Origin of the sequence: Reichenbachiella carrageenanivorans (genome assembly GCF_025639805.1) — a bacterium.
Classification (GTDB): Bacteria; Bacteroidota; Bacteroidia; order Cytophagales; family Cyclobacteriaceae; genus Reichenbachiella; species Reichenbachiella carrageenanivorans.
The window spans coordinates 4,230,660-4,346,002 of record NZ_CP106735.1; the positions used below are offsets into that span (position 1 = coordinate 4,230,660).

88 protein-coding genes and 1 tRNA gene (1 of these 89 only partly in view) are annotated in these 115,343 nt (G+C 42.8%); 43 read left to right on the top strand and 46 right to left on the bottom strand.

Annotated features, from left to right (window positions below; genetic code table 11):
• The 12 genes from N7E81_RS17085 to N7E81_RS17140 all read right to left on the bottom strand — a co-directional run.
• Nucleotides 1-366, bottom strand: the start of a protein-coding gene (locus N7E81_RS17085) for a sulfatase family protein (RefSeq protein WP_263050814.1). It extends 1,176 nt beyond the left edge of the window; only the first 366 of its 1,542 coding nucleotides appear in the window; its start codon is at nucleotides 364-366; its stop codon lies off the left edge, out of view.
• Nucleotides 367-409: 43 nt separating this feature from the next.
• Nucleotides 410-3,730 carry a VCBS repeat-containing protein gene (locus tag N7E81_RS17090; RefSeq protein WP_263050815.1) on the bottom strand — a complete coding sequence of 1,107 codons (3,321 nt, stop codon included), beginning with the start codon at nucleotides 3,728-3,730 and terminating at the stop codon, nucleotides 410-412.
• A 92-nt stretch (nucleotides 3,731-3,822) separates the two neighbouring features.
• A complete protein-coding gene (locus N7E81_RS17095; RefSeq protein ID WP_263050816.1) occupies nucleotides 3,823-5,352 on the bottom strand; it encodes a RagB/SusD family nutrient uptake outer membrane protein in 1,530 nt (509 codons plus the stop codon).
• A gap of 13 nt (nucleotides 5,353-5,365) precedes the next feature.
• Complete coding sequence (locus N7E81_RS17100; RefSeq protein ID WP_263050817.1) at nucleotides 5,366-8,641, bottom strand: SusC/RagA family TonB-linked outer membrane protein; 3,276 nt, start codon at nucleotides 8,639-8,641, stop codon at nucleotides 5,366-5,368.
• A gap of 157 nt (nucleotides 8,642-8,798) precedes the next feature.
• Entirely contained in the window at nucleotides 8,799-9,821 is a 1,023-nt protein-coding gene (locus N7E81_RS17105; protein WP_263050818.1) for a FecR family protein, read from the bottom strand.
• 111 nt (nucleotides 9,822-9,932) lie between these two features.
• The gene (locus tag N7E81_RS17110) at nucleotides 9,933-10,538 is read right to left on the bottom strand and encodes a sigma-70 family RNA polymerase sigma factor (RefSeq protein WP_263050819.1); all 606 of its coding nucleotides are present in this window, start codon (nucleotides 10,536-10,538) and stop codon (nucleotides 9,933-9,935) included.
• A 75-nt stretch (nucleotides 10,539-10,613) separates the two neighbouring features.
• The gene (locus N7E81_RS17115) at nucleotides 10,614-11,255 is read right to left on the bottom strand and encodes a hypothetical protein (protein ID WP_263050820.1); all 642 of its coding nucleotides are present in this window, start codon (nucleotides 11,253-11,255) and stop codon (nucleotides 10,614-10,616) included.
• Nucleotides 11,252-12,328 carry a Gfo/Idh/MocA family protein gene (locus tag N7E81_RS17120; protein ID WP_263050821.1) on the bottom strand — a complete coding sequence of 359 codons (1,077 nt, stop codon included), beginning with the start codon at nucleotides 12,326-12,328 and terminating at the stop codon, nucleotides 11,252-11,254. Before N7E81_RS17120 ends, N7E81_RS17115 begins: the two co-directional genes overlap by 4 nt.
• Complete coding sequence (locus tag N7E81_RS17125) at nucleotides 12,315-13,577, bottom strand: MFS transporter (protein ID WP_263050822.1); 1,263 nt, start codon at nucleotides 13,575-13,577, stop codon at nucleotides 12,315-12,317. Before N7E81_RS17125 ends, N7E81_RS17120 begins: the two co-directional genes overlap by 14 nt.
• Nucleotides 13,574-14,956: a four-carbon acid sugar kinase family protein gene (locus tag N7E81_RS17130; protein ID WP_263050823.1), complete on the bottom strand. Its 1,383-nt coding sequence runs from the start codon at nucleotides 14,954-14,956 to the stop codon at nucleotides 13,574-13,576. The genes N7E81_RS17125 and N7E81_RS17130 overlap by 4 nt, the downstream gene beginning before the upstream one ends.
• 319 nt (nucleotides 14,957-15,275) lie before the next feature.
• Nucleotides 15,276-16,322, bottom strand: coding sequence for a tartrate dehydrogenase (locus N7E81_RS17135; protein ID WP_263050824.1), 1,047 nt, complete (start codon nucleotides 16,320-16,322; stop codon nucleotides 15,276-15,278).
• The gene (locus N7E81_RS17140) at nucleotides 16,309-16,965 is read right to left on the bottom strand and encodes a GntR family transcriptional regulator (RefSeq protein ID WP_263050825.1); all 657 of its coding nucleotides are present in this window, start codon (nucleotides 16,963-16,965) and stop codon (nucleotides 16,309-16,311) included. The genes N7E81_RS17135 and N7E81_RS17140 overlap by 14 nt, the downstream gene beginning before the upstream one ends.
• Nucleotides 16,966-17,145: 180 nt before the next feature.
• Between N7E81_RS17140 and N7E81_RS17145 the strand changes: the two genes are divergently transcribed.
• Nucleotides 17,146-17,643, top strand: coding sequence for a hypothetical protein (locus N7E81_RS17145; protein WP_263050826.1), 498 nt, complete (start codon nucleotides 17,146-17,148; stop codon nucleotides 17,641-17,643).
• Nucleotides 17,644-17,729: 86 nt separating this feature from the next.
• Here N7E81_RS17145 and N7E81_RS17150 read toward each other — a convergent pair whose 3' ends face one another.
• Together N7E81_RS17150 and N7E81_RS17155 are read right to left on the bottom strand one after the other, a co-directional pair.
• A complete protein-coding gene (locus tag N7E81_RS17150; RefSeq protein WP_263050827.1) occupies nucleotides 17,730-18,575 on the bottom strand; it encodes a class II fructose-bisphosphate aldolase in 846 nt (281 codons plus the stop codon).
• 42 nt (nucleotides 18,576-18,617) lie between these two features.
• Nucleotides 18,618-19,271, bottom strand: a complete 654-nt coding sequence (locus N7E81_RS17155; RefSeq protein ID WP_263050828.1) for a cyclase family protein — start codon at nucleotides 19,269-19,271, stop codon at nucleotides 18,618-18,620.
• Between the two features lie 168 nt (nucleotides 19,272-19,439).
• Between N7E81_RS17155 and N7E81_RS17160 the strand changes: the two genes are divergently transcribed.
• The 8 genes from N7E81_RS17160 to N7E81_RS17195 all read left to right on the top strand — a co-directional run bounded on the left by N7E81_RS17160 (nucleotide 19,440) and on the right by N7E81_RS17195 (nucleotide 27,551).
• A complete protein-coding gene (locus tag N7E81_RS17160) occupies nucleotides 19,440-20,069 on the top strand; it encodes a GntR family transcriptional regulator (protein ID WP_263050829.1) in 630 nt (209 codons plus the stop codon).
• A gap of 183 nt (nucleotides 20,070-20,252) precedes the next feature.
• Nucleotides 20,253-21,089 carry an SDR family oxidoreductase gene (locus tag N7E81_RS17165; RefSeq protein WP_263050830.1) on the top strand — a complete coding sequence of 279 codons (837 nt, stop codon included), beginning with the start codon at nucleotides 20,253-20,255 and terminating at the stop codon, nucleotides 21,087-21,089.
• A 19-nt stretch (nucleotides 21,090-21,108) separates the two neighbouring features.
• Nucleotides 21,109-22,296: a mannonate dehydratase gene (uxuA, locus tag N7E81_RS17170; protein ID WP_263050831.1), complete on the top strand. Its 1,188-nt coding sequence runs from the start codon at nucleotides 21,109-21,111 to the stop codon at nucleotides 22,294-22,296.
• Nucleotides 22,293-23,702, top strand: coding sequence for a glucuronate isomerase (gene uxaC / locus N7E81_RS17175; protein ID WP_263050832.1), 1,410 nt, complete (start codon nucleotides 22,293-22,295; stop codon nucleotides 23,700-23,702). Before uxuA ends, uxaC begins: the two co-directional genes overlap by 4 nt.
• A gap of 6 nt (nucleotides 23,703-23,708) precedes the next feature.
• Nucleotides 23,709-24,704 carry a TRAP transporter substrate-binding protein gene (locus N7E81_RS17180; protein WP_263050833.1) on the top strand — a complete coding sequence of 332 codons (996 nt, stop codon included), beginning with the start codon at nucleotides 23,709-23,711 and terminating at the stop codon, nucleotides 24,702-24,704.
• Nucleotides 24,704-25,180 carry a TRAP transporter small permease gene (locus tag N7E81_RS17185; RefSeq protein WP_263050834.1) on the top strand — a complete coding sequence of 159 codons (477 nt, stop codon included), beginning with the start codon at nucleotides 24,704-24,706 and terminating at the stop codon, nucleotides 25,178-25,180. The genes N7E81_RS17180 and N7E81_RS17185 overlap by 1 nt, the downstream gene beginning before the upstream one ends.
• Nucleotides 25,173-26,465, top strand: coding sequence for a TRAP transporter large permease (locus tag N7E81_RS17190; RefSeq protein ID WP_263050835.1), 1,293 nt, complete (start codon nucleotides 25,173-25,175; stop codon nucleotides 26,463-26,465). The genes N7E81_RS17185 and N7E81_RS17190 overlap by 8 nt, the downstream gene beginning before the upstream one ends.
• A gap of 123 nt (nucleotides 26,466-26,588) precedes the next feature.
• Nucleotides 26,589-27,551 carry a substrate-binding domain-containing protein gene (locus tag N7E81_RS17195; protein ID WP_263050836.1) on the top strand — a complete coding sequence of 321 codons (963 nt, stop codon included), beginning with the start codon at nucleotides 26,589-26,591 and terminating at the stop codon, nucleotides 27,549-27,551.
• 226 nt (nucleotides 27,552-27,777) lie between these two features.
• Here N7E81_RS17195 and N7E81_RS17200 read toward each other — a convergent pair.
• Nucleotides 27,778-27,852 (bottom strand) — tRNA-Arg (locus tag N7E81_RS17200).
• 103 nt (nucleotides 27,853-27,955) lie between these two features.
• On the opposite strand from N7E81_RS17200, the gene N7E81_RS17205 reads away from it, so the two are divergent.
• Entirely contained in the window at nucleotides 27,956-29,236 is a 1,281-nt protein-coding gene (locus N7E81_RS17205) for a hypothetical protein (RefSeq protein ID WP_263050837.1), read from the top strand.
• A 110-nt stretch (nucleotides 29,237-29,346) separates the two neighbouring features.
• Here the strand turns inward: N7E81_RS17205 and N7E81_RS17210 are convergent, their stop codons facing one another.
• From N7E81_RS17210 to N7E81_RS17220, 3 genes are read right to left on the bottom strand one after another with little or no spacing between them, the layout of a single operon-like run.
• Nucleotides 29,347-29,847, bottom strand: coding sequence for a rhodanese-like domain-containing protein (locus N7E81_RS17210; RefSeq protein WP_263050838.1), 501 nt, complete (start codon nucleotides 29,845-29,847; stop codon nucleotides 29,347-29,349).
• Nucleotides 29,844-30,176 carry a thioredoxin gene (trxA, locus tag N7E81_RS17215; protein ID WP_317624053.1) on the bottom strand — a complete coding sequence of 111 codons (333 nt, stop codon included), beginning with the start codon at nucleotides 30,174-30,176 and terminating at the stop codon, nucleotides 29,844-29,846. Before trxA ends, N7E81_RS17210 begins: the two co-directional genes overlap by 4 nt.
• A 34-nt stretch (nucleotides 30,177-30,210) precedes the next feature.
• The gene (locus N7E81_RS17220; RefSeq protein ID WP_263050839.1) at nucleotides 30,211-30,804 is read right to left on the bottom strand and encodes a LemA family protein; all 594 of its coding nucleotides are present in this window, start codon (nucleotides 30,802-30,804) and stop codon (nucleotides 30,211-30,213) included.
• A 41-nt stretch (nucleotides 30,805-30,845) separates the two neighbouring features.
• Between N7E81_RS17220 and N7E81_RS17225 the strand changes: the two genes are divergently transcribed.
• Complete coding sequence (locus N7E81_RS17225) at nucleotides 30,846-31,709, top strand: TPM domain-containing protein (protein ID WP_263050840.1); 864 nt, start codon at nucleotides 30,846-30,848, stop codon at nucleotides 31,707-31,709.
• Between the two features lie 92 nt (nucleotides 31,710-31,801).
• Nucleotides 31,802-32,455 carry a TPM domain-containing protein gene (locus N7E81_RS17230; protein ID WP_263050841.1) on the top strand — a complete coding sequence of 218 codons (654 nt, stop codon included), beginning with the start codon at nucleotides 31,802-31,804 and terminating at the stop codon, nucleotides 32,453-32,455.
• 39 nt (nucleotides 32,456-32,494) lie between these two features.
• Here the strand turns inward: N7E81_RS17230 and mgrA are convergent, their stop codons facing one another.
• The 3 genes from mgrA to N7E81_RS17245 all read right to left on the bottom strand — a co-directional run bounded on the left by mgrA (nucleotide 32,495) and on the right by N7E81_RS17245 (nucleotide 35,849).
• On the bottom strand, nucleotides 32,495-33,487 hold the full coding sequence (mgrA, locus tag N7E81_RS17235; RefSeq protein ID WP_263050842.1) for an L-glyceraldehyde 3-phosphate reductase: 993 nt from the start codon (nucleotides 33,485-33,487) through the stop codon (nucleotides 32,495-32,497).
• 103 nt (nucleotides 33,488-33,590) lie between these two features.
• Nucleotides 33,591-34,094: a SixA phosphatase family protein gene (locus tag N7E81_RS17240; protein WP_263050843.1), complete on the bottom strand. Its 504-nt coding sequence runs from the start codon at nucleotides 34,092-34,094 to the stop codon at nucleotides 33,591-33,593.
• A 60-nt stretch (nucleotides 34,095-34,154) separates the two neighbouring features.
• Nucleotides 34,155-35,849, bottom strand: coding sequence for a PHP domain-containing protein (locus tag N7E81_RS17245; protein WP_263050844.1), 1,695 nt, complete (start codon nucleotides 35,847-35,849; stop codon nucleotides 34,155-34,157).
• 38 nt (nucleotides 35,850-35,887) lie between these two features.
• Here N7E81_RS17245 and N7E81_RS17250 point away from each other — a divergent pair, with 38 nt between their 5' ends.
• Nucleotides 35,888-37,444: an oligosaccharide flippase family protein gene (locus tag N7E81_RS17250; RefSeq protein ID WP_263050845.1), complete on the top strand. Its 1,557-nt coding sequence runs from the start codon at nucleotides 35,888-35,890 to the stop codon at nucleotides 37,442-37,444.
• On the opposite strand, the gene N7E81_RS17255 is transcribed toward N7E81_RS17250, so the two are convergent.
• Entirely contained in the window at nucleotides 37,441-38,316 is an 876-nt protein-coding gene (locus N7E81_RS17255; protein ID WP_263050846.1) for a DMT family transporter, read from the bottom strand. The two genes, N7E81_RS17250 and N7E81_RS17255, sit on opposite strands and share 4 nt — an antisense overlap.
• 172 nt (nucleotides 38,317-38,488) lie before the next feature.
• Between N7E81_RS17255 and N7E81_RS17260 the strand changes: the two genes are divergently transcribed.
• Both N7E81_RS17260 and N7E81_RS17265 read left to right on the top strand, forming a co-directional pair.
• Nucleotides 38,489-40,468, top strand: coding sequence for an ATP-binding protein (locus N7E81_RS17260; protein WP_263050847.1), 1,980 nt, complete (start codon nucleotides 38,489-38,491; stop codon nucleotides 40,466-40,468).
• Nucleotides 40,469-40,471: 3 nt separating this feature from the next.
• Nucleotides 40,472-40,831 carry a DUF1801 domain-containing protein gene (locus N7E81_RS17265; protein WP_263050848.1) on the top strand — a complete coding sequence of 120 codons (360 nt, stop codon included), beginning with the start codon at nucleotides 40,472-40,474 and terminating at the stop codon, nucleotides 40,829-40,831.
• Nucleotides 40,832-40,884: 53 nt separating this feature from the next.
• On the opposite strand, the gene N7E81_RS17270 is transcribed toward N7E81_RS17265, so the two are convergent.
• Both N7E81_RS17270 and N7E81_RS17275 read right to left on the bottom strand, forming a co-directional pair.
• On the bottom strand, nucleotides 40,885-41,607 hold the full coding sequence (locus N7E81_RS17270; RefSeq protein ID WP_263050849.1) for a porin family protein: 723 nt from the start codon (nucleotides 41,605-41,607) through the stop codon (nucleotides 40,885-40,887).
• A gap of 68 nt (nucleotides 41,608-41,675) precedes the next feature.
• Nucleotides 41,676-42,143 (bottom strand): hypothetical protein, encoded by a 468-nt coding sequence (locus N7E81_RS17275; RefSeq protein WP_263050850.1) that lies wholly within the window; start codon nucleotides 42,141-42,143, stop codon nucleotides 41,676-41,678.
• A gap of 389 nt (nucleotides 42,144-42,532) precedes the next feature.
• On the opposite strand from N7E81_RS17275, the gene queD reads away from it, so the two are divergent.
• From queD to N7E81_RS17330, 11 genes are all read left to right on the top strand, one after another.
• Nucleotides 42,533-42,889: a 6-carboxytetrahydropterin synthase QueD gene (queD, locus tag N7E81_RS17280; protein ID WP_263050851.1), complete on the top strand. Its 357-nt coding sequence runs from the start codon at nucleotides 42,533-42,535 to the stop codon at nucleotides 42,887-42,889.
• Nucleotides 42,890-42,899: 10 nt separating this feature from the next.
• Nucleotides 42,900-44,141, top strand: a complete 1,242-nt coding sequence (locus tag N7E81_RS17285; protein ID WP_263050852.1) for a peptidase U32 family protein — start codon at nucleotides 42,900-42,902, stop codon at nucleotides 44,139-44,141.
• Nucleotides 44,142-44,369 (top strand): ferredoxin, encoded by a 228-nt coding sequence (locus N7E81_RS17290; RefSeq protein WP_263050853.1) that lies wholly within the window; start codon nucleotides 44,142-44,144, stop codon nucleotides 44,367-44,369.
• 196 nt (nucleotides 44,370-44,565) lie between these two features.
• The gene (locus tag N7E81_RS17295) at nucleotides 44,566-45,273 is read left to right on the top strand and encodes a Crp/Fnr family transcriptional regulator (RefSeq protein ID WP_263050854.1); all 708 of its coding nucleotides are present in this window, start codon (nucleotides 44,566-44,568) and stop codon (nucleotides 45,271-45,273) included.
• 100 nt (nucleotides 45,274-45,373) lie between these two features.
• Nucleotides 45,374-46,867 carry an MFS transporter gene (locus N7E81_RS17300; RefSeq protein ID WP_263050855.1) on the top strand — a complete coding sequence of 498 codons (1,494 nt, stop codon included), beginning with the start codon at nucleotides 45,374-45,376 and terminating at the stop codon, nucleotides 46,865-46,867.
• A 606-nt stretch (nucleotides 46,868-47,473) separates the two neighbouring features.
• A complete protein-coding gene (locus N7E81_RS17305) occupies nucleotides 47,474-48,757 on the top strand; it encodes an alginate export family protein (protein ID WP_263050856.1) in 1,284 nt (427 codons plus the stop codon).
• A 35-nt stretch (nucleotides 48,758-48,792) separates the two neighbouring features.
• The gene (locus N7E81_RS17310; RefSeq protein ID WP_263050857.1) at nucleotides 48,793-50,199 is read left to right on the top strand and encodes a CmpA/NrtA family ABC transporter substrate-binding protein; all 1,407 of its coding nucleotides are present in this window, start codon (nucleotides 48,793-48,795) and stop codon (nucleotides 50,197-50,199) included.
• Nucleotides 50,200-50,257: 58 nt separating this feature from the next.
• Nucleotides 50,258-51,358, top strand: coding sequence for an ABC transporter permease (locus N7E81_RS17315; RefSeq protein WP_263050858.1), 1,101 nt, complete (start codon nucleotides 50,258-50,260; stop codon nucleotides 51,356-51,358).
• Nucleotides 51,359-51,388: 30 nt separating this feature from the next.
• On the top strand, nucleotides 51,389-52,273 hold the full coding sequence (locus N7E81_RS17320) for an ABC transporter ATP-binding protein (RefSeq protein WP_263050859.1): 885 nt from the start codon (nucleotides 51,389-51,391) through the stop codon (nucleotides 52,271-52,273).
• A gap of 11 nt (nucleotides 52,274-52,284) precedes the next feature.
• Nucleotides 52,285-53,112, top strand: coding sequence for an ABC transporter ATP-binding protein (locus tag N7E81_RS17325; RefSeq protein WP_263050860.1), 828 nt, complete (start codon nucleotides 52,285-52,287; stop codon nucleotides 53,110-53,112).
• A gap of 134 nt (nucleotides 53,113-53,246) precedes the next feature.
• Nucleotides 53,247-54,191: a type IV pili methyl-accepting chemotaxis transducer N-terminal domain-containing protein gene (locus N7E81_RS17330; RefSeq protein ID WP_263050861.1), complete on the top strand. Its 945-nt coding sequence runs from the start codon at nucleotides 53,247-53,249 to the stop codon at nucleotides 54,189-54,191.
• Nucleotides 54,192-54,274: 83 nt separating this feature from the next.
• Here the strand turns inward: N7E81_RS17330 and N7E81_RS17335 are convergent, their stop codons facing one another.
• Nucleotides 54,275-55,543 carry a chloride channel protein gene (locus N7E81_RS17335; protein ID WP_263050862.1) on the bottom strand — a complete coding sequence of 423 codons (1,269 nt, stop codon included), beginning with the start codon at nucleotides 55,541-55,543 and terminating at the stop codon, nucleotides 54,275-54,277.
• 253 nt (nucleotides 55,544-55,796) lie between these two features.
• Here N7E81_RS17335 and N7E81_RS17340 point away from each other — a divergent pair, with 253 nt between their 5' ends.
• On the top strand, nucleotides 55,797-57,263 hold the full coding sequence (locus N7E81_RS17340) for a catalase (protein ID WP_263050863.1): 1,467 nt from the start codon (nucleotides 55,797-55,799) through the stop codon (nucleotides 57,261-57,263).
• A 95-nt stretch (nucleotides 57,264-57,358) separates the two neighbouring features.
• On the opposite strand, the gene N7E81_RS17345 is transcribed toward N7E81_RS17340, so the two are convergent.
• Nucleotides 57,359-58,459 carry a DegT/DnrJ/EryC1/StrS family aminotransferase gene (locus tag N7E81_RS17345; protein ID WP_263050864.1) on the bottom strand — a complete coding sequence of 367 codons (1,101 nt, stop codon included), beginning with the start codon at nucleotides 58,457-58,459 and terminating at the stop codon, nucleotides 57,359-57,361.
• Between the two features lie 221 nt (nucleotides 58,460-58,680).
• Between N7E81_RS17345 and N7E81_RS17350 the strand changes: the two genes are divergently transcribed.
• Nucleotides 58,681-61,038, top strand: coding sequence for a family 20 glycosylhydrolase (locus N7E81_RS17350; RefSeq protein WP_263050865.1), 2,358 nt, complete (start codon nucleotides 58,681-58,683; stop codon nucleotides 61,036-61,038).
• A gap of 16 nt (nucleotides 61,039-61,054) precedes the next feature.
• Here N7E81_RS17350 and N7E81_RS17355 read toward each other — a convergent pair whose 3' ends face one another.
• Together N7E81_RS17355 and N7E81_RS17360 are read right to left on the bottom strand one after the other, a co-directional pair.
• Entirely contained in the window at nucleotides 61,055-61,606 is a 552-nt protein-coding gene (locus tag N7E81_RS17355) for a mitochondrial ATPase complex subunit ATP10 (protein WP_263050866.1), read from the bottom strand.
• A 6-nt stretch (nucleotides 61,607-61,612) separates the two neighbouring features.
• On the bottom strand, nucleotides 61,613-62,164 hold the full coding sequence (locus tag N7E81_RS17360; RefSeq protein ID WP_263050867.1) for a hypothetical protein: 552 nt from the start codon (nucleotides 62,162-62,164) through the stop codon (nucleotides 61,613-61,615).
• Between the two features lie 217 nt (nucleotides 62,165-62,381).
• On the opposite strand from N7E81_RS17360, the gene N7E81_RS17365 reads away from it, so the two are divergent.
• Genes N7E81_RS17365 through N7E81_RS17375 form a run of 3 tightly spaced genes read left to right on the top strand, consistent with a single transcriptional unit; the run spans nucleotide 62,382 to nucleotide 67,285 of the window.
• Nucleotides 62,382-64,739: a TonB-dependent receptor gene (locus N7E81_RS17365; RefSeq protein ID WP_263050868.1), complete on the top strand. Its 2,358-nt coding sequence runs from the start codon at nucleotides 62,382-62,384 to the stop codon at nucleotides 64,737-64,739.
• Between the two features lie 20 nt (nucleotides 64,740-64,759).
• Entirely contained in the window at nucleotides 64,760-66,049 is a 1,290-nt protein-coding gene (locus N7E81_RS17370) for a hypothetical protein (protein ID WP_263050869.1), read from the top strand.
• 24 nt (nucleotides 66,050-66,073) lie between these two features.
• Nucleotides 66,074-67,285: a PepSY-associated TM helix domain-containing protein gene (locus N7E81_RS17375; RefSeq protein ID WP_263050870.1), complete on the top strand. Its 1,212-nt coding sequence runs from the start codon at nucleotides 66,074-66,076 to the stop codon at nucleotides 67,283-67,285.
• A 235-nt stretch (nucleotides 67,286-67,520) separates the two neighbouring features.
• On the opposite strand, the gene N7E81_RS17380 is transcribed toward N7E81_RS17375, so the two are convergent.
• Complete coding sequence (locus N7E81_RS17380; RefSeq protein WP_263050871.1) at nucleotides 67,521-69,023, bottom strand: M28 family metallopeptidase; 1,503 nt, start codon at nucleotides 69,021-69,023, stop codon at nucleotides 67,521-67,523.
• 75 nt (nucleotides 69,024-69,098) lie between these two features.
• Nucleotides 69,099-69,851: a sulfite exporter TauE/SafE family protein gene (locus N7E81_RS17385; RefSeq protein WP_263050872.1), complete on the bottom strand. Its 753-nt coding sequence runs from the start codon at nucleotides 69,849-69,851 to the stop codon at nucleotides 69,099-69,101.
• A gap of 368 nt (nucleotides 69,852-70,219) precedes the next feature.
• On the opposite strand from N7E81_RS17385, the gene N7E81_RS17390 reads away from it, so the two are divergent.
• The 3 genes from N7E81_RS17390 to N7E81_RS17400 all read left to right on the top strand — a co-directional run bounded on the left by N7E81_RS17390 (nucleotide 70,220) and on the right by N7E81_RS17400 (nucleotide 73,741).
• The gene (locus N7E81_RS17390; protein ID WP_263050873.1) at nucleotides 70,220-70,693 is read left to right on the top strand and encodes a hypothetical protein; all 474 of its coding nucleotides are present in this window, start codon (nucleotides 70,220-70,222) and stop codon (nucleotides 70,691-70,693) included.
• A gap of 69 nt (nucleotides 70,694-70,762) precedes the next feature.
• A complete protein-coding gene (locus N7E81_RS17395) occupies nucleotides 70,763-73,117 on the top strand; it encodes an ABC transporter permease (protein WP_263050874.1) in 2,355 nt (784 codons plus the stop codon).
• A gap of 132 nt (nucleotides 73,118-73,249) precedes the next feature.
• Nucleotides 73,250-73,741, top strand: a complete 492-nt coding sequence (locus N7E81_RS17400; protein WP_263050875.1) for an MOSC domain-containing protein — start codon at nucleotides 73,250-73,252, stop codon at nucleotides 73,739-73,741.
• A gap of 431 nt (nucleotides 73,742-74,172) precedes the next feature.
• Here N7E81_RS17400 and N7E81_RS17405 read toward each other — a convergent pair whose 3' ends face one another.
• The 5 genes from N7E81_RS17405 to N7E81_RS17425 form a co-directional block, all read right to left on the bottom strand.
• Nucleotides 74,173-76,524 carry an arylsulfatase gene (locus tag N7E81_RS17405; protein ID WP_263050876.1) on the bottom strand — a complete coding sequence of 784 codons (2,352 nt, stop codon included), beginning with the start codon at nucleotides 76,522-76,524 and terminating at the stop codon, nucleotides 74,173-74,175.
• A 395-nt stretch (nucleotides 76,525-76,919) separates the two neighbouring features.
• Nucleotides 76,920-77,720 (bottom strand): DUF6503 family protein, encoded by an 801-nt coding sequence (locus tag N7E81_RS17410; protein WP_263050877.1) that lies wholly within the window; start codon nucleotides 77,718-77,720, stop codon nucleotides 76,920-76,922.
• 147 nt (nucleotides 77,721-77,867) lie between these two features.
• Nucleotides 77,868-78,500, bottom strand: a complete 633-nt coding sequence (locus N7E81_RS17415; protein WP_263050878.1) for a DUF502 domain-containing protein — start codon at nucleotides 78,498-78,500, stop codon at nucleotides 77,868-77,870.
• 134 nt (nucleotides 78,501-78,634) lie between these two features.
• A complete protein-coding gene (locus tag N7E81_RS17420; protein ID WP_263050879.1) occupies nucleotides 78,635-79,018 on the bottom strand; it encodes a DUF2306 domain-containing protein in 384 nt (127 codons plus the stop codon).
• The gene (locus N7E81_RS17425) at nucleotides 79,015-79,620 is read right to left on the bottom strand and encodes a class I SAM-dependent methyltransferase (protein WP_263050880.1); all 606 of its coding nucleotides are present in this window, start codon (nucleotides 79,618-79,620) and stop codon (nucleotides 79,015-79,017) included. Before N7E81_RS17425 ends, N7E81_RS17420 begins: the two co-directional genes overlap by 4 nt.
• A 285-nt stretch (nucleotides 79,621-79,905) precedes the next feature.
• Here N7E81_RS17425 and N7E81_RS17430 point away from each other — a divergent pair, with 285 nt between their 5' ends.
• Nucleotides 79,906-82,155 carry a hypothetical protein gene (locus tag N7E81_RS17430; protein ID WP_263050881.1) on the top strand — a complete coding sequence of 750 codons (2,250 nt, stop codon included), beginning with the start codon at nucleotides 79,906-79,908 and terminating at the stop codon, nucleotides 82,153-82,155.
• A 249-nt stretch (nucleotides 82,156-82,404) separates the two neighbouring features.
• On the opposite strand, the gene N7E81_RS17435 is transcribed toward N7E81_RS17430, so the two are convergent.
• Nucleotides 82,405-83,673 carry an outer membrane protein assembly factor gene (locus N7E81_RS17435; protein WP_263050882.1) on the bottom strand — a complete coding sequence of 423 codons (1,269 nt, stop codon included), beginning with the start codon at nucleotides 83,671-83,673 and terminating at the stop codon, nucleotides 82,405-82,407.
• Between the two features lie 304 nt (nucleotides 83,674-83,977).
• Between N7E81_RS17435 and N7E81_RS17440 the strand changes: the two genes are divergently transcribed.
• On the top strand, nucleotides 83,978-85,342 hold the full coding sequence (locus tag N7E81_RS17440; RefSeq protein ID WP_263050883.1) for an MFS transporter: 1,365 nt from the start codon (nucleotides 83,978-83,980) through the stop codon (nucleotides 85,340-85,342).
• 211 nt (nucleotides 85,343-85,553) lie between these two features.
• On the opposite strand, the gene N7E81_RS17445 is transcribed toward N7E81_RS17440, so the two are convergent.
• From N7E81_RS17445 to N7E81_RS17460, 4 genes are all read right to left on the bottom strand, one after another.
• Entirely contained in the window at nucleotides 85,554-88,853 is a 3,300-nt protein-coding gene (locus tag N7E81_RS17445; RefSeq protein ID WP_263050884.1) for an Ig-like domain-containing protein, read from the bottom strand.
• Between the two features lie 80 nt (nucleotides 88,854-88,933).
• Complete coding sequence (locus tag N7E81_RS17450; protein WP_263050885.1) at nucleotides 88,934-94,471, bottom strand: Ig-like domain-containing protein; 5,538 nt, start codon at nucleotides 94,469-94,471, stop codon at nucleotides 88,934-88,936.
• A gap of 461 nt (nucleotides 94,472-94,932) precedes the next feature.
• Nucleotides 94,933-99,087, bottom strand: a complete 4,155-nt coding sequence (locus N7E81_RS17455; RefSeq protein ID WP_263050886.1) for a hybrid sensor histidine kinase/response regulator transcription factor — start codon at nucleotides 99,085-99,087, stop codon at nucleotides 94,933-94,935.
• 149 nt (nucleotides 99,088-99,236) lie between these two features.
• Nucleotides 99,237-100,232 carry a family 16 glycosylhydrolase gene (locus tag N7E81_RS17460; RefSeq protein WP_263050887.1) on the bottom strand — a complete coding sequence of 332 codons (996 nt, stop codon included), beginning with the start codon at nucleotides 100,230-100,232 and terminating at the stop codon, nucleotides 99,237-99,239.
• A gap of 405 nt (nucleotides 100,233-100,637) precedes the next feature.
• Between N7E81_RS17460 and N7E81_RS17465 the strand changes: the two genes are divergently transcribed.
• Complete coding sequence (locus N7E81_RS17465) at nucleotides 100,638-102,257, top strand: DUF6377 domain-containing protein (RefSeq protein WP_263050888.1); 1,620 nt, start codon at nucleotides 100,638-100,640, stop codon at nucleotides 102,255-102,257.
• A 320-nt stretch (nucleotides 102,258-102,577) separates the two neighbouring features.
• On the opposite strand, the gene N7E81_RS17470 is transcribed toward N7E81_RS17465, so the two are convergent.
• The 6 genes from N7E81_RS17470 to N7E81_RS17495 all read right to left on the bottom strand — a co-directional run bounded on the left by N7E81_RS17470 (nucleotide 102,578) and on the right by N7E81_RS17495 (nucleotide 109,026).
• A complete protein-coding gene (locus N7E81_RS17470) occupies nucleotides 102,578-105,244 on the bottom strand; it encodes a restriction endonuclease (RefSeq protein ID WP_317624054.1) in 2,667 nt (888 codons plus the stop codon).
• Between the two features lie 11 nt (nucleotides 105,245-105,255).
• Entirely contained in the window at nucleotides 105,256-105,543 is a 288-nt protein-coding gene (locus N7E81_RS19420; protein ID WP_263050889.1) for a four helix bundle protein, read from the bottom strand.
• Between the two features lie 34 nt (nucleotides 105,544-105,577).
• Entirely contained in the window at nucleotides 105,578-106,438 is an 861-nt protein-coding gene (locus N7E81_RS17480; RefSeq protein ID WP_263050890.1) for a KilA-N domain-containing protein, read from the bottom strand.
• Between the two features lie 52 nt (nucleotides 106,439-106,490).
• Complete coding sequence (locus N7E81_RS17485; RefSeq protein WP_263050891.1) at nucleotides 106,491-108,449, bottom strand: site-specific DNA-methyltransferase; 1,959 nt, start codon at nucleotides 108,447-108,449, stop codon at nucleotides 106,491-106,493.
• Nucleotides 108,450-108,521: 72 nt separating this feature from the next.
• The gene (locus N7E81_RS17490; RefSeq protein WP_263050892.1) at nucleotides 108,522-108,737 is read right to left on the bottom strand and encodes a helix-turn-helix domain-containing protein; all 216 of its coding nucleotides are present in this window, start codon (nucleotides 108,735-108,737) and stop codon (nucleotides 108,522-108,524) included.
• 118 nt (nucleotides 108,738-108,855) lie between these two features.
• On the bottom strand, nucleotides 108,856-109,026 hold the full coding sequence (locus tag N7E81_RS17495; RefSeq protein WP_263050893.1) for a hypothetical protein: 171 nt from the start codon (nucleotides 109,024-109,026) through the stop codon (nucleotides 108,856-108,858).
• 272 nt (nucleotides 109,027-109,298) lie between these two features.
• Between N7E81_RS17495 and N7E81_RS17500 the strand changes: the two genes are divergently transcribed.
• The 6 genes from N7E81_RS17500 (at nucleotide 109,299) to msrA (ending at nucleotide 115,173) form a co-directional block, all read left to right on the top strand.
• On the top strand, nucleotides 109,299-111,449 hold the full coding sequence (locus N7E81_RS17500; RefSeq protein ID WP_263050894.1) for a TonB-dependent receptor: 2,151 nt from the start codon (nucleotides 109,299-109,301) through the stop codon (nucleotides 111,447-111,449).
• 28 nt (nucleotides 111,450-111,477) lie between these two features.
• On the top strand, nucleotides 111,478-111,900 hold the full coding sequence (locus N7E81_RS17505; RefSeq protein WP_263050895.1) for a DUF2141 domain-containing protein: 423 nt from the start codon (nucleotides 111,478-111,480) through the stop codon (nucleotides 111,898-111,900).
• A 29-nt stretch (nucleotides 111,901-111,929) separates the two neighbouring features.
• The gene (locus N7E81_RS17510; protein WP_263050896.1) at nucleotides 111,930-112,598 is read left to right on the top strand and encodes a tetratricopeptide repeat protein; all 669 of its coding nucleotides are present in this window, start codon (nucleotides 111,930-111,932) and stop codon (nucleotides 112,596-112,598) included.
• Between the two features lie 4 nt (nucleotides 112,599-112,602).
• Nucleotides 112,603-113,736 (top strand): sensor histidine kinase, encoded by a 1,134-nt coding sequence (locus N7E81_RS17515; RefSeq protein ID WP_263050897.1) that lies wholly within the window; start codon nucleotides 112,603-112,605, stop codon nucleotides 113,734-113,736.
• Nucleotides 113,733-114,488, top strand: a complete 756-nt coding sequence (locus tag N7E81_RS17520; protein ID WP_263050898.1) for a LytR/AlgR family response regulator transcription factor — start codon at nucleotides 113,733-113,735, stop codon at nucleotides 114,486-114,488. Before N7E81_RS17515 ends, N7E81_RS17520 begins: the two co-directional genes overlap by 4 nt.
• Before the next feature lie 154 nt (nucleotides 114,489-114,642).
• The gene (gene msrA / locus N7E81_RS17525; RefSeq protein ID WP_263050899.1) at nucleotides 114,643-115,173 is read left to right on the top strand and encodes a peptide-methionine (S)-S-oxide reductase MsrA; all 531 of its coding nucleotides are present in this window, start codon (nucleotides 114,643-114,645) and stop codon (nucleotides 115,171-115,173) included.
• Nucleotides 115,174-115,343: the final 170 nt, after the last annotated feature.

The window sequence follows — 115,343 nt, forward strand, 5'->3', positions numbered from 1 at the left end:
TCTCAAGGAAGACTCCCTGTCCATCCGACAATTGTTGGTCGCCCCATTGGTATCTGGATACATGCCTGAAAGCATCATGGCACGATATGGACTACAAAGCGGAAAATTGCTTACTGCCTGACTAAATACGACCCCTTCTGCGGCCATTTTATCCAATGCAGGTGTGTTTACTGGGTCTGGATTGCCTTGCAAGTGCTGGTCATAGCCAGGCTGTGACCAGATGCCAAGACTGGAGTTTCTAAACTGGTCTGGAAATATAAAAATCACATTTGGCTGCTGCTCTTCTACAGCTGATTTTTGAGACCCACAACCCGACAGGGCGACTATCAGCACATAGGCTATAGTCAACAAATTAGCTTTCTTCATAACTGATTGATCTATCTTTTTTTATTTTTTTCAAGACTCATTTCTATAATATTCGATGTAGTTGGTACGAACTATTGTTATTGGCCGTGAGTACCGATCGTCCACCATCTGCAGTACGAATCAAATGCAAGCTTCTCACATCTTGATCTAGCTTCCACCCGGTCTGGCTATAAGGTAAACGCTGCAATCTACCATTGGGGCTACCCATCAGTACTTCTCCATTACCAGCATCCATTCGGGTAGTTTCTATTTCCATCATGTAATTATTGCCAGCGAGTATCAGATCCTTGTGCCCATCCTCATTGAGATCTGCGACCAGAATGCTGTTGATAGGGAAAGCCTGACAGTGATTGGTAAACGGCTCAAAATCAAACCCATTCCCTTGATTTCTAAATATCCCAGATCTAAATTCTACTGCTTGATAATGAATGGCTGTTTGGATACCTGCCCCCACGATTTCGTCGAAATCTCTATGGGCAAAATCACTATAAGAAGTGATAGATCTTGCCAGCTGCGGTAGTTGCTGTGTAGAGCAATTCTTGCCCCGAACGGGGACTTGCCTGTCTTTGTAGTATTTTACTAAAAACACATCTTCTGTACCACTTTGATCAAAATCATTAGCATACACATGGTAGGGTTTGTCTATAGCGGCGTGATGCTTGCTGTTGAGTCCCAGGTTGCCTGTCACTATATCCAGATCTCCATCTTGATCTATGTCGTCTACGACCAGTTGATTCCACCAGCCTACTTGCTGTGCTAAATTTTCATACGATGTACTCCTTCTCAATTTCCCTTGGGTATTAACCAAGACTTCGATGCCCATCCACTCCCCTGCTAAAATCAGATCATCGGTTCCATTTTGATCAATGTCTGCCCATTGAGCACTTGTGACCATACCTAGGTATGCTAGCTCTGGTGCCAGCTCTACAGTTTTGTCTTTGAACGTTCCTTTTTCATTGATTAGCAAAAAGCTACGTGGGGCATGTGGGTATTTGCTAGGGATCAGTCTCCCTCCTACAAACAAATCAATATCCCCATCTTGATCGTAATCTGCTGGCACCACTACACTACCCGACTCCACCATAGCAGGCAGTGCCTCTTGCTGACGTAGAAAATTGCCATTTCCGTCGTTTGCATACAGCCTATCCTGCAACGCGGGATGACCGATAGGATATTCGTAACTCCCACTGACGACATACAAATCCTGATCCCCATCCTGATCTGCATCAAAAAATACCGCCGCTACGTCTTCGTGTCGCTGGTCGGATTCAAAATCAGGTGTGACTATCGGGTGAAACCCATCTTCTGTGCCCATTAATATTTTTCCTGAAAAGGAACGAGATCCTCCCAAATACAGGTCTTCTATCCCATCGCCATTGATATCTGAAGTAGCCACAGCAGGTCCCATTTGTGACAATTTGTAGGGCAGCAATACCTGATCGACATAATCGTCGTACAGTATTTCGTCATGTGTTTCTCCTAATGTTTGCTTGGCAAATAAAGGCTTGGTAGCTGTCTCTGATTTAGGTTCGTTGATGGCAACGGTATAATCTACCGTCAAAAGTTGATTAGGGACTACTGATCTAATCGTCTGTGTCTTGCCATCAGGCCAAGTGATTTCGACCTGATGAATCTGATTTGATTTGGAAAACCCAAAATGGAGTGTATTGGATACTGAAGATAAAAAACCTCTGCTATTGATCAATTGCCGAACTTGACTGGTCTGATTTTCGAAGGTTACTTTGGCACGCACTCCTATGCCATTGCGGTTGTGAGCAGGACCTTTGAACTGCAACTTCAAATATTGTCCTAAGCCTAGCTCTATGGCTTCATTTTTTAGAATGGTGGCTTTGTCGTTGATATTGTTGACCACGATTTCCAGATCACCGTCATTGTCTAGGTCGGCGTAGATGGCGCCATTGGAAAACGTGCTCAAGGTATCCGCCCAAGTCTGTGTCATGTTTTCAAAGGTCAGGTCTCCCCTGTTTCTAAACAGGTAGTTGTTCATCTTCTGCTGGGGTAACATCTGGGTATATTCCAAAAATTCTGCGTCGGATGGTTTGCGCCCTCTTTTGCGTGCAGTCATCCCTATTTGAATATTGGCATCCTGATCTATGACATCACGAAACACGCCATTGGTCACATAGATATCATTGAATCCATCGAGATCAAAATCTGCTAATAATGTTGCCCAGCTCCAATCGGTATTGGCCATACCTGCTAGCTGCGCTATTTCACTAAAAGTGCCATCTCCATTGTTTCGCTGGAGCATATTGTGCATGTATTGATAATGATATCCTTGATCCACCATCTGGTGAAACTTGGCTGGTGAGGTCATCGACATCGTGGTCTTGGCTCTGATATAATCCTCTGGGTTCATATCCAAAACCATCAGATCCATCTGAGTATCATTATCCAGGTCAGCCATGTCGCTACCCATGCTATAATATGACATATGTTTCACTACTTTTTCTGCTGCTTCGCTAAAAGTGCCGTCTTGATTGTTGAGAAAAACGAAATCAGGATATTCCAGATCATTGCTCACATATATATCCAACCATCCGTCTTGGTTCAAATCACCTACTTGCGCATGGAGGCCAAATCCTCGATCTGGCAGGATACCCGAACTGGCGGACACATCGACATATTGATGGTTTCCTTCATTGCGATAGAGTTTGTCGCTCCCTTTTAGCGCAATGGTGGCTTGGTCTGTTTTTAGGTCTTCTATGGGGTAGATATTTCTATAATCGGAGGTGACCTCAGGTGAGTTAACAAGATACATATCTAAGTCTCCGTCCTTGTCATAGTCGAAAAAAGTAGCCATCACGGATCGATTAGCATCGTCTAGGCCATATTCATTCGCTCGTTCGGAAAAGGTCAAATCGCCATTGTTGATATAAAGCAAATTGGTATACAGGTCTTCGTCTGGCAGCCAACCAGCTCTGCAGATATAGATATCCAAAAATCCATCTTGATTGACATCTACGATTGTGACTCCTGCATCAAATCCATCGGCATGCGTTATGCCTGTGGTCTGACTGATATTTTTAAATTTTAAATTTCCTTGGTTTAGGTATAGTTGATCGGCTTGAGTGTTGGACACGAAGAAAAGATCCTCTAGTCCGTCGTTGTTGAAATCGGCACTGGCTACGCCTCCACCCATGTAGGCATAGATGTATTGATAATAGTGATAGTCTTCAGATTCAATGATGGGGTTTACAAAATTCACTGAAGTGCTACTGGAAGGTAAATAGGTAAAAAGCTGTGGTTTAGACTCCTTATGAGTTGTAGGGTCGCAGCTCATCAGCACGCTCATATACCATAAGGCCATAAGTAGATTAAATACGTTTTTCTTTCCCGTCATTTACTTTCCGCTTCTGTTCTTTATTCTTAGATTGATAAGACACCCCGTCTAAGCCTGAGGCCTAGCCGGGGTGTACATTTTTATACTAATGACTATTTTGAATCTGCCAAATGAGGAGCTTTATCTATTTCTTCTTGTGGTATAGGAGCGAAATAGTTGTCTAAGCCTAGGCTTCCTACGATAGCGTTCGATTCGAGCGGCGACCTGTCTGACAATGCCGTCTGAACTTGCTCCATTCTCACTAGATCGTACCATCTTTCGAACTCTCCTGCTAATTCCCATTTACGCTCAGTAAATGCCAAATCAGCTAAGTTTCCATCCGCAGCAGTCAGATCATCTGGGTATGTAGACGTATATGGCAGGTGGCCTAGCGCACGTCTTCTTACCTGATTGAGGGCGTCCCAAGCAGCGGCATCATTAGCACCTGCTCTCCCTGTAGCTTCAGCATAAATCAATAGCACTTCAGCATATCTCATAAAGTAGCGATTTACATTGGTGGTTGTATTTCTACTCCATGCAGGTATTTCAGACTCCAGTCCTGTCACCTTTACGATCATCGGTTGTTGTAATTCTTGGAAAGAAGTATAGTGCAAAGAAGAGCCATCCTTCAATGTAAGAGATTCTTTGAAAGTAGCGTCTTTGCGAGGACCTGCAGGCATATCATTCATAAACTTGATTTCTGCGAATGTTTCGTTCCACCCTTGTGCATTTATAGGGTATCCTACTCTTCCTACTGCTCTATTGCTAAACTGATCATCGCAAGGCTGACAGAATACCAGTGTAAAAACGCCTTCTGTATTGAATCTATTTGCATCCTCCTGTGACCAGAGAGAAAGCATATCATCTACCATCATAAAGTCATGTGCACTCGCATTGTCAATCACAGACTTAGCCGTACTAGCCGCTAAGGCATATTTCGAATTGTCCTTTAAGGGATAACCACCCCAGTACAGATACAACCTAGACAAAAATGCATTTGCTGTGCCTTTGTTTGCTCTGGCTCCTACTCCTACAGATTCGGGATGCAAGTCTGGTAATAAAGCAGCTGCTTGTTTGAAGTCAGATTCAATATGCATATAAACATCTTCAATTTCTGACAATCCTAAATTCAAGTCAGGAAGTGCACTTAAGCTCAGAGGTACCTTGCCAAAGGTTCTAGTCAAGAACATATAAAGCATCCCACGCATAAAATACGCTTCTCCTATTCGGACATTAATCTCATCTAGATCTCCCCCTACGATGGCATCTTTTTGTTCGATGATATTGTTTAGTGCCCTGATAGGCTCATAATATCCATTCCAACTATCATTTAATCGTTCGGTAGTAGGAATTACGTTTCGCTGATCAAAAGCTCTGAACCCAGCTTTATTTCTACCGGGGTGAGTAGTGATGTCATCACCTCCATACCCTGCAATGTAAAAAGTACTTGCATTAGCATAATTCTGAATAGATCTATATACCCCTACAATGGCTGCATCTAGTGCCTCTGGTGAGGTCATTACCTCTGGCGACAATAATGCTTCTGTTGGGTCTTCATCTAGGTCTACACAACCATACGATACAGCCAACAATGCGACTAATGCCAAATATTTTACTCCTATTTTTTTATATATACTTATCATGATGATTCTTTTTTTAAAGGCCAATGTTGATTCCTAAAGTATAAACACGAGGGTTTGGTATGGCTCCAGCATCCAAGCCAGTTACCGTATCTCGACCATCGGCGATGGCTTCTGGATCGTAGCCAGAGTAATTGCTAAATGTAAAAGCATTTCTAACACTCGCATATACTCTCAAAGAAGTCAACCAATCCATTTTAGGAAGGTTATAACCTAGGGTGATGTTACTCACTTTTACAAAATCCCCTTTTTCTACAAATCTTGTAGACTGGATCAAATCTCCTGAAGCAGGAACATTGGTGGGATTCGCTTCTGTCCATTGGTTGATAAAGTCTTTTCCTGTAGGGTTGTTGATACCACCAGTGGTGAAACTCGTATAGGCTCTTGTTACATTCAGGATATCATATCCATGAGCTCCCGTGACTAAAACATTCAAATCAAATCCTTTAAAAGTCACTGTACTGTTGAAGCCCCAGTTGAACTTTGGGGTACCATATCCAATGATTCCTAACTCTGGTACTCCTGCAGTATCCAGTTTATACTTAGCAGTTCCTGGCTGGATATTATCAGCCAAATTGTCTAGTGAATCTTGAACAGAGTACACACCTAAATAGGTCTGCCCATAGATAGCACCTAAAGGCTCTCCTACTTTGTAGATATGTGTACCTAGACCATTGCCTGCCAATGTATTTGGCCCTGCGACTTGCTGCTCTAGTCCTCCAAGGCTAATTACCTCATTGTGGTTGAGTGCTCCTGTCAAAGTAGCATCCCAGCTTAATCCATTCGTATCTATGATGGTAGATGATAATGCCATTTCAAAACCAGAGTTTTGTACCTCTCCTAGATTCACTTCAAGTTTGGCAGCAGTGTTGGCGCCGACAGCATACCCAGGCAATGGCCTACTTAAGAACAGGTTGTCTGTGTTTTTCTTATAATAATCTAGAGACAGTGTTAATCTTCCTTTGACCAATCTAAAATCCAAACCTGCGTTCAGCTGTTTGGTAGTTTCCCAAACTAAGTCTGGGTTTCCAATACGCCCAGGAGCCAATCCTATTGATATGTCAGTACCATTAACAGGGTAGTTCACATTGTCTGGGTCATCGTCTAACCTAGAATAGGTCACATAGTTGGCTACATTTTGGTTACCCGTGACGCCATAGCCTACTCTTACTTTGATGTCTTCAAGAAAACCTGTATTCTGAATAAATCCTAAATCTCCCATGTTGTAAGCCACAGCCAAAGATGGAAACACATCTGCCCGTTGGTCTTGTCTAAATCTTGATGATTCGTCTCTTCTCAAAGTAGCGGTGACAAGCAATGCGCTATTGAAGGTGTACTCTAGTCTTCCTAGCAAGGACCTCACAGCACTTCTACCATACGAACCTTCTACTGTTCTATTTTGAGCCAACTGAGCTTGTACAAATCCTGCAGGGAAAAGATAGTTCTCTGCTAAAAAATTGGCTCCTCTTGTCTCATTTTCCGTGATTTCGTAGATTCCCATCATTTTAATGTTGTGATCTCCGAATGATTTCTGGTAGGTCAGAATGTTACTACTTTGGAAATTTGTTCTCTGATTGCCACTATATCCTGCACGTGCTTGCTGACTACCACTCGATTGGTAAATACCCAATTCGCTATAGCTTTCGCTGTGAAGGTTTAATGTAGATAATCCCAAAATTGTGCTCACTGTTAATCCATCTATAATTTCATAAGACAAATTCAAATTGGCATTGAACCGATCTTGCCAACGGTAATTGTTTCTGAAGTTTTGATCATGCACAGGATTGGTTCTTTGGGTACCATAATCTGATTCTACATAGGGAATCCCATTTTCATCAAAAAGTGGTTTAGTGGGATCATATGTCACAGCGGAAAGTACTCCTGACCGTACATCACCACTGGCTCTATAGCCATTTCCATTAGAGTTAGTCACCAGGTTTTTGGTCGTCTCACGACTAGCAAAGAGGTTTAATCCTACTTTCAATTTATCAGTGACATCTACATCGATATTGCTACGAAGGCTTTTTCTATTGTAGTCTGTATTGATAATCATTCCTGTCTGATTCACTAGGTTGGCAGAAATAAAATAGCCCACTCTACCTTCTTTGCCTGCTACAGAAGCTTGCATGTTATCTGTAATTGCAGCTTGAAAATACTCCTGATTATAGTCTACAGGATTGGTGGTAGACAAAACAGTATCTGGAATAGAATGAGCAAACTGATCTACAGACATGAGGTAATCCAATTTTTGTGGTCTTTCTGAGACACTGTGGAAGTACTCAATATTAACCTTAGGAGCTCCTGTACCCTTTCTTGTAGTGACCAAGATCACACCATTGGCTCCACGAGCACCATAGATAGCACTTGCCGAAGCATCCTTTAGCACATCGATAGATTGAATATCGCTGGTGTTCAAAGAGCTCAGACTTCCACCAATGACACCGTCTATTACGATCAGAGGATCATTGTTTCCTGTGATTGAATTTGCACCACGAATTCTAATTTTGATGTCTCCTCCAGGAGTACCAGCTGGATTAGTAATCGCTACACCAGCTGCACGCCCCTTCATGGCATCTTCTACTCTAAATACTGGCTGCTCTCTAAAGTCTTCGGCTGTGATTTGTGAAATGGCTCCAGTAAGATCACTCTTTTTCTGAGTACCATATCCTACTACAACTACTTCTTCCAATTGCTCTGCATCTGGGTCTAGTTGCACATCGATCGTACTACGACCTGATACAGGCACCTCTTTGGACAAATAACCGATATATGAAATTGCTAAAGTGGCTCCCTCTGATACGGATATTTTATAATCTCCATTAAAATCAGTAACTGAACCATTACTAGTCCCTTTTTCGATAATAGTAGCCCCAGGCAAACCTGTTCCCGTCTCATCAGTCACTCTTCCTGAAATCTCAATTTGCTCCAAAGCTACAGTGAGACGTTCCGTATGTTTACTTTTTCGAGGACTGATATTGATATTGTTGTTTACTTGTTTGAACTGTAAATCTGCCTCCTTAGACACTTTAAGTAAAACGTCTCCTACCGAAGCGTTTTTAGTATTCACATTCAATTTGGTTTTATTAGCAGTCATCTCTTGGCTGCTGTAAGTAAACTGATAATCAGTCTGGGATTCGAGTGCTTGGATCAGTTCTAACACACTCGCATTTTGGAGTTCTAGGTCTACCGACACCTCCTTTACACTAACGGCCTTTTGAGCCTCTAACTCGCCTGCCAGGAGCAAATTCATGCACAGACATTGAGTGATTACACCAACTAGTGATACTCTCATGGCAAATGTTTTTAGTCTTTGTAATTTGTTTATCATACTTTTGTTAAGATTAATTAAACGTTAATTAAGTGCATTGTCTGGCCGAGAAAGCGATTGACAATGCGTGAATTGGAACCGATAATTTGGCGATTATCGGTTTTTTTTATGTGGTCATGTTTCAATTCTCATAAGCATCAAATTTTAGTTGTACATTTTTACCTTCTATTTCAAACTGGAATCCATTGACATACCCCATACTAGTCAGTACACTGTGTAGAGACTGTCGTTCAAAAGACCCTGTATAAGTCAATACACTACTTGGGTTATTTTCGAGCTGGATAGACACACCATACCACCTCGATAGTTTCTGTATGATCTCTTTTAACGCCGCCTGATTAAAGCTCAAAACACCGTCTTTCCAGCCATTAGCCATCACAGGATCAAAGGCCTCTACGGCAGATAAGGCTTTCTTTTCTTTATCATAAGTCACTTGCTGACCTGGGTCTAAAAATACCTTCTGGGTAGCAGGCGACTCCATATTGGTCACAGAGACCTTGCCTGTAGATAGGCTCACGATCGTCTGATCCCCTACAGTATGGCCATATACATTGAATGACGTACCGAGAGCTCTCACTTTTATATTGTCGCATATCACATAAAATGGCTTCTGACTTTTCGCTACATTGAAAAAAGCCTCGCCTTCTAGCCATATGGTTCGGGCAGTGTCCGAAAACTCTCGTGCATAGGCTATTTGACTATCCGAATTGAGCTGAACCACAGTACCATCTTTTAGATGAATTTTAGTTTTCACCCCGTCGATATTGCTCTTTGTCACCATGACGGGAGATGCGATGCGGTCAGGCTGGTCTAGATATTGAATGCTCATGATGGCAAGCCCTGCAATTAATATCAGTGAGGCAGCAATTTTCATCACCAGTGCATACTGCTTGGTTTCTTTTGGTTTTTGAAAACTGGCATTCTTGCCTATGGTCTCTTCCCATAGGCTGTTTTTCAATTCATTGGTTTTGTACCGTGCCACTTTCATTTGGGTAGGTGCTTGCCAATGGTTCTTTATTCCTTCATATATTTCCCTATTCTTCTCACTTGAGTTCACCCATTCCTGTAGGATCTGCTCATCTTCTTTATCTTGGCTATTGGCTAAATGCCTAGATATAATCACATATATGTTGTCTCTTTTCATTAGACTATTCAAAAAAATTATACTATAAAGACCCAAGTAAACCTTCAACACGTAATGCTTCCGAAAAAAAGTTTCATTTTTTCGGAAGCATTAGGCGAGTGCATAACGGCGTTAAAAAAATTGGGCCAGACCACGAGGAAACATCTTACGGATTTTGGGATGATGTCTTTGATTTTGCAAAAAATCTTTGAGTGCAAGGCAAAGATCTTTGGTAGCGAGCTCTAAGTGTTTTTCAACGGTTCGGTGGGATATCCCTAAGAGCTCAGACACCTCATCTATATAAAAACCATCTTCACGCAGGAGTCTGTAGACCATCTGACGCTGAGCAGGCAGTTCTTTTACTTTTTCTTCCAACACGTCAAAGACCTGCCTGTCTTTGACGTGTTGGAAGGGGGTATGGTCATACAGCCTGTATTCAGTCGTTTCATCTAGTGCGATTGTTAAGTTTCTCTTACGATCCCTCAGCCAGTTTAGGCTCTTGTTTTTGACACTAATGTATAGATAGGCACTGACCCTTTTTATTTCCTGTTGCTTTTTTGTGTCGCTCAATAGGCTATAAAAGACATCCGAAACCACTTCCTCGGCTCCAAGTGAACACTTGACATAGCTCAAGCTAAAATTGAAAAGTTTCGGATAAAAATGGTCGAAAAACAAGTCATAAGACTTTTTGTCTTTCTTCACGCAAATCAATTTCCAAGTTTCGTCTATGTCGATCATTGCCTTTAGGTTTATTGTGGCCTCATTTTCTTCTATTTATCTCGTATGCTGGCCCATGCAGTATCATAGGTTGATTCAATCTCTCGGCTGTTCATATTTAGCATTCAAAGCGAACTTATCGAATGCAAACCCATCCTCTCGCATGGAAAACTGAATCGTATGCATGCCAGGCTTATCTATATTCAGATAGATCAACCCTTCTTCTCCACAATGGGCTTCTTTGGTTCTTTGCTTGCTCGCCCATGTCCACTGGTTCTTGCCTGCGCACCATTGCATTCTCTGGCCTGATTCAGGCCATTCTCCATTTATTCCCACATGTATTCCATTGTCTTCTTTGCCCGTAGAAAAGGCCCTGCCCCACACATAATATTTCCCTGGGTTAGTGAATTTAACTTTGTATTTCAAAATCGAAATACCTGGTTCATTGCTGAAATTGACTCCTGCAATGAGTGGATCATCGTGTGTGACACGCGTATCGGGAAGTAGCTCTACAAAAGCCCCTCTGCTCGCCGAAAGATACTCCAGAGAATCTCCATCCAGATCATGTCGAACAGCGGTTTTGGACATCACATGCCACGTTCGGTCGCTACTATTCGTCTGCTCGAAAAAGCGTTCAGCTTCTACCTCCACATAGCCATTTTTCTCTTTGCTCACCTGAGCATGCAGAGATGAAAGGCAAAACAATATTCCACAAACTAATAGACATGTTCTTTTCATGAGATAGATTTCAAAGGATTCGACAGGTGTTTTTTTAGTGTGTCATGATGGCTCACTTCTATTGGCATATTAGCCTCCGCTGATTGATAAATCATTTCTTGCACCGTCAATGATTTCAGGTAATCATCTCCATTGGTTTCGAATTCGGAAGCCGTAATCAGACCATCTATAAAATGACGCTGGGTGTGGTAGACACAATCTCCCGAAAAGTTGGTGTTTTCATGTACATAGTCATGTTGTTCTTCGGGTTTGCCCAATTTCTGTATGGTCAATCGCCCATCAGGATAAAGCCGAAGTGTACCTTGCATCCCTTCAAGTAGCATTTCACCAAAAGTATATCTACTATCTGGGTAGTTAGGTTCGTTGTATCGGCTAGCGTCCCATGTCGCAAAAAGTCCATTATCGAACTCAAATTGCACATTAGCCCAATCTTCACCAGCTATCACAGGGTTCAGTTTTCTTACCCGAGCGTTTACCCGACACACCTCTCCAAACAAATACCTAAAAGTGTCGATAAAATGAATGCCATTTTCATAAATCAGCAATCGAGGATAATTTCTAAAATAGGGTTGTCTTGGGATGTAGGCATTTTCGCCCCAGCCATCTCCCATTCTACTTCTAAAATAAACGGTATGGACTTGACCTAAAATGTCGGCATCCAAAAGACGTTTCATCTCTCTATACCAAGGTTGAAAACGCCAATTTTCGTGCACCATAAATCGCACACCAGTAGCCTTGACCAGCTGTACCAGTGCAATAGCTTCTGCAAGATTCGGTGCTAGTGGTTTCTGACAAATGATGTGAATACCTCTGGTGGCGGCATATTCACAAATTTCTAAATGAGACTCAGGAGGCGTAATGATATCTATAAAATCAGGACGCTCTGCGTCTATCATTTCTTTGTAATCTGTATAATGCTTAGGTATGTTGTATTTCTGCTGAATCGCTTGTCCACTCTCTAGGCTACGATTACAAATAGCTACGATGGCTACCTCTGGGATTCGATCCCAAGCTTCATATTGAAAATGGCTGAAATACCCAGCCCCAACAGCTACCCCTTTATATTTTTTCATTCAATATAGATTTTGAAGGATTCATCAGTAGCCAAGCCAATATGGCAATCGCTACAAACACACCTGAAATGATAAAGAACGTGTCCGCAGTACCCGTCCACTTGATTAGATATGGAAATAGTATGGCCGTGACAAATGAGCCTACATTTCCGGCCATATTCATAGCCCCAGAGACTGCTCCTGCATTGGCCTTGCCTACATCCATACAAAAGGACCAAGAGGGACTCAAAGTCATATCTGCCCCAAATACAGCAACCGACAGTCCGGCTACGGCGATTACAATAGAAGACGACGACAATATGACCAATACGCCAATGCCCACTAAAACAAACCCAATAATGGCTGGAATAGAACGGGACCTCCGCCAGTGCCCACTTTTGTATATTCTATCTACCAACCAGCCAGAAAACCAGTTGCCGAATGCCCCACAGATCAGGGGAAACATCGAATACACACTGGCCTCCAAGGCTGTCACCTGAAAACGCTCTGCCAGGTAAGGCAACATCCACGTAAGGCAAAAGAAGAAAATGAAATTGCTACTGAAATATTGTGCCATGGCCAACCAAAGATTCGTAGACTTGAGCAAGGTGCTGATGGGCAGTGACTTGACCTGTATCTGATCTATTGCTTGCCTTTGCTCCACAATCATTTTTTTTTCAGCCTCACTCACTCCTGCATGCTCCTCTGGCATGTCGCGAAACCACTCATACCAAAAGTACGCCCAAACCAAGCCTATCCCCCCCATCAAATAGAAACTCCACCGCCAACCAAAACTAGCAATCACCCAAGTGATCAGCGGAAAGGCAAAAGCCGCTCCCAATCTTGAGCCCGAAAAATTGATGCCTGTGACTACCCCTCGCTCCCGAAGAGGTATCCAAGTCAGGTTGGCTCTAGAGATCCCTGGAAATGCACCCGCTTCGCCTGCTCCAAAAAGAAAACGAACGATAAGCATGGTAACAAAATTCCAAGCCAGTCCCGTAGCCAAAGTAAAAAATGACCATACCGAGACAATCCACGCAATTACTCGTCGAGGCCCATACTTGTCGGACATCAATCCCGCAGGCACTTGAAACAACGCATAGCCCAATGCAAAAGCTGACATGACCCAGCCCAATTGAGGGTCAGACAAACCCAAATCTTTACCTATAAAACCTTTAGCCGCAGATATACCTACTCGGTCTATATACAGTAATAAAGTGAGTGAAAAAGTGGATATGACTAGCTTATATCTAACCGGAAAATAGCTCATGCGTTTGTAGGTTTTAATTTTTTATACGCTTCTCCTAGCGATTCTTCTTCACCGACATTGCCAGGAAATACTATAAATGGGATTTGAGGAAACTTGGTCTCTGATCCTAATTCCCACACGGGAATACCAGGCAATATCTGTCCGAGTACTTTGGCTCGTTTTATACCCAATACCTTAGTAGCTACCTCGCTCGACGTGATACCTCCCTTGGCAATCACAAAAGCGGGTGTCTCCTCTAGGCTATTGAGTATAGAGATGACACCATTAGACACTTGGTTTACAATAGATAGGCTTGCATCTCCATCCTCTCCCGATACTAGTGCTCTACTGGTATACATCACACAATCTCTACCTTCAGACACCGCTTTGTTTAGCTTTACTGCAGCCTGGGCGACTATTTCTGATTCATTTATCAAAAGTTGATTTACATCAATTTCAATTTGTTCTAATGGGTGATTTTGTGTCAAAAAATTCAACTGTGCAGTTGTTTTAGGAACATAGGAACCTACCACGATCACTCCCCCTACCTGCCCTACACTAAAATCCTGCTCTCCGAGAAGAGCCTTTGGCCTGATACCAGCCAATGTAGACACCATACTGGCGCCAGACCTAATCATCAATTGTACCCCTTTCTGCTGTGCTCGCAAAATCCCTGCGACTGCCTTGCTAAGGTCTGCAAGTACTAAAGCATTGATGATGAGTACTTTTTTCGACTTATAATCAAATATCTTTTGAGCTAGTTCTTCTATGGTCTGCTGCCTAATCTCTGAAATACTGAGATCAAAAATTTCTTCTGGAGCATAGAGACTCTTTTCCTCCACATATTCATAAAGATTGCTCGATGCATAGCCAAAAGTCATATCCTGAGCAAATGGTGTTTCGGATACAGGAATCAGCTGCTGCCCCTCTCTGATATAGTGTCCATTATTCACCGTCACTCTATGCCCTTCGAAAAAGACAGGCGCAAAAACCGTAAGGGCATCTGGCTGCCCAACGGCTTGTTTCACAGCCGAAGTCTCAGCTTGAAAATGCCCTCGGAGCGTACTGTCTCCTCTAGTGACTACGAGAAATGACTTACCTAGCTCATGAGCAACGCTTTTTACGTTTTCACAAATTTGAGAAACTAAAGCAAAGGCATGAGCAGCATCCAAACTCCGAGAATTGGTGAGTATATAAAAAACCTCATGTGAAAAAGCCCATCTTAGGTCTTCTTTAGACCATTCGGTCAATATAAAAACATCGTGTACAGACTGTGTGCCTGTAGGGTCGTCGTCCAGCACCACCACTACCTGATCGCCTCTCAATGCGTCGATCTGTTCACCAGTTACTGTGCAGTCTTCGGGAGGAAAATCTATGATATGATCCAGTATTTGACCCATGTTTATTTTAGTTATTCTTATTTAATCGCAGGGCGATAGCCCATTGGGTTTACTTCCCCGACCCTCGGCCCGAAGTAATTAACCGATTAGAAAGTTAACACCTCGTGGGCTAGCCCCGAGAACCATTTATGATATAGCTGATATGAGTAGATTCTTTCTTATATAAAGAAATGAATGGCAATTTTCCAATGTAACAACCTAAATATACTTCACTAAATCAAATCGTATCTAATCGTTTATTCATTCAGAAAACCAAAAGATATTGGTATCATGCCATTCAAAACCTATTACTTACTAAGTACTCAATCTGTCTTTTATCTCAAAGGTTAGCAATCACCGCTTGAGCTATCTCATCTGTCTTGGCTGTGCCACCCAGATCCGCAGACAACACACCCCCTGTAGTGGTGCGATCCACTGCTGCCATGATTCCGGCAGCGGCCTCGTGCTCACCCAGATGCTCCAACATCAAAACTCCCGACCAAATCTGCCCTAATGGATTGGCTATATTTTGACCTGCTATATCTGGTGCTGATCCATGTATCGGCTCAAACATAGAGGGGAAGTCTTTTTCTGGGTTGATATTGCCAGCGCCACCAAGACCCAAGCTCCCCATAATAGCTCCACCCAAATCACTCAGAATATCTCCAAATAAATTGGTAGTAAGTACCACATCAAACACCTCTGGCTTGAGTACAAATGAAGCACTCGCATTGTCTATGTACATTTGATCATGTGCCACATCAGGGTACTGAGCTGCTACTTCTTTGATTACTCTATCCCAATAAGACAAGCTATTGATCAAAGTATTTGATTTGGTCACGTGGGTTACTTTCTTTCTTCTCTTTCTTGCTAATTGAAAAGCATAATGTGCGATTCTTTCGATTCCCTTTCTAGTAAAAATACTAGTATCTACACCCATGCCATTTTCTTCGTCTGGCAGGTATTGGTTCCCAATTTGCACAAACTCACCTTCGGTATTTTCTCTTACCACCACAAAGTCAAAAGGTGTGGTGGATCTGAGTGGGCTTGTCACGCCAGGATAGACTCTTACCGGACGGTAGTTCACATATTGCTGAAAAGAAGTCCTCACCTTGAAAGTATAATCTTTGGCAGGCAAAGTATCGTCTACACCAGGCAAACCTACTGAACCAAAAAAAACTGCATCAAATGCCTTGAGCTTCTCCAGCCCATCTTCAGGCATAAACTTGCCATGCTTTAAATAATAACCAGCACCATAGCTGAAATTTTCTGTATCAAGCGAATACCCATATTTTTTGCCTGCGGCCAACAATACCTCAAGCCCAGCAGGAACGATTTCATGCCCAATTCCATCTCCTGGTATCACGGCGATTTTATAATTTGTCATTTTTACTTTTTTGTTTTTCCAATAAAATATTCTTTGATAATGCTATATGATTACGAATCTCATGAACCGCCCTTGCTACATCCCGACTTGAGATCGCAGCCAATATTTTCATATGCTCCGCAAGCGTGTCCTTCGGCTCTCTTATCAATCCAAACTGATAGACTCGCTTATGTACATCACCTACGCCAGACATTCTTTTTAAAACTGGGTTTTTTGATAATTCTATTATCAAGTCATGAAACCTCTCATCAGCCTTGCGGTACTTATCTGCATCAATATGAGCTATGCCTTCGAAGGGGGCAAATACCTGTAATAGCTCCGCCAACTCCTCATCACTAGATCGCTCAATGATCAGCTTCACGGCCAAGCATTCTACTGCTTCTCTACAGTCATATACATCAATCATTTCTTTGACAGAAATCTCTCGCACATACATCCCTCTACGCGGAATACTCTCGACCAGCATTTCATGCTCCAAGTGCTGCAATGCCTTGAGTAGAGGCGTCCTACTCACCCCTAGCTGCACAGCCAATTGCTCTTGAATAAGCTTCTGACCAGGGAGCAACCTCCCTTCCTGTATCATCGACTTGAGCTCTTGATAAACTGGCTTGCTCAGATCACTATGTTGAATGATTTTTTGCATATTGTATTTTGTATTCAAAAATAAACATTTTAATTAGATTTACAATAGCACTGAAAATAATGTCAGGATTTGCTAATACAAATCACATATAAAAGATTGATTATCAGTGAAATGCACAATATTCACTAACAAATGAAAACTATCTATCATCAATTGAATTTTCACCACTACAAACAAATCATGAAAAAAAACATACTACTTATCTTTCTGTTCATTTATCAAATCTCATTTTCCCAGCAGTTGCCTCCGCTAGTTTTATCAGCCTTGGAGGACTTCAGTCCATCTACTGACAGGGGGTATATACCTTATTACAAGGATGTCAAAAGAAATGCACTCGCGATTAATGCGGCAACGTACAAAAATCAATTTTCACTGGCTGAATATACCTATGAAGGGACTGCTGATGTATATCTCGCCTCTATCCAGACGATAGCCGAAGACGATGGTGAATCAACTTACAAGTTGTATAAAAATGGGAAACTCCTAGCCACTGTACAAAACCCAACGACTGATAAAAAGTTTGAAACTAAGGAATTGGTCTATGGAAAAATAAAATTGAAACCAGGTGACAACATTTCCATCGCGTTCGATTCACATACCAATGGTAAAATACCAGAAGGGGATATCACAGCTTATTCCAGAGGAAGATGGGTCGCTTTGATTTTAAGTTATAAATAAAACATTGCTCACAACGGTTTGTTGATATAATCACAATATGAAAAGTCTAGTGCCTTGGAGACAATACGCTAGGCACTAGACTTTTTTTATGCTTTGCCATCTGACTGAAATAAAACAATCTTTTGCTTAATCACTTCAGTCATTCTCTCTACCACAAGCTGGATGATAGGCATCACATCGGGCTTCATGCTATTGGTTATGACTTCGCGTACGGCATCCATATAGGCCGTCCGAATTTCTGTATTCACATTAAATTTACAAACGCCCAAGGCAATAGATTCTCGTACCATATCGGCAGGCACTCCAGAAGCTCCGTGCAAAACCAAAGGCACGTCTACATTTTTTCTAATCGCTTTTAGTCTTTCAAAATCCAAATTGGGCTCATTGGCATATTTGCCATGCACATTGCCAATACATACAGCCAAACTACTTACACCCGTTTTAAGCACATATTCTGCAGCCAAATCAGGATTAGTCATTTTAGCTTCATAAACTTCTACAGACAAGCCATCTTCCTCCCCTGCTAATTTTCCAAACTCTCCTTCTACGATCGCTCCAAACTGTCGAGCTTTATCTACTATCGATTTAGTAAACTTTAAATTGTCTTCGAATGACAAATCCGAACCATCAGCCATGATCGAATTCATCCCTTTTTGTAATGCCACATCTATAGCGGCTACACTCTGGCTATGATCTAAATGTATAGAAACAGGCACCTCAGCTGCTTTGGCTGCCTCGATACAGGCTGGGACAATTCGCCCCTGGTTCCACTCAATAGTGATCGGATGCAACTGAACCATCACAGGACTATTAAGTACTTCGGCTGCTTGAATGACTGCTGTCAGTCCCTCCATATTATAAATATTAAAAGCACCCAAGGCATATCCTCCGTTTTGAGCCGATTTCAGTAATTCTAATGTATTAGCTAACATGTCTTATTTATGAAAATTTCTAACTTTTAATTAAACACCCGCTTATGCTTTTTCTTCCAAGGCAATCACTCTAGCAGGGGCACCATCTCCATGGCCTATTTTAAGAGGCAATGCGATCAGATAGACTACTGGGGCTATGATTTTGTCCAAACCAGCGACTCCTTCAATGATCGTAATACCACCACCTAACAATAGCTGATGGATTTCCGTTACCTCTGCAAGGTTACCCACATCTGCCACAGACAACGGCTCTACTCCTATCATTTTGATTTGCTTCTCCACACACCACTCCGACAGTTCTTTACTCAGCCTTGGTAGCTCTGTTTTATAATTGGCTTGTTCATAATTACTAGACCAATTCGTCCGAAAAAGTAAACTATCCCCAATTTCAACACTGACCACCTGTTTCTCCACATCTTCCAGATGAATCAATTGGCTAGGCTTCGTAACTGGCACATCTAGTACCCACGCTCTACCCATCAGCTGATCTGGTCTTATTTGATCAATCGTGATCTCATTCACCTCAAAATGAAATGGAGCATCCATGTGTGTACCTGCATGCGAGTAGATGGTCAATGTTTTGGCGTTCCATCCTTCTACCGACATGGTACAAGCTGATTTCTCTGAGAAACCAGCAATTTTATCACTCAGTGTATGCGTGAGATCATGTACGATATATTTTGAAAGATCCAACATTTAATTACTCACTCTTTTTAGATTCGACACTTGATTTGATGAAAACTCATTGATGACTATGATAGAGACTTGAGCAAATCTATATTTTTGTTTTTTGAATTCAAAATTCAATTTTAGAAATTGAATTTTTCATATCTTGCACAAAATATTATTTAGCCTATCAAACTGGTGGAACATTTAGAATTAGTAGATCGAGTATATACTGCAGTCAAACAAATGATATTTGACCAAGAACTTCAACAAGGTCAGAAAATCATTCAAGAAAAATTAGCTGCAGAATTGGGCGTGAGTAGAAGCCCATTGCTCAAAGCCCTACAACGCCTAGAGTCTGAAATGCTTGTAGAGAGTATTCCACGACGAGGTATGTATGTAAAATCTGTAGACCTAGACGAAGTCAAAGATGTGTTTGAATGCAGAGCTGTACTCGAAGGGCTTTCGGCCAGACTCACCGCTCGCCACATTACCGACGATCAGATTCAAATACTGAAAGCATGCTTTTCCAATTTCGTAGGCAAAAAAAACATAAACATTGAAGCATACGCCTCAGCTGATCGCGAGTTTCATGCCTATATTCTTGAATGGAGTGGAAATAAAGCAATAGCACATTTAGAAATGTTGAGTAACATTCATCTGAAAGCATTTCAGGCTGGATTACTTAGGCAGCCTGAGGAGACATTACCCGAGCACTTGAGCATCATAGCAGCTCTGGAGAGTAAAGATGAAGTAAAAGCAGAGCTTCAAATGCGCCAACACATCGAACAATCCTTATTAGCATTTAATGCAAAAGCAGACAACTAATGCTCAACATTTGAATATTCCATTCAAATTAACAAATTGAAAAAATAAGACCATCCTCGACTATATCTGAATTCATTATGCTACATTTGCCACAGATGCGGTAACGAACACGCATCAACATCCTTCTTCCATAAAGGATTTTTTTAGAAAGAATTGCGTTAACGTACACACAAACTAACACTCATGAAGAAATTGGAAAACAAAGTTGCTGTAATTACTGGAGGCGGAGGAGTGCTCTGCAGCACTATGGCCGAACACCTAGCCACCCTTGGATGCCAAGTAGCCATCTTGGATTTGAACAAATCAAATGCTCAAAAAGTAGCTGACGTCATCACTGAAAAGGGAGGGAAAGCCATTGGTGTAGAAGCCAACGTACTCAACAAAGAAAGCTTGGTCAAAGCCAAAGAAGAAATCAATCAAAAGCTAGGCAGCTGCGATATCTTAGTAAACGGTGCAGGCGGAAACCACCCCAAAGGCACCACGAGCAAAACGCACTTCGAACTTGCCGACCTAGAAAGCAACGAGGAAATGACTACCTTCTTCGACCTCGACCCAGAAGGCATCAAGTTTGTTTTCGAACTCAACTTTATAGGCACGCTCCTGCCCTGTCAGATTTTTGCACAGGACATGCTCAACAAAACTGGCTGTACCATCATCAACATCTCGTCGATGAATGCCTTCACGCCACTCACCAAAATACCAGCCTACAGTGGCGCCAAAGCAGCCATATCCAACTTTACGCAATGGTTAGCTGTCCATTTCTCGAAGGTAGGTATCAGAGTAAATGCGCTTGCTCCTGGTTTTTTCTTAACTGAACAAAACAGAAGACTATTGACCGAAGAAGACGGCAGCCTCACTCCTCGTGGCAACACGATCATCGAACACACCCCCATGGGAAAATTCGGAGAGCCTGAGGATCTAACAGGCACACTCGAATGGCTCTGCGGCAGTGGATCGTCATTTGTGACGGGAGTTACTATTCCTATAGATGGAGGATTTAGCGCATTTAGCGGAGTTTAATTTAAACCTGAAATTAGAGATGAAATTAGAACAAACATGGAGATGGTATGGCCCTAATGACGGAGTAAGCCTCTCAGACATCAGACAAGCCGGCGCTACAGGTATCGTAACCGCCCTACATCACATACCCAATGGTGAAATATGGACGGTTGAAGAAATTCAGAAAAGAAAAACTGAAATAGAAGCCGCAGGACTCACTTGGAGCGTAGTAGAAAGTGTACCCGTACACGAGGATATTAAAAAGCGAAGCGGTCAGTTCCAGACTTACATTGACAATTACAAAACAACACTGGCCAACCTCGGAACCTGCGGAATCGACACGGTATGTTACAACTTTATGCCCGTATTGGACTGGACTAGAACAGACCTAGATTATGCTGTACCCGATGGATCTACGGCACTTCGGTTTGACATCACGGCCTTTGCTACCTTTGAGATACATATTTTGAAACGTCCTGGCGCCAAAGACAGCTACAGTGCGGAGCAACAAAGTGCTGCAAAAAAATACCATGAATCTATGTCTGATGATGATATTGAAAAACTCGTCAGAAACATTATCGCAGGGCTACCTGGCGCTGAGGAAGGATACACCCTTACTCAGTTTCAAGAAGTACTAAATTCCTACGACAAAGTAGATGCCTCACAACTCAAGGCCAATCTGTTTTCGTTTTTGAGCGAAATCGTACCTATAGCCGAACAGGCGGGTGTGTTATTGTGCATCCATCCGGATGATCCCCCATTCCCTATTCTGGGACTGCCTCGCGTAGTGAGTACAGAGCAGGACATATTGGATCTATATGCGGCAGTAGACAGCCCAAACAACGGCCTCACCTATTGCACAGGATCTTTCGGCGTGCGAGCAGACAATGATCTCGTAGGCATGGTAAAACGCCTTGGACATCGCATTCATTTCATTCACCTGAGAGCCACCAAAAGGGATGCTTTGGGTAATTTTCACGAAGCAGATCACCTCGATGGCGACGTAGATATGTTTGGTGTGATGAAAGCACTGATAGCAGAGCAAGACAAACGCATAGCGACAGGACGCAAAGACCTACGTATGCCATTCAGGCCAGATCATGGGCACAAAATGCTAGATGATCTCACTAAAAAAACCAACCCTGGATACTCCGCCATTGGGAGACTGAGAGGATTGGCAGAACTGAGGGGATTAGAACTGGGAATCAAAAAATCTAAAGAAGCATGAAGTCATTTCTAGGAGACAATTTTCTACTATCCAATGAGATAGCCGAAGCACTCTATCATGATTTTGCTAAGGATCAGCCCATCATAGACTATCACAATCACTTGAGTCCTGAGCTGATCGCTAAAGATCATCAATTTGAAAACATCAGCGAAGCTTGGCTGCATGGCGATCATTATAAATGGCGCGCCATGCGTGCCAATGGCATCGACGAAAAATACATTACTGGATCCGCATCTGATGCGGATAAATTCGAGCAATGGGCCAAGACTGTACCCTATACGCTACGCAATCCGCTCTACCACTGGACGCACCTCGAACTTCAGCGGTACTTTGGTGTTTCCACCTTGCTTTCGCCTGATACTTCAAAGGAAATTTATCAAGAGGTCAACCGTCAGCTCCAGCAAAAATCACACAGCTGTGAAGGATTGCTGAAAAGCAGAAAGGTGGAGCTACTATGTACCACAGACGACCCGACAGACGATCTTTCGTATCATCAGCAAATCCAACAGCAATCGATGGCCGTGAAGGTATATCCTACCTTCCGACCCGACAAAGCCTTAGGCTTGGGTGATCCAAAGTCGTATTTGTCGTATCTTGAAAAACTAGGAAGTGCAGCAGGTATTACTATCCAAAACTTAGACACTTTGCTGGAGGCATTGCAGCAGCGCGTCGATCACTTTCACCACATAGGCGGAAGGATCTCTGATCTGGGCTTCAACCAATTGCCCTATTTGAACCCTAAAGAAAAAAACAGAGACGCAAACTTCAAATCTATCCTAGAGGGGAAAAATCTGAATATAGCAGAGGTAGAAGATCTGCAAGCTTATATACTCACCGAGCTGTGCAAAATGTACCACACCAAAGGCTGGGCACAGCAGTTTCATCTCGGCGCCCTGCGCAACAACAACGAAAGGGCCTTGCGTGAACTGGGGCCAGACACGGGCTACGACTCTATGGGTGATTTCGATCAAGCAGATAGAATCTCTCGTTTTTTAAACAACCTAGACAACACCGATCAACTCGCCAAAACGATCCTCTACAATCTCAATTCGAGAGACAACGACCTACTGGCTACCATGGCGGGCAATTTCAACGATGGCAAAACTGTTGGCAAAATCCAATTTGGTAGTGGCTGGTGGTTTTTGGATCAAAAAACAGGCATGGAAAATCAGATGAATTCGCTTTCTAATATGGGTTTATTGAGTAGGTTTATAGGCATGCTTACAGATTCCAGAAGCTTCTTGTCTTTTCCTAGACACGAATATTTCAGACGGATCTTGTGCAACCTCATAGGCACTGATGTGGTCAACGGCGAATTGCCCAACGACATCCAGTGGCTAGGCAGCATGGTCAACGACATCTGTTACCACAATGCCAAAAACTACTTTGAATTCGAACAAGACTAATTTATAATGACGGTCAGAAGCTACTTTTTATTCTTCATCCTCACGCTCTGCTTGGGGATGACACAATGCCGACAAGCCAAAAAAGAGCGCGTGCTCAAACTGGCTCATGGGCTCAACGAATCGCACCCCGTGCACTTGGGCATCCTTGAAATGGCTCGGCTACTACACGAAATCTCAGATGGCCAGATGTCTATGGACGTCTACGCCAACGGCCAGCTCGGCCAAGAGCGCGACTTGATGGAACTGCTACAAATCGGCAGTCTCGACATGACCAAAGTCTCTGCCGGAGCAATTGAGAATTTCGTACCCGAATTCAAAGTACTCACCCTGCCCTACCTTTTCACAGATTCCACACATACGTGGAATGTCCTGCAAGGCCCCATTGGCAAGAGCCTATTGGCTAAAGGTGAAAAATACTGGCTCAGAGGGCTTTGTTTTTATGATGCAGGTAGCCGGAGTTTTTACTCCAAAGAGGCTCCCATAGAAACACCCGATGATCTGGCCGGACTCAAAGTCAGAGTAATGAACAGTCAATCTGCCTTCAATATGGTACGGGCTTTAGGAGGTTCTCCTACTCCTGTATCGTTCGGCGAACTATACACTGCCCTGCAACAAGGCGTAGTAGATGCAGCAGAAAACAACCCCCCCAGCTTTTATACTTCTAGACATTACGAAATTTGCAAACACTATGCGATAGATGAGCACACCACACTTCCTGATGTATTGATCGCGAGCACATACCTATGGAGTAGCCTCAATGAGCAGCAAAGAAGTTGGCTACAGGAAGCCGCAGATCGCTCCGTAGATTTTCAAAAACAAGCCTGGGCGGCCTCCGTCAAGGAAAGCCTTTTTGAGGTACAAAAAGCGGGTGTAAAAGTATACTACCCAAGCAAAGCCCCTTTTCAGGAGAAAGTAAAAGGACTTTATGATGAATTCAAAGACGATCCTGTACTCTACGAATTGATTGAAAAAATACAACAAGCAGCAAACACTCCGAAATAATGGACTTTAGACAAACCTTAGACAAAACTCTGGAAACCGTACTCAGCGCACTGCTCGGGCTCATGGTTCTCAATGTCCTCTGGCAAGTAGGCTCCAGATACTTGCTCAATGATCCAAGTGCATTTACCGACGAATTGTCTCGCTATCTGCTCATCTGGGTTGGACTTTTGGGTGCCGCCTATGCTTCGGGCAAAGGCATGCATGTATCTATCGAACTACTCGAACGAAAACTAGACGACCGTAAAAAGCATTGGCAACAGGTGTTTATACAAATCATGGTCTTGGTATTTGCCCTTGCAGTACTGATCATTGGAGGCATACGTCTAGTCTACATCTCTTTTGAACTGGGACAGACTTCCTCTGCCATGCAACTATCACTAGGCTATGTCTATCTGGCTTTGCCCCTTAGCGGAATACTTATCTCTTATTATTCCTTATCTGATTTGTTCAATCTATTAAAACCAAAAAATGGATAATCTAGAAGTATACGCCCTCGTCATTAGTTTTTTGCTTCTGCTCATCGCAGGAGTACCAGTAGCCTATAGTGTAGGATTGGCCTCTTTGGTGACCATTTTGGTCAATATCGACGCCATGCCGGCATTCACCACCATCGCTCAGCGCATGGCTACTGGATTGGATAGTTTTTCTTTGCTGGCCATTCCGTTTTTCATCCTAGCGGGGCAGATTATGAATCAGGGCGGTATCGCTCATCGGCTCATCGCTTTTGCCAAAGCACTGGTAGGCTCATTCCCTGGCGGATTGGCCTATGTCAACATCATTGGTGCCATGCTTTTTGGTGCTATTTCAGGCTCTGCCATGGCGGCAGTATCCGCTATTGGTGGCACATTGGGGCCAAGAATGGAGAAAGAAGGCTATGAGAAATCGTATAGCGCGGCGGTAAACATCGTGTCGTCTACCACGGGTCTTGTGATCCCCCCTTCCAATATCCTGATCGTATATTCGCTGGCAAGCGGTGGCGTATCTATCGCCGCTTTGTTTTTGGCGGGTTATATACCTGGACTGCTTATGGGACTCGCTCTTATGATCGTAGCTGCGGTGTATGCAAAAGTAAAAGGGTACCCTCGTGGGGAAAAATCCACACTTGGTCATATTTTCAACACATTCATTCATGCTTTACCTAGTTTGATGATGCTCGTCGTAGTTATTGGAGGCATCGTCATTGGCATATTTACCGCCACAGAGGCCTCTGGCATAGCCGTACTTTACACCTTCATTTTGTCGATGATATACAAAGAGCTCACGCTAGAAAAAATAAGACAAATTGCCATTGGGTCTGTAGGCACCACTGCCGTAGTCGCTTTGCTTATTGCTTGCTCTATGAGCATGTCTTGGGTCATGGCCTATGCAGACATCCCACAGGCTGTGACAGCCGGATTGCTCAGTGTATCTGACAACCCTATTGTGATTCTATTGCTTATCAATCTTCTACTTCTCGCTGTAGGGATATTTATGGACATGACTCCAGCTGTACTAATTTTCACACCCATATTTCTTCCTGTAGTTACTGCTATTGGTATTGACCCTGTTCATTTTGGGATTATCATGGTCATGAATTTATGTATTGGACTCTGTACCCCACCTGTAGGCTCAGTATTGTTTGTAGGTATAGGTGTCGCTGGCGTCTCACTTGAAAAAGTAATCAAGCCACTCATTCCTCTCTTTATCGCTATGGTGATCGTATTACTATTGGTGACTTACATTCCTGAATTAAGTTTGTTTTTACCTAGGTGGCTTGAATAAATCTACCGCAAACTCTATTACACTTTACAATAAATTACTTAGATTTAAGAATCCTACTTCCCATCTTACTTGTATATTTCCCATTAAATAGCATGAATACAAATCAGCATAAATACATACAGCATGAGAAAGACAGGAATACTTTACTTAATTCTATTATTCACAACCCAACTAGCCACTGGGCAAGACCTTAAAGTCGGTTTATTATTCGATCAGTTCGCAAGTGTAAGGTGGGAAGTGGATGCTAGTCAGCTCACCTCTGAATTCAAAAAGAATGGAATAGAAGTCATCGTGAAAGTGGCTCACTCCAGCTTAGAAAAGCAAGTCAGCCAGGCACAAGAGCTAGCAGATGAAGGAGTCAAAGTTTTTGTGGTTATTGCCGTAGACGGACGTAAGTCCTCCGCCATCTTAGACATTGCCAAATCCAATGACATCCTAGTAGTCGCCTATGACCGCCTGATACTCGATCCTCGTGTAGACTTATATGTCTCGTACAACAATCTTGAAGTAGGGCGAATGCAAGCGCAAGCCATGATTGACAATGTGAAGAAAGGAAATATTCTGATGATGAATGGCCCTGTAGCAGACAATAATGCTGTGCAATTCAGAAAAGGACACTTGGAGGTGCTAGATCCCTTGGTCAAATCAGGACAGATCACGATTGTAGATGATTTAGTCTTAGACACGTGGTCGGATGTAAGCGCCCTTATGAAGCTCTATGAAGTCGGCCCAGATTTTAGCAAAATCGACGGTATGCTTTCTGCCATCGATTGGTTCAACGACGCCGCTATGGAGTACACTGGCGACTCGGCTATGTTTACCAAAATTTATATGACGGGTCAAGACCCATCTACTGCCACAGCCATCAAACTGAAAAAAGACATTCAAAATATGACCGTGTGTAAGCCCATTGCACCGCTTGCGATTAAGACGGTGGAATTGACAATGGCCAAGCTCAATAATCAAAAAACCAAAGGCCTCCAGAAAACCTCAGTAGGAAGCGACTCTATCGATAGCTATTTGCTCACACCCATCTATGTAGACAAAAACAATGTGGATGAGTACCAAGATGAGTTTCTCAAATAGGCACACTACTGTATTAAATACCTGATACACAGAGGAGAAGTACTAGCTGGTACTTCTCTTTTTTTTTGAATAAACCTATATCCGTGGACATTTCGCTCATTCGGATTGCAGCAGATCGTTTGTTGATTTCTATAATTACCGTATCTGCCTTTGACAAGCAGCAGATTGCACCCTTATCCAAACATAAGACAAGTGATCAGAATACATGACCTTTGACAGGTATACTTGGTGGCCTTGCTAGGAATCGAACCTAGATCTAAAGTTTAGGAAACTTCTATTCTATCCATTGAACTACAAGGCCATTTGCACATGAGCTGTGGCAAATCTATAGAAATTCATCTATTTTAGATAAACAAGTGATTTTTTGATTTTCCTCCAAAAGAAGTAGCTTAGATTAAAAACCAATGAAGTACCTCCTGCCTATCTTGTTCTTGGCTTCCTTCTGTAGCACCTACGCTCAATCTACTTCAGGTAAAACATACGATACACAAGTCGTCGAATTTGCCAAACTACCCGTACTCAGCTGGAAATCTACTAACCAAGTAGACGACAAGCCTGCATGGGAAGGATTTTTATTGGTAAAAGCCAAACTCAACGGCATCTATGACCTCTCCGGTGGTCTACAAAACCAAGAGACCTTCAACGTAGGACAAATCGACGTATGGGGCCATGACAACCGCAATCGATTCGGAATGGACATGTATCAAACACAGCTGCGAATATGGAGCAAACGAAAAACTGCCACGAGTGATTTTGTAGGCTATCTGGAAGGCGACTTCTGGGGAGGAGATGGTAGATTCAGATTGCGGAATGTTTGGCTAGATTATAAATTTCTACACATTGGACAGGACTGGAGTTTCTTTGGAGACAAAGACATCTGGCCCAATGTCCTCGACTGGGACGGCCCTCCTTCGGGCGTTTGGCGAAGATCGACACAGATCAAATTTTATTTCAAAAATCCAAATCATTGGTTGTTTGAGATAGGCATAGAAAACCCAGGAGCTGAGTTTACCTTCAACGAAGAAATAGAACCTGACATATCTGCCTCCTACCCTGTGATGCCCGATTTTGTAGGTGCGGCAAAAAAAGAAATGACCTTTGGCTACCTCAGACTCGCCGCGATCTATCGCAACCTCACCTACGACTACTCGGGTACCAATATTTCCAAATCTGGCTATGGAGCTGCGTTATCTGGCTATATCCATACGCATGCCGATCGTAAAAATCCATTGCAGTTTCAGATAGTCGGAGGCCGTGGCATCGCCAGTTACTTGGCCTCATTTGGAGGGCGCAACTACGATGGCGTACCTACTGGAACGGGTAGCATATCCACCGCCCCTGTGCTAGGAGGCTGGGTCAGCTATGAGCATTTCTTTGATTCGCGTTGGCATGCCAATTTCGTGGTAGGCATCTCAAATTTCCTCACTCCAGAAATCACACAATTGGAAATCGGGCCAAACGACTATCCCGCCACCAACACCAAAATAGAGCTCGATCATCGCTATATAGTCGTCAACCTCATGTACGACCCTACCCCTGGTCTGACCTTAGGTATAGAATACAATTTGGGCAATAGATCCCTGATCTACACGGGCAGCATAGATATCGATGGCTACATGACCAGTGAAATCACGCAAGGCCGCTCTGCTCAGCGCATCAGCTTTGGTGCATTCTTTGATTTTTAATTTTGTCTGAATCTAGTAGCTAATGGAGGCTTGCAGAAGCTAAAGTGAAAGGCACTAAAGCGCATCATACAGGTTCAACTCCCTTTTGTGACCTATGAAGGGGTGCTCATCTAATAGACCACTTCCCCTTTCGTGACCCACCTACCCCATAGGAGGTTATATCCGTGTACTTGCTGCGTAGGATGTCCGAGACTGTCCACGACTGGCAGACCATGATTCACCCAATCGAATAGGCCTCCGTAGAGATTTTTGGCATTAGTATATCCTGCCGATTTTAGTTGCTCCGCTACTTTCTCGCTGCGGTATCCTACCGAGCAGTACACCAATATCTCGGCATTCTTGTCTACGTCCAATATGGTACGCACATCAAAATCATCATACCCGACCCATCGCGCATGCGCCAAGTGACTGACCTTATACTCCTCCTCAGATCTGGCATCGAGCAATACAGCATTTTCGGGAATACCATCCTGCACCTTTACCTCCTCCACAGCATGATCCAGCAAGCCGTCTACCATTCGATAAAACTTCGCTTCTTGCTTGTCCGATTTGTCGTCTTGTGCCTGCAGGGTAAATGGGACTAGGCAGAATATCGTAAGCCAATACCTCATTGATGAGCCGCTATCACGGATTTCAGTTGTGCTTTGGTGGCTGTACCTGAGTGCCGCCACAGGATTTTCCCTTTCTTAAAAAGGATCATGGTGGGTATGGTACGGATTTGATAGACTTGAGACACTTTTTGATTTTTGTCTACATCTACTTTGATGACTTGTGCCTGCCCATTGAGCTCGCCTTTGAGTTCGGACAGTACGGGTGCCATCTGCTGGCAAGGCCCACACCAGTCGGCATAAAAATCGACCAATACGGGTTGGTCTCCATGGATGATATCTGAAAAAGTAGCCATAAAAGCTGAAACGACTAAAATAGAAAAGGAGTTCAATTGAACTCCTTTTCATATAAAAAAATATCTTGTATTAAAACTCTACAGTCGGTGCATTTTCGCTACCCGCTTGGGCGGCAAATGGGGTTCTCTTTTCGAAGCCAAACATGCCTGCAAAAATCGTATTAGGAAATCTTCGAATGAGTGTATTATAGCTCTGTACGATTTCATTGAACCTTCTACGCTCTACCGCAATTCTGTTTTCTGTACCTTCTAGTTGTGCCTGTAGCTCCAAAAAGTTTTGGTTGGCTTTCAAATCAGGGTACTTCTCTACCGTCACCAATAGTCTAGATAGTGCCGAAGACAAGCCGCTCTGTGCCTCTTGAAACTGCTGCATAGACTGCGCATTCAAGTTGCTAGGGTCTATCGTGGTGCTGGTTGCTTTAGCTCTTGCAGCAATCACGCCCTCTAGAGTCTCCTTTTCGTGAGCAGCATAGCCTTTCACGGTATTCACCAAATTAGGAATCAAATCTGCACGTCTTTGGTACTGCGTCTCTACGTTGGCCCACTGCGCAGTCACGCCTTCGTCCATGCTCACCATGGCGTTGTATTTTCCGGTCACGGAGCTGTACATCCATATCACGACCAATGCGAGTACTCCGAGTATTATTAAAGTCTTTTTGTTCATAATTGTCAAGGTTAAAATTCAAATTTACTACTTTAGCTGGAATGAAAATCAAGAATATAAAAACTCTTTTCGTAGCTATTAGTTTCATTTTCCTCAGCAATCTTACAATTGCCCAAGACTATGTGCCCGTACCTGAACTCAAGCAGCGAGTAACCGATCTCACACAAACAATCTCATCCAATAATCTTGAATATCTGGAAGATAAAATCGCCAGATTCGAGCAGGAAAAAGGCAGCCAAATAGCCATACTGATCTTGCCCACTACCGCCCCGGAAGAAATCGAACAATACAGCATTCGTGTAGCCGAAAAGTGGAAAATCGGCCGTGGAGGCGTAGACGATGGCGTCTTGATGATCATCGCCAAAGACGACCGAAAACTCAGAATAGACGTAGGCTACGGCCTCGAAGGAGCCATTCCCGACATCTATGCCAAGCGCATCATTGAAAACATCATCACACCAGAATTTAGACACGGGCAATTTGCCGTTGGTATCAATGGTGGCCTAGATGCTATTATCAATCTGATCAATGGCGAGGACTTGCCTGCCGTGACCCAAGCCAACCACAAACCCCAAGGCTCTGGCAAGCGGATGTCGATTTGGCTCATGGTCTTTGGAGTCATCGCGCTCAGTGTGATCAAGTCGATGATTAAAAAATCATCTATAAAATATGCAATTGCGATCGCGATTGCCATTCTACTCGGTTTCCTTTTCGCCGATATCTTGATGGGCATCATCTCGCTCGTCGTTTCTCTGGTGATGCTGTTTGGCAACTCTAGTGGAAGAGGCGGTGGAGGTTACTACGGGGGCTCTGGCGGAGGATTCTCCTCAGGCCGTGGTGGATTTGGAGGCTTCTCTGGTGGAGGCGGCGGATTCGGCGGAGGCGGTGCTTCTGGAGGCTGGTAGTGGAGATACGCCATGCGCAGCTCCTAATGCCTCCATACCGACATCAGATCAAAAAAAATAGAAAATATTGGCTATAGCCAAAACCAACAGATATGAGAAAGAAATTCGAATTTTCGGAAGCAGATAAAAAACAAGTAAAAGAGGCCATACAAGCGCTAGAGCAAAAAACAGCTGGCGAAATGGTGGTGTATTTTGCGAGAGAAAGCGACAGCTATTTGATGGCTTGTTGGAAACTATCCAGCATTTTCGGGGCGATCTTCCTGACACTGATCGCTACCCTCTCGTATCTATGGCTCTTGCCTGCCTCGGTGAGCGTCATGACCATTTGCCTGACAGCTATAGGCACTACTGCCATAGGCTTTGCGATCCCCTATTTTATACACACGCTGCGGGTGTCATTCACTCCAGATGAGATCGTGTCGCATCGCGTACTCACCAAGGCTCGGGACATATTCTTGCAAGAAGAAATATTCAACACCACTGACCGAATTGGCATCTTGATCTACATCAGCGAGCTCGAACACCAAGTACAAGTACTGGGCGACTCGGGTATCAATGCCAAAATAGAGCAAGAAGACTGGAACGAAGTGCTCGGCCTCGTGATCCAAGGCATCAAAGCCAACAAACCCGCTCAAGGCATCGCCAGCGCCATAGGCAAATGCGAAGATCTGCTCCTCGCCAATGACTTTGTGAACGTAGTGAAACCCGACAATGAGCTGTCGGATGATATGAGGATAGAGGAGTAACAAAAATGGCCTTGAGTTTCCTCAAGGCCATTTTTAATTTCACCCTTTCAAAATCTTTTCTATCTCATCAAGCTCTTGCTGACTAAACGCAATATTGTCGATACTAGCCAAGTTCTGCTTCAACTGTTCGACGCTACTGGCTCCGATCAGTACGGAAGTCACTACGTCATTTCTCAGTAGCCAAGCAATAGCCAACTGCGAAATGGTTTGCCCTCTCGATTCTGCAACTTCCTGCAAGGCCAACACCTTGTTGATTTTCTCCTCGGTGATATGATCAGACTTCAAAAAGCCCCAGTCTTTGGCCGCTCTCGAATCTTTAGGAATACCTTTCAAATACTTGTCGGTCAATAGCCCTTGTGCCAACGGCGAAAAGACAATACTGCCTACGCCATGCGACGCCAGCGTATCTAGCAACCCATCTTCTACCCAACGATCAAACATCGAATATCGGGGCTGATGAATCACAAAAGGCGTTTTCAATTCCTTGAAAATCTTAGCAATTTCGGCCGTTTGCTCAGGCTTGTAGTTGGACACACCCACATACAAGGCCTTGCCTTGCTTCACGGCATGATCCAACGCCAAAGCAGATTCTTCTATCGGCGTATTTGGATCTGGCCTGTGGTGGTAAAAAATATCCACATACTCCAACCCCATTCTTTTCAAGGACTGATCCAGACTCGACAGGATGTATTTTCGGCTGCCCCAGTCTCCATATGGCCCTTCCCACATGTGATAGCCAGCCTTAGTCGAAATGATCATCTCATCCCGATAGGACATCAGGTCTTCTTTGAGCATCTTCCCAAAGTTCTCCTCTGCCGACCCCGGAGGCGGGCCGTAGTTGTTGGCTAAATCGAAATGGGTAATCCCTTGGTCGAAGGCATACTGCATCATTTTCTTACCGTTTTCATATTCATCTACATGTCCGAAGTTGTGCCAGAGCCCTAGCGAGATAGCCGGCAACAACAACCCTGATTTGCCGCAGCGTCGGTATTTCATGGTTTTGTATCTGTCTTCTGATGGTTTGTAAGCCATAGTTTTTTTTTGGTTTTTGAAATTTAAAACAAGTCTTTATTGACCAGATGTCATTGTATGACACCGGCAGTCTTAGTTTTGGGGATGGGTAGTGCCCTAAGGCTCAGAATTGTAAATCTAATCCTTTCGGATAATAATAAAAAAGCATCTCGGCAGGGCACTTGCCTACTTCCGACCAGCAGTCTGTATCGAGGCTTATGGCCGCCACTCCACAAGTGGGGATGTTAAAAATACTGACTTTCGCCAATTCGTTGGCATAGTCGGTAATGCCCGGATTGTGAACGAATAGCATCGCCGATTGATGCCCATTGTCCAAGCGGCCTATCACTGATGCCATGTCACCCTCATCGCCATGAAATAGGGCTTCCTCCAACTCCAAATCAGCTATCAACTTGCCATATACATGCAAAAAACTAACAGCAGTGTCTTGTGTCCTGCGAGACGGACTGCTCACAAATACATCTGGACAATTCACTTTTTCTTTGAGCACATCGGCCATTCGGGGAGCGTCCCGCTTTCCTCGTTTGTTGAGCGGGCGGTCTCTATCGCGCAAGCTGGCATCTTTCCAGCTGGACTTGGCATGCCGAACGAGGTAGAGGGTCTTCATGGGTTTAATTTCATCATCATAACAGATCAGAGTTTAAGCGCTCTTGTGGTAATATAAAAATCATTTCTTCTTCCCTTCAAAATAGCTCGAAATCTCCTTTAGACTCATCGCATTGAGGCAATGAGCTTTAGTCAGCCCCCCTTTGCGAGCAGCCAGCAGACCATAATACATATCCTTGTAGCCCTCCATCTTATGTGCGTCAGGGTTGATGCTTAGGGTTACGCCTTTTTCCAAGGCATACTGAATCCACCTCCAATCGATATCTAGCCGATACGGGCTGGCGTTGATCTCGATCACTACGCCCCGTTCCGCGCAAGCGTCGATCACGGCCTTGTGATCTACAGGATATCCTTCACGTTCTAAAATCAACCGGCCAGTCATATGTCCCAGAATCGTAGTGTGTGGATTGTGAATGGCGGCGAGTAGACGATTGGTGGCTTTGGTCTGATCCATGGTGAGCCCAGAGTGTACGGAGGCCACGATAAAGTCGAAACTAGCCAGAATCTCTTCTGGATAATCGAGCGATCCATCCGCCAAAATATCCGATTCTATACCTGAAAAAACCTTGAACGGAGCTAATTCTTCATTCAGTTTTTTGATTTCTTCTTGCTGTGCTTTCACCTCAAAATCCTTCAAACCACTGGCATACACAGCCGTCTGACTGTGATCGGTAATACCCAAATATTCATACCCTAGGTCTCTGCAATGCTCCGCCATCTGCCGCAAGGTGTGTTTGCCATCACTATAAGTGGAATGATTGTGCAGAATACCTTTCAGGTCTTTCATTTCTATTAGTTCGGGCAGTTTGTTTTGCTTAGCTAGGTCAATTTCGAAACTCCCCTCTCTAAGCTCTGGCACCATCAGCGCCAAACCTGCCGCCTTGTATATAGTCGCTTCGGATTCGAATGTCTTTTCGTCTACCACGGCTTGCAGGGTCTTGCCCCCATCAAGCGGCGCATGGAGATGCTTTGGATTGGCCGTGGTTTCCACCAATGTATTGTAAAACCGATCCGTAGCACAAAAGCGAATTTTGACAGGAATGTCACACTTACCATAAATGCCGTACCAACTAAACGGCCCAGAAAGCTTTTCATTTTCCATAAAATCAGGAAGGAGATTGATCACCTGCCGAGTCGCTTCAAAATCATCAGAAGCGATCAAAAAATCCAAACGGCTAATAGTCTCCATTCTACGGCGCAATTCGGCCGTTTCAGAAAACAAGGTAATTGTCGGTTGGTTTTCGAAAGCTGCTAAAATGTGGATCATAAAAGGCTCCACATTAGCATAGCGCTCAAAGCCCCGGCAGCTAAGTGCAAACTGTATGGCATGCTTCAATGACTCCTGTGTCTTTTCAGCAAACCCTTTGAGTTTGGCTACTCGGCCTTGCGCACAGAGATCGAGCAAATCTTCGAGCGTTTCTGCTCCACCTTCTTTCCAAAGTACTGCGATTTTCTTTGGGCCAAACCCTGATATTTTAAACATCTCAATGACACCTTCTGGCGTATCTGCCTTCAGCTGATCCATACTTTCGAACGAACCTCTTTCCAACAGCTGTACGATGTTGGCTGCCATGCCTTTGCCAATGCCTTCTATTTGGGGGATGTCGTCCGTAGCCAATGTACTCAGCTCCACATCCAATCCGCTGATGGTATCTGCGGCAGTCTGATAACTCCGGGTTTTGAATGGATTCTCTCCATGAAGTTCCATGAGTTTGGCGGCAAGTTTGAGTTTGTTTTTTATTTCGGCGTTCGTCACAGTGATTGTATTTTAGAATTGAGATATAAACTTACAAATTGCATAAGAATATAAATACCAAATTACGGTTTATAAGTTATCATTGCGGCGAATCAAAGCTCAAAAACCGGTTGGGAGTAGTCATCAAACAAAGTAGTATTTCTGCCTTTTTCACCTATTTAGGTGCAGGTATCGGCTTTGTCAATACCATCGTACTGTTTCCTCTGTTTTTATCTACTGAGCAGATCGGTTTGCTCCGCGTTATTCCATCAACGGCTTTTTTGATTACATCTTTTGCGCAATTAGGCATTGGCCAGGCATTGCTAAAATTTGCCCCAGAGCTTAAGAAGAAACCCGAAGGGTTGGCGCAGCTCATTACATTTTGCGTAATCATTGTCTTGCTAGGATTTCTTATTGCCAGTGGCCTACTCTATGTATTTGAGACGCCTATCAAAGCCTATTTCAGCACAAACTCAGAGCTGCTTTCAGACTATTTTTTGGTGGTAACTGTCCTGATATTGATCCTTTCGCTCCACAACTTATTTGAGACATACGGCCGCCTATTTTTAAAGACCATCGCCCAAAATATCATCAAAGAAATCGTACTTCGCCTGATGCTCTCCATCAGCGTGGCACTATACTACTTGCAGTTGATCACCTTTCACCAGCTCGTCTATAGTCTAATTCTGATGTATGGGCTGATGCTCCTGATGCTGATCGGTTACATTTTTGGAATGGGAGAACTCAAGTTTAGCACCAAATTGGATCTGATAAACAAGCCCCTACTCAAACGAATCGGCATGTATTCGATGTTTGTGATGATCGGTACTGGCAGCACCAATATTGTACTCAATATCGATCAGGTGATGATCTCATCTGCCTTGGGGCTGAGTGCCAATGGCATCTACTCTACCGTATTTTATTTTGCCGTGATGATCGAACTCTCTCGACGTGTCATTGCACAAATCACCACACCTCTGGTCTCCGATTCGCTAGAAAACGAAGACTGGCCAGCTATCGAAAAAATCTACAAGCAAACTTCCATCAACCAGATGGTCGTTGGAGGATTGTTCTTTATCGGACTGATCTGCAATCTGGACAATATTTTTGCACTCATGGCCAATGGTGACGAGTTTCGAGCAGGTCGCTATGTGGTCTATTTCATTGGTTTATCCAAAGTCATGGAAATGGCTTTTGCCAATAGTAGTGCCATCATATCCATGTCCAGTTACTACAAGTTCAACGTGATCACTATAGCCATTCTAGCCATTTTGATGATTGGTCTTAATCTGATACTAATACCTGCATATGGGATCTCAGGTGCTGCTTTTGCCTCCTTTGCTGCCCTATTTATTTTCTCTTTAATGAAAATGATTTTCATTAAAATAAAATTCGGTTTTTCCCCATTTACATGGAAAAACGGTTCGCTTCTTTTGATCGGATGTGTCGTTTTGATCTTGGGATTGAACGTACCTACCTTAGACAATTCTCTGCTAGATTTGATTATTCGCTCCTCTGCTATAGGCTTGGTTTATTGTACAGCCATATATCTATTTAAAATTTCGGCAGAAATAAATGGTGGCTTACAGCACCTTCTGAAAAAACGAAAAGGCTAGTGCTTCTTTCTGATTGCCAAGACATTACCTATCAGAATCATACCAACACCCAAACCAGCATACCAAGTCATCTGATAATTCTCGAAAACCGATGAGATGCCAATGGCTATCACCGGGATAATCACCAATGCATAAGCCGCCTTGTCTGCTCCTACTTTGCTTATGAGTGTGAGGTACGTACCAAAAGCTATAATAGAACCAAAAACAGTAAGGTAGAGCAATGAAAAAATATAGGTAACTGACGGGTCAAAAGAAAATGGTCTCCCTAATATCAAGGCTAATATTCCCATCCAGATACCTCCATAGAGCATCCCAAAAGCATTGGCTTGTATGACAGGGATCTGATTCGCTGAGTTTCTTGCCGAAGTGATATTGCCCAACGAGGCGACCACCACAGACAGAAGCGTAACGCCAGTTCCTACCCATGTCTCACGCGTAAAACTGAGACCCAAAAATTCGTTGCTAAAAATAAGCACGGTACCTGTAAGGCCAAATAGCGCCGCTAGCAATATACTTTTATTGATCGGTCGTCTGAGAAAAATAGCACCAAAACCCGAATTGAAAAACACCATGGTAGAATAAGCTACAGCAATAAGACCACTGGCCAGATAGACTTCCGCCTCATAGACCATCCAATAGTTGACACCAAAAAGCAGCAATCCTTGTAACGCCATAAACGCATGATCTTTCAACGAAAAACGCATGTTTTTCTTAGCTACTACACAAAAAAACAGCATCAGTATACCTGCCAACCAATACCGGTAAACTACCGAAATCAACGGATCCACGATACCCAATTGGAATTTTATGGTAAACCAAGTAGACCCCCAGATGAGGGCAGGAATGATAAATAGCCAAAGATTCTTATTCATGGTCAATGTTCTATAATTAGCGCAAGCTAAACAATAACCCTAGATGAATAATGCTAATCTGCACCATGAGAAAATATGATACATCGACTAATATCCATCTGACTTGTGGCTATGTGTACAATCACTTATATTTATTTGTTTATCACTTTATCATTCATACCAGCTTTAGCGAATGAATCTTCATGAACAAATATTAGATAGTTATGACTCATTGGTAGTCTTTTCCTTTGACAAGGAATATCGAATTCGTTCGTTAAACAAAAGTGGCGCTCGCCTGCTACATCAGATGTATGGCAGACATGCCAAAATAGGCGATTGTATTTTGGAGTATTTCAGATCTGGATACAATATTTCTTTGGCTCAAAAGCATTTTGACATGGCATTGAAAGGCAAAAGCTTCACTGTGACAAGGCCTTTTGATTCAGGTGATTCGATTCGTTATTTAAATCTCATGTATGCCCCTCTCAAAGAAAAAGGTCAAATCTCTGGGTTTTCGGCTATGGTAGTAGATGTGACCGAAAAAATGAAACACGACGAGGAGCGTATTCATGTCAACGAACTGTACAAAAGTCTGTTCATGACATCTACTGATGCCATCATGACACTAGAGCCACCTAGTTGGAATTTCACCACTGGCAACACGACCATATTACACATGTTTAAGGTGAAAAATCTAGAAGAATGGACCGCAATTGGTCCATGGCAAGTATCTCCTAAGCATCAGCCTGACGGGGAAGCTTCTGGTCAAAAAGCCAAGCGCATGATCGAAATAGCCATGCAAAATGGTTCTCATTTTTTTGAATGGATTCATCAGCGAATGGACGGCACTTGCTTTCCTGCAACTGTACTACTGACTAGAGTAGACTATAGCAAAAGACATTTTTTGCAAGCGACTATTCGAGATATTACAAAAGAAAAACAGGCCGAGAAAGAACTAAAAACACAAACCGAATTGCAGAGTATTTTGATGAAAATATCATCCAAATACATCAACACACCATTAGAAACGGTACATCAAGTCATTCATGATTCGCTACGAGAAATAGGTAAGTTTGTGAAAGCAGACCGGTCCTATTTGTTTGAATTTGACGCCATCAACAAAACCATATCTAATACTTACGAATGGTGTGCCCAAGACATTACGTCTGTAATTGCCGAGTCTCAACAATTACCCATGAATGAAATTAAAGAGTTGGTAGACCCTCTTTTCAACGGAGATTATATCTATATCGCCGATACTGCTCGTATGATAGACAGCAACTCGAAGAATATTTTGATTACTCAAGAAGTCAAAAGCTTACTCACAGTACCCTTGATGCATGGTCCAAATTGCATTGGATTTGTAGGATTCGACTCGGTAGTCAATCATCAAACCTATACAAGTAAAGAAATAGCCATCTTGAAGTTATATTCGGATATGCTGGTGAATATTCAAATGCGAACAGAGAAACAGATGGAACTAGAACAGCTCCTGTATACCACCAAAGACCAAAACAAGCGACTCAAGGAATTTTCCTACATCACTTCACACAACTTGAGAGCTTCTGTAGCCAATTTGATTGGTCTTTCTGACATGATAGAGGTAATACCCGAAAGCAGAGAATACCTAAGCATGCTAAAGATTACCACCCAAAAGCTAGACAAATCACTTACCAACATCAATGATTTGATCAATTTTGAAAATGAAAATGACCTACTCGAAAAAGTAGACTGTAGCCTGTCAGAAGCCGTACAGCGAGTATTGAAACTGACCAACCAGATCATGAAACATAAAGAAGTAGAACTCACAGTCGACATCGAAGAATCACACACAATTAAAGCCTTCCCTGCCTATTTGGACAGTATTTTTCACAACCTGATTACCAATGCCTTGAAATATGGCATCACTGATACAGCTAAAAAACTATCTATTCGTGCAAATAAAGAAACCTCTGGCACTTCTATTTTCATTCAAGATGAAGGATTGGGCATAGACCTGACCAAATACCGAAACAAAATGTTTCAAATAGGCACACGACTGCATGACATATCAGATGGGCAAGGGTTAGGACTATTTATGACCAAACGTCAACTAGAGGCCATGGGTGGCCATATTGAGGTAGACAGTCAGACTAATCTCGGTACTACTTTTAAACTTCATTTCCAGAATTGACCCATGCACCCTTCCTTATCTTCTTTTTTCCTTGACGGAAATGAACCTATAAAAAGTTGCTTACTGGCACTAAGAGAAATACTCCTACAGTTTGACTCTAAAATCAGTGAAACAAAAAAATATGGCATGCCCTGCTACCAATACCAAGGCAAAGCATTTTGCTATCTATGGACAGACAAAAAATCCGGGCATCCTTATATACTAGTAGTAGAAGGCCGCCAAATAGACCATCCAGCCCTCGAACAAGGCACTCGTGCAAGAATGAAAATACTTCCCATCGACCCACAGGCAGATATTCCTATCCATACCATACAAGAAGTACTATCCCTCTCCAAAGCACTTTATGATCGTTCTATCAAATAGTCAATACTGTATGATTCAATTCTGCTTTCGATTCGAATCATAGAAAACTGGCGTTAATTAGGCGCACCTACATCAGCTGCCTTTGCCTTGCCCACAGGGATCGTGAGGTAAAAATAGAGATCTCTATTGTGCTGCCTGTCGCCAGGATTATCCTTTAGTACATCTACCACACCATAGTAATATCGCACGCCGAGATTCATTCCATCTTTGGGCTTTAGTTTGAAACCAAAACCAGCCGTAAAACCTGCATCCAGTCTTTTATAATCATTTTGAATATTTTCTTCGAATAGCAAATCACCTCCTGCCACACCTTCAGTATACTCATTTATTGCTTTTGTCCGAATACCCACTTGTGGTCCTAGCATCGCGTGAAATTGCGGTGTAATATTATATTTCATCAACAAAGGCACTTGAAAATAGCCGATCCTACGTTTCACATCTGCTCCTACCAACACAGAGTCCAGATCATCTATTCCTGATACATTTGAAATGGAGTTGGTGTATCTTACTCCAGTAGTAGATTTTACCAACACAGCGGGGTTGAATGACCAACGGTCATTCATAATAAAATCAAAATAAAAACCGATATGCAGTGTATGACTCAATTTACCGTTCTCCTCGCCAGACAGGTTGGACGACTGCAGTCCGCCGATTAGTCCAAATTCCAACTTATCAGAATTAAGTTTATCCCCCAGCAACAACGAGATCAGTACTTGGGCATGTGTAGAAAAGGAAAAACAAAACAGACAAGCGGCTAAAGCAACTACTTTTTTCATCTTAGTTAGATTTAATTCACTTTTAAAATTAGAATAAAATCAACTAAACGACCCTGTTTCCCACAGAATTAAAGTACAAACTTTACATGTGGAATCATAGCTCTCTTCAGCATCAATCGATAGGATTTATCCGTTACTTCAATCCAGTTGACTGTGGCGGCTAGCAGCAACTCCCCTCCCATTTTGTAACCTTCAAAACCAAAGTGTTGAGCTACTTTTCCCAATGCCATTTTATCTTTCATTCGTATGGCTCTAGCCAATGACTGGATGTCTCTCAGAACGGTCTTCGATGCACCCAAAATCAGCGGCTTCCCCGTAGCCGAAGAGACTACATATAAACCTGACAGATCCGTCATACGGCCTATCCTATCCTGGATCGTTCGAATACCGTTTCCTTTTTTCTGAAAAATACTTACGTCATATCCTGTTTTGATCTTACGCCTAAACAGTCTGACTTTAGCACCTAGTTTAGAGGAATAATTAGCATATTTTATGGGTACAGGCTGACTCTGTATATGTGTGGGTATTGTGTTCATCTGCTTCATGGTTTACTTATTTGCTTTATTAGATAACCAATATCATTCCCAAAAAGCGTACAATCTCAAATGCGCTTTAGACACACATATACATCCCACAACCCAGGGCTATTGTAGAGTATTTTTCCCAAAAAGGGAAAATATAGTCACTATTGACCCTATTGAACTTCTAGCAATACTTGCTCTAAAATTAGGCCGTGTTCCGCTCAATCTAACCACTTTTAACTGGTGTTTGAGACTGCCTCCCTGTTTCGGCACCCTTTTATGATCCATAAACCCTACTATGCGAAGCCCCTTTTCAGACTTGGAGTCAAAGTCAGGATTTTAACCCTCTAATTTCAGCTTTGAATAGAAAATCGTCTAACTTCGCGGATTAAACAGTCGTTCACATGGTTATTTACAAAAAGTTCGCATTCGATTCCGCACATTTTTTACCCAATGTACCCGAAGGGCATAAGTGTAAAAACATGCATGGGCATACTTACAATCTGACCGTCTATCTCGAAGGAGATTTAGACACAGAGTTGCAATGGGTCATGGACTTCAAAGAACTAAAGGACGTAGTAAAACCCGTTATTGAACGAATCGACCACCAACTACTCAATGACATCGCTGGTCTTGAAAACCCAACCGCAGAAAGAATTGTGGTATGGATCTGGGAACAAATACAACCCAAACTGCCACTTTTGAGTAAATTAGAACTGAACGAAACGCCCACCTCAGGAGCGATCTACGAAGGAAAATAAAAAGAGAGAAATGGAAGCAATTAAACACGATATCGAAATCATGGCACCAGCAGGCTCATACGAAAGCTTGCAAGCAGCCATCAAAGGAGGAGCCAATTCCATTTACTTTGGTGTAGAGCAGCTCAACATGCGCGCCCGATCTTCCAACAACTTTACGCTCGAAGACCTTAGGAAAATCGCAGAAATCTGTAAGGAAAACAACATGAAGTCCTATATCACGCTCAACACCGTGATGTATGATCATGATATGAACCTGATGCGGGACATCGTGGACGCAGCCAAAGAAAGTGGCATATCTGCCATTATTGCTGCAGATCACTCCGTGATGAACTACGCAAAAAAAATAGGATTTCCTGTTCACATCTCTACACAGGCCAATATCAGCAACATCGAAACAGTAGAATTTTATGCCATGTATGCCGACGTAATGGTTATGGCTCGTGAACTCAGCTTGATGCAAGTTGGAGATATCACAAGAGAGATTAAAAAAAGAAACATCACAGGCCCAGCAGGCGAACTCGTAAGAATTGAAGTATTTGCTCACGGGGCACTTTGCATGGCCGTGTCTGGCAAATGCTACCTCAGCTTACATTCAGATATGGCTTCCGCCAACAGAGGAGCTTGCGTTCAAAACTGCCGTAGAGAATACACCGTAAAAGATGACCGTGGCAACGAACTCAAGATAGACAACGAATACATCATGAGTGCTGCCGATCTCTGCACAATCGACTTCATGGACAAAGTGGTAGAAGCAGGTGTGTCAGTCTTTAAAATTGAAGGTCGTGGACGTGCTGCCGACTATGTCTACACCACCACCAAGTGCTACAGAGACGCTGGTGATGCCATCAACGAAGGCACATATACCCCTGAAAAATTTGCTGCATGGAAAACAGATTTAGAACGCGTATACAACAGAGGATTCTGGGACGGCTACTATCTAGGCAGAAAAATGGGAGAATGGAGTGAGGTTCACGGCTCTAAAGCTACGACCAAAAAAATCTTACTTGGTAAGGGCATCAAATACTTTAGCAAACTGGGCGTAGGCGAATTTCTAATGGAAACACATGCATTAGAAAAAGGTGACGAGATTATGATCACAGGACCCACTACTGGCATTGTGAAAGCAACCATCAGCGAGATGCGTGTAGACAATCAAATGGTAGACAAAGTCAAGAAAGGTGATAATTTTTCTATCAAAATAGATGAAATGATCCGTCCATCAGACAAACTATACAAAGTAGTGCCTGCCTAAATGCACAAAATCACTCAATACCGTGACCGCTGCATTGGGTGTAACGCCTGTGTGGAAATAGCCCCTGACCGCTGGCGCATATCCAAAAAAGATGGAAAATGCACCCTCGTTGGAGGCAAGCCTGTCAAAGGCATCTATCATGTAGACATACACGAGCATGAGCTAGAAGACAACAAAAGAGCTGCTATAAGCTGCCCTGTCAACATCATCAAAATTGACGGGAGGTAGTCTATTGTAGCTCTGACTACCATTCTCTACACCATAAGACACACATTAAACACCTAAATTTTTAGCACATTCCAGAGATATAGCCTGTAGTTAGCTATCTTTAATACGAAGCGTTTTCTCAGCTTTGAGAATAAGCCCCTTACATATTACGTAGTTTGTTGTATATTTGTACGTAGTTTTACGTATTTAAAGAATTATGGAAAGAGCCGTTTGCATTACCTGTCAAAATCTAGATTGTATCATCAAGAAGAACAGTCGAGACCAAGAAGTAGAAAAATACCTGAGTAAAAAACACACAATTCAGTGCAAAAAAGGACAACAATTCATCTTAGAAGGTGCACCTGTACATGGGCTTTATTTCGTCAATAAAGGCAAGGTAAAAGTAGCCAAAACAGGCTTTCAAGGCAGAGAGCAAATTGTGAGATTTGCCAAAGACGGAGAGATTATTGGCCACCGGGGATTTGGTGTAGGCGAATCCTACCAAATCAATGCTGTAGCCATAGAAGACTCCATTTTATGCAACTTTCCCAACGAACTCATGAAGGAAATGCTACATCATGCCCCCAATCTGACTTATGATTTTATGATGTTTTATGCCGATGAGCTCAATAGAAGTGAAACTAAAGTGAAAAAGTTTGCACAAATGACTGTGCGAGAAAAAGTAATTGATGCCCTCTTGTATATTAATCGAAAATTTGGGCAGTCCAATGAGTACCTAAACATTCAACTCTCTAGGAAAGAAATTGCCGACTTTGCTGGCACTACGGACGAGCAAGTCATTAGAGTAATCTCAGCTTTGAAAAAAGAAAAAATTCTTCGCGCTTCTGGAAAGAAAATTGGAATCATCGACATTGAAAAATTAAAGAAAGAGATTTCAGAGCACAATTTCTTCTTAGACAGCTGAACTTAACCTGCATTTTCGCAGGTTTTGAATTGTTTTATACCATATGAGTTGAGGTTTTATCGCATTTATTTTGTACGTATTACTACGTATTTAATAAATAATGAAAATTCAATCAGATCAAGCTAATAAAATACTTTTTTTCAATACCCTAGCTTTTACCTTCTGCTTTGCAGCTTGGATGCTCAACGGCATACTCGTTACCTTTTTGGTAGACAATCAGCTTTTTGACTGGAGTGCAATACAGGTAGGATGGCTAATTGGCATACCTGTTTTGACAGGAGCTATATTGAGATTGCCTGCAGGAATTCTCACAGATCGCTACGGAGGCAAACCTGTATTTACGGGCTTATTACTCCTATGTGCCTTCCCCTTATTTTTACTCTCTTACGCCAACGACTTCTGGTCTTATGCCCTATGCAGTTTAGGCTTTGGTCTAGCAGGTACTAGTTTTGCAATAGGCATCGCTTTCAGTTCGGTGTGGTTTCCTAAAGAAAAACAAGGCACTGCCTTGGGCATATTTGGTGCTGGCAATGCTGGCGCAGCCATTACCACTCTAGTTGGCCCATCTATACTCGACTACCTAACAGATGACAAAACAAACCTAGAAGGGTGGAGACTTATGCCTCAGATCTATGCTGCTTTTTTAGTCATTATGGCTTTGATTTTTCTAGTCTCTACTACAAATAAAAAACCAGTAGGCGGCTCTAAAAACCTTACCACACTACTTCTCCCACTCAAAAGTATTCGAGTTTGGAGATTCGGACTCTATTACTTCCTCGTGTTTGGTTGCTTCGTATCATTCGCTGGATGGCTCGTTCCTTATTACACCAATGTATATGGGTTTGATCTAGCAACTGCAGGATTTCTAGCTTCGTGTTTTAGTTTACCCTCTGGGATTGTAAGGGCATTTGGCGGATGGCTTTCAGATAAATTTGGCGCTAGAGCCATTATGTATCGTGTCCTCCTCGGTACTATGTTTCTATCATTGGCTTTGCTTCTTCCCAAAATGGACATCTACTCTACAGGCAAAGGCGTAATGGCCAAGCGCAATGGTAAAATCACTGCTGTCACCCCTACCTACGTAGAACTAAACGGTGAGCGTTATGAGCTGATCCAGCAAACTAACCAGCTGGATAATTCAGAAAATGAGTTTCACTTCTGGCCAGTCAAAGAAATGTGGCAAGAACCCATTGTAAAAGTAGGCGACGATGTAGGCAAGAAAGAACTCTTAGCTGAAGGCAAAACACACATCTATTTTCAAGCCAATGTCTGGGTATTTGCCAGCTTGGCAATCCTACTTGGCTCTATCTGGGGCATAGGCAAAGCAGCTGTATATAAGCATATCCCTGACTACTTCCCCAACGAAGTGGGTGTAGTCGGTGGCATGGTGGGTGTACTCGGCGGACTAGGTGGTTTTGTCTGCCCTATCGTATTTGGCTACCTTCTCGAAGGCACAGGACTATGGTCTAGCTGCTGGCTACTTATGCTCTTACTATCTATCGTTTGCCTAGCATGGATGCATAGTGTAATTCAAAAAATGAACGACAATGCCTCACCTACACTAAAGAAAAGCTTTGAAATTGCAAAAAACTAAGTAGTCTATAGTCTCAAGTAAGTAAATGAAAAACATTGAAATCCCCTTACTTGAGACTAGTACTGACACCCAAGAAAACGCACGGCCAAGCTCATCAATTACTCGCTAGTCCCCTGACATATACTCATACATCAGTCTGTTTTCTCATCCCCAACATATACTTCCTCCAGGAAATCTCCTCTCATATACGTCTTGCGACACACACAATCAGAAGAGGCATAGCCCACGTATTTCACCCAGAACTACGTAATTCATTTTAGCAAACCTCCTCCCTACTCCTCTCCATTTTTCAGTATTTATTTTTCCGTCTTATTTTTTTCATCAAACCAAAAACTAACACTCGACAGGTTTACACAACAAGTTGTAATTACTGAATTAATGGCTTTAAGCTACTTATTTATCACATCGTCACTACGTAGTTTTGATTTTCACACCCCTAAACAGCTGCGTTTTCGCATAAATAAAAGCCGAATAAAAGATATTACAACCCTGTCAATTACCATTTCATGCTTTCACGACCTCTAGTAGGTTTGCCGTGCAATTACGTAGTACGCAAACATTGTTAACCCAACCAAAACAATAATTTAAGTACTAAACTAAGAAGACATGAAAAGACTAATACCGGCGATTTCTGCCATCCTGCTATTAACCCTTGCTACTGCACAAGCACAATTCTCTTTATCAGGTGAAGTGAATGCCAGATCAGAATTTAGAAACGGATTCAAAAAACCAATAAGCGAAAACCTAGACCCTGCCTTTTTTACCGAACAAAGAACCAGACTATATGCCAACTATAAAACAGACGAATATGAAGTAAACATAGCCCTACAAGACATTCGTATGTGGGGAGCTGACGGTATCGTAGACAAAACCTACGGTGGATCATTTGGAATATCCGAAGCATGGGCTAGATATTATATGTCACAAAAACTATCATTTAAGTTTGGGCGTCAGATGATCTCCTACGACAATCAACGGATGTTTGGCGGACTGGAGTGGGCCATGCAAGGCCTAAGGCATGATGCAGCCTTGCTAATGTATGAAGATACACTCGGCCTCAAAATCCACGCAGGTGTAGCCTACAACCAAAATCCAGCCACTGGTAGTGAGCCCGTACGGCTCACAGGCACCTATTATCCTCCTTTCACAGGAAACGGTGCCTATCACGCCACAGGCAACTATAAACACATGGAGTTTGCCTATTTAAACAAAGAGTTTGATGCTGGTAGCCTGTCTGTCTATTTGATCAACGACGCCAGACAATATGGACTAGAAGACTCCGTAGCCAACAGACAGACTTACGGCCTGATGGGAATGAAAAAACTAGGTAGCGTAAGCCTGAATGGAGAGTTTTTCTACCAAGGTGGAAAATTTGCCTTGAGTGATTTAAGTGCCTATATGTTCTCTGTATCTGCCACAATGAAAACCAGCGCCACGCCGCTGACACTCGGATATGATCACTTGTCGGGTCAAGACCCCAACAGCAGCAAAAACACCACTTTCGCTCCACTATTTGGTACTAACCACGCACTATACGGATTTATGGACTACTTCTATGTAGGTAATGGCAACAGCAACGCTGGCCTCCAAGACCTTTACCTCAAGACCAAATTCAAACTAGGGAAAGGTGCCTTGCTCGGACATGTACACTATTTTATGACAGCAAGCACGGTATACGAAACAGATGGAGTAACAGAAGCTAGTGCCTCTCTCGGCACAGAGCTAGACCTAGTCTACGTAAGACCGTTGGGCAAAGTAGGTACGTTCAAACTAGGCTATTCTCAAATGTTTGCCAACGACACCATGGATCTGATCAAAGGCACTCCTGGTTCTAAGTCACTCAACAACTGGGCTTGGGCACAATTGGTCATCAAACCTAAATTTCTCTAAACCAAAATCCATCAACCAGAAAAAATTTAAAACAAATGAATAAGCTAACAAACATCATCACTAAAACGCTTGCATTTTCCTGCCTATTGGCTGGAATGGCAGCCTGCAACAGTAGCTCTTCCAAGTCAAACGAAGCCACTACCCCAGAAGCCGCTCCTAGCCAAACCATCACCCTAGAAGTGGAAAAGCCTCAGCTCACCTTCGGATTTATCAAGCTCACCGACATGGCTCCATTAGCTATAGCCAAAGAATTAGGCTTTTTTGAGGACGAAGGACTTTATGTAACCATAGAAGCCCAATCGAATTGGAAAAATGTGCTCGATCGAGTAATCGACGGACAGCTCGACGGTTCGCATATGCTAGCAGGCCAACCCATCGCCGCAGGTGCTGGGTTTGGTAGACAAGCCAAACTCGTCACACCCTTTTCTATGGATCTCAATGGCAACGGCATCACCGTATCCAACGAGGTATGGAGTAAGATGAAACCTAACGTTCCTGCAGACGAATCTGGCAAGCCTATTCACCCCATCAAAGCAGATGCCCTAAAACCAGTCATCTCTGAATACCGAAACAATGGAAAAGCTTTCAAGATGGGCATGGTATTTCCCGTATCTACACACAACTATGAAATCAGATATTGGCTAGCCGCTGCGGGCATCAACCCTGGTTTTTATACCGCAGACAACATACAAGGACAGGTAGATGCAGAGGTACTACTCTCAGTAACGCCTCCACCACAAATGCCTGCTACACTAGAAGCAGGCACTATCTATGGCTACTGTGTGGGTGAACCGTGGAACCAGCAGGCAGTATTCAAAGGTATAGGCGTACCCGTAACAACCAACGCTGACATATGGAAAAACAACCCCGAGAAGGTATTTGTCATGACGCAAGAGTTTGTAGACAAGTATCCTAATACTGCCATCGCAGTTACCAAAGCACTCATCAGAGCAGGCAAGTGGCTAGACACACCAGGCAACAGACCCAAGGCGGTAGGCATCCTATCGATGCCAGAATATGTAGGTGCAGATTCAGTAGTGATAGCCAACTCAATGACGGGTACTTTCGAATTTGAAAAAGGCGATAAAAGATCGATGCCCGATTTCAATGTATTCTTTAGATACCATGCGACCTATCCCTTCTACTCTGATGGCATCTGGTTTTTGACTCAAATGAGAAGATGGGGACAAATACCAGCAGAAAAACCAGCAGAATGGTATGAATCTACTATCAAAAACATCTACCGCCCAGATATCTGGACCAAAGCAGCCAAACTACTCGAAGACGAAGGCTATTTATCGGCAAGCGAGATTCCTGATACGGATGGCTACAAGCCAGCTACTTCAGCATTCATAGATGGACTCTCTTATGATGGAAAAGACCCGATCGGCTACATCAATAGCTTCAATATAGGCAACAAAGACGAAATCGTAAATCCATAATCTGAGCTTGGAGGGGGGCTGTTGCTCTCCTCCTATTTCACACTTACCAAATCATATCATGAAAGATAAAATCATTAAGACCGTTCGATTTTGTGGGCTTGGTTTTTTAGAACCATTGATCAGGCTTTGCTATGGAGAAGAAACTAGAAAAAACTCCATTGCCTTCGTCAAACAAGCCCTATTCCCCATATTCTCTATCCTACTTTTTCTTGCTATTTGGCACGCTGGCGCCACACGTTTGTACGACAAAGAGGCCAATAGAAAAATAGAAAAAGCACTAACCGACCAAGGAGAAACCGCTGCTGCGGAAATGAAAACCTGCATTGAAGAAGGGCGAGTAAGCTGCCAGCCCAACACCCTACCTTCGCCAGCACAAGTATGGCAAGCCTACCTTTCACTCCTAGCAGATCATAGGATCATCGCTACCAAGAAGAAAGACTTCGCTGAAAAAACTGCCAAAACAAATGCTACACGTGCAGAAAAAGGTCTCAACGAAATCACCTACACTGGACGACCGTCTTTTGTGGATCAGATTATCACCAGCTTAAAAACCGTATTTGCAGGGTTCTTATTAGCAGCTTTGATTGCCATTCCGCTAGGAATCATTATTGGCTTGAGTCAAACGCTCCGAACGTCGTTCAACTGGCTGATACAGATTTTTAAGCCTGTATCACCTGTCGTGTGGCTCCTTTTGGTCTTTATGATCATCAAAACGCTAGTCACCGACCCTGATCTCGACAAATCATTTATGATTTCGTTTATCAGCGTAGGGCTATGTGCCATGTGGGCGACTTTGGTCAACACCAGCATGGGCGTATCTAGTGTCGACAAGGACTTTATCAACGTATCGAAAGTGCTACGGCTCTCCGTAGGGAAAAACATTTTCAAGGTAATATTACCCGCTTCATTCCCTCTTATTTTCACTGGATTGAGAATCACCCTTTCAGTGGCTTGGATGGTATTGATTGCCATCGAATTGCTGGCACAAAGCCCTGGATTAGGCTCCTTCGTATGGGAGGAATTTCAAAACGGAGCTAACGATTCCAATGCCAAAATCATCGTGGCCATGTTTGTAATAGGCATCATCGGATTTGCATTAGATCGCATCATGCTCACCATTCAGAAGTTCATGTCATTCAACAAAGCCGAACTGGCCTAAATCTAACTTTCATTCAAATCGACTAACAAAATGGCATTTTTAGAACTGAACCATGTATCCAAATCCTACGGCACTGGCAAGGATAGAGTGAATGTATTGGAAGACATCAACCTGCACATAGAAGAAGGCGAATTTGTGGCCATCGTGGGGTTTACGGGTAGCGGTAAGACAACCTTGATCAACCTCATCAATGGGCTGCATTTTCCAGACGCAGGCGAAGTCTTGCTGAATGGCAAGCAGATCACAGGTCCTGGTCCAGACCGTGGAGTAGTCTTTCAAAACTACTCCCTGCTACCATGGCTAAGCGTAAGAAACAACATTAGGCTGGCAATTGACCAAGCCTATCCTGCCGCTTCTGCCAATGACAAAAACAGCAAAGTAGAAGCGTATGTAGAAATGGTAAACCTGAGCCATGCCATAGATAAAAAGCCCGCTGAGCTCTCGGGCGGAATGCGCCAGCGGGTCTCTGTGGCTCGTGCACTGGCCATGAATCCAGAGATGCTACTAATGGACGAACCGCTCTCTGCACTCGATGCCTTGACCCGTGGCAACCTACAGGAAGAAATTGTAAACATCTGGAGCAAAGACAAAAAAACATGTCTATTGATCACCAACGATGTAGACGAAGGCATAGTGATGGCAGATCGGATCATTCCTCTCAAGCCAGGCCCCAAAGCCACTCTCGGGCCAGAGTTTAAGGTAGGGTTTGAGCGACCTCGCGTCATCACTGCCATCAACAAAGACCCTGCTTATAAGAAACTACGAAACGAAGTGATCGAATACCTAATAGCTGTAGGGGCTTCGCGTCAATCTACGACTGACGAAACCTATACGCTCCCCGACTTGCAACCCGTGATACCTGGGCGCATCCAATGGAGAAAGAAACAAGAAAACGAAAAAACTAAATTCTTTTAATCCCTATTCTTATGGATATTATAGAAAAAGAAAATATTAAATTGAAGCCAAAGAATGGCATCTCAGACACCAGACCAGATCGACTGGTCTGCCAAGATCTCACTAAAATCTATCCTACACCCAATGGTGACTATACTGTACTGGCAGACCTCGAACTCCGAGTAAAACAAGGAGAGTTTATCTCTATCATCGGACACTCTGGCTGTGGCAAATCCACCCTACTATCTATGATTGCTGGTCTAAACGACATCAGTGCAGGGAAGATACTTGTGGATGACGAAGTGATCCGAGGTGCAGGACCAGATCGAGCAGTCGTTTTTCAGTCTCCCAGCTTATTTCCATGGCTCACTGCCTTGCAAAACGTCCTCATTGGCGTAAAGCAAGTATTTCCACATGCCACCAAAAGCCAAAAACAAGACATCTGTAAATACTACCTGAGCAAAGTAGGACTGGGCAACGACATGCACAAACGTGCCAGCGAACTTAGCCAGGGTATGCAACAGCGCGTAGGCATCGCTCGTGCTTTTGCACTCAAACCTAAAGTATTGCTGCTCGATGAGCCGTTTGGCATGCTAGACTCTCTCACCCGAGGCGAACTGCAAGATGTCCTACTAGAGGTATGGCAAAAAGAAAAAATAACAGCGCTCATGGTAACTCATGACGTGGACGAATCCATCTTTTTGGCCGACCGCGTCATCATGATGACGAGTGGGCCATTTGCCAGTATTGGCGACGAACTCGCCATCCCTTTTGAACGCCCCAGAGATCGTGTACATGTACTGGAACATCCTGATTATTACGAATACAGAAGCTATCTAATGAACTTTCTGAACCACTAAACTAGCAGACGGTAAAGAAACACTTCCTAAATACTTATCTTGCTTATTTTCTTCGGAATAATCATTTCAAGACTAAAATCGTTTCATCTAACTGCCTACACGTTCTACAATATCCAATTTTAAATTATTTCAAAATGAAAAAACTAACGATTCAATACCTACTGTTTCTGGGTGTACTTACCTTGGCCATCGTATCCAGTCAGATTCTGATTCAGCGTACCATCTCCGACAGCAAAACAGATTCACGCATCATCAACGTATCGGGGCGACAGCGGATGCTCAGCCAGAAAATCACTAAAGCAGCCCTAAAACTCCCCTTAAGCAAATCCAATGAGGAGTTTAACCGTACAAAGAACGAACTCAAAGATGCCGCTAGGCTATGGACAGATTCTCATCAGGCCTTACAGTATGGCAATGCAGAACTAGACGTAAGTGAGATGAATGAGTCGGTGTTTTTGCAGCGATTATTCATTCAAATAAAGCCCTATTTTGTTTCTATCAATGAAGCAGCAGATGAGTTGGACAAAATAAGTTTCAATCAACTGGCAGATCCTGTATTTCATGCGGCAATGAGCGCGTCGATTCAGTCAATCACAGACCATGAAAAAGACTTCCTCAAACTCATGAATGACATCGTGTTTGAATACGACCGCATAGCTTCAGAAAAAGTAGAGAAGCTCTCTGCATCTGAGTACTATCTACTGGCTGGTACTATATTATTGATTTTGCTCGAAGCATTTTTCATCTTCAGACCTATGGTCAAAACATCGAAGCGCAAAGACTCTGTAATCTCAGAATTCAACGACTATGTTCAGCAATCCATTTCAGCATTGGGGCAAACCCACCAAGAAAAGGAAGTGGCAGAAGGCGTGATTGCTCAAGCCCATGAAAAAATAGAAGCCCTCACTACAGTGAACAACAACCTTCGCAAGCGACTAAAACAGAGCAAAACAGAATACGAGAAGAAACTCAGCGAGGAAATCGTGAACTACACTGAAATCAGCGAGCTCAACAACACCTATGAAAACAGAATTAAAAACCTAGAACGAGAACTGAAACGGATCAACAAATCGGTATAGCCTAACGACAATTGGTAAGTGTAGAACAGCAGTCGTTTCTTGGATGGAAGCGACTGCATTTTCTTATATCTACACAGTCCTTTTTACTTTTTTTCCATTTGAGAGCTAATGAAAGGAACTTTAGGAGCTAAAAAATAGCCTGTAAGACTGGCGAACAAAATAGGTATGAAATAAGAAAAGCCCGTCAGTGTAGCCAGCAAAATGGTGGTACTCATCGGCGTACGAGTCACACAAGCATTGATCCCTGCCATACAACTAATAATGGTGAGTGTAAGTGGTGTTTCGGGAAAGTAGTAATGAATAATCAACCCCAGCGTAGCACCCACAAAAAACAACGGAATGATAAAGCCACCACGCCACCCTGAGGTCACGGTGATCGCAATAGCCAGAATCTTGAACACGAGTATTGCCAACAACAACTTGACTGGCAGCTCCTCTACCAACAAGGCATTGATTTGATGATGACCAAAGTACCGTGTAAGTGGAAAATAATAGGCAATCGCCCCTAGAAGCAAGCCTCCCACGAGTGTCTTCACATAAATAGGCATAGGTCGATATTCAAACAGCCGTTTAAAAAACTTGGTGCAGTATATAAAACCCCAACCTACTACAGTAGCTGTAATAGCAAATAGTACGGCATAGCCAAAATCAAACACCCCCGAGTACTCATAAGTAGACAAATCCCAAACAGCTCCTAATCCTAAATGGATAATAATCGCAAAAATGACATAGCTAAAACTACTGGCCACCAATGCTGGAATAATGGCTTTGTAGTACTCCACCGCATGTTTATGATGTAGGATTTCTAGCGCAAACAAACTCCCACCTAAAGGTGCGCCAAACAATGCCGTAAACCCAGAAGCCATGCCCGCTATACTCAACGAGCGCAATTCTTCGCCTTTCAATCTAAACATTTTGCCAAGCCAAGTACCAGTAGATCCTGTCACCTGCACCAATGGAGCCTCTGGCCCCAAACTACCACCAGAAGCCACGCATAGCAACGACGACAGAATCATAGAAGGGTTGTTTTTAGGATCTAACTTGCCTTTATTGAACCTGATATTATTAACAATCAAATGGATTTCACCTGGATCTCCAATGAAATGAATAATCAAGCCTGCCAACAGTCCACAAATAGCCATCACAGGGATGACATGCCATCCATCGAATACGGCAATCTTATGCATCAAGGCCTCCAGCACGATCCAATACACACCAGCAATCACACCTCCTAGCAAGCCCAACACAGCCCATAAAATAAAATTACGGCTAAATACAAATGGATTGTACCTGACAGGTTGGTCAAGGGTATCCAGATAGGCAACTAGTTTTCTTTTTTGTTTGATTTTCACTGCGTTATTTTTTTCTGGCCGATTAAATAATAAGGCCGTACGGCTACAGGCTACTTTGCTTATTATTCAATAAAACAAAACTACAACAATACGTAAAACACAACCTTCAACTGAGGCACTTCTCTTCTCCAATCGATTATAAAATTTACAAATTTCACCCATCGGGCTACTCATTTACCTGAATGTATTGTAAATTAATAGTCCAACTAAACGCTAACAATCGCTGCCCTAGCAGCTGCAAAACATCAAAAACATGTCAGACGAAAAGAAAAAACTCACCTCGGTCTCTGGACGACCCATTGCAGAAAACCAAAATGTTCAAACCGCGGGCAAAAGAGGCCCCATGATGTTAGAGGATTATTGGTTTTTAGAAAAACTAGCACACTTCGATAGAGAAGTGATTCCCGAACGAAGGATGCACGCCAAAGGCTCTGGCGCCTTCGGTACCTTTACCGTTACTCACGATATCTCTGCCTATACCAAAGCCAAAATATTTTCTGAAGTAGGCAAAAAGACCGACGTTTTTGTACGATTCTCTACTGTAGCAGGTGAAAGAGGCGCCGCCGATGCTGAGCGAGACATTAGAGGATTTGCCATGAAGTTCTACACAGAAGAAGGCAACTGGGACTTGGCAGGAAACAATACGCCAGTTTTCTTTCTGAGAGACCCATACAAATTCCCAGATCTAAACAAGGCCGTAAAACGAGACCCCAAAACGAATCTAAGAAGCGCCAATCACAACTGGGACTTTTGGACGCTTCTACCCGAGGCGCTGCACCAAATCACCATCACCATGAGCGAAAGGGGCATCCCTAAGTCTTACCGACATATGAACGGGTACGGCAGCCATACCTTTAGTTTTATCAATGCTGCCAATGAAAGATACTGGGTCAAATTTCACTTCAAAACAGACCAAGGCATCGCCAATCTTTCTGATGAAGAAGCAGAAAAAATAATAGGCAAAGACAGAGAGAGTCATCAGCGAGATTTGTTTGATTCCATTGAAAATGGGGACTTCCCAAAATGGCACCTAAAAGTACAAATCATGCCTGAAGCTGATGCGAAGACCTATCGCTTCCACCCTTTTGATTTAACGAAAGTATGGCCACACGAAGACTACCCACTCATCGACGTGGGAGTGATGGAGCTCAATAGAAACCCTGAGAATTATTTTGCAGACGTAGAGCAGGCCGCCTTCAACCCAGCCAACGTGGTACCAGGCATTGGTTTCTCGCCAGACCGAATGCTACAAGGTCGCTTATTTTCTTATGGAGACGCACAGCGTTATCGCCTAGGAGTCAACCATTATCAAATCCCTGTAAACAAGCCGAAGTGTCCTTTTCACAACCCACACAGAGATGGAGCCATGCGAGTAGATGGCAACGAAGGAGATACTTTGCACTACGAGCCCAATAGCTATGGCCAATGGGCAGAGAGCAAGGAACACGCCGAGCCCAAACTCGATTTGGATGGAGCCACACAGCATTACGACTACAGAGAAGATGACAGCGACTATTATACACAGCCAGGCAATTTGTTCAACATCATGACCCCCGAACAGCAACAAGTACTGTTTGACAACACTGCCCGCCAGATCGGTGGTGCTGAGCAAATGATCCAAGAAAGGCACATCAAAAATTGCTACAAAGCAGACCCGAAATATGGAGAGGGTGTAGCCAAAGCCTTAGGGATCGACATCAGTAAAATAGATGTCTCTTAATTGATTAACAAATCCCTCACAAGCGAGGCTGTTTCAACAGTCAACAAAACCATCATGCTATGTGCTTTTGATACAGTCTCGTTTTAATGTATAAATTATCCTTTCAATACTTCTCTCAGCATAGCTATCACGTAATCTTGTTGTACTCGAGTAAGCTCAGGATACATTGGTAATGATAGCCCCCTAACACCCAGTTTTTGCGCCACGGGATAGTCCGAAGGCTGATGATGCACTTGATAAGGAATAAGCGCAGGCAAGGATGCTGGATAGTGAACTTGAGTTGCCACTCCTCTATCGGCCAGTTGCCTACCAACCCAATCTCTATCGGCCACTTGTATCACATACAAATGAAATACCTGTCGATGCTCTTCCTCTATAAGTGGGGTTTCTATAGGCAAGTCAGCTAGTTGTTCATTGTAATATCTGGCAATAGAAATGCGTGAATCAGTCCACGGCTCTAGGTATTTGAGTTTCACACTGAGAATAGCTGCCTGCAGCGTATCCATCCTACTATTTCGTCCTTCTCTTAGGTGACGGTTCTTCATATCCTGGCCGTGGTTGGCAATGACCCTACAAGCTTGCGCCAATGCAGCGCTTCGTGTCACCACACCTCCTGCATCGCCCAAGGCTCCCAAATTCTTGCTCGGATAAAAACTAAACGCCGCCATATCACCAAACGATCCCACTCGCTGCCCGTTATGCTCCGCTCCATGAGCTTGGGCACAATCTTCGATCACTTTGAGATTGTATTTTTTGGCAATAGCCAAAATTTGATCCATTTCAGCAGCCCTTCCATAAAAATGAACTGGTATAATCGCTTTGGTATGCGTGGTGATTTTTTCTTCAATTGCCGCAGGATCGATAGTAAACTTATCGGGCAGTACGTCTGCAAACACTGGCTTAGCACCTACCGTAGACACCACCTCTGCTGTAGAAATCCAGGTCATGGCAGGCACGACTACCTCATCACCAGCACCTATATTCAAGGCTTGTAGTGCTAGCTCAAGTGCATCTGTGCCATTGCCACAGCTCACACTATGCTCCACCCCTATGTACTGAGCGAAAGCGGACTCAAAATCCTGCACCCAATGTCCCCCTACAAAAACGGAATGCATCAATACCTCGGCAATGGCCGCATCCAACTCAGGCTTAATGGACTCATGTTGCACTTTCAAATCTACAAAGGGCACTTGCATGCGAGAAGTATTTATTTGGTGACAAAACACAAGATTATTGATTTAATCCTAAAGGATTTACGTATCAGTATACTTTTCTTACGCCTACATTTCTTGATTCATTCACCAGCACTTCTCACTTCTTAGCTCCAATCAGTCCCCATTCAGCTAATTAAATTCCGCAAAACTTCATTTGTCTGTAGTCTTATCGAAAGAATTATAATACGCGAAGTGACAAAAGTATGAAGACCGGAACCCTTTTAACCATTGCCCTTGTAGTTGCCCTATCAGTTGGCTGCCAGCAAAAATATACGCCTGCCTCTTACAACAAAGGGATCAACATCACCCCAAAACCCTTAGAATTAACAATTGGCAATGGGACTTTTTCATTAAACAACCAAACGACACTAGTCGTAGACAGCACCTCCCAACTCCAACAAATAGCCCGATTTTTTGCTCTTAAGTTGCAAAAGTCTACTGGCTACAACCTGAGCATACAAGCATCTGCAACAAAAGCCAATTTCATCCAATGGTCCATAGATCCCAGCCTGACTGTGAATGATGAAGGCTACACACTCGATGCCACTCCTCAAAGCATATCAATCAAAGCCAAAACGGCACAGGGAGCCTACTATGGCATGCTCACTCTACTACAACTATTACCCGCTGAAGTGGAATCTAGCACACTAGTGAGTAATATAGAATGGTCTCTCCCAGCAGTAAGCATCATAGACGAACCACGATTTTCGTGGCGCGGATACCATTTAGATGTTTGTCGCCATTTCATTTCGCTCGACGAGGTCAAAAAGCATTTGGATATGCTGTCGATATTCAAAATCAATAAATTTCACTGGCACCTCACCGATGATCAGGGCTGGAGAATAGAAATAAAAAAACATCCCAAGCTGATCTCGGCAGGTGCTACCCGAACGGAAGCTGATGGCTCTACCCACTCAGGATACTATACCCAAGAAGAGATCAAAGAAGTAGTAGCCTACGCCGCCGAAAGATACATTGATGTAATCCCTGAAATAGAAATGCCCGGACATGCACTCGCGGCACTCTCCGCTTACCCAGAGCTCTCGTGCACTGGTGGCCCTTTTACTCCTAGAATTATTTGGGGGGTGGAAACGGACGTGTTCTGCGCAGGGAAAGATGAAGTGTTCACCTTTCTAGAAGAAGTGCTCGAAGAAATTATTCCTCTATTCCCCTATGACTATGTGCACATGGGCGGAGACGAATCACCCAAAGACAGATGGAAAGCCTGCCCACACTGTCAGGCCAGAATCAAATCAGAAAACCTACACGATGAGCACGAACTACAAAGTTACTTCATGACCAGAATGGAAAACGTGCTAAAAATACAGGGCAAGCAAATGATCGGTTGGGACGAAATACTCGAAGGAGGCATCTCAGATTCTGCCAATATCATGTCTTGGCGTGGCGAAGAAGGCGGCATAGCTGCAGCCAATGCCGAAAACGACGTAGTGATGGCGCCAGGTGCTTGGATGTATCTCGACAAGTATGAGGGTGATTACAAAATAGATCCGGTGTCTATTGGAGGCCACTTACCGCTATCCAAAATATATGGCTATGAGCCTATTCCCGCTGGCATAGACTCCTCCAAAGCGCATCATATACTCGGCGCGCAAACCACCATGTGGGGCGAATACATTTATGATGAAACATTGACGGAATACCGCATGTACCCAAGAGCCATAGCGCTTGCTGAACTGACCTGGACAGCCAAAGCCAACAAAGACTATGCAGATTTCGAACGTCGAATCAACAACCAAATGGTAAGAATGGATGGGCATGATATCGAATACTATATCCCATTGCCAGAAGGCCCTACCAAGCAAATCGCCTTTTTGGATAGCGCTGTTTTGACTTTCACCACGCCACGGCCTGTGGACAGGATGGTATATACTCTCGATGGCTCTGAGCCCACATTAAAATCCAAAAGTTATGATACTCCACTCGTATTAGACACAGACGGTATTGTGAAAATCGCCTCGGTATTGGCACAAGGCAAAATGAGCCGTGTACGCACCATCCAAGTAGAGAAACAAACACTTGCTCCTGCAGTAGCTGCCGATCAGGTAAAATCGGGGCTAGTTACCAAAACTGCCCACGGTAAATTTCTGAATACCGAAAGCCTAAATACCGCTAGTGAATGGAGTGAAAACACCATCGACTCACTAAGTCAGGCCAACAAAACTTTGTATTGGGGGTTTGTGATTGATGAAAATAGATTCCGAGCCGAAATTATAGAAGGATATATCGACATTCCCGAAGATGGCGTATACTTCTTCTCTAGCAATCAGGATCAGGTATGGATAGACGACGCACTGGTGGTAGACAACGACGGCTATGTGAAACGCTTCTCGCAAAACGATGGCTCCAAAGCTCTAGCCAAAGGCCTGCACAAACTGAAGGTGATCTACCTCAACAATGTATATCGTGGATGGGCATCGGACTGGAATGTGGTAGAAGTGAAAATCAGAAACGCCAAACAAGAAGAGTTTCGCTCAGTCACTGCAGAGATGCTCTACAGGACAGAAACTAAAACGGACAAACTACTGACAAGTAAGCAATAGTTTGTCCGAGATTTTTTTAGTCCTTTGCTGCTGGTTCTAATATATCTACAATTTCTTGCATCTTGGTTCGGCTGTATTTTCCAGAAGTAGTATAGATGATCTTGCCTTCTGGGTCTAATACATAAAAATACGGTAAATCTTTACCATCAAAATTCAAGGCTTCTTTGTAATCCTTCAATGTACCCTTGTAAAACAACACATAAGGTTGAAGCTCTGGCGCTACAGTCTCTTGCACTTTGCGCATGGTACTTTTATAAGCGGCGCGTTTGGCTCCTGTAAACATGGGTATGATGTAAAGATTAAGGTCATACTCAAAGCTAAAAAATGCATTGGGGTCTGGCTCCACAAGAAACTGATTGTACATAGGGTTGAACCAAGACCCGAGATCTTCTTCTGATTTCTTAGAAAAAGCTAAAGCAATCAAACTGTACTTACCATTCAGGTCGGCTGGTATATTGACCGTGTCGTATCTCAAACTCTCTCCTTCCATCAAAGGAAAAACATCTCCTACTTGGGCGGATGCCCAGGTAAAACTCATGGCTAATAGGGTACTTAGGATATATTTCATATTGGTTTATTTAATAGCTGGTTCTACAGCATTGATTATTTTCTGAAAAACTTCTGAGTTGTATTTGCCTCTAGTGGCATATACAATATTGCCCTCAGGATTGATGACATAGAAATAAGGGACGTCTTCTCCTTTGTAATAAAGCGGTTGACGATAATGCTTGGATTTGCCTTCATAAAAAAGCACATGCTGATGTAGTAGAGAATCCACCGTCGTTTGCATTTCATTCATTACAGATTTATAGCCCAACTTTTTGGCTCCTGTGATCAAAGGCAAGAAGTAAACATCTAGCTCATACTCAAAGGCAAACAACTGCCCTTCATCTGGCTTTCGAATAAAATGATTGTAGATAGGGTCCGACCAAGCCATTAAATCCTGCTCCGAAACTCTGGAGAAAGCAACCGCTACCAAGGTATATTTACCCTCTGTATCTTCAGGAAGATTCACTTCCGTATAGTTTAGGTTCTCCCCCTCCACCAATGGAAATGCTTTCCCTACCTGGGCATGAGTAGATAAGACAACAAACAACAGCGCCAAACTAACCATCAATACTTTCATACCTGTATATATATTTTTGAAACCACTAAGTTATAGACAAAATCTAAATCTCAAACGCCTAAAGCTTATGAGCTAAAAAGTGCAAAACCACTACAACTAGTGATTGACTTCTGTACTTGAGATACTTATGTTTGCGCTCGTTATTTTTAACTAGTCTAAATAAGCGTTGAAGAATACAACTCTATCCCTCTTTATTGGCCTTTTGATATTTGCCCATGTGGCAAAATCGCAAAATAGCAGTGTGCGAGGGGTCGTGCTCGATAGCAACAATGAACCCGTGCCTGGTATCAGTATCCGACTAAACGACACAGGCATAGGTGCTGCAACAAACGTCAATGGCATTTTTTCAATCAAGGAATTAAAAGCGGGTACGCATACCTTCCACATCAGTGGTATTGGTTATCAAAAACAAAGCAAATCGCATACGCTACGCGCAGGACAAGAGCTGGAGGTAACTATACAGCTACAAGAAGACACCAAGGAGATGGACGAAGTATTTGTCTATGGCAAATCTGAAAGTACACTACTCAAGCAAAAAGGCTTTGCTGTAAATGCCATCGAAGCAAAAGATCTGGAGCTCCAATCCATACAAGTCAACGATGTGCTAGACCAAACTGCTGGTGTGCGTATCAGACAAGCAGGCGGATTAGGTTCTCGGGTACGCTACAACATCAATGGATTGTCTGGTAGCTCCATCAAAATTTTCATCGATGGCATCCCAATAGACAACTATGGCTCATCTTATTCACTCAACAGCATTCCCACATCTGCCATCAAACGAATAGAGGTGTATAAAGGCGTAGTGCCTGCCGAATTTGGCGGAGATGCTATGGGTGGAGCCATCAATGTGGTCACCAAACAAAGCTCAAAAAACACACTCAATGTCTCCTACTCTTACGGATCATTCAACACACATCAGGCCAGTATAAACGGCGCATTTAGAACTGAAAATTCAGGGCTAACAAGTAAAGTATCTACCTTCTACAACTACTCAGACAATAGCTACAAAGTCTGGGGAGATAATGTATATGTAGTAGACGACCGAGGCAAGGATCAACACGTGACCACCAAAAGATTTCACGACAGTTATGAATCCAAAGGGATAAAATTCGATCTCGGTTTTACTGATGTAAAGTGGGCTGATCAGGCTTTTATTGGTGTGCTAGTCTCTGATATGCGCAAAGACATCCAACATGCCACTACGATGGAAATCGTATATGGCAATCGATGGGTAGGCCAAAGTACAAACATGATCCAAGCCACGTATATAAAGAAAGATCTGCTCACCTCAGGGCTAGATGTAAACTTCTTTGCTTCATATTCTAAACTCCATCGAAACCTTGTGGACACAGTAGACTACATGTACAACTGGCTAGGAGAAAGAACTGTCAACCCCAATACTGGTGACTATTACCGCTGGCTAGGAGGTGGAGAAGGCGGCGACTCTACCCTAAACAAAGACAATGAAGAAAAATATACAGCTCGTCTCAATGTAGCGTATCAATTGGGCAAAAAGAGCCGCTTGTCTGCCAATATACTCTCTACCCATTTCACTCGAAGATCGCATGATGCACTCGATCCTCAACTACTACAAGACCTAACGGACAGCCGTATGCTTTGGAAAAATCTCCTAGGGGTCTCGTGGGATTATCAGGCCTTTGGTGAACGACTCAAGTCCTCCCTCTTTTACAAGTTTTATGCACAGGATGTAGAGATGAACGAGCCCACCCAAGACAACAGCAATAACATAGTCATCAACTCATACGATGCTCAGTCCAACAATTCTGGCTATGGCTTAGCTCTTTCTTATGAACTATGGCCCAACACCATCCTACTCGCATCTGGAGAAAACACCCTGAGAATGCCCAACAGCAGAGAACTATTCGGAGATGTATCTGACAACGTAGAATCAGCCTCTTCTGCCCTCAAACCAGAACGCAGCGTCAATTTCAATCTCGGTTTCAACTTAGGGCCTTATCGTTTCAGCGGCCACGCGGTATCTCTCAACTCCAATGTTTTCTATAGAAGAATTCAGGATCGAATCATGCCAGGTGTACCAGATCAACAAGACGAAACCTTTACTTATGTAAACGTAAGCTCGGTACTGAGCTCTGGCATCGACATAGAATTAGGCTATAGCTACACAGACACCTGGACATGGAAAACTGGGTTTTCTTTGGCCAACCCCAGATTCAACACAGAATTTGACGCCAATGGCTCCCCCTATCTCTACTACAAGGATCGTTTAAGAAATGAACCTTACCTCACTGCCAATTCAAATTTGCGCTACTCTAAAAAAGACCTCATTCAACAAAATGCACATTTTTCAGCCTATTACAACGTAGGGTATGTGCATGAATTTTATAAAAACTGGCCTGGTATAGGAGGTGCTGGCAAAGACATTATTCCTAGCCAAACAGTACATGATCTAGGCGTATCCTACACCTTCCCTAGCAAAAAAATCACCCTAAGTTGTGATGCCAAAAACATCTTCAACGAACAGGTGTTTGACAACTGGGCTTTACAAAAACCCGGAAGAGCATTTTACGGAAAGTTCACTTACAATATTTTTTAAAATCAATAATAACAAATACAATGTTTGAATCAACAAGAAACATATTTAGCAAAGCACTAGTCGCTGGTGTATTGCTTGCCTCTTTTAGCTGTGACGACGAATCAGGCAATGACCCTGAAGTAGACAGCAACGAAAGGCTATATACCATTGGCTTTGCAGATGGATCAGGAAACCCTTCGGCTACTTACGTACAAAGCCACACCGATCTATCGAGCGATGTAGATGTTACTTTCAAGGACTTTGGTTTTGAAGTGCCCTCTACTCGTACGGCAAGACTTTTTACTTCGTCTGACGGAGCTACTATGTACAGCTTAGACTATGGTGGGGGCAGTATTTATAAATTTGAAAACAATGGTGGCCAAGACTATAAAGAAGTAGACAAAACCAACATTGAATTTGCCATGGGTACTGCTTATCCAAGATGGACAAGATTGAACGATGAGCATGCGATGTTGCACTCTATTGCTACAGAGCAAGTATTCGATGAAACGAGTGGCGATTACTCATACACCAAGGCCACTGCTCGCCTGCTATTGGTAGACCTAGAAGATTTGGGGATGAGTACCAATGTGGAATTTGAAATCCCAAGATCCACAGCTGACGAAGCAACTGGAGACTATGTATTCAGAATCGATGCTCCTGTAGTATCTGGCGACAAAATCTACTACGGCATGGGCAAAAGAGGAGTTGACCCTTCTAACCCAGACGAAAATGCTGATGCAGCTTACAATACCGTAGAAACACTCGTATTGGATTTTCCTAGCTTAGAAAACCCTACAATCCTTTCTACAAACATCGCTGGTGGAGCAACTAACGGATACCGTACCACGGTAGCTTATACAGACGAGCAAGATGATGTTTATCAAATCATCACCGTACCAAATAACACAAAGGATACTTACATTCTCAAAATCACAGCTGGTAAGTATGATGAGACTTTTAAATTTAACCTATCAGACAAACTAGGTGTAAATACAATCTCTAATGGCTGGTTCTATGTAGGCAATGGTATCGGATACGTGCCTTATGCCAACTCTGACCAAGGAGGAACTGGAGACGCTGTATGGTCTGTAGCTAGAGTGGATCTCTACAAAGAGACAGCACTCAAACTCAACACACCAGACAACCTATGGCTACAGCAATACCAAAACAGTGTAGCTGTAGATGGGAAATTCTACATGGCACTAGCTCCACTAGGCGAAAAAGGATACATCTACGAATTTGACATCAACTCAGAGTCTGCAGATGCCATCACAGCAGCAGCATCTATCGAATCTGCGGCTGACTCTTACTACATCGGTATTTACTAAAAAACTAGAAGCGAACAAGATCAGATGACTAAAAGTAAAAAGAAAACCCCTTGGCAAAAAACCAGAAAACTGTTCAACGACATTCATTTGTGGTTGGGCATTGGGGCAGGGCTGATCCTGTTCGTGGTATGTCTTACAGGCACGATATACACTTTTCGCAGTGAGATAGAAGAGATTGTTGATGCCAGTATATTAAAAGTAGATGTCCCAGAAGGGGCATCTACTTTGCCTTTAGAAACACTCGTAGCAAAAGTCGAAGAAAAAGCTGGAGCAGGCAAAGCCTCCTCGATCACCATACCCGCCGATCCAGAAAAAGCCTATGCCGTATCTATCCGCAAAGAAGGCGAACGCAGAGGAACTAACTACATGATCGACCCCTATACTGCAGAATTCAAAGGTAGTAGCCAGACTGCCACCAGCGACTTTTTCATGATAGTCTTTCGGCTACACAGATGGCTCATGCTCGACATAGAAATAGGACGACCTATTGTAGGATGGGCTACAGTTATCTTTTTGTTTTTAACTATTACAGGATTGGTGATTTGGATTCCTCAAAAAGTAAAATCTTGGAGACAAGGCTTGAAAATAAAATGGACAGCCAATTGGAAACGGATCAATCATGACTTGCACAATGCCCTCGGGTTCTACTCTGCCATTATTCTCTTGATCATGTCGATCACTGGGCTCTACTGGTCATTCGATTGGTACCGAAGTGGGTTGTACGATGTACTAGGAGTAGAACAGCCCACACGTGGACCTAGAGGCAACAACGAGAAAAAGAAAGACGCTGAACCACCTAAAGCTAGCACACTATCACTAGCAGATTATTTGAAAGTGGCTGCATCAGAGTTAGACTATACCGGAGACTACCGAATAGACCTACCAGCTCCAAACAAAAAAACCGTATCCATATCCAAAACCAAAGTAGGTTTTTTTGCGATGGCAGGTAGAGACAAAGTAGAATTAGACAAGTACACTGCAGCCGTTGCCAAAAAAGAACTCTTCTCCGACGAGCCTATCAACCATCAGATTATGCATTCGATTCGATCGATTCATACAGGAGAAATATTCAGCACTTTCACTAAGATCATTTATTTCATTTCTTGTCTGATAGCGACTTCCCTACCCATCACAGGCACGATCATTTGGATCAATAAGCTCAAGAAAAAAGCCAAACGCAAGCAGAAAATAGTGATTACAAAGAAAGAAAAAACACCTGAATTGGCGAGTGTTTAATCTGCTTTATACGATAGGATTCGTTATGAGGACTTAAATCGTAATAAATCAGGAAGTTAGGTTTCGAAAGCATAGCAAAGCGACTGACTTTAAACAAGTTAAGTCTGGAATAGAAGTTTTATTGCATAAGGCACGTTTAAGCTTCACACCGTAAAGCTAGTCTAGCCTACAAAACAGAAAGCCCACCAAGATCAATTCTTTGGTGGGCTTTCTGTTTTAGAAAATTTTGATGATTCTACTTTACAGTGAGTGCAGGACGTTTATCTCTGTTTACCAATTCCCAGGCTGTGTAGAAAACCAATTTGGTTCGCTGTAAGTACACATCTTTTTCTATCTTTTCTATGGTATCTGTTTCCTTGTGATAGTCATCATGAGAACCAGTGGTATAAAAAATAACTGGAATACCATTTTTTGCAAAATTCCAGTGATCTGATCGATAGTAAATTTGCTCTGGATGATTCTCATCATTATACACATAGTTCAAATCCAGATTGGTATACGTAGCGTTGACCTGCTCACTTATATCATGCAGCTCTTGCGAAAGTTTATCTGATCCTACAAGGCACACATAGTCTTTGTCTTTGTAATTGTCTTCGTCATTTCTACCAATCATGTCCATATTGAGATTCGTGATGGTATTGGCCAATGGAAACACTGGATGATCCGCATAATACTCTGAACCTAACAAACCTTTCTCTTCTCCAGTAAACGCCAAAAACAAGAGGCTTCTACGTGGCCCATTTCCTTCTGCTTTTGCCATGGCAAAAGCCTGTGCCAATTCCATGACTCCGGCCGTACCCGATCCATCGTCGTCAGCACCGTTAAAAATCTTGTCTCCTCTTCTTCCTAAGTGATCATAATGCGAGGTGATCACTACCAGTTCATCTTTGAGATCAGTACCTTCTAGGTAGCCCATCACATTTTCTGATTTGATTTTTTTAACTTCCTTTTCGATTCCAAAAGCGAATTTTCCTTGTTTCACTTTTTGAATTTCACTGACAGATCCATTGTCCGTGAGCTCTTTTAGCTTTTCATAGTTTTTACCCACCAAATCTTTCATCAAACTAGGTGCAGTATAAAACATCCCCAAATATTCGTCGGCTTCTATTCCTGTATCTACGCTCATTCTTCCTGCTTCCAGATAGCCTCTGTATGAAGTGATCAACTCTTCCAGCATTTCGTCGGTAGATGTACGCACTACCAATACCAGCTTGGCACCTTTTTCTGCTGCTACTTTAGAGGCACTTACCGTTTTTCTATAATTGTTTTCGGTAAACAAAAGGACTGCTTTGCCAGCTACGTCGATACCTTCGTAGTTAGCGGCATCACCATTGCCTACAAATACTATCTGAGTATCCATTTCTCCGTTGGTTACACCAGTACCTACAAATACTGTTTTGTTGAAGTTATCATATTGTTTTTTACCTATTTTCAAATAGGCCTTTGTAATCTTAGAAGACACCAATGGCACATTTTGATAATAGCTCATTTGGTCTCCGTTTTTCACAGGAGCAACAAGCCCCTCACTTTGAAAATGATGACTGATCAGTGCAGCAGCCATACGCTGACCACGTTCGCCAGTCTCTCGACCTTCGAGTGCATCTGAGGCCAAAATACCTAAGTAATCAAACAAATCATCGGTAGTGATGGTGTTGGCATATTTCATTGCAAGTTCAGATTGCTGTGCCTGCACGTTCAATGCCGCTAGGGTGAGTAAACTCAAAAATATCTTTTTCATAAATGGGACTATATGTTATTATATAGGCGAAGATAAAAAAGACAACTTGAGCACCATTTATTTTTATACCAGTGGTCAAAACACCATGAATACGGCAGCTACAGCCGTCATAATCATGATAAACCAACGAAACCCCTGATCAGACATTTTCTTAATCATTTTTACACCAAGGTAAGCACCCAGTCCAATCATAGGAAGCGCAGTAAGGTCGAGCAAGAAAGAATGAAGCGAAATGGTCTCCCAACTCCAGATATGAAAAGGAACTTTAAACCAATTGATAGCCATAAAAAACCAAGCGGCCGTTCCAATAAATTCGTTTTTTGGCAAACGCATAGAAAGCAGGTAGAGTGCCATGGCACTGCCTGCCAGATTGCCCACCATGGTAGTGAACCCTGCAGCTATACCCAGCAGCATAGCAAACCACCAATAGTCAGGAATCTTGTCCTTGCTGACTTTTTCTAGCCAAATCATGATAGCCAAACTCGCGAAAATAATGACGCCCATAATGGTACGAAAAAGCTGATCGTCGATATAGTTGCCGGTCCAAGTGCCCAGCAGTACACCCACTATGGCCCATGGAAACAGCTTAACCAGGTACTTCCATTCGGCATGCCGATGGTAATAGGCTACCCCAAAAACATCCGCCATGATAAGCATGGGCAACATGAGTCCACTAGACTCCTTGCCGCCAAAAGTAGCCGCCAGCAAGGGCACTGCAATCATATTCATACCATGCACTCCTGTTTTGGACATTCCGATAAGCAAACCCGTAAGTAAAAAAGCAGCAAAAGACAGATAAGTGAGCTCGTATGAGAAAAGTGTAATCACAGTTTTTTTGAGCGAAGATAATGAGCCTTAAGGGCTATGCCACTTCCTGAGTTAAAGTTTTACCCCTCATTTCTCATAATAGATCAAGCCTCAATTCAGCATAAAAACAGATTAATATCGGCTACTTAATATAATTATTTCAAGATGAAGTTTTAAGTATAATTGAACTTTCGTTGAAAAAACAAGCTTCTATCCAATCATTATCAAATATTACTAATTTTACTACACAAGGCTTTTTATAATAAAACCAATAGCAAACCTAACCTAACGGGTCTAGTGAATGCTCGATTGTTTCACCAAAATAAATCGATATCAAATTGCACTTTTTTATCATTATTGAATTAGCCATTTAAAAAAACAAAAAAGATATGACCAGCGTATTTAGAACCCTTAGAGATGATGAAATTGAAATCGTACTAAACGCCCCAGCGATGGTGGCAATGCTAATTGCGGGTGCAGACGACGATGTAGACAAGGATGAAATAGCTGAAGCCATACACTATGCCACCACGGCAAAGCATCGATACGACAAGCTAGGAGAGTATTTTCAAGACGTAGCCGACAAGTTTGAAGATATTTTTAAGAATTACATAGAAGACTTGCCTGATCACTTGGACACCAGGCAGCATGCCATTACTTCTTATTTGCGTCAGCTCAATGGCATCTTGCCCAAAGTGCAACCCGAAGTAGCTTCTCAATTGCACCAGTTTTTGCTAGACATAGCCAAAGTGGTAGCAGAGGCATCTGGTGGTATATTCGGCGTAAAGAAAATAAGCAAAGCCGAAGCCAAGTACTTGCCACTCGACATGATAGAAAAGCCTGCCGATTACGAAATGAGATAATTTCTTGGGGTGATTGCAACTATTTGAGTGGACGGATTATCTATAAGTCAGATAATCAAAAACTCAATCATGCTCAGACACCATCTCCTTCTAACCATTAGGAACTTCAAACGATTCAAAAGTTCCTTCTTCATCAATCTTTTTGGACTATCTACAGGGCTAGCCTGTACCATGCTCATATACCTATGGGTGATGGACGAAAGGAGTATGGATGATTTTCACTCCAAGGATACCCGACTTTTTCAAGTGATGGAGCATCAGCAATACGCTGATCATATCATGACTACCAACTCCACCCCTGGCATACTCGCTGAGGCCCTCAAAGAAGAAATCCCAGAAATCCAATATGCCGCCACTACCACGTGGATCAACAGATTCACACTTTCTAATCACGACAAGAACCTAAAAGCCGATGGCTACTATGTAGGCGAAGATTTCTTTAGCTTATTTTCATACGAGCTCATCGACGGCCAACCCGAAGAGGTTCTCAAAAACAAAATGGATCTGGTGATCTCTGACGAACTAGCGTTGAAAATATTTGGCACTACGGCCAATGTGGTAGGACAATCAATCAAACTCAACCACAACGAAACCCACCTGATTACAGGTATTTTCAAAAAACCGCCCCCCAATTCAAGCTACATTTTTGACTTTGTTTTGAATTTCGAAAGATTTAAAGATGACAACGAGTGGGTCACACACTGGGGCAATAACGGTCCCAAAACCTATATCACACTACAAGAAAATATCGATGTCTCTCATGTAGAAGAAAAAATTGCAGACTTTGTGAAAATCAAAAATGAAGACTCTAACGTAACATTATTTCTCAAAAAATACTCGGAAAATTATCTCTACGGCAGATACGAAAATGGTGTACTCGCTGGTGGACGTATCGAATACGTTCGGTTGTTTTCGATCATTGCCATTTTCATTCTACTGATCGCCTGTATCAATTTTATGAACCTCTCTACTGCCAGAGCCTCCCGTAGAGCCAAAGAGGTAGGTATCAAAAAAGCTATCGGTGCACCCAAATCGTCAATTATCACACAATACCTCACCGAATCCTTGCTGCTCTCGCTGGCGTCCTTTCTAGTCTCCATGCTAGTGGTTTACTTCTTTCTACCTCAATTCAACGAAATCACCGACAAGGAAATACCCCGTGATTTTGACCTCTACACAATCTCTTCTTTCCTTTCGCTCACACTGCTCGCAGGACTTATTTCAGGGAGCTACCCTGCCATCTATCTTTCGGGATTCACTATAGTGAAAGTTCTCAAAGGCGAAATCAAAAGCTCTTGGGCAGAACTTTGGGCAAGAAAAGGGCTCGTCGTCTTTCAGTTTACCCTATCTATCATTCTGATCGTATCGGTAGTAGTGATCTACAAACAGATCGACTTTGTACAATCCAAAAGCCTAGGATACAACAAAGACAACATGATCTATTTTGTACAAGAAGGAAAAGTCGAAAAAAATGTAGACGTATTTCTAGAGCAACTTCAAGCCATCCCTGGTATCGTATCGGCTACCAGTACTGGCCACACCCTACTCCACCGCAACAACAGCACCTCTGGACTAGAATGGACAGGCAAAGACCCAAAGGCCAATATCCTTTTTGAAAATGTGCGTACCAACTATGGTTTATTCGAAACACTAGATATCGAGTTCAAAGCAGGCAGACCGTTTTCTCGTGATTTTAGTACAGACACATCAAAAATCATCTTCAACGAGGCTGCTATCAAAGTCATGAACCTCGAAGATCCGATCGGTAAAACCATTACCCTATGGGAAGAAAACAAAATGGAAATCATAGGTGTGGTAAAAGACTTTCATTTTCAGTCGCTACACAGCGAAGTAAAGCCACTCTTTTTTATGCTTGCACCAGAAGATACCTGGTTTATTATGGCCAGAATTCAGGCAGGTGCCGAAAAACAAACTTTCTCAGATCTAGAGTCTTTTTACATGGATTTCAACCCTGGATTTACTCTAGACTATGAATTTATGGACAAAGAATATGCCTCCATGTATGCCGCAGAAGAAAGGGTCTCCATGCTCTCTCGCTATTTTGCTGGCATGGCCATTGCGATCTCATGTCTGGGGCTATTTGGGCTAGCCAGCTTCACAGCCGAAAGACGCCAGAAAGAAATAGGCATTCGTAAAGTATTAGGTTCCAGCGCACTTAGCATCATCTACCTACTCTCTTCTGATTTCACCAAACTGGTAGGAGTATCCATACTACTGGCCTTACCCATCAGCTATTTCCTTGTCAGCGAATGGCTAGATCAATTTGCCTTTCGTATCAGTCTGGAGGCGTGGTTTTTCATTGGAGCGGGATGCCTCTCGCTACTGATCGCTTGGCTCACTGTGGGTGCTCAGGCCCTACGCGCCGCTCAGATCAACCCTATCGACTGCCTCAGAGACGAATAAGATTTTTTTGATTGATGGTTGATTATTGATGATGGCTGCTTCGAAAGTAAACTTTTGAGGCAGTCTCATTTTTTCAATAGACCGATATCTATATTACATCAAGTATTTTATTTTTGTTTGTAAAAAAATCTGATGTCGTACGAAGAACCTGTAATGAAGCAATTGCTGCGATCTATCCCACAAGTGGGCAAGGTCGAATGGATCGGTATTCGCCAAGAACGAAAAGCCCTACCTACCCCTGTAGATCAGGTCATCGTAAAAGAGAAAACAGGACTCGAAGGCGATCATTTTTCGGGTAGTCTATCAGGCAAACGACAAGTAACATTGATCCAAAAAGAACACTTGGACGCTGTGGCTTCGATGCTAGGCAAAGACCACATCAACCCCCAACTTACCAGACGTAATATAGTAGTATCTGGCATCAATCTGCTTGCGCTCAAGTCACAACAATTCAAAATCGGGAATGTAATACTAGAAACTTCTGGTATCTGTGCACCATGCAACAGAATGGAAGAAAATCTAGGCGCAGGCGGCTATAGCGCCATGCGTGGACACGGGGGAATTACGGCCAGAGTCGTCTCGAGTGGTGAGGTCAGACTGGGAGATCCCGTATCTCTGATCTAGTGTATACCGTACACCTTCTGCACGATATCGAACAAATCAGCAAAACCCAATTACACACAACTCATTGATATACTATTAGTTACAACGATCGGCACACATTTTGACATAAGCCCAGACATTGAAGTAAGTTTTTATTTCAGGTTTAGTTTTTCTCATAGCCAGTTTAGTTGTGATACTGCCAACTTCGCAAAAGAAGTTTCAGGGTGATCAACGCCGCCAGGCTTTTACCCTGTAGAGATTGCTGATCGACAGGTAGTTGGTTCTCAGTCGCAGTACAAAATCCTATAGGTCATTTACTCAAAATGATAAACCATCGCTCTCAGCCACTGCTAATGGCTACGAGTGATGGTTTTTTATTCTAACACGGAATAACAGTTATTTGAAACAAAATGCCTCAGAAGTAAATCTATTTCAATCTGTTTCTTACGTGCTTATTTCACTTCTAAAAGCACTTTATGAATTTTACCAGTAAATTTCGTTTCAACAGGCCCATATCCTATGTTTTCCGTCACGGCTACAGGTGTTTGATTATCAAGCCCTACATCCGCTGTTTCGTCTGCAGAAAAGATATAAGGCTGTGTTTTTTCAACCCTACCATTAGCAACTGACTTCCCATCTACAAGCACAGTTACTTCACCGCCTTTACCAAGGCCTCCTCCATCATACACAAAATCGAATGTAACCGTTGTTTTACCTTCGGTAAGTTTTGACTCACTTGCGACCACGAAACTTTCAAGCCCAAGAAAATTATATATAAAAGATGGTCTTCCTTCGTTCAGATAAACAGACCAGCCACCAAATCTACCACCTTGTGTCAGGATCACGCCTTTTGCACCACCCTCAGGCACTTCTATATCGGCTGTCACTGTAAATGATTTGTTCTTTATATTCATGAAAGTATTTTCCATCATGCCTTCCATCCCTTCATAAAGCAATAAACTTTTGCGACCTCCTAGCAAATCGGGCCTTCCTGCCAATTCAGCGTTTGTTCTCTCCAGTGTTCGGTCATCGATCGGAAGCACATGATATTTTTCAGCTTCAGCCATAAAAAGACTTTTCATTTTTTCTAATTTTTCGGGATATTTTGAAGCCAAGTTTTTCGTCAAACTAAAATCTTCATCTACATGATAGAGATCCCACACATCAGCGGTCAATGGAGGCAAATTGGTCGTTTGCCATGCCGCACGATGGATGGTTCTAGCAAACCACCCATTATTGTAAATTGCGCGATTCCCAAACATCTCAAAATACTGAATAGTGTGCCTTTCCGCTGCTGCTGCATCATTAAAAGTATACAATAAACTGGTGCCAGCCATTGGTATTTGTGGCACTCCATCTACTACTTTAGGCTCAGGTAGCCCTGCGGCTTCTAGTATAGTTGGTGCGATGTCTGTGACATGAGTGAATTGTGTTCTGATCCCACTCTTTTCTTTAATGCCCTGAGGATAATGTACAATCATTCCATTGCGTGTACCACCAAAATCTGATGCTACCTGCTTGGTCCAAGTAAAAGGGGCATCAAAAGCCACTGCCCATCCCGCTGCCATATGTGGAAAAGTATTTTCTAACCCCCAATCATCGATCAAAGGAAGTAAGTCTTGCACTTTTTCTTCTACTCCATTGAAATAAGTCATTTCATTAAACATACCGACCATTCCGCCTTCTGCACTGGTTCCATTGTCTCCCGCAATAAATAGCACCAAGGTGTTATCCATCTCTCCAATCTCTTCAATGGCTTCGACCAATCTACCCACTTCAAAATCGGTCATCTCCATAAACCCAGCAAACACTTCGGCTTGACGAGCAAAAAGTTTTCGTTCACTATCTGTTAATTTACTCCAGTCTTTGATGTCTTTTGGCTTAGGAGCCAGGTTGGTGTTTTTAGGAATGACACCTATCTCCTTCATTCGTTTCACGGTAGCTTCTCTTATCTCATCCCACCCTTTGTCAAATTTTCCTTTGTACTTATCTGACCATTCCTTAGATACGTGATGGGGAGCATGCACAGCTCCTGTAGAGAAGTAAACAAAAAATGGCTTGTCAGGTGTCATTGATTGCTGAGCTTTCACCCAGTTGATCGCTTGGTTAGTCATGTCCGTAGTGAAATGGTAATTCTCCATGACTGGAGGGTTCACCTTTTTCACCCCATCATAAATAAGCGGCGCCCACTGATCTGTCTCACCTCCAATAAATCCATAAAATTTATCAAAACCCTGATGCGTTGGCCATCTATCGAATGGGCCAGACACACTGGTTTCCCAAGCGGCTGTTTCGTGCCATTTGCCAAAAGCAGCAGTACTATACCCATTTAACCTCAGCATTTCTGCTAGCGGTGCTACACTCTTAGGAAGCGCACCTGTATTCCCTGGATAAGCAGTGGCTGTCTCCATAATCGAACCCGTATTACATGTATGATGATTTCGCCCCGTTTTAAGAGCCATTCGAGTGGGTGAACAAAGTGCAGTGGTATGAAAATTATTATATTTCAGTCCATTTCCTGCTAATTTATCCATCGTAGGCGTTTTTATTGGCCCACCAAAGGTATTGGTCGCACCAATACCCAAATCATCGATCAAAACAATTACCACATTGGGAGCTCCTTCTGGAGGAGTAACTTGAAATCGTTTGGGAGGTTTGGTATTTCGTACATCCAGTGCTTTGTAGGTTTTAGGCTCTGTCCTAGTAATTGGAAGAATTTCTCTGTTTAGGTTTTCTTGTGCTTTCAATTGACTAACACTCAAAAGGCATAACCCAAGAAATAAGGTTTTGTTTTTTAGTTTCATTTTTATAAATATTAATGGCTATTAATTTTAATAATCAGAGTAGTTTGAGCATCATGTTTTCATGAAAAACACTATTTCATACTGAATATCAGAAAGATAGCGAAATCCTTCCACTCTTCAATAAATAAACATGTATGCATCAGACACAAAACCTCCGTGATCTGTAAATAGTCGGCCAAGTACACGGAAAAGGTTGCAGAAAAGCCATTATATTATATGAAGAGGGGGTAGCTGTATTGCACAAAAGTGCTACGCCATAGTTGTTGGTCACAGGAAAGTACCGACGAAAAGAGAGAACGACCCAGCCCATATGTACACCGTTAGCGAATGAGCCAAATCCAATTCGATTTAGCCCTCACTACTAACGGGATAGTGAGAGCTAAAACAATAATGATTTATTCAAACAACTGTTTGGGTAGGTTGTTGTTGAACTTGATACCCGTCCACTGTACCTGTGTCCAGTTGTCGGTCAGATTCTCCCCGTCCCAGTTGGCTTTGGTATATTTTCTTTTGGATGGAATCAGTATGTTGTCCACTTTCTCATATTCCACTTTCATGATTAGCGGGTCGGTCACATTAAAATCCACAACAGTAAACAAAAACTGATCTACTAGCTGGGTCTCTTTGTTGATATACAATCGGTAAAGATCAGAAGGCTGGTCTGTGTCGAAGGAAACCTCTACCAAATCATACACTTGCCCATTTACTGTAGCTTCATCCATATAAGTATAAATCAGCCCTGGGTCTAGCAGCTTTTGAAACATAGCAAACCAATAAAAATTGGTCTTTCTATTGAAAGTCACTCGTTTTATAGCGGCTTCATCTTCTACCCGTTCGCCATTATGTTTGAGCCAAAAAGACTGACCATTGTAGCCCTGTTCTATTGTACCTTCCATATCAGGCAGCGTTCTTTCGTGCTTCTCATAGCTGCCATAAGACCATTCTCCATCGAATATATACTTCTCTGTAGAGATGTCCTCTTTTTGATCTGCCGTCTGGTAAGTATAGGTATAGACCACATCTTTCAAATCCAGTAAGTCTTGATAACTGCCTACTTTTTGGGTCATCTGATAGACGAGCTCATGTCCTTTGTTTTGAAATTCTAAAGTGGATTTGGTTTGGTTTTCGTTGGCTACTTTGCCTTGGCAAGACCACAAAAAGAAAGCACTGGCAAGCAATAGTTGAATACGGTTCATAAAGTTCTTGATATTATTATGGTTTTTATTTTTTGATATACCCCTTAGCTCACGATTCCTTTGCGTTTAGGTTGCCTTACGGGGTTATATTATTAAACTGATCTTTTCTTGAAGGAATAAAAAAGTCTTCTATCAAGAAAGTCAAGCCTATTTTTCTTTCTTATCAAACATACCAGCATGTACTTTTCCTTTCAAGTACTTCTCTGCCCCTTGTCCGAGTTTTTTATGGATGGATATGGCGTTCACTTCACTGATATTTAGTTTTCGTATCCGTTCATTTTTGACGAATACCACATCGCCCGATAGTGGACTGGGTGCCCCAGGCAAAAAGACCGTACTGAGGTCATCATCTATCTTCCCCATCAAAAAACCAATCTGCCATACTTCCTCTATATCTACCATCACTACGTCATTCATGTTGTTGGATTCTAAACCAGCAATGGTTTCGGTCATTCCTTTGATAAGGGAATAGCCTGGTATGACGGATTGAAGTTTTTGTTCCAACCACTCTCTTTTTTCGGCCGCCACACGAGTTTTAGCCAATAGCCCAGCGATGAAGCACAAAAACAGCAATACAAAAAAAGCCAAAATACGGTTTAGTGTAATTCCTCCAATATGTTCGATGGGGATAAGGCCCGCAATAGGTGCTACGATAGTACGAAAAAGATTTAAGGCTTTATCAAAAAGCACAAACAAAATCCCAAAGGGTACGATGAGGAGAAAGCCCCCAACCAAAGTGGTTTTTGCAAATACCCAAATGTCATCCAGTACACTTTTCATCTTCTCAAATTTAACCTATCGTCTACCAACAAAGATACTTTCTATTTGCAAAAGACCCTGAAAGAAAAATGATAACTCTAACTGAGAACAGCACAGGGAAAGGAAAAGCAACAACCTTATAGAACTGCAAGCATTTAAAAAAACAACTCGTGTAAGTACCTACCAGGAGTAAACGTAAACACCCCTGCAATCAGAATCGCACCAAAATAAAGCAGGATCATTTTTCTTTTGTGAGACTTTACATTCCCTTTTTTGATTGCAAAATAGGCCGTGGGCACAGTATACAAAGTGAGAAAGCTCAGGCTATGAATCCAGCCAAAATGGTTGAAAATTCTTGTCCCCACCTGCGCAGGCATAAAGAGCGTAATCAAGGCCGTCACCATCATGAAAAACATGTAAACTCTTCCCATATTTCGGTGGGTATCAGTCCCCTTTTTGATCAGTAGCAAAACAGTACCGATCACAAAACACGGCACCACTGTGATTAAGTGGAAGTACATCAGGTCTAAATAGCTCATCCGCTTTTTTTACACTTAATTAAATAAAAAGGTTGATTTTCCTCAATCTCTACAATCTCAAATAAACCTACATTTTCAAAAGCTGCCTGCACAGACGCCTTGTCATAAAAATACATCTGTACCCCTTTATGTATTTCATAGCGATCTTTGCCTACTTGCTTGCCCTTGCCATAAGTAGGAGCACCTTTGGTGATTGCCGTAAAAACCATGTAGCCCTGGGTCGACAGCTGGTGATAGCAGCCTCTGATTAGCTTTTCGCGCTCGCTTTGATCCAACAGATGAATTAAAGCATAGCAAAATATGCCGTCATACTTGATGGAATCAAAAGGCATATCGGACACCGAACCATGATAGATAGTCATCTGCTCACCGTAGTGTTTCCTAGCCATTTCGATAGCTGTTTTGGATATTTCTATCCCAGTGACTGTCATGCCACTGTCACAAAATACTTGAGCATTCCGTCCATACCCAACCCCTGGTATTAAGATGTTTTTGAGTCCTTTTTCTACAAATAAGTCTTTGGTGAGCACCGCAGAATAAGCAGGTTCCAAACCCCACATTTCTTGCTTCTCTACAAAATTTTCTTCCCAAAATTCCGTCATAGTGTGTGGTAATTATTTAACGTCAATGAATGAGTTCATGCACTTTGGTGAAGGTAATAAAATAGTCAAATCTGCAAACGTGGTCTATTACTATTTTTTGATTCTCAATCCTCAATATGTTTTTGAGCCCTTTTTCTAACATATACATATTTGAGACTACACAACACGAGAAGGTTACAATACTCCAAATTTTCACTTCCTTACAAGTTTTCTTCTCAGGAATCACCATCTTGTAAAGGTTTTGCAGCCTTGCCCTCAACTATATTCTAACTCTTTGACGATCATATGAAACGAACATTTTCTAATCTTAAAATAATTATTGCTGTAGTAGTTTTCAGCCTTACCATTTCACTACAAAATAGTATAGCTGGAAACATTATTGACACTACAGATTACTCATACTGGCGAAAATTAGCCCTTACTTCAGAAATGTATGAAGCTATGAAAACCAGCGCCATTACTATAGCAAACCAGGGTGATGGAGAGACCAGAGACGTGATGGGAGCAAATGCACTAGCCTATATTCTCGACCCTTCGAATAAGAATAAATATATAAATGCTATTAAAAATAAATTCGAGAGCAGAATCCGAACCATGAAAATTGGTACAGGAGCAGCTACCTCTTCCGTACCATCTCATGAGCTTTTGCATGCACTTTTAGCACTGGACGTAATTCGCTACGAGCTTGATGAAGCAGACCTATCTAGCTATGAACACGATATAAAGGATAAAATTTTTCAGTTAGTCACTCATCGATGGAAACCTCATGGTATAGCCATGAGGATGATGTGGTACAAATATGCAAATGATACAGCAAACTTTGCCGCAGCAAAAAAACAATACGATATAGATTTAGCGATACATTTTTTTCCCGATGGTTATTCTCCTTCTGGAAATGGGTATGTAATAGGACGGTTTAACCACATCGGGCGCGGAGCAAAAAATTCAGTTTTTGACCTTATGGAATATATGGGCTATAACGAATATTTTAGTAATCTAGGATTCCGTAATATGCATGAGTTTATGTATGGTTATGCGGCGGCTCCATTTGGAGCGAATATGTTTTATGGTGATACTAGAGGTGGCGGAATAGACTGGACTATAAATGGTACGCAAATATCTACTCCAACAATAGCAAGAGCCGCTCGTTTTTCTGACAATGCTTATAAATGGGCCATGTGGAGACTAAAGGAACAAGCGGGGCTTTCACAAGAAACAGCAACACTACAAGGTTATTTGTTGTCCTATGTTATGATGGCAGGTTCTGCTGCAAACAACCATCCTATTGAAATTGATTTAGATGATGCCGAATTGGCTCCCAGTAGAATTTTCGACAATTACGCTGCATTAATTGGAAATAATCAATCAAAGGACGCTTTGTATTTAAGTGTTCTATCTATGACTGAAAAAGTGGATTGGCATGCTCAGTATGAAGCCAATTCTATTGGGTTGTCAGGATATGGAGAAAGAATTTTAAGAAATTCAGGTTATGATGGCCCCAATAACGACGTGTCAGCAGAAGGACTCACAAGTTCGTGGGATTTCATTAAGTACAACTCTGAATCTGGGAATGTATTAATGATAGACGGAGAAAAACACACCAGTAAATTTGGGCAAGGAATTGAAGAAGGAATAACTGATACCAATATTGAATATTTCAGGGCTTCTAGCCAAACGGCAATAAAAGGAGAGCATTTCCGAGATGTAATGTTTGTTCAGGCTGCAAATGGAGCAAATGGATATTATATTGTTATGGATCATGTAAAGACCGATGTTTCTGGAGCAACGGTTAATATCGTTTGGCACCCCAATACCGCAATCATAGAAACGGTTGAGGATCAAAAACACTATCATTCAGCACTCAAAGTAAAAGAAGGCGCGCTAGGTCCAGTGCTGTATAGCAACAACACCGTAGAGTTAGCCACTTTCCTTGGAACACCACCAATTTCTGTTGAAAAGAAAGAAATGGTAAATCAGAGAAGACAACACCACTACCGAGCAGGGTACCTGTATAATAACTATTCTACAAGCAATAATAAAGCGGATATACTAACAGTACTTTTCCCAGGTGATCAGAACCACAAGATTGGTAGTATGGCTAGAATTACAACTGAAGTATATACTGGTGGTAAAATCACTCAAGGGAATGTTGTAGATATTGCACTTACTTCTGATAGTTCTGTCTCGGGGACAAATGAAACGGAATCTTTTCAGGCTGCGAATATCGTATACCGAAAACTTGCAGGAAAGCTGGTTACTTATTTTGTAAAGGGTACATCATTTAAATCAGGACAGGACATTCCAATAGGTTTTAGCTCCGAGACACCGATTACCATTTATATGAATGGAAAAAGCGAGGAGAAAAAAATTGTTGGTAAAATTATTTCTTCTGGAGCTAAAGTCACTTTTTACGACTCTGACATCTCAGCCGTTAAGATAGACGACAAAAAAATTCCAGTAGATATTTCTGAGCCGAACAGTGTAAGTGTTACCATTCCCATAGGGACGTACAAAATTGAACTCGAGAAACGATAGCATAGCATAAAGAAAAGTGTAAAGAGTCTCGGGAATTTGATCTTTACATTAAAGGATTTATTTCGATTTCGTAGCGCATCATGATTTCTATCTCTCATATTTTCCATAAAAAGCGCTATGCATGAGGGGAGAACGAAAAACAGTGCAGAAATCACAAAAAAGACAGCCAACCACTAATAATAGTAATTGGCTGTCTTTTTATAGTGCTGAAGGATATCGGTCAGAAGGCTGACTTCTATAGCAGATTTATTAGAAAGTCTCGTTTAGCCGAATATAAACACCTTGTGTACCATAGTCTCCCCAGCCGTAGTCTACGCCCAGGTTGGTTCTTGCTTTTTTACTGATGTTTATTCTCACTCCGAGGCCATAGCCTTTATTGATCTCACCGAATAGTTTGATGTCGTTGTCTGATGCACTAGCCGTGGTGATATTGAAATAAGCGATCATGCCGATCAAGTCAGGATTTTTGTCTGTGCCCCAGACATGCCTTCTAAACTCCGTTTCGGCATATACCATATTTTGTCCTCTAAATCTTCCCTGTGCATATGGACGACCTGATTTGGCAAACTGATCATACCCGATCGCTGGCAAGAGCAAATAAGGCAGATCTCCTGAGGTACTAAAATTGCCCCAAGTCCAAAAGGCCAATATGTTTTTGTGATTGTCTGGCGTCAGGCTAAAATAGTCTCTATACTCCAACCACAGCGTAGTAGAGGATTTTTCACTTCCTATAAACGCTGGATTCATCTTGAAGGAAGCGTAAGCATATCTACCTTTATATGGATTGTTTTGGTTGTCACGAGTATCATAAATCCCATTGAGCGAAAGCCCGACCAAGGTGGTAGACTCATTGTCAAAACCATAGGCTTCGTTGTACGCATAGTAGCTAGTAATGTCTCCATTGGCCACATCTAGGAGCTGGTCGTTTACATCATAGAATCTGTCGAAGTGGATTCCGATACCAGCATAAAAACCTTCATTCACTTTTTTAAGAGCCGTTTGGTAAAACCTGATAAACTTATACTCCATCATTTGGGCACCGTCAATGCCCTCGGATATCCCATCGTTAAACTCAAAGCCATTGCTCACGAGCTTGGCCGACTGAGGCCCCGTACCTAGTCCCCAAGTAGGCTGCGAGGAGTTGAGAAACCTCCAATCTCCCATCAGGATAATGTTGTTGTTTTCGGTATAGGCCGTGCTCTTGATGGTAAACACCGTCTGGTTGAGTGTGGTAAATGCTAACCCGGCAAGTGCTGATGAGATCTTGGTGGTCTTGGGATCTCCCATGTACCAGCTGGCTGCCAGGCCTGCACCGTAGATAAACCCAAGTGCGGGATTGGCACCGATCACTGGCAATGGAGACAAATAGATATCGCCTTTCTCTGGTACTTTGTTCTTTTTTGCCGCTTTGGCCTCCTTTTTCGCCTGTTTCTTGTCTACGGCATCTTGCCCCTGTACCTGCCCTGCTACTAAAAAAAGCAAACAAAGCGCAATCATTTGATATTGGATATTCTTCATGAGTGGGGACTTAGTATGTATGAGTTAAGATTTAGCCAAAAAGACGCATATTCTCCGAGATCACCAATATTCAAGGAATCAATTTTCTTTATATATCCATTCTTCTTTTAGTACCCTCCTCTTACTAGCCTCAGAGATCCTCATAAATAAATTACTGCGTTTTAGCATCTTTTCTATTGCTTAAAGAATGTTTACTGTATGGCTTCTACCATTTTTATGCGCATAACCACTACTTAGTTTTGCATAAACAATTACGTAATTAACAAAAACACACTACGTAATTCGAAAACTAACTGATAACAATATGTACACGAATTCTTCCTTAGAAAAAGCCACAAAGATCAACCTATTCGACTTCCGATCGGTACAAATGCGAACTTTTCACCTCAGCTGGGTTGCTTTCTTCCTTTGCTTCTTTGGTTGGTTTGCACATGCGCCCCTGATGAACTCCACCATTGGCCCAGACATGGATCTAAGCAAAGCACAAAAGATCACCGCCTTTATCGCCTCAGTAGGAGTCACCATTTTTGCTCGACTCATTATAGGTAATCTTTGCGACAAAATAGGCCCTAGAAAAAGCTACACCTATCTCTTGGTATTCGGTGCCATCGTCGTGGCTGGATCTTCATTCGCTTACAACTGGGAGACTTACCTTATTTCCAGAATGGCGATCGGCGTAATCGGTGCCTCATTCGTGATCACACAGTACCACACCACCAAAATGTTTGCCCCCAATGTAGTAGGAATCGCCAATGCCACCACTGCTGGCTGGGGTAACCTGGGCGGTGGAGTCACACAGGCCATGATGCCACTCATCGCTTCGGGTATGCTTGCGCTTGGTTTTGCAGAATCAGAATTATCTAAATGGAGACCAGCCATGTTTGTGCCTGCCCTCATCATGTTGGCCGTAGCCTATCTCTATTGGAAATACACACAAGACACGCCCAAGGGCAATTTCGAAGATGTACCAGAAGAAAAACCCCAAGTAGAAAAAGGTGAATCTGGCCTGTTTATGTCTGCCGTCCTAGACCGAAGAGTCTGGATCTTGTTTGCCATCTATGGTGCTTGTTTTGGACTAGAACTATTTGTCAACGGCCGTGCAGCCACTTACTACCAGACCAAGTTTGAACTAAACGAAACCACCGCAGGACTGATCGCGGCCTTGTTTGGTTTGATGAACCTATTTGCCCGCTCTATGGGTGGATGGCTAGGAGATCGCTTCTCCAAAACTGGTGGACTCAGCGGAAGAGTAAAATGGCTTGTCATGGTATTGTTCGTAGAAGGACTTGCTTTGATCCTCTTTTCAAGAATGGATCTACTCGGCCCAGCCATCATGACCATGATCATCTTTTCACTTTTCGTGCAAATGGCCGAAGGAGCTACTTTCTCTGTCGTACCATTCATCAATAAAAAATCGCTGGGTGCCGTAGCTGGTATCGTAGGCGCTGGTGGCAATGTGGGTGCTGTGATGTACGCCCAGTTCTTACTCAGAAGTGGCTCTACCTTAGAAAACAGTTTTATGTACTTCGGTGTAGCTGTAGTCGCTATCAGTCTCTTAGGATTGGGTATCAAATTCTCTAAAGCAGATGAGGAAGCTGCTGTAGCCGAACAAAAGAAATTAGAAGCGATGGAGCTAGCACTGAAAACAGAAGCAAAAATAGCGGCATAACTAATTGGTTTAATTCTTTTTAAGAGAGCCAGCACTTGTGTTGGCTCTCTTTGTTTTGGTCTTCACCCCTAGATGCCACGCTATAAAACATAAAAAGCACCGACTTTCATCGGTGCCTTTAGCTGTTGCGTGAGTTAAGAAAAATAAGTCCTATACAATACTTGACTTATATATTTTAACCTGCTTTATGCAGTTTTAATATTCCTGATGCTTAGTGACTGACAACGATCCTTGCAGACTCAGTGCCTTTTTCACTAGTGAATTTCAAGAGGTAGACGCCGTTATCAAACGACGAGACATCTATACTCTCAGAAGTAGTCAGTGACTTGCGAAGCACTTCTACTCCTATTAGATTAATAATCGAAACCGTATGATATCCAATAGGATTATCTATTTTCAGAATAGAAGAAACCGGGTTAGGATATACACTCATCAGATTGACTTCGCCTACAATAGCCGTTACTTTGTGTACAGTCACCGTAAAATCAGCAGTGAAATTACCGTCCTCACTTGTCGCAGTAATCGTGGCTACCCCTTCGCCTATGGCAGTCAATACGCCATCTACGACAGTCGCTATAGAGGCATCGCTCGTACTCCAAGTCACCTTTTTATTGGATGCATTAGCTGGCAATACAGTAGCTACCAACGCATGGGTCTTCCCTACTTCTATAGATGCTGCGTCGTCATCAAGGCTTATGCCTGTGACATTGACCAGAGGAGCCTCCGTCACGGTGACTACCCAATCTTGTATTGCGCCACTTGCGGCCGTTACGGTGTAGGTGACAGCACTTGTAAAATCCTGTGCTGTTCCAGAGTTTGGCGACACAGTAGCTCCTTGAGATAGCGTAATCGTAGGTGTGAGTGCCGTCACATCCGTACCATGTAGCACGGCGATAGACACGGTATGATTGTCCGTATCGATGGTGGCCGCTTCGTCTTGCGCTGCAAGTGCAAATGCAGTAATGTCTGTTTCTTCACTTGCTCCTTGGCTTACTATTTTTATATTGGCTGCACTCACTTCGAGTGTGCCATCTGTAGTGAAGACCTGTACCCAAAGCCACCAAAAATCACCTGTAGGCAATTCAGAAGTCAACGTAGCATCTGTCAGGTTTAAAGTCACAGTAGAAGTACCCGAAGATGTACCTACCACTGACTCATCTATTATTTCAAAGTCTTCTCCTGTAACTGCCCAAGAGCCATCTAGGTGACGAAGCATGTACTTGATGCCTTCTGCCGCTATGGTCTGTCCTTCTCCTGCGTTATAGTCTACGACTACTTCCATTGTTCCTCCACTTTGGAAAGTCCCTTGCGTGTATTTGCTCAGATCATCAAAGACCGCTTTGGGGGCAGCTGTTACCGTCACTGTACTCGTTCCTTTCAAGGTATTGTCTTCATCCGATGTGGCTGTGATGGTGACCTCCCCACTGGATACTCCAGTCACTAGACCAGTCTGATCTACTGTAGCGATGTCATCATCGCTAGAAGTCCAAGTCACTGCTTTGTTGGTCGCATTAGAAGGAGACACAACTGCTGTAAGCTGCACTGTAGCGTCTGTTTTGACAGATGCGGGTGCGGGAGTCACTGCTACACCAGTCACATCTACTTCACTAGTCGCTGCTGTGATCGTAGCCATCCATACTTGCGTACTCATGTCTTGGGCTGTAACGGTATAACTTACTGGATTGGTAAAATCTACAGGTGTTCCTGATTCAGGTGATATAGTTGCATAATCTGACACGGTAATGACAGGCGAAAGGGCTGTATTGTCTGTGCCAAAGGTCGTTTCTGCCGTAATGGTGAAATTGGTCTTGTCTATCACAACCTCTCCACTCTGAACCAAGCCTAGAGAAAAACCTAAGATTTCCTTTTCTGAGCTATCAAATTCAGGAACGATCACCGGGCCATTATTTTGAAAAGTAGAAACCTCTTTCAAACCGCCTGTACTGTGTACGCGTACCCACAGCCAATAAAAATCTCCACTTGGTAGTTCGTTTGACAGCACTACATCTGTCAGGTCGATAGAAACCGTAGAAGAACCCGTAGAAGTACCTATGCCAGTCTGATCTAGTGGTGCTGCATAGTCTGTGACTAATCCCCAAGCAGAAGTTAAATGTCGGAGTACTACTTGTACGCCATTACCATTCATGGTCTCCCCTCCTAGGTTGTAGTTTACCGTCACGGCCATTGTACCGTTCGTTCTGAATGAAGCACCTGCATAGTTAGTTATATTATCAAAAGTCACACCTACTGCTGGAGCCGCACCTACAGTGATGGTACTCGTCCCTGTAAAACTGCCATCTACCGAAGTAGCGGTAACAATAGCTGTACCTTCTGCTACACCCGTGACTAACCCTGAGGCGCTCACCGTAGCAATATCTGTATCATCTGAACTCCAAGTAACAGACTTATTTGTTGCATTGGCTGGCGCTACCGTCGCTGTTAGTTGTGTAGTAGTTCCTACAAATGCATTTCCAGTGCTTGGAGTTACTGTGAGTCCAGTAACTGCTGCTGACTCTACAGTCACGTCGAAGGTAGCCTCAAAATCACCATCCTCAGTTGTCACTGTAATGGTAGTGCTACCTACGGCCTCACCCGTGACGACGCCATCTACTACAGTCGCAATCGCTTCATCTCCCGAAGCCCAAGTCACTGCTTTATTAGCCGCATCTACAGGTTGGACTGACGCTGTCAACGTATAGTCATCTCCAATAATGATCGTCTCTGCGTCATCATCCAAAGTCACGCCAGTCACGGCCTTTGGAGCTTCGATAGTAGCTACGAAGGTATCGGTAAAACTGCCATCTGTAGTAGTGACCGTAATGGTGGCAGTACCTATTGCAACTGCCGTAACTACACCGTCTACTACGGTAGCTATCCCTTCATCACTTGTAGACCAAGTCACTTCTTTATTGGAAGCATCTTCTGGAGATACAGTAGCTGTCAACGTATGTGAAGCCCCAACTCCCAAAGTTCCAGCATCACTATCAAGCTCAACACCAGTAACCAGTACAGTGGCAGCTGCCTTAGTCACACTCCATTCCTTCACAAATAGTTGAGAGCCATGATTTCCTCTTAGAATTCCAAAAATGTAATCTCCATCACTTGCTACAGACACCGTTTTACTGAATGCAACAAATGTACTATTGGTGCCCTCATCCTGAATAGCAGCTGTAGGAGCATCATCGCCTACTGCCCACACACCATAATGAAAAGGAAGAACAGTTTTGTTTTGAACCATGAAAGTACCCTCAATCAGATAATTCCCTGCTGCTAGATCAGTGGCCGTATAAGTTAAACTACTGACACCACTCAGTTTTGCTCCCCATGTACCTCCCCATGAAGCTGCTTCCATTGTACCCGAACTAGCAAAGTTTGTTGGCAAACTGGAAACAAAACTTTCAACCTCTGATTGGTTGGCTAAAGACACTTCAAATAGGGTTTGTGCGTAGACACTGGTCATCGAAAACCCCATGATAAGGATTAATAAAATTCTAGTAAACTTTCTCATCATTCAAATCGTTTTGTTTTATTCATAATTTTAAAACCCATGACAGGTAAAAGAGGGGCACTCATCCCCTCTTGCAGTATTAGTTAGTGTTGCACCATGATTTTCATGATCGCAGTGCCGTTTTCTCCATAAAAATTCATCAGGTACACCCCATTCTCTATTTGAGAAATATCTATCGACATCCCTTCTTTTGTGATGGGCTGTACGAGCACTGTAGTACCCAATAAACTGACTATAGAAACTTGGCTGTAGCCCAATACATTTCTTATAAAGATTTTGGAAGACCCTGGATTAGGATATACTTTCACTTGATGCGCTTCTTGTCCAATAGCAGTCACCGTACCAGATTCACTTGCTACGGTGATCTCAAAAGAGGCGGACTTGCTACCATCTGCCGTGGTGACTGTGATGATGGTGGTACCTGCTGCTATACCAGTGACCTTACCTTCCACCACAGTGGCGATTGAAGGATCATCAGAACTCCAGCTTATGCTTTTATTTGTGGCGTTTGCAGGTAGCACTGTGGCTATCAAGGAATGTACCTCCCCGACTTTGATCGTTTCTGCGGTCGCATTTAGCGAAACACTAGTCACCGAAGTGACAGCCTGCTGTACAGTAACCTCTATAGTATCCGTAAAGCCTCCATCCGCTGTAGTCACCGTGATGGTGGTAGTGCCCACTCCAGTAGCCGTGACCACTCCATCCACTACCGTAGCAATGGCTTCATCCTGAGTACTCCAACTCACGTTTTTATTGGTCGCATGGGCAGGTGCAAACGTAGCGGTCAGCGAATAAGTACTACCCAGCTGGATCGTCTGTGCTGCGTCTACTATAGCAATGCCGGTCACATCTACATCGGAAGCCGCTATGATATTGATCGGCGATGCTCCTGAAAACTTGTTGTACATCTGTCCGCCAGAAGGAGTAAATGTGATCCATAGAAAATAGAAATCTGTGCCTATTTCATTTGTGGGCAATAGATCTGCCAGTGAGATAGAGGCTGTAGCCGTGCCGTTTTGCAGACCTGCTACAGAGACATCATTGACCTTTATGTCTTTGGTAATACCTGCCCAACCTGCAGTGACTTGTCTCAACCAGAACGTGACTCCATTGGCGTCGAGCACACCACCAGCACCTACTTGGAAGGTACAGCTCACGTCCAAGGTACTTCCTACTTCATAGGTCGTGTTCACATATTTAGCAGCGTCATCAAAGGCAATCGACGAGAGTATTTCATTGACTATCGATACGGTACTCGTACCTAATATGCCCGTGCCATCATGAGCCGTAGCGGTGATCGTCACTTCGCCCAAAGCCACGCCTGTGACCAACCCACTTGCAGATACTGTAGCCAGTCCGCTATTGCTCGAAGACCAAGTAACGGTTTTGTCATCCGCATCTATTGGTAAAAGAGCAGCTGTCAGTTGTTTGGTGAGGCCTATGGCCAAAGTCACTTCGCTTGGCGTTACCGAAATGCTTTCTACCTCGATAGCGACGATTTCTGACTGCACGGTGACTGTACAAAAATCGGTGAAGCTCCCCTCTTCTGTGGTAGCCGTAACGACCGCCTCGCCAACGGCGACGCCGGTCACTTCACCAGTCACAGGGTCTACAGTGGCAATAGATGTATTGTTCGAACTCCAACTTAGGTTCTTATTGATCGCTCTGACTGGCGAAACCTCGGCTGTCAGTGATCGGGTCTGAGTAACACCTACCAGTAAGGTTTCTGGTGTTACCGTTACGCCTTCTACGCTCGTAGATCCTAGGTTAGTCAATTCGAACTTGTCCATATTCCACTGCCAGTTTGAAGACCCGACAGACTCCACTCGTATGTTGGCCGCTCCCTTTGATAGTTGAATATTTTCAGTCGCATCAATAGCCACGTAGTTTTCCCAGCCAGTACCTGCGGGCACTACGGTATGCTGCTGCAAAACTCCATTCACATAGATATTGACCCCTGCATCTGTACTGGTCGCTGGCGCACCTATGTAATATTTGATGCTGTATTCTCCACTTACTGGGATGTCAACATCGTATTCGCCCCAGTCTCCTGTTTGATTGTTGTTGATCTCAACGGCATTGGCACTCCAGCCGTCGTATGGCCCACCAGTTCTGCCTAGCTCTTCTGCCTCAATGATTAGGGTTTTGGATACACGGACAACCGCTTCCGCGAAAATAGTCTCATCGGCTACAGCAGTTGCCTTAATGACAGTTGTTCCTTCGGTCGCACTGGCTGTGACATGCCCCAGTTGATCCACTGTAGCAATGGACGCATCGCTTGAAGACCAAACAACCTCCGTCTGCGTGGTCCATGCTGGTAATAGGTCATAAGCTATGTCGGCTTCAAACCCTAAGTACAAATTCAAATGATCAGTAGCTAATTCAATAGATTCGATAGGCACTACTACTTCTCCTGCTTGTACTGTGATGGTCACCTCATCGGACAAGCTCGGATTATCATCGCTAGTAGCGGTGATTGTCACTTCGCCCGTAACCACACCTGTTACTTCTCCTGTAACCGCATCAACAGTGGCTTTAGTTTCGTCAGATGTGCTCCAAACGACGGCCTTATTGAAAGTATTTTCAGGTAGAATATTGGCTTCCAGCTGAATACTTTCACCTACTTGCACCGCACTGACTCCTTCGGCAATTGAAATCGATTCTGCTCGGAAGTGATCGACCATTTCCACCTCTTGGCTACAAACATCCAATGTTGTGCTGCCATCCATCAATTTGGCGGTGAGGGTATATCCTGTACCCAAAGCAGGCACGCTGGCCAATTGATACTCCACACTAGTGGAAACGTCTCCAAAATCATCTACTGACGTAGTACCTGAGCCCAATAGTCCTGCATCTTTGGTCAATTCTACGACCACCTCTCTGGCACCAGTGACTCGTACGGGGACATTGACAGAGAAGGATTCGAATGGCTGTAGTGTAGCTGGTAAGTCTCTACAGTACACCGTCTCTGAGCCAGCAATCGACACAAACACTTCAATCTCGTCGGTAAACACTGCGTCGCCTGACTCAGTATCAATCACCGTGGCAGTAACCGTAGCCGTCGCATTCAGCGTTTTGCCTCTTAGCTTTCCCGTGGCAGGATTGACATGAACGATATCTTCATCAGATGATGACCATACGATCTGCTGTACGGATGCATCTAGAGGAGAAACGACAGCTTCCAGAGGTGTTTCGGTGTAGTGTTCAATCGTAATGTTATCGCCATTCGATATGGTAACGCCCGTCACGGGAGTCGCCTCATAGGCGATAGCTGTGATCGTTTGGGTAGCGGCAAACCCTCCATCGATACTGGTAGCAGTAATGGTCGTCGTACCAGACGAAGCGAGTACTGTCAGCACTCCATTGTCATTGACAGTGGCTACTGCAGGATTGCTCGACGCCCAGGTGATTCCTTTTTGAGATGCATTTATGGGAGTGAAAGCAACAGACAATCCTTGCTCCACGCCTTGCATTATTGATATTGGGTCTCCTAGCGAAATACCCGTTACAGCGATTTGATCACCATTCGCCGAACGGCTGGGTTCCTTTGTAAAATCCCATGTTTGTATCTGGAAAGATGAGTATTCAGAGGTATTTCCATTGTTTTGACAAACAATCACATTATCCGTCTGAAGGTATTCTAAAGGCACATCGAGTTCAAATACGCCAAACCAGCCTAAAGCCCCTCTTTTTCTTTCTCGGCCTCTCCAATCAGAAGGATCTGTTTCTGCACGCAATTGATGGCCATTGATAGAGATGACCATTTTTTCTGTATTAGCTGTCTTTAGACCAATACGCAATTGTGCTTCTCCTTTTTCTGGTACTTCTACGCCGTTTACATTGGCTGTAAAGCTGGCACGTCCATTCACTTTCACATGACACAATTGACTCCCATAGGCATTGGTCTCGTCTGTCAAAGGTTCGCCCATGAATTTTTTCTCTACCGATTCCTGATCAATGATGACCTCATTGGCAAACTCATAGTCGAGAATCATAGTCGCGCTCTTTTCTAAAAGAATAGATCCTGGCGCAGCACTCATGGTTTCACGATCCAGCACGGGCTCATCTATACTGGTGTTTAAATAAAGGTGTTTGGTGCTTACACTTACGATCTCATTCTGATAGTCGTCAAATAGATTGAGATTGATCGTAGTCGGGTCCAACTCAAGATTGTTGAGTATCAGATAAACATGTGTGCCGTCTACATAGGCATCCACTTGTATGTCACGATCACTGGCTTTGGTATCGATACGCGTACCTTTCACATCGCTCCATTGCTCAAAGAAGAGGATATTGGCACTCCACTCCCAGTCTTTGTGATCGTATCGGCTTTCCCCAGGTTTTTCGGTGTATTCGCCGACTGGATCCATCAAGGTAGTCTGATACCTTTCTCCCAGTGTACCATCTTCATGAAACCAATCTCCCCATTGTGCTTTAGCAGGGGCAAATGGCATGGTGAGCACCAAGTGAGATGGACGCTCAAGGAACTGCATAAACATCTGATTGAAGGGGCGAATATTCTCCCAATCTCTTCTTTTGTAGGGCAAGTCATGCACCAATGGAGAAACACTCCCAAACTCTGAGAGGACGATGTCTTTTCTCTCTCCGTGTTTGAATGTGTCATACCACTCCATCAAATCCAGCATAGCTTCTATATGACCTCCTGTTCGGATGACACCTTCATCATTGGCCTGAGGCCAATCGTATATATGCACGCCATGAAAATCCATGTTTTCCCCGGTAGCGTCGATATAGGACTGCCACAACCCATCCCACTGAAACCAAGCATCTTTCCGGTTGGGCCAAATATCACTGGCTAGCATGTTGTCATACTGCGGATATATATCTGGTGTAGAATAATCATAATAGAATTGTGCATCTCGACGATACACCAAGTCTCCAGCATGGAAATCATGCTGTCCCCAAGTCATTCCTCCAATCTTAGGAGCCATACTACCCAGAAGTGCTCTGGTCTCCTGAGCCACCAGATTATGAAATTCAAAAAGCTTCTCAGGGCTAGTCAAAAACATATAATGACTGGTCAACATATCCATGTCTGGCTCATTGATACATTCCCAATAGGTAGGTAGTGGTTCTCCCAGGTCACCCAGAGATTTAGCAAAATACTTATCCAGATAATTGGCTACCAAGAAAGCAGAGGCATCTACATCCCAAGTTTGCCAATCGCCACTCATCCATCCATTATTATCCCATGCGAGCGTAGGGTAAATAGGCGCAGGATTTATTCCCATGATCATATCTCCCTTGCCTTCGTATTGGTAATCATTCTTGAAATTGGCGTCTGTCTCGTACCAATTTTTCAAATTGGCACCCTGCACAGCCATGTCTTCCACATCAGGCCAGTGCGGTTTTGCAGGATCTTCTTTCATCAATCGGCTCTTCCAAGTCGCGGAGCCATTGTCACGACCGAAATAAACATCCAGATCATTGATTAAATAATCCAGCATGTCTTCATGTCCGTTCCACTCCTGATCTGTCCACGAGGAATGAATGGTCATGTGCCGCTCCCGACCAAAATCGGAGATTCCATCTACAGAGTGTTTGATATTCAAATTGACGTCTACGTCAACTTGAGCTGCAACGCTAAATGCGAAACTCATACATAGGCATAAGCCTATCATTTTTGTAAAATTTCTAATCATACAGTAGTAATTAATTGATCACAAATACTCGCCTTTATCGGGCAAGTACCTAGGCTTCTCTTGTCATCATTTTGACATAGCTGGCCGGCCTAGTAAATTTCAATAGCCTCAAACGTAATTATTACGATTAATCAAGAGCGGTGCTAAATGGTACCATTATGCTAGCCGTTTGCACCATGCGCTGCATGAAGCCTGATATTCAATAGATTAGAGTCTGTGAAGATGCACCTTCGCGCATGTGAACACTGCAAAAATGGGTATGGTCACCTAAGATAAAAGGATGGCTTTTTGATTGGACATCAATTATCAATATAGTAATCCCCCAACTTTACAGACTGATCCCTAACAAGACCTAACTCTGATGATAAAATGGTGGTGCAGGAGACTGTTATTGTTTTGGGGAGGGAGCTGAATTCAGCTCATTGTTTTTGCTGCTTGATATAGTCGGATGGGCTCACGCCAAACCTGTCTTTGAAGCGCTTACGAAACGCACCCAAATCGGTATAGCCTACTTTCCAGGTCACTTCTGAGACGTTGTACTTTCCTTTCGTCAGAAGTTCTGCGGCATGCTTGAGTCGGATGTCTCGGAGAAAGTTGATGGTCGTTTCACCAGTGAGGGCCTTGATCTTACGGTTGAGATGATTTCTCGACAGCCCATAAGCCTCCGCCATCTTGTCTACATTAAAGTCTGCATCTGATAGATTTTCTTCTATCAGGGTCAGTATTTTTTCAATAAAACTCACATCTGTGGGAGAGTTGGACAACAGCATAGGGTTGATTTCAATCTCCTTGACATAAGTGCCTCTGAGCCTTTCTCGATTGTGTATGATCGCCAAAGCATTCGAATACAAAACGTCGGCATTAAAAGGTTTTGAAACATACGCATCGGCACCAGCTGCAAACCCTTCTATCTGGTTTTCGATGGTGCTTTTAGCGGTAAGGAGCATGATCGGGATATGGCTTATTTTCTCGTCGTCCTTGATCATGGATAGCAATTGAATGCCATCTACATTGGGCATCATGATGTCGCTAATCACGAGATCAGGATTGTGTTTCAAACATTGGTCATAACCTATTTTTCCATCTTCAGCTTCTAATACCTCATGTTTTTCATTGAAAATAGAAACGATGATTTCTCTCAATTCTTGATTGTCTTCTACAATCAATAGGGTGTACCTATGCTCTTCGCCCCTATCAAGTACAGGCTTGATTTCGCTTTCTATCACTGGCATACTCGCTACATCTTCCTGCCTCTCCATGGCGACAAAATTCGACGCTTTGCCATCGCCTGTCATGGGCAGATGGATGTTAAACCTAGTCCCTACACCTTCCTGGCTTTGCACTTCTATATCTCCCTTGTGGAGTTCTACAAGGCCTTTGATCAACGAAAGGCCAATGCCCGTGCCACTATTCATGATTTTGTCTTGCTGGACTCTATGAAAATATCGCTGAAACAAGTAGGGCTTGTCGCTATCCTTGATACCTATGCCAGTATCGCTCACCTGAATTAAAATCCTTTCTTTTTCCTGATTGACTTCTAGCGACACTTTGCCATCCTTTGGTGTGAATTTGATGGCATTGGAGAGGAGGTTGTACACGATTTTTTCCACACAATCTGGATCAAATGAAAGGTAGATCGCTTCTCTATTGTGCTGAAAGTCTAAATCTATTTGCTTTTGTTCGGCCAGTGGCTCGAATGTTTGTAAGATGTCTTTGATAAACGCTACAATATCGAGTGACTGTAAGCTCAGCTGCATTTTGTCTTGCTCCAGTTTTCTGAAATCCAGGATTTGATTGACCAATCTCAACATGAGGTCTGAGTTGTGTTTAATGATGTTGAGGTTCTTTTTTTCGCTGCCTTCGGTGAGTTTTCCACCTTTGAGCAATTTTTCTAATGGAATGGAAATCAGCGTGAGGGGCGTACGAAATTCGTGTGAGATATTCGTAAAGAATCGAAGCTTGGACTGCGTGGCCTCCTCTGCGTTTCTCTTCTCTATTTCAGAGATTAGCACTTCTTTTTTGCGATGTGCTATGTTTTTATAAATACGATACAATAGATAAATCATCAAAACAAAAAGCACAGCATAAATCATAAAGGCCAAGGGACTCAAAAGTGGGTGAGGCTTTATTCGGATGGCCAATCGGATGGGTTCATCCGTTTCTACATTGTCACTGTTGGACGCGGTGACTTTGAGGGTGTACGTTCCAGCTGGGACATTGGTGTATTTGGCTATTCTATGATCCACGTTGGCTCTTGTCCACGTTTTATCAAACCCCTCTAAGATATACTGGTATTTTACCTTCTGTGGCGAGTTGAAATGCAGGCCTGCAAACGCAACAGAAAAACTGTTTTGCTCATGGGTCAATACGATGAGGTCTGTGTGCTCGATGCTATTTTTTAGAATTACATTATTCTGATATTTCACCCTTGGCTGCACCACTTCGTTGAGGATGCTGAGTTCAGAGAAATACAACTTCGGCTTGATGGTGTCTTTTCTGATCTGCGCTGGATAGAAAGTATTGAGGCCATTTATCCCTCCAAAAAGCAGCTCTCCATTTTGCCTCCTACTACTGGCCAGCTCTTCAAAATCACTGCCTTGCAATCCGTCAGATTTGTCATAGTTCACGATGTCCTGAGTGACTGGGTTGTACCTAGACAATCCCTGGTTTGAACTCAGCCAAAGATTGCCCTCCTGATCTTCTTCTATTGATTTGATAGAATTATTAGGCAGGCCGTCTTTTACAGTGATGGTATTAAATAGGATCGAATCCTTACCGATCATTTGATCCACTCCTATAAGCCCCCCTCCCATCGAGCCCATCCATACCTTTCCATTGCTCGCTTGAAAGAGCTTGAGGATGTATTCGTTGATCAACGAGCCTTCGGTCTTCCCTTCTCTAAACACATGAAAGGTGGGCACGTCATTATTGAGTTCTTCCTGAGCCACATAATTCAGCCCTTTGTCTGTACCTATCCATAGATTTCCCGCTCGATCATATAAGATACTTCGAATAATCGTAGATGAAATAGAGTGTGGATCATCGCTCTCTGGTTGGAATTGCTGACTTTGGATGATGGCTCCATCTTCATCTGTTTTGAGCCGCCAAATTCCCGCACCATAAGTACCCGCCCATAGCGTAGAATCATTTTGTACTTCAATAGCAAAAACAAACCTAAAACCCTTCATATGGTCTGATTGTGGCAACAACTCCATCGTACTAGGATCTAGCGCGACAAGAAAGGTAGGAAAACTAGTGCCTAACCAAATCAGCCGCTCCCTGATTTTGGAGCGAGGGGTAAACTGCTCTGCAATGGCATAAACGCGATTATACTCCCTTGGGTAATTCTCCATCGAAATCTGCCCAAATCCCTCGGCATAGTTATACTTATCCTCTCCTTTTAAAAAATTTAGTCCTCCTTGCTCTGTGCCCACCCACAGGTCTTGTTTACTATCTTCAAATATGGCTTTGATGTGATCGTCCTTAAGCGAGCGACTTTCATTGGTCTTTTTATAATACTTGAAATATTGATCGTTGGGAGACACAAGATAAACGCCACCTCCTATGGTCCCCACCCACACGCTAGTACCATCCGTACACAAATGACTCACTGGAAAACTCGACAATCCGTCTGCAGTACTAGGTGTGAAATGACTGATTTGCTGATATGAGTCCTCCTGCTTCTTAAAGGCGTACACGCCAGTCCTATTGCCAAGCCACATGATACCATTGTCGTACTGCATGGCATAAGCTGATGTATATGATATGGGCAACAAGGTAATCTCATAGGGTTTGTCTGTCTGAACCTCAGAAACAAACTCACCCGCAGCTACTAGTATAGAGTCGCAATATTGGAATACCGACACATTACCTGACTTTTTGGTATAACTCAGGTGATTTAGGTCTGAGGTAGGGTTATTGATTCTAATCAGGTTCACATTCAACCCAAGCCAGATCTTGCCTTCACGGTCTTTGAAGATGGTCTGCACATTGAGATTGCTGACCAATGGATTAAACTTATGCAAACTAATGTGATCTTGAGATACAATCTCTGACATGGTACTGTCGAGCTTTACTCGAATGAGTTCTTTCCAATTGCCTACCCAAAGGGTAGTACCATCAAGCAAAAAAGCAGAAATATCATTGGTTCGGAGTTTAAACGGGCTGCTATTTTCTATCCTATAACTGGTAAACTCCTCTGTGACTGGATTTAGTTTACATAGTCCTTTACCGAAAGTGGTCACCCAAATATTGCCTAAATGATCCTCTCCTATCTTGCCGATCATGTTGCTACTGATACTATTGGGATCTTGGCTGATCCTATAGTTTTTGCACGTATAACCGTCGAAGCGAAACAAGCCGTCTAAAGTAGCCAGCCAGACAAAGCCCTTGCTGTCTTTAAATACATTTCTAATATCAGATTGGGGGATGCCTTCTACTTTCTGAATCGAGAGATTGGAGTCTGTATTTTGATATGCAAAGGTAGAAGTAGCCAAACCATACACACCCAAAAGCACAAGCGTTGAGAGTCGCACACTTTTAACCACACATCCTACCATTCTAAAATCCCACATTCACCAAAAGTAAGATTTTGAAGTCTCATTTTAAATTTTTGTAACCATTCTGAACTGAGAAAAAACTCAACAACTGATAAAGTTCAAAACAATAAGGCCTGAACTTGAAAACTCAGGCCTTATTGACTTCTTATTATACTCTTGCCTATTTATTCTGGCTGATACACTCTCACCCAATCAAAATAGGTCTTGGTCATGTCACTATTCGTCACAGACTCTTCTTCGAAGAAATCGTCAAAAGCAGTTCCTTCTCTCCAAGGCTGTGCTGCCTGACTGAGTATGATATACATGGGTTTGGTCAATCCATTACCGTTGGTAAAGTTATTAGGATCAATCTCATTGGTAGGTACAGTCCGCACCAAAACGCCGTCTACATAGTAGCTCAACTCTGTAGGACTCATCCAAAGTACACCATAATCATGGTAATCGTCTGACCAGATGGTATTCTTATTGTCAAAATACCACGTAGCATCGGAGGTAGGCTGATAATCTTGAAATGGGTCACGAATAAAAACGTGATGGCTCAAATGCAAACGCTTGGCGTACCAATCGTGGCCTTCGTAGCCGTAGGCTTCTAGGTTGTCGATCTCCTCTGTAGAGTCATCGCTCAGCATCCAAACAGCTGTAGACAATACAGATTTACTGATTTTCGCTCTCGCTTCCATGTACATCGGGTAGCCTACTTTCTCCTTTGAAGAAATACATCCGGTCTGTATCGTACTCCCTACTACCTTGGCCGTAAATATCAACTCTCCATCTACTATCGTAGAACTCTCGGGTGTGTACCTAGTATCTCCTGGGCCTTTCCATCCATTGAAGAATTTATTTTGCCAATCAGTCACAAATGCGTCCGAGGTTAGACTTTCGTCAAACTCGTTAGATACATTTTCTTGTAGCACCCATTTTTTATCGACCCCTGCACTAGGCAAGTACTTAGCTACTTTTTCCTCTACCGTTTCGTCGACTACTTCAGTTTCCTCCTCTTCGGTTTCCACTATTTCATCGTCTTTCTCTTCCGTCTCTTCTTCTTGTTCTTGTTCTTCATCTACTACTACCTCATCCTTTACTTTTAGTTCATCTTCTGTTTTATCACAAGATGAAAAAAACAAGGATACAACTGCTGTCAATACAAAAATCCTTCTCATAGTCTAGTTATTTATAATCGTTAAATTTTACTCTTATGCTTTAATCACCACTAGCAATAACGATACAGCCTGCTCACATCTTTTACTATATTGACAGTATACCATCATCAGCTTACAAGTAGCCATTCAACCTCTGAACAAAAGTAAGAGCCCCCAACACACAACTAATATCCAGAAGGGAATAAAGTGGATATATTTCAGGCAACTATCAAACTAACACACTGAAAATATGATACTTAACGAATTTAAATTCACCAGCGCAAGTGGACTAAAAGTGAATGGAACACGACACCAATAGGCGCCATATTGCAGGAAAACGTTTTCGGTATTCGAACTAAAATTAAAATAATGTTAAAAATCAAACAGGATTAGCATTTGAATTATGTGTGCTATATTTTGCCCAATATGATGCTGCTTTATTACGCTTTGACTTTCTTGTCTTTCACGAGTGCTGTCGATCCAAATACGACTACGGATGTAGATTCGCTGTACACGGCATTGGATGAGGCCATGCTCAACCGCAAGGACTATGATTGGTTAAAAGAAAAAAAAATAAGCAATTATAAATTGCTCATGGCCTCTGATTTATCTCCCGAAAACAGGTATGAGATCAATAATAAAATCATTGCCGAATATCACTCCTATAATTTTGATTCCACCCTGAAATACCTCGAAAACAACCTGAGCATAGGCCAAGAGCTAAACAACCAGCATTTGATATTGGCATCTAGTATTTCGATGGCTAGGAAGTTGATAAACTCTGGTAGGGAAATGGAAGCTTTTAATATCATCGATTCTATTGACCGATTTGATATTCCCAAAGAATTGCTTTACAACTACTATAGACTGCACTACGACGCATACACTCGGCTACATGCCCAAAGCACGGCCAATGTACCCAAGTCACATTATCAAAAACTGTCGCGCCAATACTACGACTCCTTGTTGCTGACTACTCCTGTAGATTCTGGACCGTATTTGGATATCCAAGAACTCCAATACTTCAAAGACGGGGTGTTTGAAAAAAGCCTTGAAATCAACTCCATTCGCATGGGGCAGATTGACCCCAAGTCAGACTACTATCCACAAATCATGTTTTACCGAGCCAAGCTACTGCGACAACTCAACCAACCTGAGTTGTCGGAAAAATATCTCATCATGACTGCCATTCGAGACATCGAGCTGTCCCGAAAAAACAACGCAGCCTTGAGCGAACTGGCCATCATCCTGTATTATAAAAACCAACTAGACCGAGCCAATAGGTACATCAACTTCACTATGGAGGACGCTCGTTTTTACAATTCAAAATTTAGATTTCTGCACTTATCCGAGTCATTGCCGATCATCAACGAGGCTTACCAGCAATTAATCAGAGATCAGAAAAATAATCTCAGGATATTTAGCCTCGTCTCTACCTGTCTGGCCTTGATGCTTCTCATAGCACTGGTGTTTATTTTTATACACATCAAAAAACTGTCGGTCACCAGAAATGAGCTCAAACAAGCTTATGCTACTTTGAAAAACTCTAATCTGGAGCTAAGCAAAACGAACACTTCATTGACGCAGACCAACCATATCAAAGAGCAATACATTGGGCACTTTCTAGAGATCTGTTCGAAGTACATCGAAAAACTAGACAACTACCGGAAAATGGTACATAAAGACCTGGCAAACAAAAGAATCGCGGAGCTTTTCGAATTGACCAAATCGAATCGGCTCATCGAAAATGAACAAAAGGAATTTTACCGAACCTTCGATCAATCCTTTCTTGCCATATATCCCTCTTTTGTAGCCGAAATCAACAACCTCCTCAAACCTACAGAGCAAATAGAGTTGAAAGGAGATGAGCTACTCAATACCGAATTGCGCATTTTGGCTCTAACAAGGCTTGGCATCACCGATAGTGCTAAAATCGCACGATTGCTCAGATACTCCGTAAATACCATCTATAACTATCGTGCTCAGATAAAAAACCGCACCAAAGGTGATCGCGAGCTTTTCGATCAGCAAATACTAGAGATTTAGCCTTTTTATAATTATTCAATCCACTTCATTTCCAACAAACTCTTTCTTCCGCAATAACGAATGCTGTCCAATAAAATATCCTTGTAATACCAACGCCTATGTGTGGTGAGTGTGACTGCACTTCCCGTTATCACTAAAGATCGAATTGCAGAAAAAGTTGAAAATAGCTCATAAGCGCATTCATTATACATTTGGTTAGGTTTTCGTGTTTTCCGTTCTGGGTAGCTCCGTACGTTGGGCAGTTATACTCTTTGACAAGTTTTGGTTTGTGCGGCTGTCATGAGCGACTTGGCTATGTGTATGACTATGAAGGGCTGGCATCACTCAATCAGCTGTCCTACTTTATTTACCACTTTGTACTCCAATGTTTCAAACTCGTTGAAATGAGCTAAGCCACATTTTATTTTCATTTGTTCGTCTCCTGTTAGTTTAGACAAATCCACTTGTGGAGTTCCTGTGTCTTTGGTTTCAGCTACAAAGTAGATTTTCTTGTCATCTTCAAACACCAATGCCCAATCAGGATTGTAATTGCCGATAGGAGTGGGAATCTTAAACCAATTAGGCAGTTTGAAATAGAATTTTATTTGGTCGCTAGTTTCACAGTCTTGAGCAAATTTGCTTTCAACGCCAGAATCTAAAGGAACATACTCTTCATAAATAGTTTTAGAGGCATCCGCTACTTTAAAGGAAAATTCGTTGAGATATACTTCTAGTTCCTGTGCTTCAAACAAAGCCATTTCATATTCAGAACCCGAAACGTCGGACCGTCCAATTTTTTGATACTTGATTCCATCAATCATCAAATCATAAAGCGTTCGCTTAATGGCTTGGGTAGATAAGTCCAAGAACAACTGAGGATTGGTTAAAATATCTCCGATTCTGTCCGACTTACTTAAAATTTCTTGAATAGTGGAACGGGTCAATTCTGTTTTGCTTTGAATGTAACCTAACACATCAGGTATTTTCCAGGAGTAGCCACCATATGATTCTACTTTATCACCTGCATACATGGTATCTACACCTTCATCAGTCATGCTGATTTGCACTTTGGTTGAACGGATAGAAGGAGCCTTGATTTCGGGTAAATCTTTAATAGCTTTTGCTGCCAGAACAATTAATTCGTCCGTTTTATAGTCAACCCGATAGGTTGTTTTCTTTTTGAGGTTCTCCCAAATCTCTAAGAATTTTGGATCGGCTTCAAATCCCTTGCGGTATTTGATTGCCGTTCGTTCTCTTTTACTTTTTATTCTGCCTTTAAATTCCACACCACAATCGTCTTCAATTTCTTTTTGCAGTGCTTTTGCAAAATCATCATACGATTCATTGGCTATAACTGTCAATCGGTTTATGTTTTGGTCATAGGTACGTGTTCCTGTTTGGTCAACTGCCAAACGCAAACCCCTACCAATTTCTTGACGTTTTTTAATATCTGATTTTGTTTCATTCAAGGTGCAAATCTGAAATACATTTGGATTGTCCCAACCTTCACGCAAAGCCGAATGTGAAAAAATGAAACGAAGAGAATTATCTAAATTCAATAGCTTCTCCTTGTCTTTCATGATAAGACTATAGGTATCATCATCAGCTTTCGTTTCACCAGAAGTGTCTTTGAATGCTCCTTTTTTATCCTGTGAAAAATAACCGTTGTGGGTTTCTTCTATTGAAAATTTGTCCAATTCTTTAAAAGCAGGTTTTGAAATGTACTCTTGATAGATTTCTTCAAACCACTCGGCAAATTTTCCTTTGATTGGGTTTCCTGCGGCATCATACGAACGGTAATTAGCTACCTTATCAATAAAGAACAGGGACAAAACTTTAATGCCTAGCTTGTTCAGACGTTTTTCCTTTTTTAAATGTTCTTCAACCGTTTTACGGATTTGAAATTTCATTACTTCATCGGTCAATCCGCCTTGGCTATCGCCTTTGTAAAGCAAGTTTCCATTTGAAATAGAAATACATTGGTTTGCAGCATCAATTTCTTCAATGATATAGCCATCTGCATAGATTTCCCTTTCGTTAGAAAGCTTATACAAATCATCACCAACCTTTACAGTGAGTGTTTTCTTTTTTACACCTCCATTTTCATTGCTATTGATAGAGATCTTGGCAGTTACTTTTGTTTTTGTGGCGGTGATGGATTCCACCGAAACAAATGCATCGTTATAGGCATTTTCTTCAATAATAGAATCGACCTCTATTTGTTTTACCAAACCCAAATCGTAAGCTTTTACAGGGTTTAAATTGTAGGTTAAGTTGTATTGATTTCTATGAGTTGCTGAATAGCGGAGTGTACAAAGTGATTTTAAATTTTCGATGGCTGCAATACGCTTTTCTGTTTCCATATTTTGCGGCTCGTCTACTATTACAATCGGATGGGTGGCCTGAATGAATTCCACCGGCTTTTGTCCATTCAGTTTGTCATTTGCCTTATTGATAATGTTTTCGTCTTTGGCGAAAGAATCAATGTTAATGACCAACACTTCAATGTTGTTAGTGGTTGCAAAACCTCTTAAAGTAGAGACTTTGGTACTGTCGTACACCTGAAAGTTGACTGGTACATTGTCATACAGAGTCTGAAAATGCTCGTGTGTGATTTCCAGGTTTTTAAGTACCCCTTCCCGAATGGCTACTGAGGGAACTACGATTACAAACTTTTTAAATCCGTAGAGTTTATTCAGTTCATAGATGCTTCTGAGATAGACGTATGTTTTTCCTGTTCCCGTTTCCATCTCCACAGAAAAGTGCATACCATCAAGCTCATTTGAAACCGTGATATCGTTATCTTTCTGAATGGATTGAAGATTGGAAAGGATTTGTTCTTCCGATAGTACAAGGTTGTTGCTTACGCCTTGTATTAAAGAGGCTTGCTTTTCTTTTAGGTTAAACTCCACAATAGAATCTTCTAAAGGTTGCCCCTCAAATAAATCCGTAATGGATTTGGTGGCATCTTGCTGGTATTGCAGATTGGATTCAAAGGTTAACTTCACTGTTTTATTTTTTAATTGCTGATTTTTGATTGCTGATTTAGTCGGGATTTTACTGTTTTTGCTGAAGCTACAAATATTGAAACCAACTCATTTGATTCAATTTTCGAATCCTTCAATCCAAAATCCTTGTCACTTTTAGCTCTACAGACTGCTCTGTAATTTGCAGCGACCGAAGTGGGCGAACGCACTATTTGGTCAGTAAAAGTCCAACCCACTCTATTATTGGGTAAGTGTTCGGCGAGCTTTATTATTTCTAAAGCAAATTTCTTGGTTCTATGTTGTAAGTCAGTCTTATTCATATCTCCTAAATCAATATTCCAAAATCAAAAATCATCATTCCTTTAGGTATATATCATCGGATGTTTTTTTGAGTGATTTCAAAAAATCTTGCTTGTCTAAAATCTCCTTTTGGTATCGTGCAATTTTATAGAGTTTATCGAAGCGTTCTTTTTTACTCACTCCTTCACGAATCATATCTGCATTGGCCGATTCTAAATTAGATAAGATGGCTAATTCATTGATACTCGCTATATCTCGAAGATTTTTTCCCTCCAATGTCAATTGGGGATTTGCTTCTCTCCATTGTTTGGCTGTGCAACCAAATAGGGCGACATTTAAAACATCAGCTTCCTCAGCATAAGCCAACCATTCTGTTTCTTTAGTTAGGTTTGATTGGGGCAAAATGTAATCCTTAACAGCATCTGTCTGAATGGTGTAATTGACCTTGCTCAATACGCGTTTCACATTCCACTCTAAGTTGTATTGATTGGTTTCAATTTCCTTGAGTCGCTGAAACTCTTTAATGAGTAACAACTTGAACATAGGACTGATCCAAGCGCCAAATTCAAAAGCAATATCCTTGTGAGCATAAGTGCCGCCATATCTCCCGCTTTTTGAAATAACTCCTATGGCATTGGTCGATTCTACCCATTTTTTTGGTGTTAGGTTAAATGAGTTCAAACCCGCTTCTTTTTTAAACCTGTCGAATTCGACACCTTTAAAATGTGGATTATACAACTGCTCCCAAATACCTAAAAATTCAACGGTATTGCGGTTGCGCATCCAGTTGCGGATATGGTCATTTCCTTCCTCCCCTCGCACCATATCTGTAAGGCAGATATAATCATTTTCATTATGACTGGTAATAGAAATGATTTTTTCTTCTACCTCTATTTTTTTGACTTGTTTACTCATAGAGCTTCATTTTTTAGAACCAATTCCCAATTCCTAAATCATCATTCACAAATCAGATGGTTTTAAACTCAATACCCGCATCCTTCATCTGCAGCACTGTATTGGTTTTGAGTTGGTCATTGCCTTTGAATAGCTTATCTAAAGCAATCACCTTTTTTGGAGATTCACTCATCACTTCTGTCACAATGGATTGATCTACTTTTTCTAAAATCAATGCCAGTTCATTGCCGTTGATTAAATAGTATCCGTCATTGGATTCAATCTTACTATTCAAGTCCTTACCACTTTTTAGCAATAGCTCGTACACCATGTTCTCGGTAGTGGCTGATGCCGAAACAGGATCAATAAACAACTTCATTTGCTCTTCCAATACTTTGGCATCCTTACCTTCTATCTGTTGCCATTGTTTGAAGTTGCTGTCGTCCAATTTTAAAACTTTGAAACCTGTGTCTTGAGATTGTAGATTGGTGATTTTGGATTTTAGATTTTGAATTTCTGCTAGTGTTTCATCCGTTGGGAGCTCAAATTCAAGTTTCTTAATCTGCAATTCCAAATCCACAATCATCATTCTTAAATCCTCGTTGATTTTCTTTCCCGCCCTGCGGATGCGCTCTTTGGAGATGTCGGCTATGGTTTTGTAACCTGCTTTGTAAGCCTCAGTTTTTTCTTCTGTTAGTTCGGGAAGCTGGATACAAATGTATTTTCTGTTGCCACAGTCTTCCTTGTTTAGATCCATTACTGCGTGGGCGGTGGTGCCTGAACCTGCAAAGAAGTCCAGAACAATATCATCTGTATCTGTTGAGAATTCTGATAATTGGCGAATGACAGAACTAGGTTTCGGGTATGGGAAATAATCTACTGTATCAAACAGATTTTCTATTTCTTTGGTACCATGTTGTGTGTAGATTCCATCAATTACAGAGGTGACTTTTAGTTCCTTTTCTTTACCATTCTCATCCCGTAAATATTGTTTGATGTTAACAGTCCAATCTCCATTTTTATCTTGATTAAAATCTAGTTCATTCTTTCCGAGGGCTTTCAATGTTCTTTCCTTTGACCAAAGCCACTGTCTTTTCGGACTAATAGTGACTCCTTTCGGCCCAGGAATATCATAGACAAGATTTTTCCTTTCCCCCATGCTCTTTGCCGCTTCCAAAGGTTGAAGTCTATAGGGGCCTCTTTCGACAAATTTTTCGTCCTTTTTTGTATAATACTTATCAATAAATTCCTGATTGTTACTTACAAAAATGGGGTCAAGATTGTCCTTGCCTTTTGAAAACATAAGAATGTATTCATGCAGATTAACTAAATATTTTTCCTTTGCTCCACCTCCATACCTTTTTTTCCAAATAATGGATTCAACAAAATTCTCCTCTCCAAATATCTCATTCATCAATAAGCGAAGGTTATGCACTTCGTTATCGTCGATCGAAACGAAAATCACTCCGTCTTGTCGCAGTAGATTTTTAGCCAAATACAAACGTGGCATCATCATATTGAGCCAGTTGCTGTGGTATTGTCCGTTTTCTTTACTGTTTTTTTTGAACATGCCGTCTTTGGTCATGTAGCCTTCTTCGTCTTTGTCGCCTACACGCTTCTCATAGTCGGCTTTACTTTCTGAAAATTTATCAGGATAAATAAAAGAATCGTTTCCTGTGTTGTAAGGAGGGTCTATATAAATCATTTTCACTTTACCGAAGTAGCTTTTTTGCAGCACTTTCAGCACTTCTAGGTTTTCACCCTCGATGAAAATGTTTTCTGTTTCGTCAAAGTTTACGCTTTCACCTTTGGCTGGAATTAATGTTTTTGTGGTTGGGGTTTGCAGTACCTTAAAAGCATCGCTTTTTCCAGCCCAGTTCAGCACATAGCGTTCGTTGGCAAAGTTGATGTCCTCACCTAGCGTGGCTTTTAGTTTTTCCCAATCAATTTTCCCCTCACTAAATGCTTCGGGTAAAATTTGCTTTAAGGCATTTAGTTTTTCTTGTTCTGGTGTTAGACTTGCTCCGTCCATATTTTATAATGCTTTTAATCTGTAGGTATTGGTTTTTAGATGGTCAGATTGAAATCCAAAATGCTTTTTTCTTTATTTCTCATCGTTTTTACCTTGGATGTTTCTTTCAATGAGTAATGCTGCGACTTCTACATTTAAGATTTCTGCAATCTTGTATAGGTCTTCCAAACTTGGCTGCCGTCTGTTTTGAGCGTAAGAGTTCACCATGTTGTAACTCTTTCCCATCTGCTCAGCCAACCAAATCTGCTTTATTCCTTTCTGCTCTAAAACCTCTTTAATTCGGTTCATTTTTGAATTATTTATTGACCTGTTATTATCATTTTCAATAGGTCAGGTCGAACTATCGTTTCAGTCAGCCAAAATAGGGATTATATTTCAATGTCTCACCAAATGAGTATTAATATCACTACTTGCCTCGTGTGGCGAGTGGAGAGATTTTAGCTCTTTTGATTTTTTGGAGTTGGATTTGTGTGCGAGCAAAAACCAAATGTGCTAAAATGTGCGGAGGGTTATTCTGCGTCACGGCATGAAACCTAACGAGTGAACACATCACCCACCCCACAGTAGCGAAAGTCATGAAATACAGTTTGAATTGATCTCGGACTTTGTATTTTCACTCATGGGTTTTAGGTTGGTTATGGCAGGTATGCGTCGAAGTAACCTCCACGCCCCACTTTTCACCATATTGCCAATCGGCGAAACTGGATTCTTCCGACTTCCTCCAATCGCCATTCCGACTGAGCTCCCTTATTCCCCAACTCATCCTCATCAAACCCCGACTTACCGATTTCCTATTCTTATTGCTTGCGCCAATGCTGAGTTTTGAGTCATCAAAAAATAAAAACTCAGATGACCAAATCGATTCTTACGCTCACACTCATACTCGCTTCACTACTCACCGAAGCCACGACCATCAAAGGAAAAGTCACCGACCCTAGTGGCGAAGGCCTGCCAGGTGTCAATGTGTTCATCCAAGACACCTACGACGGCGCCACTACAGACCTCTACGGATACTACTCGTTCGATACCTTCGAAAAAGGCACACAGACGATCATAGCCAGTTTTATAGGATACAAAAAACATGAAGAAGCGGTTGACCTATCAAAACCCATCACGCTAAACATTGAATTGAAAGAAGAAGTGAACCGTCTCTCTGGTATCACCATCACAGCGGGCAGTTTTGAAGCCAGTGATGAGAAAAAAGCGGTAGTACTCAAACCGCTCGACATCGCCATGACCGCCGGTGCCCTCGCAGACATACCCGGCGCGCTCAGCAAACTCCCTGGTACGTCCACCAATGGAGAATCTGGCAAACTATTCGTACGTGGTGGTACTGCCGCCGAAACTCAGGCTTTCATAGACGGCATCTTGGTACACAGCTTCTACACCCCCACCCCCAACAACGTACCTTCACGAAGCCGCTTCTCTCCTTTTCTATTCAAAGGCACCTTCTTTAGCACTGGAGGCTATTCTGCCGAATACGGACAAGCCCTCTCCTCGGTCTTGTCGCTCAACTCCAACGATATCGCTGATGAAACCCGAACAGACTTCTCGCTGATGACGGTAGGCGTAGACGCTTCTCACACACAAAAGTGGGACAACGGCTCTATCTACGGTCAGATCAACTACACCAATCTGGACCCATACATGAGCCTAGTCGATCAGGCCTACGATTGGGAAGATGGCTATACGTCGGAAAGTGGCACATTTATGCTCCGACAGAAACTGAGCAAAAACGACATGCTAAAAGTCTATGCCAACTACGACCACAGTGGCTTTGTAGTCAACCAACCCAGTGTGAACCAACCAGAAGACGATCATACAGATCTGAGCAACAACAACTTTTACCTCAACACGAGCTACAAAAGAGCCCTAGGCAAAAACAGCACGGCCTATCTCGGCACCTCCTATGGCCGCTCGTATAGCGATGTCATATACAACGAAACCCATGTCAAAGACACACAAAACAGCACACATGCCAAAGGCTACTTCACCTCAGATATCAATAACCTGTCGGTAAGAGTAGGCGGAGAAGTGATGAGTACCTATCATGAAGAAAAAGCCTCACTTGTCACTGACACACACGAATCAGATTACAACAATCACTTGTCAGCGGGATTTGCAGAGGCCGATTACTACCTGACCAATAGTCTGACGCTACGTGCAGGCTTGCGCTATTCTTACTATTCCATATTCGACGAAGACGCACTCTCTCCCCGACTATCTATGGCGCTCAAGACTGGAGAAAACGCACAGCTCTCTTGGGCTTATGGCCAATTTCACCAATTGCCCACTGGCGACCTACTGCTCCGATCACAACAGATGAGCTTCGAGCGGGCCGATCACTACATGATGAGCTACCAGACCATCCAAAACGGCAGAACTTTTCGCTCTGAGATTTATTACAAAAAATATGATGACCTTGTAAAATTCGCAACCAACGACCCATACAATCCTGCCAAATTCACAAATACAGGTGGCGGATATGCGCGTGGTATAGACCTCTTTTGGCGCGATAGCAAAACACTCAAAAACGTAGACTATTGGATATCCTACTCCTATATCGATACTGAAAGAGATTATAGAGATTACCCTTCTCAAGCAAACCCTACGTTTGCCGCGGGGCACAACTTCTCAGTAGTCTACAAGCACTTCATCCCAGACATTCGCACGCAAATCGGCGCCTCATATTCCTACAACAATGGCCGTCCGTATGAAGATCCTAATAAGGATGGGTTTAATGAAAGTAAAACCAGCGCTTACTCAGACCTGAGCTTCAACTTTGCCTACTTGTTTAGACCTCATATCATCCTGTACTCGTCGGTGAGTAACCTGCTGGGGCGCGACAATGTATTTGGCTATCAATATGCGGACAACCCAGACCTCAATGGCGTCTATGCCTCCCAACCCATCGGGCAACCCGCCAAAAGGTTCTACTTCGTGGGCATATTCATCACCCTCACAAAAGATAAGAACAAGAACAATCTAGAAAATCTTTAATCCAAAAAAAACATCAAACCATACAGATATGAAAAAGTCATTTTTAACCCTCTTGGGAATCATAGTAGCTACTGTTTCGCTATTCGCTAATAACCCAGATCATCAATTGACCATCGTCGTCAACAACATTGAAAGTACCGAAGGTATACTAACGGTCAGCCTTTTCGACTCCGAAGGAAACTGGCTCAAAAGCGGTCAAAGCCAAAGAGTAGCAGTAAAAACTACCCCCTCTGTATCGCTTACCTTCGACGGCCTGCCCAAAGGCACCTATGCCGTATCCGTATATCACGACAAAAATAGCAATGACAAACTCGACACGGGTGCTTTTGGTATTCCCATGGAGGCCTACGGGTTTTCCAACGACGCCCGAGGCCTATTCGGCCCTGCCGACTTCGATGAGTGCACGTTTGAAATCTCAGACAACAAACAAATAGAAATCAACATCAAATAATCGATCATTCAACTTTTAAAATCAAAACCATGAAGTCCATCCAACTCCTTATCATCCTCACGGTATACGCTACCCTGACTCAAGCCCAGAGTAAAAAATACATACAAACCATGGAGGCTAGCATTGCTAGTCTTTACCAAGCTGAGACCCTGACGGACTATGATCCGATGGCCAATAAATTTGACCGCATCGGACAGGCAGAAGGCAACCAGTGGGAACCCTATTATTATGCTGCACTCACGCATACTTTCAAGGCTTTTAAAATAAACGACCTGCAAATAAAAGATGCCGCACTAGATCAGGCGCTCACGGCACTGAGCAAAGCAGGTGACCTGTCAGAAAACAACTCCGAAATCATAGCACTGCGAGGATTTGTCAACATGATCAAGATCGGCGTAGACCCAGCCACAAGAGGCCAAAGTTTGTCTCCTAAGATCATGGCCGATTTCAATCAATCCCTAAAACTAGATCCCAACAATCCCAGAGCAAATCTATTCATGGGTCAGATGTTGTATGGAACGGCTGAGTTTTTTGGTACAGGAGTAGACGATGCTTGTGCGCTAGTAGACCAATCCATTGTGCTATTCGAATCAGAAAAACCAGCCTCCTCCATTGCGCCAAGCTGGGGAAAACAAAGTGCCTATCAGTACAAGAAACAATGCAAAGCGGCATTGGTAAAAACCGAAAGCCAAGAATAGAAAGATGGGATCGTTTGTAAAGAGCAACGATCCCATTATTTTGCACCATCTAAGCGGCCATATGAGTATATCCAACATCTGTAAAAACGACTACAATACGCCTTTCAAATTCTTGAAACACTGGGTCATTGTACCTACCATCGGAGGGTTGGTCATCGCTACCATTGAAAGTCACACACGCATGTTGGAAGGCAGCTTCCAGACCTTTCTTCAAAGCACCTTGATCTCTAGCGTATTTTGGAGCGTACTCGCCAATGGCAACAATCTCATCATAAACTGGCTAGACCTGAGATGGACATGGCTAGAACACCCAATCAAAAGAGTCATATTTGGCATATCAGCGCTATTGGTCTATACTCCGATCGCATCGCTTTCTATCCTTGCCATCTATGTGGAATGGATCCTGGGCTACTCTATAACCGATGTCATCCAGAGCCAAGGTCTCCCTTCATTATTAGCCATGCCACTAGGCATCACTATTTTCATCACTATTGTACAGCATGGCCAAGGGTTTCTATTGGAATGGCGCCAAGCAGCTATCAATGTAGAAAAACTCAAAAACGAAAACCTCAAATCGAAATTCGAATCTCTCAAGAGTCAGGTCAATCCTCATTTTCTATTCAACAGCCTCAACGCCCTCACCTCATTGGTCTATGCAGACCAAAACAAGGCCGTTCATTTCATCCAAAAACTATCCGAAGTGTATCGATACGTCCTAGATCATCAAAACGATGAAGTCGTGCCTCTCCAAATCGAAATGGAGTTTCTACGGTCATTTGTATACCTCAACCAAATCCGATTTGGTGACAACTTTGAGGTGATTTACAAAAACCTAGACACTTTCAGTCCTCAAGAGACCGTGCCACCAGTCGCACTCCAGATGTTGATAGAGAACTGTATCAAACACAATGAAATTTCTAAAGAAAAGCACTTATTGATTACAGTAGAAAGAAAAAACAATCAAATCACGGTGGCCAATAATATCAACCCCATTCATACAGCCAAACAGGACGCCAGCGGACTCGGGCTAAACAATATTGTATCTAGATACCACATGTTGTCCAACCAAAAAGTGGAAGTCAATCCATCAGACACCTCATTTCAAGTCACTATTCCCATACTCGAATTCGAATCATGAACATACTCATCATAGAAGACGAAGGCATAGCCGCAGACCGATTGACCCAATTGCTCCAGAGTACGACCAACTCTCCTACAATCATTGCTCACCTGGATTCTGTAAAAACCGCCATCAAGTGGTTCCAAACCAACCCTGCGCCTGACCTTGCTTTTTGCGACATACAACTGGCCGATGGTTTGTCCTTTGAAATTTTCGAACAAGTAGATGTCTTCTGTCCTATTATTTTTACCACAGCCTACGATCAGTATGCCATACAAGCCTTCAAGGTCAACAGCATAGATTATTTACTCAAGCCCATGATGGAAGAAGACTTGCGTCAAGCCATGACCAAATTCGAAAAATACAAGCAACCTACACAAAGCATAGATACCTCTGCGCTAATGCAAATGCTACAACGAGACCATAGCAACTACAAGGAGCGGTTTGTCATCAAAGTAGGCGAACACTTAAAGTCCGTCATGACTGAGGATACAGAAGTGTTCTACAGCGAGAATAAAGCAACCTACCTCCTCACCAAAACCAACAGTAAATTCATTATTGATTTTACCCTAGATCAAATCCAAGATCTAATAGACCCGAAGGCCTTCTTCAGAATCAACCGCAAATACCTGATTCATATCAACAGTATCAAAGACATCATCTCCTACTCTAGCAGCCGACTAAAACTCGAACTCCTTCATTTCAATACAGACGACCTTATTGTTTCGCGAGAGCGGGTCGCACAGTTTAAAGAATGGCTAGACAGATAGACTTTATAAACCATCTCTAATCAATATTTGGAATTATTTTCAATCCAACATTGTTTAAAAACCGTATCTCCAACAAACGAAATCAATTATGCGTATTTACCTTTTCCTATTATTATTCATATTTGCTCACACAATATCAGCTCAAAAAAAGAACATGGAAATAGCAACTTTTGGCAATGGCTGCTTCTGGTGTACAGAAGCCATTTTTCAAGAATTAAACGGCGTATCAAAAGCCATATCCGGCTACATGGGCGGACAGACCAAAGATCCCACCTACAAAGAAGTATGCAGTGGCAATACAGGCCATGCCGAAGTCCTGCAGATCACCTACGACCCATCAGTCATCACCTTCGATGAGCTACTAGAAGTATTTTGGAAAACACACGACCCTACTACACTCAACCGCCAAGGCAATGATGTAGGCACACAATATCGCTCGGTAGTTTTCTATCACAACGAAGAACAAAATAAACTAGCCACAGCCTACAAAGCCAAACTCGATGCCTCTGGAGCCTGGACCGACCCTATCGTGACCGAGATTACTGCTGCCAGCACCTTCTACCCTGCCGAGGACTATCACCAGGAGTATTTCAACCTGAATGGGGAGCAGCCCTATTGCAACTACGTGATTCGACCCAAAGTGGAAAAATTTAAGAAGGTATTTGAAGACAAACTGAAGAAATAAAAGTCAGAATCAAAGCTTGAAGAAAACTCAAAAAAAGCCCTCGTAGGATCACAGACTCCAGCGAGGGCTTTTCTTTTTTCTAAATCAATGGCATTGATATACCATACTAAATTGAAAAAGAAATCAAATATGTTATGCATGCATAACATATTTTCATATATTTGGAATTG

Bases quoted from the DNA above. Each gene is read 5' to 3' on its own strand.
- N7E81_RS17330 (WP_263050861.1), top strand. From the start codon at position 53,247: ATGAAAAAACTAACGATTCAATACCTACTGTTTCTGGGTGTACTTACC.
- N7E81_RS17255 (WP_263050846.1), bottom strand. From the start codon at position 38,316: ATGAATAAGAATCTTTGGCTATTTATCATTCCTGCCCTCATCTGGGGG.
- N7E81_RS17190 (WP_263050835.1), top strand. From the start codon at position 25,173: ATGGATAATCTAGAAGTATACGCCCTCGTCATTAGTTTTTTGCTTCTG.
- N7E81_RS17350 (WP_263050865.1), top strand. From the start codon at position 58,681: ATGAAGACCGGAACCCTTTTAACCATTGCCCTTGTAGTTGCCCTATCA.
- N7E81_RS17155 (WP_263050828.1), bottom strand. From the start codon at position 19,271: ATGTTGGATCTTTCAAAATATATCGTACATGATCTCACGCATACACTG.
- N7E81_RS17150 (WP_263050827.1), bottom strand. From the start codon at position 18,575: ATGTTAGCTAATACATTAGAATTACTGAAATCGGCTCAAAACGGAGGA.
- N7E81_RS17140 (WP_263050825.1), bottom strand. From the start codon at position 16,965: ATGCAAAAAATCATTCAACATAGTGATCTGAGCAAGCCAGTTTATCAA.
- N7E81_RS17265 (WP_263050848.1), top strand. From the start codon at position 40,472: ATGCACCCTTCCTTATCTTCTTTTTTCCTTGACGGAAATGAACCTATA.
- N7E81_RS17400 (WP_263050875.1), top strand. From the start codon at position 73,250: ATGTCGTACGAAGAACCTGTAATGAAGCAATTGCTGCGATCTATCCCA.
- N7E81_RS17405 (WP_263050876.1), bottom strand. From the start codon at position 76,524: ATGAAACTAAAAAACAAAACCTTATTTCTTGGGTTATGCCTTTTGAGT.
- N7E81_RS17370 (WP_263050869.1), top strand. From the start codon at position 64,760: ATGTTTGAATCAACAAGAAACATATTTAGCAAAGCACTAGTCGCTGGT.
- N7E81_RS17230 (WP_263050841.1), top strand. From the start codon at position 31,802: ATGAGAAAGAAATTCGAATTTTCGGAAGCAGATAAAAAACAAGTAAAA.
- N7E81_RS17100 (WP_263050817.1), bottom strand. From the start codon at position 8,641: ATGAGAGTATCACTAGTTGGTGTAATCACTCAATGTCTGTGCATGAAT.
- N7E81_RS17355 (WP_263050866.1), bottom strand. From the start codon at position 61,606: ATGAAATATATCCTAAGTACCCTATTAGCCATGAGTTTTACCTGGGCA.
- N7E81_RS17490 (WP_263050892.1), bottom strand. From the start codon at position 108,737: ATGAACCGAATTAAAGAGGTTTTAGAGCAGAAAGGAATAAAGCAGATT.
- N7E81_RS17515 (WP_263050897.1), top strand. From the start codon at position 112,603: ATGGGATCGTTTGTAAAGAGCAACGATCCCATTATTTTGCACCATCTA.
- N7E81_RS17300 (WP_263050855.1), top strand. From the start codon at position 45,374: ATGAAAATTCAATCAGATCAAGCTAATAAAATACTTTTTTTCAATACC.
- N7E81_RS17310 (WP_263050857.1), top strand. From the start codon at position 48,793: ATGAATAAGCTAACAAACATCATCACTAAAACGCTTGCATTTTCCTGC.
- N7E81_RS17360 (WP_263050867.1), bottom strand. From the start codon at position 62,164: ATGAAAGTATTGATGGTTAGTTTGGCGCTGTTGTTTGTTGTCTTATCT.
- uxuA (WP_263050831.1), top strand. From the start codon at position 21,109: ATGAAATTAGAACAAACATGGAGATGGTATGGCCCTAATGACGGAGTA.
- N7E81_RS17185 (WP_263050834.1), top strand. From the start codon at position 24,704: ATGGACTTTAGACAAACCTTAGACAAAACTCTGGAAACCGTACTCAGC.
- N7E81_RS17165 (WP_263050830.1), top strand. From the start codon at position 20,253: ATGAAGAAATTGGAAAACAAAGTTGCTGTAATTACTGGAGGCGGAGGA.
- N7E81_RS17195 (WP_263050836.1), top strand. From the start codon at position 26,589: ATGAGAAAGACAGGAATACTTTACTTAATTCTATTATTCACAACCCAA.
- N7E81_RS17415 (WP_263050878.1), bottom strand. From the start codon at position 78,500: ATGAAAAGTGTACTGGATGACATTTGGGTATTTGCAAAAACCACTTTG.
- N7E81_RS17345 (WP_263050864.1), bottom strand. From the start codon at position 58,459: ATGCAAGTGCCCTTTGTAGATTTGAAAGTGCAACATGAGTCCATTAAG.
- N7E81_RS17305 (WP_263050856.1), top strand. From the start codon at position 47,474: ATGAAAAGACTAATACCGGCGATTTCTGCCATCCTGCTATTAACCCTT.
- N7E81_RS17420 (WP_263050879.1), bottom strand. From the start codon at position 79,018: ATGAGCTATTTAGACCTGATGTACTTCCACTTAATCACAGTGGTGCCG.
- N7E81_RS17440 (WP_263050883.1), top strand. From the start codon at position 83,978: ATGTACACGAATTCTTCCTTAGAAAAAGCCACAAAGATCAACCTATTC.
- N7E81_RS17410 (WP_263050877.1), bottom strand. From the start codon at position 77,720: ATGAACCGTATTCAACTATTGCTTGCCAGTGCTTTCTTTTTGTGGTCT.
- N7E81_RS17520 (WP_263050898.1), top strand. From the start codon at position 113,733: ATGAACATACTCATCATAGAAGACGAAGGCATAGCCGCAGACCGATTG.
- N7E81_RS17130 (WP_263050823.1), bottom strand. From the start codon at position 14,956: ATGGGTCAAATACTGGATCATATCATAGATTTTCCTCCCGAAGACTGC.
- N7E81_RS17120 (WP_263050821.1), bottom strand. From the start codon at position 12,328: ATGAAAAAATATAAAGGGGTAGCTGTTGGGGCTGGGTATTTCAGCCAT.
- N7E81_RS17445 (WP_263050884.1), bottom strand. From the start codon at position 88,853: ATGATGAGAAAGTTTACTAGAATTTTATTAATCCTTATCATGGGGTTT.
- N7E81_RS17375 (WP_263050870.1), top strand. From the start codon at position 66,074: ATGACTAAAAGTAAAAAGAAAACCCCTTGGCAAAAAACCAGAAAACTG.
- N7E81_RS17500 (WP_263050894.1), top strand. From the start codon at position 109,299: ATGACCAAATCGATTCTTACGCTCACACTCATACTCGCTTCACTACTC.
- N7E81_RS17435 (WP_263050882.1), bottom strand. From the start codon at position 83,673: ATGAAGAATATCCAATATCAAATGATTGCGCTTTGTTTGCTTTTTTTA.
- uxaC (WP_263050832.1), top strand. From the start codon at position 22,293: ATGAAGTCATTTCTAGGAGACAATTTTCTACTATCCAATGAGATAGCC.
- N7E81_RS17325 (WP_263050860.1), top strand. From the start codon at position 52,285: ATGGATATTATAGAAAAAGAAAATATTAAATTGAAGCCAAAGAATGGC.
- N7E81_RS17285 (WP_263050852.1), top strand. From the start codon at position 42,900: ATGGAAGCAATTAAACACGATATCGAAATCATGGCACCAGCAGGCTCA.
- N7E81_RS17395 (WP_263050874.1), top strand. From the start codon at position 70,763: ATGCTCAGACACCATCTCCTTCTAACCATTAGGAACTTCAAACGATTC.
- N7E81_RS17480 (WP_263050890.1), bottom strand. From the start codon at position 106,438: ATGAGTAAACAAGTCAAAAAAATAGAGGTAGAAGAAAAAATCATTTCT.
- N7E81_RS17505 (WP_263050895.1), top strand. From the start codon at position 111,478: ATGAAAAAGTCATTTTTAACCCTCTTGGGAATCATAGTAGCTACTGTT.
- N7E81_RS17315 (WP_263050858.1), top strand. From the start codon at position 50,258: ATGAAAGATAAAATCATTAAGACCGTTCGATTTTGTGGGCTTGGTTTT.
- N7E81_RS17270 (WP_263050849.1), bottom strand. From the start codon at position 41,607: ATGAAAAAAGTAGTTGCTTTAGCCGCTTGTCTGTTTTGTTTTTCCTTT.
- N7E81_RS17095 (WP_263050816.1), bottom strand. From the start codon at position 5,352: ATGATAAGTATATATAAAAAAATAGGAGTAAAATATTTGGCATTAGTC.
- N7E81_RS17390 (WP_263050873.1), top strand. From the start codon at position 70,220: ATGACCAGCGTATTTAGAACCCTTAGAGATGATGAAATTGAAATCGTA.
- N7E81_RS17465 (WP_263050888.1), top strand. From the start codon at position 100,638: ATGATGCTGCTTTATTACGCTTTGACTTTCTTGTCTTTCACGAGTGCT.
- msrA (WP_263050899.1), top strand. From the start codon at position 114,643: ATGGAAATAGCAACTTTTGGCAATGGCTGCTTCTGGTGTACAGAAGCC.
- N7E81_RS17320 (WP_263050859.1), top strand. From the start codon at position 51,389: ATGGCATTTTTAGAACTGAACCATGTATCCAAATCCTACGGCACTGGC.
- N7E81_RS17260 (WP_263050847.1), top strand. From the start codon at position 38,489: ATGAATCTTCATGAACAAATATTAGATAGTTATGACTCATTGGTAGTC.
- N7E81_RS17225 (WP_263050840.1), top strand. From the start codon at position 30,846: ATGAAAATCAAGAATATAAAAACTCTTTTCGTAGCTATTAGTTTCATT.
- N7E81_RS17275 (WP_263050850.1), bottom strand. From the start codon at position 42,143: ATGAACACAATACCCACACATATACAGAGTCAGCCTGTACCCATAAAA.
- N7E81_RS17145 (WP_263050826.1), top strand. From the start codon at position 17,146: ATGAAAAAAAACATACTACTTATCTTTCTGTTCATTTATCAAATCTCA.
- N7E81_RS17135 (WP_263050824.1), bottom strand. From the start codon at position 16,322: ATGACAAATTATAAAATCGCCGTGATACCAGGAGATGGAATTGGGCAT.
- N7E81_RS17510 (WP_263050896.1), top strand. From the start codon at position 111,930: ATGAAGTCCATCCAACTCCTTATCATCCTCACGGTATACGCTACCCTG.
- N7E81_RS17125 (WP_263050822.1), bottom strand. From the start codon at position 13,577: ATGAGCTATTTTCCGGTTAGATATAAGCTAGTCATATCCACTTTTTCA.
- N7E81_RS19420 (WP_263050889.1), bottom strand. From the start codon at position 105,543: ATGAATAAGACTGACTTACAACATAGAACCAAGAAATTTGCTTTAGAA.
- N7E81_RS17430 (WP_263050881.1), top strand. From the start codon at position 79,906: ATGAAACGAACATTTTCTAATCTTAAAATAATTATTGCTGTAGTAGTT.
- N7E81_RS17115 (WP_263050820.1), bottom strand. From the start codon at position 11,255: ATGAAAAGAACATGTCTATTAGTTTGTGGAATATTGTTTTGCCTTTCA.
- N7E81_RS17105 (WP_263050818.1), bottom strand. From the start codon at position 9,821: ATGAAAAGAGACAACATATATGTGATTATATCTAGGCATTTAGCCAAT.
- N7E81_RS17240 (WP_263050843.1), bottom strand. From the start codon at position 34,094: ATGAAGACCCTCTACCTCGTTCGGCATGCCAAGTCCAGCTGGAAAGAT.
- N7E81_RS17180 (WP_263050833.1), top strand. From the start codon at position 23,709: ATGACGGTCAGAAGCTACTTTTTATTCTTCATCCTCACGCTCTGCTTG.
- N7E81_RS17380 (WP_263050871.1), bottom strand. From the start codon at position 69,023: ATGAAAAAGATATTTTTGAGTTTACTCACCCTAGCGGCATTGAACGTG.
- N7E81_RS17495 (WP_263050893.1), bottom strand. From the start codon at position 109,026: ATGACTTTCGCTACTGTGGGGTGGGTGATGTGTTCACTCGTTAGGTTT.
- N7E81_RS17090 (WP_263050815.1), bottom strand. From the start codon at position 3,730: ATGACGGGAAAGAAAAACGTATTTAATCTACTTATGGCCTTATGGTAT.
- N7E81_RS17110 (WP_263050819.1), bottom strand. From the start codon at position 10,538: ATGATCGACATAGACGAAACTTGGAAATTGATTTGCGTGAAGAAAGAC.
- mgrA (WP_263050842.1), bottom strand. From the start codon at position 33,487: ATGGCTTACAAACCATCAGAAGACAGATACAAAACCATGAAATACCGA.
- N7E81_RS17485 (WP_263050891.1), bottom strand. From the start codon at position 108,449: ATGGACGGAGCAAGTCTAACACCAGAACAAGAAAAACTAAATGCCTTA.
- N7E81_RS17455 (WP_263050886.1), bottom strand. From the start codon at position 99,087: ATGTGGGATTTTAGAATGGTAGGATGTGTGGTTAAAAGTGTGCGACTC.
- N7E81_RS17205 (WP_263050837.1), top strand. From the start codon at position 27,956: ATGAAGTACCTCCTGCCTATCTTGTTCTTGGCTTCCTTCTGTAGCACC.
- N7E81_RS17210 (WP_263050838.1), bottom strand. From the start codon at position 29,847: ATGAGGTATTGGCTTACGATATTCTGCCTAGTCCCATTTACCCTGCAG.
- N7E81_RS17220 (WP_263050839.1), bottom strand. From the start codon at position 30,804: ATGAACAAAAAGACTTTAATAATACTCGGAGTACTCGCATTGGTCGTG.
- N7E81_RS17460 (WP_263050887.1), bottom strand. From the start codon at position 100,232: ATGAGAAGGATTTTTGTATTGACAGCAGTTGTATCCTTGTTTTTTTCA.
- N7E81_RS17290 (WP_263050853.1), top strand. From the start codon at position 44,142: ATGCACAAAATCACTCAATACCGTGACCGCTGCATTGGGTGTAACGCC.
- queD (WP_263050851.1), top strand. From the start codon at position 42,533: ATGGTTATTTACAAAAAGTTCGCATTCGATTCCGCACATTTTTTACCC.
- N7E81_RS17425 (WP_263050880.1), bottom strand. From the start codon at position 79,620: ATGACGGAATTTTGGGAAGAAAATTTTGTAGAGAAGCAAGAAATGTGG.
- N7E81_RS17340 (WP_263050863.1), top strand. From the start codon at position 55,797: ATGTCAGACGAAAAGAAAAAACTCACCTCGGTCTCTGGACGACCCATT.
- N7E81_RS17450 (WP_263050885.1), bottom strand. From the start codon at position 94,471: ATGAGTTTCGCATTTAGCGTTGCAGCTCAAGTTGACGTAGACGTCAAT.
- N7E81_RS17295 (WP_263050854.1), top strand. From the start codon at position 44,566: ATGGAAAGAGCCGTTTGCATTACCTGTCAAAATCTAGATTGTATCATC.